Here is a 110,554-nt window from a genome sequence, read left to right as displayed (position 1 = left end):
ACCCGAAGAACGGCCGCCGCATCGTGCGAGCGCTCGAGGTGATCGAGCAGGGTGGCGTCACGCATGGCGCGGTGCTCCCCGAGAAGCCGGAACTCTGGCATCCGTCGACGCGCGTCATCGGTCTGCACACCGCTCGCGACGTTCTCGTCGAGAGACTCGACCGGCGCGTCGAGCGTATGTGGCGCGACGGGATGCTCGATGAGGTCGAGCGCCTGCGCGTCAGCGGCATCGAGCGCGGCGTCACCGCGTCGCGAGCGATCGGCTATGCGCAGGCCCTCGCGCAGCTGCGCGGTGACATGACGCAGGACGAGGCCATCGCCGAGACGCAGGCGCTGACGCGTCGGTACGCGCGCCGGCAGGTGTCGTGGTTCAAGCGCTATCCCGACATCGAGTGGGTCGAGCACCCGGTCGATGTGGCGGCGCTGACCGGCTGAGATGGCGCCTGACCGCAGCTTCCTGTGCGGTCGCTGCCGTGTCGCCGGTGCGCCGCCTCCCTAGACTGTTCGCATGGTCGCATTCACCAAGGGGCACGGCACCGGCAACGACTTCGTGATCATCGAGGACGTCGACGGCGGACTCGACCTCACACCCGCCCGGGTGCAGGCGCTCTGCGACCGGAACTTCGGCGTCGGCGGCGACGGCGTGCTGCGAGTGGTGCGCTCCCGTGCGCTGCCCGAGGGTGCGGCGGCTCTCGCCGAGGAGCCCGATGCCGAGTGGTTCATGGACTACCGCAACGCCGACGGCTCGATCGCCGAGATGTGCGGCAACGGCATCCGGGTCTTCGCGCACTATCTGCTGCGCGCCGGTCTCGCGACGATCGAGAGCGGGTCGACGCTGCCGATCGGCACGAGAGCGGGTGTGCGGGATGTGATGCGCTCGGAGAACGGCTACCAGGTCGATCTCGGCTTGTGGAAGCTCTCCGGTGGCGAGCCGCTCGCCCGTGCCGCCGGTCTCTCCGTGCCCCGACCGGGGCTCGGCATCGACGTCGGCAACCCTCATGTGGTCGTCGCTCTGGCATCCGACGAGGAACTGGCCGGGCTCGACCTCGATCCCACTCCCGTGCTGGACCCCGCGCCTGTCGACGGCGCGAATGTCGAGTTCGTCGTCCCGGCGGAGCCCCTGGTGCGAGACGGCGTCGGGCACGTGCGCATGCGCGTGCACGAACGCGGCGTGGGCGAGACGCTCAGCTGCGGCACGGGGGTCGCGGCTACCGCCCTGGCGGTGCGCCACTGGGCGGGCGCCCGCGCACCGCACCACTGGCGCGTCGAGGTGCCGGGTGGAGTGCTGGGTGTGCGGATGTTCCCCGCCGAAGACGGGGAGCACGTCGCACTGTCCGGGCCCGCGCAACTGGTCTACCGCGGCGAGATCGACCTCGTCTGAGGCCGGTCGGTCATCCGGGCAGCGTGATCGGGGCTGTCGGCGGCGTGCCGTGCCGACGCACCTTCAGGATCCGATACCCCTTCCCGGTCGCTGCGCGCGTCACGCTGAAGCCGGGGGAGAAGACCGTCGACATCCACCGCTGCAGCGAGTCGGAGCCGAGGTTGCGCTGCACGACCAGCCACGCGTCGCTGCGCTCGTCGAGACGGGGGATCCAGCGCTCCAGCATGTCGTGCAGCTCGCTCTTGCCCACCCGGATCGGCGGGTTGGAGCGGATGGTGGTGAACACGACATCAGCGGGAACATCTTCCGGCTTCACGGCGTTGACGTTGGTGAGGCCGAGAGACTCGGCGTTGCGTCGGGTCAGATCCAGGGCCCGCTCGTTCACGTCGACAGCCCAGATGGTGGCGTTCGGCGATGAGAGGGCCATGGTGAGACTGATCGGACCCCAACCGCACCCGAGGTCGAGGAAGTTGCCACTCGGCGGCAGAGGAGCCATGTTGGCGAACAGCACCGCGGTGCCCGTGTCGAGGCGGTCAGGGCTGAACACGCCGCCTGCGGTGGTCACCGCACGCTCACGGCCCGCGAGCGGGACGGTGATGGTTCGAAGGTTCTCGGCACTGGCCGGGGCCGCACTGAAGTAATGATCGGACGACGGCATGCAGTGAGCGTACCGGACGTCGCGGGCTAAGGTTAAGGCGCTTCTCAGAGAGGACAGAGTTCACCACCGGATGACGAACCCCAACGACGACAACAGCACACAGGATGCCCTGGATCGCGTGCTCGCGAACGCCGAGCCGCGTACTCAGGCACGCGTGTTCGGCACCGCCCAGGCGCTGCAGGATGCAGCATCCGCCGCCCACACCGACGCGGACGGCGAGCAGTGGGACCTTCAGGACAGGCACGCGCTGCGCCGCGTCGCCGGACTATCCACCGAACTCGAGGACGTCACCGAGGTCGAATACCGGCAGCTGCGCCTGGAGAACGTCGTGCTCGTCGGCGTGTACCCGCAGGGCGCGCAGGAGGATGCCGAGAACTCGCTGCGCGAGCTCGCGGCCCTCGCCGAGACGGCCGGTGCGGTGGTGCTCGACGGACTGCTGCAGCGCAGGCCGCACCCCGACCCCGCGACCTACCTCGGTCGGGGCAAGGCGCAGGAGCTCAAGGAGATCGTCGCCGCCGTGGGCGCCGACACGGTGATCGCCGACACCGAGCTCGCCTCCAGCCAGCGACGCGCACTCGAGGACGTCGTGAAGGTGAAGGTCATCGACCGCACCACCGTGATCCTCGACATCTTCAGCCAGCACGCGAAGAGCCGCGAGGGCAAGGCGCAGGTCGAGCTGGCGCAGCTCGAGTACCTGCTCCCGCGCCTGCGAGGCTGGGGTGAGTCGATGAGCCGGCAGGCCGGTGGCCAGGTGGGCGCCGGCGGCGCGGGCATGGGATCGCGCGGACCGGGTGAGACGAAGATCGAGCTCGACCGCCGCCGCATCCGCACGCGTATGGCGCAGCTGCGCAAGCAGATCCGCGACTTCGCGCCGGCACGCGACGCCAAGCGCGCCGAGCGCAAGCGCAACACCATCCCGTCGGTCGCGATTGCCGGGTACACGAACGCCGGCAAGTCGAGCCTGCTGAACGCGCTGACCAGCGCGGGCGTGCTCGTCGAGAACGCCCTGTTCGCGACCCTCGATGCCACGGTGCGGCGTGCGGAATCGGCCGACGGCCGCGTGTACACGCTCGCCGACACTGTCGGCTTCGTGCGCAATCTGCCGCACCAGCTGGTCGAGGCTTTCCGTTCGACGCTGGAGGAGGTCGGCCAGGCCGACCTGCTCGTGCACGTCGTCGACGGTTCGCATCCCGACCCGTCGGCGCAGCTGCAGACGGTGCGCGACGTGATCGGCGACGTCGGCGGCCGCGACATCCCCGAGATCGTCGTGTTCAACAAGGCAGACCTGATCGACGACGACGAACGACTCGTGCTGCGCGGTCTCGCGCCCGACGCCCACTTCGTCTCCTCCCGCACGGGCGAGGGCATCGCCGAGCTGCGCGCCGAGATCGAGCGCCGACTCCCGATGCCCGCGATCGAGGTGCGCGCGCTCGTGCCGTACGACCGAGGGGATCTCGTCTCGGCGGTGCACGAGAGCGGGGTGCTCATCTCGGCCGAGCACGAGGAGAACGGCACCGCAGTGCACGCGCACGTGTCCGAGCGTCTGGCTGCCGAGCTGGCACCCTTCGCCATCAGCTGACGAGTGTGCTGCGGGCGGTGGATCCGCCCGCAGCGCAGCCGGTGTCAGGATGCCGAGAAGCGGCCTTCGACGGTGGCGGAGACGGTGATCTCCTCGCCCTGGAACTCCATCGCAGGTGACGCATCGAAGCCGCCGGCGGCGCGCATCGCGACCGGCATGAAGGTGGGAGTCTCGGCGGAGATCAGGCCTCGATCGGCGATCTCCACCGGGGTGAGCGTGCGCAGTCCGAGCGCTTCGGCGTAGGCCTGCGCGCGCGACACGGCCACGCCGACAGCCTGAGTGGCGACCTCGCGCTCCACCTCGCGTTCGGTCTCGGGGGTGAGATGCCAGTCGACGCCGCCGAGTGCGATGCCGTCCTCACCGGCGAGCTCCGTGGCCCAGAGCGAGAGCTCCGAGATGTCGGCGAAGGTGGCGGTGAAGTCGATGCTCGCCCGATACACGGGTGCGAGCTTGCGGCCGTCGGCGTTCCACGGGCGCTCGCCGTACACGCTCAGCCGCTGGCTCGTCCACGCGGTCACGCTGCCGGCCTGCTCCCGCGCGACGATGTCCTCGCGCACAGGTTCGGCGAGCGCGAGCACGCGACGGACGACCTCTTCGCGCTCGGGGCCGTCGAGTGCCACGGTGAGCCTGATCGTGGCGCGCTCGGGTGCGACTCTCAGCTCGTGCTCGCCGCGGACGGTGATGATGACTTCGCTCATGCGAGCGACTGTACGGCACACGGGCGACAGGTCGGTCGCGGAATAGCATCCGGCGTCGATCCGTTGTAGTCTGTGATGCTCGGGAGCACCTGCTCCCGCTGATAATTCCACAGTGTGACAGCGGCTCCTTCGCAAGAAGGTTCACGGGGCTGATCGGTTTCGACGGCGCCTGTGTATCGACGAGAAGCGGGCCGAGGATGCAGGGTTATCTCGTGAACGCTCCCTGCAAAACCATAGTTGCCGAAACCAAGCGCAACGACTTCGCCCTCGCTGCCTAAGCGAGCCCGATAGTCCGTCAGACCGTAGCTGATCCCGCTACGGACCCTGGCGTCATCTAGGGATCTTGCTGCGTGACGGCGTCTGGACGTCACGTGGGACTCTTCCCAGACTGGGCTCGTCGACTTAGGTGTCTGTGACAAAGGTCGGAGCCGAGCAGAACGCTTTCACAGACTGCGCCCGGAGAAGACGTGGATGAGCAGCGTCGGACGGGGGTTCGATTCCCCCCAGCTCCACCAAGCCGCTGTCACTGTGGAACATCGGTCCTGGCGTGTCGTCTGCCGCGTCACGCTCGCGGGCGCAGCCCGTCGAGCGCGACCGTCCGGATTTCGGCGCCCAGCAGCTCCGGGTCGACGGGGCCGTCCGGTCGGTACCATTCGACGACCGAGTTGATCATCCCGAAGATCAGGCGGGTGGCCACACCGGCATCCAGATCCGCTCTCACGAGTCCCTCCGCCTGGGCCTCCCGCACGAGACCGGTCACCGTGTGATCGAAGCGTCGGCGGCGCTCCAGGGCGGCCAGCTCGATGTCGCTGTTGCCGCGCAGACGCAGCAGCAGGGTCACCTGCGGCAGCCGTTCGGTCAGCACGCGCACGGCGCCGTCGACGATGGCGGTGAGCCGTGCGTCGGCGGTCGGATGCCCGAGCGCCGCCTGCAGAGCATCCTCCAGGCCGCCGAGGGCCTCGTTGAGGGCGATCTGGAGGATCTGCTCCTTCGAGTCGACGTGGTGGTACAGCGCGGACTTCGTCACCCCGAGCCGAGCGGTCAGATCTGCCACCGAGGTCGCGTCGTAGCCCTGCTCGTTGAACAGCTGAACGCCGACACGGATCACATCGGCGCGGTCGTGTCCTGGGCGCCCGCGGCGGGACGGGCGGCCGGTCGTCGCGGTCACGGTCGGCTCCTCGGCATGCCCCAACTCTAGCCGCGCGCGCTCGACGGATGCGGCCGCGGAGCCGCCCGTCAGACCGGTAAGCTGAGGGGGTAATCCGACGATCGGAAAGGCTTCGACATGGTCGACTTCATCGTGTTCCTCGTGCTGTTCCTGGGCGGCATGTGGCTTCTCGGCGCCTCTTGGGAGATGCCCGCATGGCAGGGCGTGGCCTTCAGCGCCGGCATCATCCTGGTCAGCCTCGCCATGGCCTACGTGATGCGCCAGCGCGGTTCGGCGACGCGTCGCACCGACAGCTGGGGTCAGCGCCAGAAGTGACGTCAGGCGCCGCCCGCGGGCGGCGCCTTCACCCCAGGGCCTGTTCGCTCATCCCTTCCATTCGATGAGCAGCAGGCCCTGTTTCGTGTCGGCGAACTTCACCCATCCGTCGCCGAACTCGTAGGTCATGCCGAAGCCGTCCTCGTCGGTCGCGATGGCGTACGCGGGGTCCTCGGTGAAGTACACCAGATCGCCGTCGGTCGATCGCAGCCAGCCGTCCCGCTTCAGGTTCGACTGCGCGACGTCGGCGGTGCGCGCGTCGAGTGTTCCCCACCCGTACATCTGGCCGTGGTCGGACGCCGTGCTGAAGTCGGCCCACATGCACAGCAGACCGTCCTCGACGAGCGTCTCGCCGATGCGCAGCTCCTCCTGCTTCGAGGTCCATCCCTGGGAGGTCAGGGCCTCGACGGTTCCCGGGGTGATGATCGTCTTGCAGGTGGGTTCGGCGCCGGGCGTCGGCGTCTTGACGTCGACCGGAGCCGTGGTCGCGGCGGTCGTCGGCTCGGCGCTCGTCGACGGGCTAGAGGAGGGCGGGGGCGTGGGGTCAGGGGCGGCGCAGGATGCCAGCATCAGGACGGCTGCGAGCGCGCTGAAGGTGAGGGGGATGCGGGGGCTCATAAGGGGGATCCGGGGAGGGGGAGGGGGAGGGGCAGCGGCGCGCTCAGGGGAGGCGCGCGTCGCGGAACAGGGACAGGAAACGGTCGTGCAGGATGCCGTTCGTGGCGAGCGTGGACAGCGCCGACAGGGTCTCGGTTCCGTCGAAGGCGGTCATGCGGCCGCCCGCTTCTCGAACGATCGCCACGGCCGCGGCGATGTCGTACTCCTTGACGTCGAACTCGGCGACCATGTCGATGCGGCCCTCGGCGAGCAGCATGTAGCTGTACACGTCACCGTATGCGCGGTCGCGCCAGACGCGATCGGCGACGGCGTGGAGCTCGGGGAGCCGTCCGGCGTCGGCCCACTGGGCGATGCTCTGGAAGCTGATGCTCGCGTCGCCGAGCGAGTCGACGTCTGACACCGACAGGCGGCGGGGGGCGTCGGCAGTGTTCGTCCACGCGCCGAGGCCGTCTGCGGCCCACCAGCGGCGTGACAGCGCGGGCATGCTGACCACCCCGACGCGCGGCACACCGTCGAACGCGAGGGCGATCATCGTGCCCCACAGCGGCACGCCGCGCAGGAAGTTCGCGGTGCCGTCGATCGGGTCGATGATCCACTGACGCCGGGAGTCGCCCTGCGCACCGTACTCCTCGCCGAAGATGCCGTCGCCGGGGCGTTCAGCGGCCAGCAGCTCGCGGACCGCGCGCTCTGTGGCGAAGTCGGCGTCGGTCACGTGCGAGCGGTCTGCCTTGCGCGAGATCTGCAGATCGGCCGCGTCGAAGCGGGGGAGCGACTGGGCGTCGGCGGCGTCGGCCAGCCGCAGCGCGAGCGCGAGATCGGCAGTGAGGTCGGCGTCATCGCGGGTGTCGGTCACCTATCCAGGATAAGCCGCGTCCCTCGCTCGAACCGGCCTGCAGGATATCGGTCCAGACACGAAACGATCCGTTCCGTCCGTCCCGCGCGGCTCCCCTGACAGCCGGGATCCGAGCGCCGAGGGCATCCATGCTCTCTCTCCCGGTGCCGCCTCGCAACCCCATCGGTGGATCTCGCGCCGAGGGCTAACGTGTGGGCATGGCCGACTCTGCACTTGATGCTCGAAAGACGATCTCCATAGACGGTGCGACGGTCGTGCTCTCCGCGACAGAGGACATGGATGAGCTGCAGCACGTCGTTCAGGAGGCCGTCGATCACCACCGCTTCGTGCAGATCACCGCTGCGAACGGCACCGACCTGCGTGTGCTCATGTCTGCGGATCGGCGTGTGACGATCGCGGTGGTGCCGCCGTGGGCGGTGCCGGAAGAGCAGCCGTACGCCGACGTGGACGTCGAGGTGGATGTCGACGTCGGGACGATCGGCTTGTTCGACCTCTGACCGGCGCGGTGCCGTCGGGCTCGGGATCGCTCCACGCGACTGCTGTTCCTCATGGCCCTGACATGCAGAGAGCCCCGATAGATGGCGAGATCTACCGGGGCTGTCCGTGCACCCCCAGGGACTTGAACCCTGAACCCACTGATTAAGAGTCAGTTGCTCTGCCGATTGAGCTAGAGGTGCGTGGCCCGGGAAGATTTCCCCGGCCGAGGAATTACATTACCAGCGGCCGGGGGTCGCGCCAAATCCCCGCGGTTCGCCGGGCGGGTCACGGTGTCATGTGCCACGCGAGGCCAGCTCGGCCGCCTCCTGCACGGTGTCGACGAGGTGCACGTGGTGCTGCATCGGCCGTCCGGCGGCGAGCGCGGCCAGCAGGGGCCAGGCCGGGTACTGCTCGGTCCAGTACTCACGCCCGACCAGGATCATCGGCGCGACCGACGACTCGTCGGCGTAGAAGTTCTCGCAGGCATCCTGGAAGATCTCCTGCACGGTTCCGCCCGAGCCGGGCAGGAACACGATCCCGGCCTGGCACACCTCCAGGAGGATCGCCTCGCGCCGCGCGTTGCGGAAGTACTTCGCGATGGCGCTGGCGAACGGGTTGGGCGGCTCGTGCCCGTAGTGCCAGGTGGGGATGCCGAGGGAGTCGCCGCCGTCGGGGAACTCCCGACGCACGGCGAACGCGGCATCGACCCACGCGGCGACTCTGGGGGCGAAGCTCGGCACCGCGGCGAGCATCGACAGCGCGCGCTCCCTGGCATCCGCTCCTCGGCCCGCCAGATACCCACCCAGGTTGACGGCCTCCATCGCACCGGGACCGCCGCCGGTCGCGACGGTCAGCGCCGCGGACAGCCGCTGCCCGAGTTCGACGCCGTCGGCGTACTCACGACTGCCGCGCACCACGCCGTGCCCGCCCATGACGCCGACGAGGCGCCTGCCGGCGACCCACTCGGCGAGCGCGACATCGATGGTGTGATCGTGCAGCGATTTCGCGAGCGCGGCATCCCTGGACGTCGCGCGCTCCGACCAGGCGTAGGTGCGCGCGTCGAGGCTGTCGCCGTAGTCGGCGGCGTCGAAGAGATCGGTGGGCGTGTACAACGTCGTGCGGTAGGTGTCGATCGGGATGCCAGGCACCTCCGGGAACACCACCGCGCCGCGTGCCCGCACCGACGACTCGTCGGCGAGGTTCAGGCTGCAGCCCAGGAACAGGGCTCCGCTGACCTCGACCGACCTCAGGGCGCTGCTTCGCTCTGTGAGGTCGAGTGCACGCATCCGCCAGCCGGAGAGTGAACGGACGCCGGCCGCGACACGGCGGTCGAAGTCCTCGAGCGTGTCGACGTCGACGACCCGTCCGCGCGTTCTTCTCATGCCACGACCTTAGGGCAGTGCCGAATGGCGACCGCGCGGAACGAGCCTCTTCCGTCTCGGGCGCGCCGGTGGGAACATGGCGGACAGGAGGTGGCTCTCATGATCGATCTCGATGACATCGACACCGATGAGGACGGCGCGCTCACCGCGACTGTCGAACTGCCCGGAGGTCGACGCGTCACGGTCGAATACGAATTCGACGAGGAGTTCGACCACGACGAGGACGACGACGAGCAGGGCGACGAGGATGAGGATCCGATCGAGCGTGAGGATCTTCCCGACCTCGACACGATGCAGGAGACAGTGAAGCATGCCCTGGCGCGGCTGACCGAGGAGATCCTCGACGGGCGCGAGGGCGAGGTCGTCGAAGCGCTCACCGAAGCCGCCTACGAGGACGACGATGATGAGGTCGACATGGTCGAGGCGCTGCAGGCGCTCAGGGACGACATCGCGCTCGACGGGGTGGTCGTGTTCGGTGACGGCGGCATCACGCTGCTCTTCATCGCCCCGGAGGAGTACCCGGACCTGATCATCTACTGCCTGCTCGACGAGGACCTCGAGATCGACGACCTGATGGTGGAGTGATCACCCCGCACGCATGACCGCGCGCACCGTCTCGCCGCGCATCACGTCGCGTCCCCGATGAGGACGGCCGCGGCATCCTCGCCCTCGTCGCTGCCGGACTCGTCGATGTGGGCGAGCGCCCGTCGACCGAGGAGCACGGTGAGGGCGGCGAGCAGCACGGCTCCGGCGGCGAAGAGGTAGGGCACCGTGTCGCCGTAGGCGTGCGCGAGGGCTGCGGCCGTGGGTGGCGCCATCGCACCGCCCAGGAAGCGCACGGCGGAGTACGCCGACGAGGCGACTGACCGGGGCAGGTCGGTCGCCTCCATCACGGCCTCGGTCAGAACGGTGTTCATCACGCCCAGCAGCAGACCCCCGGCGACGATGCACACCACCAGAGCGGCGGGGCTGGCGACGACGATGCCTGCGGCGATGAGGTCGACGGCCAGCAGCGCCAGGGCGACGAGCATGATCGATGTACGCGAGGTGCGCCGCATCAGAGCGGGAGCCACCCAGACGCTGGTCACCGCCAGAGCGACGCCCCAGCCGAAGAAGGTCAGGCCGATGCCCATGGCGCCGAACCCGAGAGGGAACGGCGAGAACGCCAGAAGCACGAAGAACCCGATGTTGTAGAACAGGGCGGCGACGGCGAGAACGGCGAGCGCAGGGCGACGCAGTGCGCGGAACGGTGCGGAGAACGGCATCGGTTCCCGGCGCTCGCCGTCTGGGCGCACGAGGGTGAGCACCGCGATGAACCCGATCGCCATCAGCGCCACCACGCCGAAGAACGGGCCTCGCCAGCTGAGTTCGCCGAGCAGCCCGCCCAGCAGCGGGCCGACCGCGATGCCCAGGCCGAGCGCCGCCTCGTAGAGCACGATGGCGGCGCCGCTGCCTCCGGCTGCCGCGCCGACGATCGTCGCGAGCGCGGTGGAGATGAACAGCGCGTTGCCCAGCCCCCACCCGGCACGGAACCCGATCACTCCGACGACGCTGCCGCTGAGTGCGCACAGCAGCGCGAACACCACGATCAGGCCGAGGCCGACGAGCAGGGTCGCCTTCGCGCCGATCCGGCTGGAGATCCAGCTGGTGATGAGCATCGCGAGGCCGGTGACCAGCAGATAGCTGGTGAAGAGCAGCTCAGTCTCGACCGGTGAGGCCTCGAGCGACTCGGCGATCGCGGGCAGGATCGGGTCGACCAGGCCGATGCCCATGAATGCGACGACGCAGGCGAAGGCGACCGCCCACACCTGTGCCGGCTGGCGCCAGATCGATCCCTGGGGTGTTCCGCTCATCCGCGTGCTCCTGTCATGTCGTCGGGCGTGCTCTGCGCGCGCTCGCCGAGGATGGCGGCGGTGCGCTCGATCGCCCGCCAGTCGTCATCGCCCAGGTCGTCGAAGCGCGGCGCGAGAGTCGTGCCCAGTTCGGTGCGCCATTCGTGCAGTGCGCGGATGCCCGCCGCTGTCGCGGTGACGACGGTGGCTCGTGAGTCGCGGGGGTCGGCGCCACGCTCGACGAGCCCGGCGCTCTCGAGCGCACCGATCAGCCGCGTCATCCCCGGCTGGGTGGTTCGCGCGGCGGATGCCAGGGCGCCGAGACGCATTCCGCCTCGCTGGTCGAGGATGCTGAGGGTGCGCCATTGCGCGGAGGGCGCATCGTTCCCGGCGTCGTGCGCCGCGATGCGGGCGAGGGCGTGCGCGGCGAGCACGATGGCGGTGATCGCTTCGGCTTTATGCATACCACCTAGTATATACCTAGTGGTATCTATCTCCTCAGTGCCGGGCGGTCGCGACCCGTGACGAGAGCTGATGAGCATGCGAGAGCAGGGTGCGACCGAGCAGGGGAAGACGATCGGGGGCGAAGCGGAACCCCACGCCGGTGATGCTCAGCGCCCACTCCGGTCGGCCCTGACGGTCGAACACAGCCGCGGCCATGCCCCACGACCCCTCGACGATCAGACCGGGGTTCACCGAATACCCGCGGGCCCTCGTCTCGCGCAGCCGGCGCCGCAGGGGTTCGTCGCCGTGCGCCGTGCCCCACCGGCTCTCCAGCTCCGGGTGTCGTTGCAGGTAGGCATCCACATCGTGGTCGGGAAGGAATGCCAGAACGGCCAGCCCCGCGCTCGCGACGCCGAGGGGAAAGCGCACCCCTTCGCTGAGCACGAACGAGCGGATGGGGAACGACCCCTCCTCGCGCACCAGGCATACGGTCTCGTCGGCCCGTCGCGTCGACAGGAACGCGCTCTCCTCCGTCTTGACGGCGAGGGAGCGCACGATGTCGCGCGACAGCTCGGTGATGTCGTACCGTGCCGCGGCGACGGTTCCCATCAGATAGAGCTCGGGCCCTGGCATCCATCGGGCGGTGTCCTCGTCCTGGTCGACGAGGCCCTCGACGCGCAGTGCCGTGAGCAGACGATGTGCGGTCGAGCGACTGAGCCCGGCGTCGCGCGACAGCGTCTGCAGGCTGGCGCCGTCGGCGGATGCCGAGACGAGACGCAGCAGCGCGGCCGCCCTGGCGACCGCCTGCGCGCCGGGCACGGTGCGACGCGATGGAAGCGGTGATTCCACAATGTGGACGCTATCGCGCAATGCGACCACATCGCAAGCACCGCCTTGCCCACCGGGTCGACCGGACCGATGCTGGAAGCACCGCACACGAAGGAGTGGTCTTGATCGACAAGCAGTTCCCATCCGCGGCGGAGGCCGTCGCCGACATCCCGGACGGTGCCACGCTCGCCGTCGGCGGCTTCGGCCTCTCGGGCAACCCCATGGCCCTCATCGAGGCGCTGCACGCCCACGGCACAGGCGACCTCAGCGTGGTCAGCAACAACTGCGGTGTCGACGACTGGGGCCTGGGCATCCTGCTCGCCGCACGTCGGATCCGCAAGATGACCTCCTCGTACGTCGGCGAGAACAAGGAGTTCGAGCGGCAGTTCCTCGAGGGCGACCTCGAGCTCGAGCTCACCCCGCAGGGCACCCTCGCGGAGAAGCTGCGTGCCGGCGGCTCGGGCATCGCCGCCTTCTTCACCCAGACGGGCGTCGGCACCCAGGTCGCCGAGGGCGGCCTCCCGCGCCGGTACAACCCCGACGGGTCGATCGCCGTGGCCTCGCCCGTCAAGGATGTCCGCAGCTTCGACGTCGACGGGGAGCAGCGCGACTTCGTGCTCGAGGAGGCGATCAGGACCGATTTCGCGCTGGTGCACGCGCTCCGGGGAGACCGGCACGGCAATCTCGTGTTCAACAAGGCGGCGCGCAACTTCAATCCCCTCGCCGCGATGGCGGGGCGCATCTGCATCGCCCAGGTCGAGGAGCTCGTCGAACCGGGAGAGCTCGATCCCGACAGCATCCATCTGCCGGGCGTGTACGTGCACCGTGTGGTCGAGGTGGGCGGCGACATCGAGAAGCGCATCGAGCGCCGCACCACCCGCACCCAGGAAGGAGCCTGATCATGGCGCTCACCCGCAGCGAGATGGCAGCCCGCGCCGCGCAGGAGCTCGCCGACGGCGAGTACGTCAACCTCGGCATCGGCCTGCCGACCCTGGTGCCCAATCACGTGCCCGACGATGTGACCGTCGTGCTGCAGTCCGAGAACGGAATCCTCGGGGTCGGCCCGTATCCGATGGAGGAGGACGTCGACCCCGACCTGATCAATGCAGGCAAGGAGACGGTCACCCTGCTGCCCGGGGCGGCGTTCTTCGACTCCGCGACCAGCTTCGGCATGATCCGCGGGGGCAAGATCGACGCCGCCATCCTCGGCGCCATGCAGGTCTCGGCCACCGGCGATCTGGCCAACTGGATGATCCCCGGCAAGATGGTCAAGGGCCCGGGCGGCGCGATGGACCTCGTGCACGGCGCCCGGCGCGTGATCGTCCTCATGGAGCACGTCGCGAAGGACGGCTCGGCGAAGATCGTGGACGAGTGCTCGCTCCCGCTCACCGGCAGGGGAGTGGTCGACCGGATCATCACCGACCTCGCCGTCATCGACGTCACCGAGCGGGGTCTCGTGCTCGTCGAGACGGCCCCCGGCGTGAGCGTGCAGGAGGTCATCGCTGCCACCGAACCCGAGCTGAGCATCGCAGAGACCCTGAAGGAGAACTCATGAGCGACATCGTCATCGTCGCCGCCGCCCGCACCCCGCAGGGGCGGTTGAAAGGGCAGCTGGCGTCGTTCACCGCACCGCAGCTGGGCGCGCTGGCCATCAGGGGTGCGCTCGAGCAGGCGGGGATCGCTCCGGATGCCGTCGACGCGGTGATCATGGGTCAGGTGCTCTCCGCCGGTTCAGGCCAAAACGCCGCGCGCCAGGCCGCGATCGGCGCCGGCATCGGATGGGACGTGCCGGCGAGCTCGGTCAACAAGGTCTGCCTCTCGGGGCTCACGGCGATCATCGACGCGGCGCGCATGATCCGCACCGCCGACGCGACCACCGTGGTCGCCGGGGGCATGGAGTCGATGACCAGGGCCCCGCACCTGCTGATGGGCTCACGAGACGGATGGACGTACGGCAGCGTCGAGGTGCTCGACCACATGGCCCACGATGGCCTCACCGACGCCTACGACCGCGAGAGCATGGGCGCCTCGACCGAGCGGCACAACCCGCGGTTCGAGATGACCCGGGAGATCCAGGACGCCGTCGCCGCCCGGTCCCACCAGCGCGCAGCCGCGGCTCAGGCGGAGGGCGTCTTCGACGCCGAGATCGTCGAGGTGCCGGTGCCGCAGCGCAAGGGCGCCCCGGTGATCGTCACCAACGACGAGGGCATCCGTCCAGACACCACCGTGGAGTCGCTCGCGGGTCTGCGAGCGGCCTTCGCGGAGGGCGGGACGATCACCGCCGGCAACGCATCGCAGATCTCCGACGGCGCCGCTGCGGTCATCGTGACGACACGCGACAATGCGGATGCCCGTGGGTGGCCGGTGCTCGCCGTCGTCGGAGCGAGCGGTCAGACCGCCGGGCCCGACAACTCGCTGCAGGCGCAGCCGGCGCGCGCGATCGAGCGCGCGCTCGAGAAGCAGGGCATCACGGTCGAGCAGCTCGACCTCGTGGAGATCAACGAGGCGTTCGGGGCCGTCGTCGCGCGATCGCAGCAGGAGCTGGGGCTGTCGAACGACATCGTGAACGTGCACGGCGGCGGCATCGCCATCGGGCATCCGATCGGCGCCAGTGGCACGCGGCTCGTCGTCCACCTCGCGCACGAACTCGTCAGGCGTGGATCGGGGACCGCGGTCGCCGCCCTGTGCGGTGGCGGGGGTCAGGGCGAGGCGCTGATCCTCACCCGCTGATGCCCGACGCGGACCGTCGCACCCACCGCCTGCGCGCCGAGCGCGCGGCACGGACGGGGATCAGCGCTGCTTCGAGAGGCGCTTGACCTCGTCGCGCCGCTTCTCGCGACGCTCTTTCTTGTCGGGCTTGGGCGCGAACGGCGAGTCGGCCGAGACGGGCAGACCCTTGTCGAGGCGGCGCATGTCCTTGACCGCACCGATCGCGAGCGAGAGCGTGATCGCCCAGCTGACCCAGGCGAGGATGGCCCGCCACGTGAACTTCTGGCCGCGCGAACCGCGCAGCAGGGTCCATCCCGTGGAGATGGCGCTGAAGAGTCCGGTGCGAAGGAGGTAACGCATGCCCCCACGCTATCCGAGGGCACCGGATGCTCGGGTAGGGTTGACAGCAGATCCTGCTGTGTATCTACCGGCCGCCGGCATCCCGGCGGACAACGGCGGCACCTGACCCGCGTCCTCTGACGTGTGAGAGCCACATGACACAGATCACCGCCTCTTCGCCGAGCCTGCTGCGGCTGACCGGCATCCCCTATTTCGTGATCGCGTTCATCGCGCGACTGCCGTTCGCCATGATGGTCGTCGGTGTGCTGACCATGGTGGTCGCCGTCCGCGGTTCGCTGAGTCTCGGCGGACTCACCTCCGCCGCCGTCGGCTTCGGCACCGCTCTGGTCGGCCCTTTCCTCGGCGCCGCGGCCGACCGGTGGGGGCAGCGACCGGTGCTGCTGCTGTGCGGGGTGCTGAACGCCGCGATGCTCGCCGTCTTCGCCCTGATCGTGTACGCGCCCGCCGCCGACGTCGTCGTGCTGGCATCGGCCTTCACCATCGGCGCGACCGCACCGCAGGTCTCGCCGATGTCGCGCTCGCGGCTGGTCACGATCATCGCCGAGCGGATGCCCGAGATGCAGCGAGCCCGCACGACCTCGGCGACCATGTCGTACGAGTCGGCCGCAGACGAGACGGTGTTCGTGTTCGGACCCTTCCTCGTCGGCGTCCTTGCGTCGTTCATCGCGCCGTGGGCCCCCATCGCGATCGCGTCCGCGCTGACTCTTCTCTTCGTGGGCGCGTTCGCGCTGCACCCCACCGGACGCCACGTCTCGGTCGAGCGGGACGCCGAGGGCCGCGCCCCGTCGGCCGTGGGCGAACTGTTCCGGCCCGTTCTGCTCGTCGTGGTGACGGGGATCTTCGGTGTCGGTCTGTTCTTCGGCGCCGCACTCACCGCACTGACCTCGTTCATGGCGGACCGCGGTGCCCCCGAGCAGGCGGGGCTGCTGTACGGCGTGATGGGTGTCGGCTCCGCGGTGCTCGCCCTCGGTGTCGCGTGGCTGCCGCCGCGCTTCACGCTGCACGCTCGGTGGATCGTGTTCGCGACGATCCTTGTGGCGGGCTCGGTGCTCTTCGCGATCGCGGATTCGGTGACCGCGATGACCATCGCTCTCGCGCTGGTGGGCATCGGCGTCGGGCCGACCATCGTGACGCAGTACAGTCTCGGCGCCGCACGCAGCCCGCGGGGGCGCTCGGCGACGGTCATGACCATGCTCGGCTCAGGCGTCGTCGTCGGCCAGGCGGTGGCGTCCGCCGGCACCGGCGCGATCGCCGAGAGCGCCGGCACGCCCGTCGCGCTGGTCCTGCCGCTCATCGCCGCGGCGATCGTGCTGATCGCCGGCATCGCGAATCGACTGATCAGTCCTGTGCAGCGCTGAGGGCGACCCGTCAACCCCCGTAACCCGCGCCGCGGTCGTCGATAGCCTGGAGTCACCGAGCAGAGGAGTCTCATGGTCGCCGCAGAGTTCGTCGTCGTCGCCAACCGCCTTCCGGTCGATCGGATCCTCACACCCGACGGCGAGGAGATCTGGCGCACCTCTCCCGGTGGGCTGGTGGCGGCTCTGGAGCCGATGATGCGCAGCGTCGACGGCGCGTGGGTCGGCTGGGCAGGGCAGGCGGACCTTCAGATCGAGCCGTTCGAGGCCGACGGCATCCGGCTGCTTCCGGTGACCCTCTCCGAGCAGGAGATCCAGGACTACTACGAGGGCTTCTCGAACGACACGATCTGGCCGCTCTACCACGACGTCATCGCGCCCCCGCAGTACCACCGCGAGTGGTGGGAGGCCTACGTCGAGGTGAACCGGCGATTCGCCGAGGCGGCGGCCGACGCCGTCGCCGAGGGCGGGACCGTGTGGGTGCACGACTACCAGCTGCAGCTCGTTCCCGAGATGGTGCGTGGCCTGCGCCCCGACGTGACGATCGGCTACTTCCACCACATCCCGTTCCCCTCGCACGGCCTCTACGCCCAGCTTCCCTGGCGCGACCAGGTGCTGCGCGGACTGCTGGGCGCCGACGTGATCGGATTCCAGCGCGCGCAGGACGCGGCGAACTTCCTCGCGGCGGCCAAGCGCCGCCTGAGTCACGAGACCAAGGCTTCCAGCATCACTCTGCCCGACGGGCGGATGCCGCTGGTGAAGGCGTTCCCGATCTCGATCGACACCACCCCGTACCGCGAGCTGGCCCAGCGCCCGGACATCCGCGCGCGAGCGCTCGAGATCCGCGAGGGCCTCGGCAACCCGAAGCACATCCTGCTCGGCGTCGACCGACTCGACTACACGAAGGGCATCCGCCACCGCATCAAGGCGTACGGGGAGCTGCTCGATCAGGGGCGCATCTCGGTCGAGGACGTCGCCTTCATCCAGGTCGCCAGCCCGAGTCGCGAGCGCGTCGACGCGTACATGCACCTGCGCGACGAGGTGGAGCTGGCGATCGGACGCATCAACGGCGACCACGACACGCTCGGGCACACGGCCATCCGCTACCTGCACCAGGGATTCCCGCGCGAGGAGATGGTCGCGATGTACCTCGCGGCAGACGTCATGCTCGTGACCGCGCTGCGCGACGGCATGAATCTCGTGGCGAAGGAGTACGTGGCCACCCGCGCCGACAACCGCGGCGTGCTCGTGCTCAGCGAGTTCACCGGAGCCGCCGACGAGCTGCGGCAGGCGCTGCGGATCAATCCGCACGACATCGAGGGCGTCAAGGACGCGATCGTCGGCGCGATCGAGATGCCCCGTGCCGAGCAGAGCAAGCGGATGCGGGCGCTGCGCAAGCGCGTGCTCGAGAACGATGTCGACGCCTGGTCGCAGTCGTTCCTCCGCGCTCTCGAACAGGCCGGACGAACCCGCCACCGTCGACACGAGGGAGCGCACGGATGACCCGCGACTGGCACCCCGGCTCCGCCGATCCGGCGGTGTCGGCGATCGCCCGCACCGAGACGCTGCTGGTCGCCCTCGACTTCGACGGCACGGCATCCGAGCTCGTCACGGAGCCCATGTCGGCACGCGCGATCCCCGCCGTGAAGAAGGCGATCGCCGACCTCACGGCTCTCCCGCGCACGACGGTCGCCTTCGTCTCGGGACGCAGCCTCGTGCACCTGCGCGAGATCGCCGAGCACGACGACGAGTCGTCGATCGTGCTGGCCGGCTCCCACGGCGCGCAGTACTGGTACCCGGGGGAGAGCGGGGCGGATGCCGGTGTCGACGACCCCGACCGCGCCCTGCGCGACGCTCTGCTGGAAGAGCTCGCTCCTCTGCTGAGCGGCTACCCGGGCGTCGAGCTGGAGAGCAAGACGTTCGGGATCGGCATCCACGGACGCCCCGCCAGGCAGGAAGTAGAGCGCGAGGCGTTCCGCGTCGTCGACGAGGTGTTCGCGCGTCGGGCGAGGCACTGGCGCCGCCGCACCGGCGACCGCATCCTCGAGTACTCCTCGCGCGACGAGGGCAAGGACACGGCGATCGCCGTGCTGCGCGAGCGCACGGGCGCCACGGGCATCCTGTTCGCGGGCGACGACGTGACCGACGAGGACGCCCTGCGGGTGCTGACCGGCGACGATCTCGGGGTGCGCGTCGGACCGGGGGAGACCGCCGCCGCGCTGCGTGTGGGATCCCCACAGCAGATCGCGGAACTTCTGGAAGTCATCGCGTCGGAACGGGCCGCCCGGCCGGAATAGACTTCCGTCATGTCCACCCGCGATTCTCAGCCCGGCACGTCGGGCGCCCAGCCAGACATCGACATCAAGCCCCGCAGCCGCGTCGTCACTGACGGCATCGAGGCGACCACCTCCCGCGGCATGCTCCGCGCCGTGGGCATGGGCGACGCGGACTGGGACAAGCCGCAGATCGGCATCGCGTCGAGCTGGAACGAGATCACGCCCTGCAACCTGAGCCTCGACCGGCTCGCACAGGGCGCCAAGGAGGGCGTGCACTCGGGCGGCGGGTACCCGCTGCAGTTCGGCACGATCTCCGTCTCGGACGGCATCTCGATGGGCCACGAGGGCATGCACTTCTCGCTCGTGTCTCGCGAGGTCATCGCCGACTCGGTGGAGACGGTCATCATGGCCGAGCGTCTCGACGGCACCGTGCTGCTCGCCGGCTGCGACAAGTCGATCCCCGGCATGCTGATGGCCAGCGCCCGCCTCGGTCTGTCGAGCGTGTTCCTGTACGCCGGATCGATCGCCCCGGGCTGGGTGAAGCTCTCGGACGGCACCGAGAAGGACATCACGATCATCGACTCGTTCGAGGGCGTCGGCGCCTGTCGGGCGGGTCGGATGTCGGAAGAGGACCTCAAGCGCATCGAATGCGCGTTCGCCCCCGGCGAGGGCGCGTGCGGCGGCATGTACACGGCCAACACCATGGCATCCGTCGCCGAGGCGCTCGGTCTGAGCCTGCCCGGCTCCGCGGCTCCGCCCGCAGCCGACCGCCGCCGCGACTACTTCGCTCACCGCTCCGGCGAGGCCGTCGTCAACCTGCTGCGCCAGGGCATCACGACGAAGGACATCCTCACCAAGGAGTCGTTCGAGAACGCGATCGCGCTGGCGATGGCCCTCGGCGGGTCGACGAACGTCGTGCTGCACCTGCTCGCGATCGCCAACGAGGCGGGCATCGAGCTGTCGCTGCACGACTTCAACCGCATCGGCAGCCGCACCCCGCACGTGGCCGACATGAAGCCGTTCGGCAAGTACGTGATGAACGACGTCGACCGCCACGGCGGCATCCCGGTCATCATGAAGGCGATGCTCGACGAGGGACTCATCCACGGAGACGCCCTCACGGTGACCGGCAAGACCGTCGCCGAGAACCTGCGCGACCTGAACCCCGATCCGGTCGACGGCGACGTCATCCACACCTTCGACAACCCGATCCACGCATCCGGCGGCATCACGATCCTGCACGGCTCGCTCGCGCCGGAGGGCGCGGTGGTGAAGTCGGCCGGCTTCGACGCCGACGTGTTCGAGGGCCCCGCACGGGTGTTCGAGCGCGAGCGCGGCGCGATGGACGCGCTGGCCGCGGGAGAGATCAACGCCGGCGATGTGATCGTCATCCGCTACGAGGGACCCAAGGGCGGACCCGGCATGCGCGAGATGCTCGCCATCACCGCGGCCATCAAGGGCGCCGGCCTCGGAAAAGATGTACTACTCTTGACAGACGGACGATTCTCAGGCGGCACAACCGGCCTGTGCATCGGCCACATAGCACCCGAAGCGGTGGACGCTGGTCCCATCGCCTTCGTGCGCGATGGTGATCTGATACGGGTCGATATCGCGGCTCGCTCCCTCGAGCTACTCGTCGAGGAGGCAGAGCTGAGCTCCCGCCGGGAAGGCTGGGAGCCTCTTCCCCCGCGCTATACCCGTGGTGTCCTCGCCAAGTACTCCCGTCTCGTGCGCTCCGCCGCACAGGGCGCGGTGACTGGCTGACCTCTTGACGACACAGATCACCAAGGATGCAAAATGACTCCTGAATCCGCGCCCGCCGTGCCGCGGCCGCCTGCCCGCCCATCAGCCACCCCGGAGATGTCCGGTGCCGAGGCCGTCGTCCGCTCGCTCGAGAAGCTCGGCGTGACCGACGTGTTCGGCATTCCCGGTGGCGCGATCATGCCGGTCTACGACCCGCTCATGGACGCCTCCGGCCTCCGCCATGTGCTCGTGCGCCACGAGCAGGGCGCGGGCCACGCCGCGGAGGGCTACGCCGCGGCCACCGGCAAGGTCGGCGTCTGCATCGCGACCTCCGGCCCCGGCGCGACCAACCTCGTGACCGCGATCGCCGACGCGTACATGGACTCGGTTCCGATGGTCGCGATCACCGGTCAGGTGTTCTCGACCCTGATGGGAACCGACGCGTTCCAGGAAGCCGACATCGTCGGCATCACCATGCCCGTGACCAAGCACTCGTTCCTGGTCAAGAGGGCGGAGGACATCCCCGGCGCCATCGCCGCGGCGTTCGAGGTCGCCTCGACCGGTCGCCCCGGCCCGGTGCTCGTCGACATCACGAAGGACGCGCAGCAGCAGACCGCGCCGTTCGTGTGGCCGCCCCGGATCGACCTGCCCGGCTACCGCCCGGTGACGAAGGCGCACGGCAAGCAGATCCAGGCCGCAGCCACCCTGCTGGCCGAGTCGAAGAAGCCCGTGCTGTACGTCGGCGGCGGTGTGATCCGCGCCCACGCCTCGGCGGAGCTGCTGACCCTCGCCGAGTCGACCGGTGCGCCGGTGGTCACGACGCTGATGGCCCGCGGCGCCTTCCCCGACTCGCACCCGCAGCACCTCGGGATGCCGGGCATGCACGGCACCGTCCCCGCGGTGCTCGCCCTGCAGGAATCCGACCTCATCGTCTCGCTCGGCGCGCGCTTCGACGACCGCGTCACCGGCAAGGCGGCGCTCTTCGCGCCGAACGCGAAGGTCGTGCACGTCGACATCGACCCCGCCGAGATCTCGAAGATCCGCACGGCCGACGTGCCGATCGTCGGCGACGTGCGCGATGTGCTCGTCGACCTCGACACCGCGTTCCGCGGTGCGATCGGCACCGGAACACCGGACACCGAGGAATGGTGGTCGTACCTCGACGGGCTCAAGTCGGAGTTCCCGCTCGGGTACGCCCAGCCGGAGGACGGCCTGATGTCGCCGCAGTACGTCATCCAGCGCATCGGCGAGCTCACCGGTCCCGAGGCGATCTACGCATCCGGAGTCGGACAGCACCAGATGTGGGCCGCGCAGTTCATCAAGTACGAGCGCCCGAATTCGTGGCTGAACTCCGGTGGCGCAGGCACGATGGGCTACTCCGTTCCCGCCGCCATGGGCGCCAAGGTCGCCGAGCCCGATCGCGTGGTCTGGGCGATCGACGGCGACGGATGCTTCCAGATGACCAACCAGGAGCTCGCGACCTGCGTCATCAACAACATCCCGATCAAGGTCGCGATCATCAACAACTCCTCGCTGGGCATGGTGCGCCAGTGGCAGACGCTGTTCTACGAGGGACGCCACTCCAACACCGACCTCAACACGGGCCACGGCACCGTGCGCGTGCCGGACTTCGTCAAGCTCGCCGAGGCGTACGGCTGCCTCGCGCTGCGCGTCGAGAAGGAGGAGGACGTGGATGCCGCCATCCGCACAGCGCTGGAGACCGACGACCGTCCGGTCGTGATCGACTTCGTCGTGAGCGCCGACGCGATGGTGTGGCCGATGGTCCCTCAGGGCGTCAGCAACAGTTACATCCAGTACGCGCGTGAACACGCCCCGGCATTCGACGAGGAGATCTGAGCCATGTCCACACACGTGCTGAGCCTCCTGGTGGAGGACACTCCCGGCATCCTGACCCGCGTCGCGGGCCTGTTCGCCCGCCGCGGCTTCAACATCCACTCCCTCGCCGTCGGCGTGACCGAGGTCGCGGGGATATCCCGCATCACGGTCGTCGTCGATGTCGACGCCCTGCCGCTGGAACAGGTCACCAAGCAGCTGAACAAGCTGATCAACGTGATCAAGATCGTCGAGCTCGAGCCGTCGAGCTCGGTGCAGCGCGAGCACATGCTCATCAAGGTGCGCACCGACAACAACACCCGATCGAACGTGCTCGAGATCGTGAATCTGTTCCGCGCGTCGATCGTGGACTACGCCCCGGATGCCGTGGTCGTCGAGGTCACGGGCGACCAGGGCAAGGTGCAGGCGCTGCTGCGAGCCCTCGAGCCGTTCGGCATCAAGGAGCTCGCCCAGTCGGGCCTGCTCGCCATCGGGCGCGGCGGCAAGAGCATCACCGAGCGCGTCCTGCGCGGCTGACAGACTTTACGAACCACAAGCAAGGAGAAACAACACCGTGAGCACCGAGATCTTCTACGACGCAGACGCTGACCTCTCGATCATCCAGGGCAAGAAGGTCGCGATCGTCGGCTATGGCTCGCAGGGCCACGCCCACGCCATGAACCTTCGCGATTCCGGCGTCGAGGTCACCATCGCCCTCAAGGAGGGCTCGAAGTCGATCGTCAAGGCGGAGGAGGCGGGCTTCCCCGTCAAGAACGTCGCCGACGCAGCCGAGTGGGCCGACGTCATCATGATCCTCGCGCCGGACCAGCACCAGCGCACGATCTACAACGAGTCGATCAAGGACAAGCTGACCGCCGGTAAGGCGCTCGCCTTCGCGCACGGCTTCAACATCCGCTTCGGCTACATCGACGCCCCCGAGGGCGTCGACGTCATCCTCATCGCCCCCAAGGCGCCCGGCCACACCGTTCGTCGCGAGTTCGTCGCCGGCCGTGGCATCCCCGACATCATCGCCGTCGAGCGCGACGCATCGGGCACGGCGTGGAACCTCGCGCTGTCGTACGCCAAGGCCATCGGCGGCACCCGCGCCGGTGTCATCAAGACGACCTTCACCGAAGAGACCGAGACCGACCTGTTCGGCGAGCAGGCCGTGCTCTGCGGTGGCATGAGCCACCTCGTGCAGGCCGGCTTCGAGACGCTCGTCGAGGCGGGCTACCAGCCGCAGATCGCGTACTTCGAGGTGCTGCACGAGCTCAAGCTCATCGTCGACCTGATGTGGGAGGGCGGCATCGCCAAGCAGCGCTGGTCGATCTCCGACACCGCAGAGTTCGGCGACTACGTCTCGGGCCCCCGCGTGATCGACGCCGGTGTCAAGGAGCGCATGCAGGGCGTGCTCGCCGACATCCAGTCGGGCGCGTTCGCGAAGCGCTTCATCGAGGACCAGGACAACGGCGGCGAGGAGTTCCTCGCCCTTCGCGAGAAGGAGCAGGGCCACCCCATCGAGGCGACCGGCAAGGAGCTGCGCTCCCTGTTCGCCTGGAAGTCGCAGGACGAGGACTACGTCGAGGGCAGCGCCGCGCGCTGATCCGATTCTCGGGAGGGAGGCATCCGGTTCGCCGGGTGCCTCCCTTCGTCGTCGGCCTGGCAGATTCCTTCTCCAGACATCCGATGTCTGTGCGAGGATGGACGCATGCGACAGGACTGGTTCACTGAGGCGCGGTTCGGGATGTTCGTGCACTTCGGCATCTACAGCGCCGCCGCCCGGCACGAGTGGGTCCAGAACTACGAACGGCTCACCGACGACGACTATCGGCAGTACTTCGAGCACTTCGAGCCCGACCGGTTCGACGCTCGAGCGCTCGCGCGGCGCGCGAAGGCCACCGGGATGTCGTATGTCGTGCTCACCACGAAGCATCACGACGGATTCTGCCTGTTCGACTCAGCCCTCACCGACTTCACCGCGCAGACCGCGTGCGGTCGAGACCTGGTGCGCGAGTACGTCGATGCGCTGCGCACCGAGGGTCTGCGGGTCGGGCTGTACTACTCGCTGATCGACTGGCATCATCCCGACTTCACCGTCGACTGGAATCACCCGCGCCGTGACGACCCGAACGCCGCAGCGCTGAACGAGGGTCGCGATATGGCCCGCTATCGCGAGTACCTGCACGGCCAGGTGCGAGAGGTGCTGACCGGGTACGGGGCGATCGACTACCTGTTCTTCGACTTCACCTATCCCGACGATCGCGACGGCTGGGCCGGCAAGGGCCCGCAGGACTGGGATGCGGCAGGACTGCTGGAGCTGTGCCGCGATCTCCAGCCCGACATGCTCGTGAACGACAGGCTGGGCATTCCCGCCGATTTCGTGACCCCCGAGCAGTACCAGCCGACATCTCCTCTCGTCGTCGACGGGGTGCCACAGGTGTGGGAGGCCTGCCAGACGCTCAACGGCTCGTGGGGCTATCACCGCGACAACACCGATCAGAAGTCACCGACCCTGCTCGTGCAGATGCTCGCGGACTCCGTGTCGATGGACGGCAACATGCTGCTGAACGTCGGTCCCGACGGGCGCGGCGCACTCGCGCCGCGAGACGAGCGCACGCTCGACGAGATCGGCGAATGGATGCGGCTGCACCGCGACGCGATCGTCGGTGCGGGGCACGCCGGGATCACCCCGCCGCGCGAGGGCGTCTACACCCGCCGCGGGAACCGCCTCTACCTGCACCTGTTCAGCTGGCCGCTCGGCTTCGTGCATCTGCCCGAGCTCGCAGGAAAGGTGACGTACGCTCGCCTGCTCGACGACGGCTCGTGGCTGAGAACGTCGGCGGCCGATCCCGACCAGCAGGCCTCGCACATGACGCCGGCCGGCGAGGCGGAAGGGACACTGACCGTGCACCTGCCCGTGCGGCGCCCCGACGTGCTGATGCCCGTGATCGAGCTCACCATGCGCTGAGCGCAGACTCTTCACGCCGCGGGCAGCTCGAGGGCGTCGAGTGCCAGCCGGGCAGCACCCAGGACGATCGCGTCCGCGCCGGTCCCCGCGGCTTCGATGCGCAGGTTCTGCGTCGCCAGGGGGTGGCATGCCTCGTACACGCGGCTGCGCACCGCGGCGAGGAAGGGCTCGGAGGCGCTCATGCTTCCCGTCAGGAATACCGCGTGCGGGTTGAAGAAGTTGACCATGCCGGACAGTGCCTGACCGAGATGCGTGCCCGCGGTGCGGACCAGGGTCGTGGCGATGGGATCGGCATCGCGAGCGAGCGCCAGCACCTGTTCGGTCGATCGGATGCCGGGGACGTCGCGCTCGGTGATCTGTCGCACCAGGCTGGCGCCGCTGGCGACCGTCTCCAAGCAGCCCGTGTTGCCGCAGGAACAGGGAACGGCGCCGCCCCCGTCGATCTGCGTGTGAGTGATGTCGCCGGCCGCGCCACTCGCGCCGCGGTACACGTGGCCGTCGACGATGATGCCGCTGCCGATGGCGGTGCCTGCCTTGACGGTGATGCTGTGCTGCGATGTGCCGAATTGCGCCCGGTGCTCACCGAGGGCGGCGAGGTTCGCGTCGTTGTCGACGACGACGGGCGCGCTGCCGAAACGTCCGCGCAGGTGCTCGTCGACGCGGAACCCCGCCCAGCCTGGCATGCGCGAGGGCTGGTCGACGCTGCCTGAGCCCGTCCGCACCGGGCCGGGAAGGCCGACGCCGATAGCCCGGACGGTCGCCCCGGTCACCATCTTCTCCATCGCCGCCGCGACGAGGGCAAGCGTGCGTTCCGGTCCTTGGGTGAGATCGATCGGGATGCTGTGGGTACGCTGGAGCGCCCCGGACAGACCGTGGCGCCCGAGGCGTGCGTGCCCACCGCCGAGGTCAGCGGTGAGGACGACACCGCCATCGTCGGCGACGCGCAGCATCCGCGGGCGCCGTCCGCCTCGCGAGCTGCCTTCCCCGGCCTCCTGCAGTATCCCCGACTCGAGCAGCGCCTGCACACGCAACCCGACCGTCGACGCGGCCACTCCGAGCTGATCGGCGAGTTGCGAACGCGAGCGGGCGCGCCCGCTCGCGACGAGGTCGAGGATCCGGCGGGTGTCGTCTGGTGCTGCGGAGGCCATGGGCTCGTCTCTGGTAGGTATCGGTTCGGCAACGCTGGCCAGACATCCGATGTTCGGCTTGCGCTTGGCATCGAATCATGACACGGTACCTTCCTGCAAAACAATCAGATGTTGTTTCGAATGTCGAAATAACTCGTCAAGAACCCTGTGCAAGGAGGCATTCAATGAAGAAGATGCGGGTGAGCGCCGTAGCGGCGATCGCGGTGGGCGCAGTCGCGATGACCGGCTGCGCGAGTGGCAGCGGAGCATCGAACGGTGGAGCTGATGGAGACGCCATCGTCGTCGACATGTGGTCGGGCAGCGAAGAGGACACCGCAGCGCTTGAGGCCCAGATCGAGGTCGCCAAGAAGCAGAACCCCGACATCAAGATCGAGCTGCGCACCGCGCCCTGGGGTGACTTCTTCACCAAGCTGACCACCAACATGGCGTCGGGCAACATGGCCTGCGTGACCGGGATGAACTCCGGTCAGCTCGCCAGCTACACCGACGGCTTCCTCAAGCTCACCGCCGACGACCTGAAGACCGCAGGGCTCGCCGAGAGCGACTTCGCCGACGGCGCGACCGAGATCCTGAAGAACAAGGGCGACATGTACGGCCTGCCGTTCGACGTCGCGACCATGCTGGCGTACTACAACGAGGACATGCTCACCAGCGCCGGCGCCGAGCTGCCGACCGTCGGGTGGACGTTCGACGACTTCGAGGCGATCGCCGCGAAGGCGACGACCGGCGGCAAGTACGGCTTCGGCATCGGCATGGGCGACTTCCAGTGGCAGGCCCTGCCTATCGCCAAGTCGGGAACACAGCCCGTGGCCGAGGACGGCACCCTGCAGCTCGACGACAAGGACTTCGTGTCCGCCTCCGAGTGGTACGCCGGGCTCGTCACCGACCAGAAGGTCGCCGCCCCGGTGGCATCCGCATCCGACACGGGCTGGGGAGAGAACCAGTTCACCGGCCAGAACGCGGCCATGGCCGTTGACGGCACGTGGAACGCCGTGGGCTACCTGACCAACGATGCCGGCTTCAAGGCAGGCCTCGCCCCGCTGCCCACCGGCGAGAGCGGAGACCTCAGCCTGATTCTGGGCTCCGGCTTCGGCATCGCCAAGTCGTGTGAGAACAAGGAGGCAGCGCTGAAGGTGCTCGGCTCGCTTCTCAGCAAGGACGCCCAGGACTACATCGCGTCGTCCGGCCGCAGCTACCCCGCACGCGCGGAGAGCCAGCCGCTGTACTTCGAGTCGCTCGATGAGGCGTACCGGGATGAGGTGCAGTCGGTGTTCGAGGCCGCCTTCGCGAACGTGCAGGGCCAGTACGTCTCGGACAACTGGGCCAAGGTCGGCACCTTCGTTCAGCCCGAGCTGGTGAGCGTGTACAACGGCCAGACGTCCATGTCGGACGTGCTCTCCTCGGCGCAGCAGCAGTTCGGCAACTGACACATCGATCCGGGGCATCAGCCCCGACTAAGGAAACGCAGATGACCACCTCGACCGCCCCGCAGCGTCGTCGCGGGTCGTTCGCCAAGGTCGAGGCGCGCCAGGCGCTGGGCTTCGCAAGCCCAGCCCTGGTGGGCCTCGCCCTGTTCACGATCGTGCCCGTCGTCTTGTCCGTCGTGATGAGCTTCTTCGACTGGCCGACGTTCGGCGAACGCACCTTCAACGGCGGCGCAAACTACCTCCGCCTGTTCGACGACCCGAACTTCCTCCCGTCGCTGCGCAACACGCTGGTGTTCACGGTCCTCTACGTCCCGATCAGCATCGCGCTGTCGCTGGCCCTCGCTCTGGGTCTCGGACCACGGATCCGCGGTCGGGGTGCACTGCGAGTGCTGTTCTTCATCCCCGTGGTGACGCCGATGGTCGCGAACGTGCTGGTGTGGAAGATGCTGCTCCAGCCGCAGGGCCTGTTCAACGGGCTGTCGCAGACCTGGTTCGGGGTCGAGCTGCCCAACTTCCTCGCCGATCGTCAGTGGGCCATGATCATGGTCGTCGTGATGAGCGTCTGGCAGGGACTCGGCTACAACATGCTCATCTTCTCCGCAGCTTTGGAGCAGCTGCCCGAGAGCGTGGTCGAGGCCGCGCGCATCGATGGGGCACGTGGACTGCGCATGATCTGGAACGTGATGATTCCGATGATCTCACCGGCGATCTTCTTCGCCACGATCATGACGATGATCACCTCGCTGCAGGTCTTCGTGCAGCCGCAGCTGCTCACCGGCGGCGGACCGGGCAACTCCACCATGCCGCTGGTCATGTGGATCTACAACCAGGGCTTCAAGTTCCAGGACCTAGGCCTCGCGGCTGCCGGAGCCTGGATCCTCTTCGCCCTCATCATCATCATCACCGCGCTGCAGTTCGGAGCGCAGAAGAAGTGGGTGCACTATGAGCACTGACACCGTCGTGCAACCGGTTCTCACCGCCGCACCCGACGACGAGCAGGTGCACGTGGAAGGCCGTCGCGGTCGCGCGCCGATGACGCGTGCGGCTCGTGTGCGCCTGATCATCGGCCACGTCACCATCTACGTCGCGGCCGCGCTGTTCATGCTGCCGCTGGTGTACGCGTTCTTCTCTGCGCTGAAGCCGAACAACGACATCTTCTCGATGCCACCGCGCCTGATCGGCTCTGAGATCCGCTGGTCCAACTTCGCGGATGTGTTCGCCTTCGGTCCGTTCTGGACCTACATCGGCAACTCGCTGTTCGTCTCCGTGGCAGGCACCCTTGTCGTGCTGCTGGTCTCGACCACCGCCGGATACGCGTTCGGGCGGCTGCGCTGGAAGGGCCGCGACGCGGTGTTCGTGCTCTTCCTCGCCACTCTGATGGTGCCCGCCGAGGTGCTCGTCATCCCGATGTTCCAGGTCATGCAGTGGTTCGGCTGGGTCGACACCTATCAGGCCCTGATCTTCCCGTTCGCGTTCACCGCGTTCGGCACGTTCCTGATGCGTCAGTTCTTCCGCGGCATCCCGTACGAGCTCGAGGAGGCGGCACGCGTCGACGGTGCCGGGCCCATCCGCTCCTTCCTGCAGATCATCCTGCCGCTGTCGACGTCGGCGGTGGCGGTGCTGGCGGTGTTCACCTTCCTCTCGTTCTGGAACAGCTACCTGTGGCCGCTGATCGTCACGGTCGACTACAACGCGCACGGCACGCTGCCGGTGGGTCTGGCCAGTTTCTCCGGTCTGACCGGCACGCGCTGGGACCTGCAGATGGCCGCATCGATCATCTCGATGATCCCGACCACGCTGTTGGTGGTCGCGTTGCAGAAACACCTGGTCAAGGGCATCGCCATGGCCGGGCTCGGTGGGCGCTGATCTCGGTATGACACAGCATCACGAGACCGATACGACGCCCGGTCACGCCGGGATCGACATCGGCGGTACGAAGATCGCCGCGCTCATCGTCGACGAGTCGGGAGCGATCCGCGCGCGCGGAACCGTGCCCGCTCCGGCGCGCGAGGGCGGCTCGGCCATGGCCGATGCCGCAGCCCGGCTCGTCGAGGGCCTCGCCCGCGAAGCCGCCGTCCGGCTTCGCAGCGCCGGCGTCGGCGCCGCGGGTGTCATCGACCACCAGACGGGCTCCATCCGTGCGGCGTCGGCGACCTTCGTCGACTGGGCGGGATTCCCGCTCGGCCACGAGCTCTCCGCGCGATTGGAAGTGCCGGTCGGTGTGGAGAACGATGTGAACGCGTTCCTGCTCGGCGAGGCGGCCGCCGCCGGCATCCGCGACGACGTCCTCGGCGTCATGCTGGGCACCGGGGTCGGGGGAGCGGTGATCATCGACGGGGAGCTGCGTCGTGGACCGCACGGCGCCGCGGGAGAGATCGGCCATACCCCCGGGTACAGCGATCTCGTCTGCACCTGCGGGCAGATCGGGCACCTCGAGACCCTCGCCTCCGGCACATCCATCGGGCTGCGCTACGCCGAACGCAGCGGCCGGCATGTCGGCGGTTCGCGCGAGGTCGCCGTCCTCGCCCGCGAAGGGGACGCCGACGCGTGCGCCGTCTTCCACGCCGCGGGGCGCGCGCTCGGCCGTGCCTGCGCGAGTGCGGCCACGCTGCTCGACCTGCCGCGCGCGATCGTCGGCGGGGGAGTCGCGCACGCCTGGGAGCTGCTGCGTCCGGGAATCGACGACGCGCTGCGCACCGATGCCCCCGTCTCGGGCATCCCCCTGCACATCCTGCCCGCCCGTCTCGGCGGCGACGCAGTGGCGCTGGGCGCCATCGAGACCGCGCGCAGCCTGGCGCTGGCTGCGGCATCCTGACCACCTCTCATCCGAAGGAGCGACAGTGACCGACCGACCCGAAGCCAGCGAGATCTGGATGGGCCCTCTGCCGGCCCTGACCGAGGGCGGCCTTGCGGCGCCGCGCATCGGCATCGCCGGTATCTCCATCGAATCCAGCACCTTCTCACCGCATGTGTCCGGAGATGAGGCGTTCACGATCCGCACCGGCGAAGAGCTGATCGGCTATTACCCCTTCCTCGACGCCGGTCGCGAACTGCGCGAAGCCGCGACCTGGGTGCCGCTGTACCACGGACGTTCGCTGCCCGGCGGAGCGGTCGACCCCGAGACGTACCGCCGCATGAAGCAGGCCATCCTCACCGCGATCCGCGCCGAGGGCCCCTTCGACGGCTTCTTCTTCGACATCCACGGCGCGATGAGCGTGATCGGGATGCAGGACGCCGAGGGCGATCTCGCCGCGGCGGTGCGCGAGGCGCTCGGCCCTGACACCCTGATCTCCACCTCGATGGACCTGCACGGAAATGTGTCCGAAGTGCTGCGCGACGAGGTCGACCTGCTCACCTGCTACCGGATGGCCCCGCACGAGGACTGGCTGAACACCAAGGAGCGCGCCGTCTGGAACCTGCTCGCACGCCTGCGCGGCCCGCACGGAGCGGATCCGGCGCTCCGCCGCCCCTACAAGGCCTGGGTGCCGGTGCCCGTGCTGCTGCCCGGCGAGAAGACCTCGACGCGGCTCGAGCCGGCGAGGAGCATCTACGCCGAGCTGCCCGGCATCGAGGCGATGGAGGGTGTGGTCGACGCATCCGTGTGGATCGGATACGCGTGGGCCGACGAGCCGCGTTGTCAGGCTTACGTGGTCGTGATGGGCGACGACGAGCAGCTCATCGCACGCGAGGCCGAGCGCGTCGCCAGGATGTTCTGGGACGCGCGTGAGGGCTTCGTCTTCGTGGCGCCGACCGCGTCGCTCGATGGTGCCCTCGAGAAGGCGCTCGCACCGGATGCCGCCCGGCCGTACGTCATCTCCGATTCCGGCGACAATCCGACCGCCGGCGGGGCAGGGGACGTCACCTGGACGCTGGGCGAGCTGCTGGCGCGCCCGGAGCTGACCGACGGCTCGCGCACCACGCTGGTCGCGTCGATCTTCGACGCTCCGGCCGTGCAGGCCGCCCGCGAGGCGGGTGTAGGCGCGACCGTGACGCTGACCGCCGGTGCTCGTGTGGATGCGGGCCCGCGAGGCCCGGTGCAGATCACCGGTCGGGTGCACTCGCTGACGGACGGCGATCCGGACGCCGGCATGCAGGCGGTCATCGCCGTCGGCGGGCTGCACGCGATCATCACCGAACGACGCAAGCCCTTCCACCACCTGGACGACTTCCGCATGCTGGGACTCGACCCCGAGTCTGCTGACATCGTGGTGGTGAAGATCGGCTATCTCGAGCCTGAGCTCTACGACCTCGCGGCCGACTGGACGCTCGCCCTCACACCGGGCGGAGTCGACCAGGATCTGCTGCGCCTCGGCCATCACCACCTGCTGCCCGGGGTGTTCCCCTTCGACACCGACGGGAGGCCGACACTCACCGCTCATGTGAGCCGACGAGAGGAGACGCACGCGTGCTGAACTTCGAGACCCGCACCGGACCCGACTTCGGCGCCGACAGCCCCGTGTACCCGAGCAACGGCGTGCCTGACTGGTACCGCGATGCGAAGCTCGGCTTCTTCGTGCACTGGGGGCTCTACTCGGTGCCGGCCTGGGCTGTGCAGCACGGCGAGGGAGTGAACATCCCCGCCGAGGACGCGTACGCGTGGCATCAGTACGCCGAGTGGTACGGGAACACGGTGCGCATCGCGGGCAGCCCGACGTGGGAGCGCCACCAGCGCCTCTACGGGCCGGGCACATCGTACGAGGATCTCGCCGACCTGTGGGACGCGTCGGCCTTCGACGCCGATGCCTTCGTCGCGGAACTGGTCGGCGCGGGCGCCAGGTACATCATCCCCACCACGAAGCACCACGAGGGCTTCTGCCTCTGGAACACCGCGACGACCGGGTTCAACTCGGCCGCCCGTGGGCCGCGCCGCGATCTCATCCGCGAGTTCCACGACGCCAGCCGCAGGGCGGGGACGCGCTTCGGCGTGTATTACTCCGGTGCGCTGGACTGGCATGTCAGCGACTTCCCGCCGATCGAGTCCGACACCGACCTGTTCCGCTTCCGACGCAACGACGAGCACTTCTCGCGCTACTCCGCGAAGCAGCTCGAAGAGCTGATCGAGCGGTTCTCGCCGGACGTGCTCTGGAACGACATCGAATGGCCGGATGGAGGGAAGGGCCACGACGACTTCGCCGTGGCCGCCCTGCTCGGGCGGTACTTCGACGCGGTCCCCGACGGCGTCGTCAATGACCGATGGGGAGTGCCCTACCATGGCTTCCTCACGCGCGAGTACCGCCACATCCCTGGCATCCTGGAGACACCGTGGGAGTCGACGCGCGGACTCGGGTACTCGTTCGGATTCAACCAGGCCGAGGATGAACGCCATTCGCTCTCCGGCGCCGAGCTCATCCGCATGCTCGTCGATGTCGTGTCGAAGAACGGCAATCTGCTCATCAACGTCGGTCCCGCCGCCGACGGATCGATCCCCGACCTGCAGCGTGCGGCGATGCGGGAGATGGGAGCCTGGCTCACACAGAATGGAGCGGCCGTCTACGGCACCCGCCCGTGGATCCGCTTCGGCGAGCCGCTCGTCCCCATCCGATACACCGCATCTGCGCAAGGGGTGCACGTGCACGCACTGGACCCGTCATCCGGCGAGATGCCCCTGCCCGCAGAACTCGCGGGTCGCGAGGCGCGGTGGGCCGACGGCTCGATCGCCGAGTCGGCTCCGCGCGGCGATGGGGCTTCGGTGCTGACCATCCCGGACGCTCTGCGCAGCACGCCGGTCGCGGTGGCGACGATCTCATGAGCTCACCGGTGGCGCTCGAGATCGCGGTACAGGATGCTGTCGGCGCGCGCATCGCATTCGACGCCGGCGCCGATCGGGTGGAGCTGTGCCAGGCGCTCTCGAGCACTGGAGGGCTGACACCGTCGGCGGGCACGATCGAGGCGGTGCTCCAGGCCGCTCAGACCGGCGCGAGGGTGGCCGTGCTGGTTCGACCCCGGCCGGGCGGTTTCGTCTACGACGCCGATGAGATCGCGCTCGTGGCAGCCGACATCCGAGAGGTGGTCCGACGCGGGGCCGGTGGCGTCGTCGTCGGCGCGCTCACCCCCGCGGGCCGGGTGGACGAGAGCGCGATGCGACGCTGGGTCGACGCGGCAGATCACGTCGATGTCGTGTTCCACCGCGCCATCGACGTGATCTCCGAACCCGCCTCTATCATGGACGCTCTCGCTGGTCTCGGCGTGCGTCGAGTGCTCACGAGCGGCGGTGCGGCGCGAAGCATCGACGGCGTCCGGGTGATCGAAGACATCGCCCGTGGCTCGAGGGGACGTATCGAGGTCATGACCGGCGGGGGAGTGCGACCGCGGGACATCCCGCGTCTGGTGCGTGCGGGCGCTGATGCCGTGCACCTGTCGGCACGGGCATCGTCGTCGGACTCGGCAGCTGCGGGGCCGGGCGGGGGCCTGACGGGCTTCGACGTCACCGACGCGGCGATCGTCGCATCGGCTCGCGCCGCGCTCGACCGCGCCATGGTGGACGTGCCGGGGTGACCCCGACTCAGGCAGCGTCCTCCACGACGATCGGCGCGGTGTCGCCGTCGGACCACTCGGGCGCCGGCAGAGTCACCGTCTCGCCGGCCTGAATCTGGCGCAGGGCATCGGCGATCTCGTCTGAGTTCGCGGGCACGGGCAGGCCGCACTTCTCCAGCTCGGACGCGAACTTCAGCGTCAGGCGCTGCTTGCCAGCCTCGACGGCCTGAGCGGTCGTGCCGTACCTGATCTCGCTGCCGGTCTGGATATCGGGAACCTGATCGCACACGTGGAAGACCTTGCCGCCGTCGACCCAGGTGACCACGTCCGCCCCGAGCAGCTGGATCACCGTCGACTGGTCGGCGGTGTACTTCTCCACCGACGGAGGGTTGGCGTCGACCCCGACGATCGTGGCGATGACGGCCAGCACGATCCCGACGGCGCCGGCGATGCCCTTCTGCCGTCCGTCCATGTCCTTGTTCAGGAAGATCATCACGATCAGCGGCAGGAACGCCACCACGGCGATGATGGCTCCGAGCTGATTCTGCACGAAGAAGCGCACGGTGTCGGATCGCTCTGCCGGATCCAGACGATTCGCCTTCTTCCAGAGGATCGAGCCCCCGATCGCGAGCGCGGCGATGACCACGAGCATCACGAGCAGAGTGACGAAGGCCCACTGCGGGAACGTCGTCTCGACGCCGTCCGCCACCAGCAGTCCGCTGTCGGGGTCGCGCCTGAGCTCGCCGTCGCCTGTCGTCTCGCGCTGCCTCAGCAGCCAGAAGATCGCGACGGCCTCCGCCGTGATCGCGACCGCCCAGAGCCCCGCGGCGATCAGACGCAGCATCGTCGCTCTCTGCGTGGCCTCGGCCGTCGGGCGCCAGGGGCGCTCGCCCGCGTCATGCCCGTCGCGGGCGGTGGGGACCGGTCTGCTGTCGTCTGTCACGTTCGTCCTCCCGGATGCTGTGAGCTGAGCATAGTGGGAGGGGGGATCGGCGTGGGTACGCTGGAGGGATGAACCCGGACCCTGAGGATGACGCTCTCAGCTGGGAGGGCGACGACGCGCTCGAGGCGCGCCGCCCCGACCCGCGCCGTGCACCGAGCGCAGATGTCGCTCACGGTGGACCGGCGGATCGTGAACCGGCAGATGCGCGAGCCGCAGAGGTCGATGACGAGCCGCAGGGGATAGGCACCGCGACGCTCGTGCTGCTCGGCATCTTCGGGGGTGTCTACCTGCTGTACACGATCGGCTGGGCGATCGGGGGAGTGGGGATGCAGGCGAAGGCCATGTTCATGCTGCCCGCCCCCCTCTATCTCGCCAGCATGTGGATCGCCGTGCTGGCTCCCGCGCTGTGGTTCACGGCCGCTCTGATGCTGACCCGTGGGGGCAGGGACTGGGTGCGAATCAGCGCGCTGGTGGTCGGTGCGGCTCTTCTCGTGCCGTGGCCCTTCGTCGTCGCCGGGGGAGGGGGAGCGCTGTGAATGAGGACACTCCGACCGCTTCGCGCACCGACTCCCGTCTCGGCAGCGCGGTACGCGGGTTCGCCACCGGCATCCTCGGGCTGGCCCACGCGTTCATCATCTGGAACGCTACCTTCTACCTGATCGAGATGGCTCAGGCGGGCATCAGCGGGTACGGCTGGACCGTGCTCTCGCTGCCGGTGATCGTGCCGATGATCGTGTTCGCGGTCGCGCTGCTGCTCGCTCGCCGACGCACCCTCGGGGTGTTCATCGTCACGCTGCTCGCCGGCCTCGGAGTGAGCGCGGTGTTCTGGCTCGACACGCTGAGCTTCGCACTGCGCAACGGGGCGTCGCTGCTCGGCTGATCGGCCTGTCGACTCGGACCGTCACACGGTGGGGTGCGGTGCCGGCGCTGAGGTAAAGTGTGTCGCGATTGCGTCCCGACGGCGTGCGGCGCATCGGCTGACCATCGCTCGTCCTGCCCCGAAGGATACCTGTGCCGAACAACACCGCCACCAAGCCCGTCGTCCTGCTCGCAGAGGTGCTCTCGCCCGCGACGATCGAGGCGCTGGGACCTGACTTCGACGTGCGCGAGGTCGATGGAACCGATCGTGAGGCGCTGTTCGCGGCTCTCGCCGACGCGGATGCCGTGCTGGTGCGCTCTGCCACCCGCATCGACGCCGAGGCGCTGTCGCACGCGCCCAAGCTGAAGGTCGTCGCCCGAGCCGGCGTCGGGCTCGACAACGTCGACATCAAGGCCGCCACCGCGGCGGGCGTCATGGTCGTCAACGCCCCGACCTCGAACATCGTCTCGGCGGCGGAGCTCACCGTCGGACACATCCTGAGCCTCGCCCGTCGCATCCCCGCCGCGCACGCCTCGCTCTCGAGCGGTGCGTGGAAGCGCAGCTCGTTCACCGGAGCCGAGCTGTTCGAGAAGACGGTCGGCATCATCGGTCTCGGCCGGATCGGCGCGCTCGTCGCCGCGCGCCTGAACGCGTTCGACATGCGCGTCATCGCCTACGACCCGTACGTCACCAGTGCCCGCGCGCAGCAGCTCGGCGTGCAGCTCGTCACGCTCGATGAGCTCGTCGCCGAGTCGGACTTCATCACCATCCACATGCCCAAGACCCCCGAGACGACCGGCATGATCGCGGCCGAGCAGTTCGCCGCGATGAAGCCGACGGCTTTCGTGGTCAACGTGGCGCGCGGCGGGCTGATCGACGAGGCGGACCTGCACGAGGCTCTCGTCGCCGGCGAGATCGCCGGCGCCGGGCTCGACGTGTTCACCTCCGAGCCCCCCGCCGAGGACAGCACCGCCCGCGCGCTGCTCGGCCTGCCCAACGTCGTCGTCACCCCGCACCTCGGCGCGAGCACCGATGAGGCGCAGGAGAAGGCCGGCGTGTCCGTCGCCCGCTCGGTGCGGCTCGCGCTCGGCGGCGACCTCGTGCCAGACGCGGTCAACGTCGCCGGCGGCGTCATCGACCCGTACGTGCGTCCCGGCATCCCGCTCGTCGAGAAGCTCGGTCAGATCTTCTCCGCGCTCGCCCAGGCCCCGCTCACCAGCCTCGACGTCGAGGTGCACGGCGAGCTCAACAACTACGACGTCAGCGTGCTGCGCCTCGCCGCACTCAAGGGCGTCTTCACCAACATCGTCAGCGAGACGGTGTCGTACGTGAATGCACCGCTGCTCGCCGAGCAGCGCGGCGTCACCGTGCGCCTGCTGCAGGACGAGATCAGCGAGGAGTACCGCAACGTCATCACGCTGCGCGGCGCCCTCTCCGACGGGTCGCAGCTGGCCGTGTCGGGTACCCTCACCGGCCCGAAGCAGATCGAGAAGCTCGTGTCGATCAACGAGCACGCGATCGAGCTGCCGATCGAGAAGCACCACGTCGTGATGCTCTACACCGACCGTCCTGGCATCGTCGCGGTCTACGGCCAGAAGTTCGGCGACGCCGGCATCAACATCGCCGGCATGCAGATCGCGCGCGAGGCCGCGGGCGCCCAGGCGCTCAGCGTGCTGACGCTCGACTCGCCGGTCTCGGAGGAGCTGCTCGAGGACGTCAGCGCGGCGATCGACGCCGACCTGTTCCGTCAGATCGAGATCGCCGACGTCTGATCCCGCGGATGTGCCGACGCGGGCTCCGGTTCATTCCGGGGCCCGCGTCGTCGCTTCCACCACCAGGGCGATCAGCCGATCGAGAGTGGCGCCGGTCGGCACGAACTCGCTCACCGCGGTCTGGTCGTCGCTCGGCTCGGCCAGTGAGTTGTTGAAGTAGAGACCGTCACTCAGCAGCATGACCATGTCGAGTGCGGTCTCGTCGCGCACATGCGGGCGGATGCCGTCGGCCCACCGCATCCGCACGTCGCGCAGGGCAGCGGATGCCAGGGCGGAGCCGCCCTGCGCGAGCCGGGTGGTCGCGATCAGGGCGCGATCGAGCGCGTCGTCCTCCATGACCGAGGTGCGCACGTAGTACGCGATGGCGCCGTCCTCGGCATCCGACATCCGCTCGAGATCGTCGTCGGTGAGTGCTGCAAGACGGGCGACGAGGCCGGCGGTGAGATCGTCCTTCGACCCGAAGTGATAGAGCAGCCCGCCCTTCGACACCCCGGCCTCCCGCGCGACGGCCTCCAGAGTGGCGGCACGCTCTCCGTCGGCGATGAGGATGCTCTGGTACGCGTCGAGCACGCGTTCGCGAGCGAGCGGGGGACGGGACATCACGTTCTCCAGACGATCGGGGGCATGTGTTACTGTACCATCCGGACGGTTTAGAAAGCTCGCCGATCCAGACGCAGAAGAGGTGCACGAATGTCCGTCACGGCCCCGGTCCGGCTGACCCACGAGGATGGCGCGCGCGTCGGCGCGAGAGGGTGGGCCGCGCTGGCCGTCCTCATGCTGCCCGTGCTGCTGGTGTCGGTCGACAACACCGTGCTCAGCTTCGCACTGCCCGAGATATCGCTTGCGCTGCGTCCCTCCGGCGCCGAGCAGCTCTGGGTGATCGACGTCTACTCGCTCGTGCTCGCCGGACTGCTCGTGACCATGGGGGTGATGGGAGACCGGTTCGGAAGGCGGCGGATGCTGTTCATCGGCGCCACCGGTTTCGCCGTCGTCTCCGTGCTGGCAGCCTTCGCGCCGACCGCAGGACTGCTCATCGCCGCGCGCGCCGCGCTCGGGTTCTTCGGCGCGATGCTCATGCCGTCAACCCTGTCGCTGCTGCGTTCGATCTTCCCCAACCGCGACCAGCGACGCCTTGCGATCGCGATCTGGGCATCCGGGTTCTCGGCCGGATCGGCGCTGGGACCCGTCGTCGGGGGATTCCTGCTCGAGCACTTCGCGTGGGGCTCGGTGTTCCTCATCGCGGTGCCCATGCTCGTCCCGCTGCTCATCGGCGGGTACTGGCTGCTGCCGGAGAGCCGTGATCCCAACCCGGGGCGGATCGACCCCATCGGCATCCTGCTGTCGATGGCAGCCATGCTCCCCGTCGTCTACGCCATCAAATCCTTCGCCGTCGACGGACCGACGCTCGGCGCCGCGGCTCTCGTGATCGTCGGCCTCGCGATGGGGTGGCTGTTCGTGCGCCGTCAGCTGCGCGCCGATACGCCCATGCTCGACATGAGCCTGTTCCGACGCGGCGGCTTCAGTGGTGCGATCCTCGTGAACCTGCTCAGCGTGATCGCCCTGGTCGGGTTCCTCTACTTCGTGCCGCAGCAGCTGCAGCTCGTGCTCGGGCTCTCGCCGATGACCGCCGGGCTCGCGCTGGTGCCAGGCATGGCAGCCATGATCGTCGCCGGGCTCAGCGTGGTGCCGATCTCTCGCCGTGTGCCCCCGCACATCGTCGTGCCCGCGGGTCTGGTGCTGTCGGTCGGCGGATATCTGATCGTCGCGTTCACCGCGCAGTCGAACAGCGTCGCCTGGCTGATCGCCGCCTTCGTCGTGCTGGGCATCGGGATCGGCGCCGCGGAGACCATCTCCAACGAGCTGATCCTCGCGCATGCTCCGGCGGAGAAGGCGGGGGCCGCCAGTGCGGTCTCCGAGACCGCCTACGAGCTCGGCGCCGTGCTCGGCACGGCCGTGCTGGGTGGGATCATCACGGCGTTCTACCGCGGTGCGCTGACGATCCCGAACGGCGTACCCGACGAAGCGGCCGCGCAGGCCCGGGAGACGCTCGCAGGAGCCTATGCGGCGGCGGAGAACCTGCCGGCGGCGCAGGCGGATGCCCTGTGGCGGGCCGCAGCGCACGCCTTCGACTCCGGCATCGTGACGACCTCCCTCATCGGCGCTCTGCTCGTGGCATCCGCCGTCGCCGTCGCCGCCACCACGCTGCGGCCGCCGCGCTGACATCCGGCGTGAGGGGCGCGTGGGCGCCGCTACGCTGGAGACAGTGTCCGCGGCGACCCGTGCCGCAGACGAGCAGCGTCCCAAGGAGATTCATGTCGCGCGTCGTGAAGCTGGCCGTCATCCCCGGGGACGGCATCGGACGAGAGGTCATCGCCGAGGCTGAGCGGGTGCTCGACGCAGTCACCGCCGGCAGCGAGGTGACCTTCGAGAAGACGCCGTTCTCGCTCGGCGCCGACCGCTACCTCGCCACCGGCGACACGCTCACCGACGAGGATCTCGACGCGATCCGCGCGCACGACGCGATCCTGCTCGGTGCCGTCGGCGGCACGCCCGGCGATGAGCGGCTGAAGGATGCCAACATCGAGCGCGGCCTGCTGCTGAAGCTGCGCTTCGAGCTCGACCACTACGTGAACCTGCGCCCCTCGAAGCTGTTCCCTGGCGCATCCGGTCCACTGGCCGACCCGGGTGAGATCGACTTCGTCGTCGTGCGCGAGGGCACCGAGGGGCCCTACGTCGGCAACGGCGGCGCGATCCGCAAGGGCACGCCGCACGAGGTCGCCAACGAGACGAGCGTCAACACCGCATTCGGGGTGGAGCGCGTCGTCCGCTACGCGTTCGATCTCGCCGAGCGGCGACGCCAGAAGCTCACCCTGGTGCACAAGACCAACGTGCTCGTGCACGCCGGCGCGATCTGGAAGCGGATCGTCGATCAGGTGGCATCCGAGCACCCCGACGTCTCCGTCGACTACCTGCACGTCGACGCCGCCACCATCTTCCTCGTGACCGACCCGGCACGCTTCGATGTGATCGTCACCGACAACCTCTTCGGCGACATCCTCACCGACCTCGCCGGTGCCGTCACCGGCGGCATCGGCCTCGCAGCCTCCGGCAACATCAACCCCGACGGCGCGTTCCCCTCGATGTTCGAGCCCGTGCACGGCTCGGCACCCGACATCGCCGGACAGCAGAAGGCCGATCCGACCGCAGCGATCCTGTCGGTCGCCCTGCTGCTCGACCACCTCGGCCTGCACGACGAGGCCGCGCGTGTCCAGCGGGCGGTCGAAGCAGACATCGCGAGCCGCGACGGCGCTCGCACCACCGTCGAGACGGGCGACGCGATCATCGCTCGTCTGCAGGCGTAATCTGAGAGCACGCGCGCATCGCCGCCGCATCCGACAGAGGACAGACATGACCGACACCGCCACCACGCCCAGCTCCGGCACCGCTGAGCTCACGTTCGCCGTGACGAAGAACCTCGCCGCCAAGAGCCCCGCTCAGCGCGACGAGATCCTGCAGAATCCGGGCTTCGGCACGAACTTCACCGACCACATGGTCGACATCTGCTGGTCTGAGAAGGGTGGCTGGCATCGCCCGCGCGTCCAGCCGTATGGTCCGATCTCGCTCGACCCGGCCGCCGCCGTGCTGCACTACGGGCAGGAGATCTTCGAGGGCATCAAGGCGTACCGGCACGCGGATGGCGCTGTGTACACGTTCCGTCCTGACCGCAACGCCGAACGCCTGCGCCGCAGCGCGCGCCGCCTGGCTCTACCGGAGCTGCCGACGGAGTACTTCATCCAGTCGATCCGCGAGCTCATCGCCGTCGACGGCGCCTGGGTGCCGTCCGGAGCCGACCAGAGCCTGTACCTGCGCCCGTTCATGTTCGCCAAGGAGGCGTTCCTCGGCGTGCGCCCCGCGAAGAAGGTCGCCTATTACCTGATCGCGTCGCCCGCCGGGGCCTACTTCACCGGCGGCGTGAAGCCGGTGCGCATCTGGCTGTCGAAGACCTACGCACGTGCGGGCAAGGGCGGCACGGGTGCGGCCAAGACCGGCGGCAACTACGCCTCCAGCTTGCTGCCGCAGGCCGAGGCCTCGGCTCAGGGCTGCGACCAGGTGGTCTTCCTCGACCAGGACGGCAACGTCGAAGAACTCGGCGGCATGAACGTCGTGTTCGTCTACAAGGACGGCCGGGTCGTCACGCCGCAGTCCGACAGCATCCTCGAGGGCATCACGCGCGACTCGCTGCTGCAGCTCGCCGAGGACCGCGGACTCACGGTCGAACGTCGGGCGGTGTCGCTCGACGAGTGGCGTCAGGGGGTGGCATCCGGCGACATCGTCGAGGTGTTCGCGTGCGGCACGGCCGCCGTGGTCACGCCCATCGGCGCTCTCGTGTCGGACGACTTCGAAGACGAGCAGCCCCTCGGCGAGCTGGCGCTGTCGCTGCGCGAGGAGCTGACCGACATCCAGTACGGCCGCCGTGAGGACAAGCACGGCTGGCTCGTCCGCGTGGACTGACGTCCTCTCTCTTCCTTTTCTTCGCCGAGACCCCCACTTCGCGCCGACACCCCTACGTGGTGACGTGCGCAGGTGGGGGTGTCGGCATGAACAGGGGGTGTCGGCGAAGAGGTTCTTTCTGCACAGGGCGCCTCTGGCGCATTGCGGTGTGGAATAAGTCCATGCGGCACTCGGGGGTGCGCATCATGGAGCGATGCGTCGACGAATCGACATCGCTGAGGCAGATCGGATGCTGCTCACCCGCGAGCGCCTGCTGCAGGCTGGAGTCACCGTGCGGCAGCTGCGCGATGCCGTTGACGCGCGGAGCCTGCGCAGGGTTCACCGCGGATCCTACGTGCGGACGAAGGATTGGACCTCGCTCTGGTGGGAAGGACAGCACCTCCTGAAGGTGCTGGCGGTGAAGGCAGCGAGCACCGGAAGAGGACCGCTGTTCAGCCACGCCTCGGCAGCGGTGCTCTGGGGGCTGCCGATGTACCGGATGCGTGATCAACCAGTGCAGATCGTCATCGACGGGACGCGGCACAGTCGGGTGATCGCCGGAGTCGTGCGCCGCGACATGCGCCTCGATGACGAGGACATCGCCGAGGTAGAAGGCTTCCGCGTCACGTCGCTGATCCGCACGGCATTCGACGTCGCGCGCACAGCGGCGTTCGATACCGCGGTGAGCTGCGCCGACGCGGCCCTGCGCAGGCGCACCGTAAGCGGGCAGGTGGTGGATGCGGAAGCGGATGCCCTGTGGCGCACCCAAGCCCGACGACTCGCCCGCCCTGGCTTGCGGGGCGTGCGTCAAGGCCGAGAGGTCATCGAGTTCGCCGACGGGAGGGCGCAGCTGCCCGGCGAGAGCGTCAGCCGCGTGCGGCTGCACCAGCTGGGCTTCTCGAACTACGATCTGCAGGTTCCCATCACCGGGGCGCAGGGCGATCGGTATTGGGCGGACTTCGCCTTCCTGGGGACACGGCGGTTCGGCGAGTTCGATGGCAAGGACAAGTACCTCGATCCCGACCTTCGCACCGAGATTTCACCAGATGAAGCGGTGCTGGCCGAGAAGCAGCGAGAAGATGACATCCGAGGCGTCACCGGCTGGAGCTTCGCGCGTTGGGGATTCGAGCACATCCGCACACCCGACGCGCTCGGAGCGCGTCTCGCCGCGTTCGGCATCCGGCCGCCCGGCTGACGTGTGCGCTGTTCCTCGCTCGTGATCTCTCTCCGCCCGCTCTCCACGCCATGCCCCGGCACCCCCACTTCGCGCCCACGCCCCCACATGCGGACGTTCGTGCAGGGGGGTGTCAGCGCGAACTAGGGGTGTCGGCGGAGGAAAGGACGGGGGAAGGGACGAGAGGAAGGCAGAGGGGCGGGGATAGGCTGACGGGGTGAAGATCGCGCGTTTCAGTCACAACGACGGCATCCGGTATGGCATCCTCGACGAGAGCGAGATCGTCGTGCTCGACGGCGACCCCATGTTCGCCGGCTACCAGCCGACGGGGGAGCGCGTGCCTGTGGCCGACGTCGCCCTGCTCGCCCCGGTGATCCCGCGCTCGAAGGTCGTCTGCGTCGGCCGCAACTACCACGACCACGCCGCGGAGTTCGGCAACGTCGCCCCCGAGGAGCCGCTGCTCTTCCTCAAGCCCAACACCGCCGTCGTCGGCCCCGGCGACAGCATCGTGCGCCCGGCGATCTCGGAGCGCACCGAGTTCGAGGGTGAGCTCGTCGCGGTGATCGGTCGCATCGCCAAGAACGTCAGCGCCGAGAACGCTCTCGACTACGTCTTCGGCTACACGATCGGCAACGACGTGACCGCGCGCGACCTGCAGCGCAAGGACGGCCAGTGGACGCGCGGCAAGGGCTTCGACACGTTCTGCCCGCTCGGCCCGATCATCGAGACCGAATTCGAGGCCGCCACCGCACGGCTCGAGACTCGGGTGAACGGCGAGGTCCGCCAGCAGGCGCCGCTGACCGACATGATCCACTCGGTCGCCGACATCATCGCGTACGCCTCCGCCGCGTTCACCCTGCTCCCGGGGGACGTGATCATGACCGGCACCCCTGCGGGCGTGGGCGAAATCGTCGCCGGAGACAGCGTCGAGATCGAGATCAGTGGGATCGGCGTGCTGCGCAACCCCGTGCGCGACGCCTCGCCTGCCGCGTGAGCGCGGTGGGCACCGAGCCGATCGAAGACCTCCGCGCCGTCCAGCGCCGCACCGTCGGCGTGCTCGCCGCCGGGCAGGTGCTGGGCGGCATCGCGTTCGGCGCGACCGTCTCGCTCGGGGCCCTGCTCGCTGCCGACCTCTCGGGCGATGATGCGCTCTCGGGCCTCGCGACCGCGTCGGTCACCCTGGGCGCCGCCGCTTTCGCGATCCCGCTGGCCCGCTTCGCCGCGCGCCGCGGCCGCCGGATGTCGCTGACCGCGGGCAACCTGCTCGCCCTCATCGGCATCGGCATCGTCATCACCGCAGCCGCGCTGCGCTTCTTCCCGCTGCTCCTGGTCGGGATCATCATGATCGGCATGGGCAACGCCGGCAACCTGCAGTCGCGTTTCGCCGCCACCGATCTCGCCGCCCCCGAGCATCGGGGCCGCGATCTGTCGATCGTGGTCTGGTCGACCACGGTCGGCGGGGTCACGGGTCCGCTGCTGCTGCCGCTCGGCGAAGAGGTCGGCGCGCTGATCGGGATGCCCCCGCTCACCGGCTCGTACCTCTTCTCGCTCGTTGCGCAGGCGGCCGCGCTGGTGCTGTACGTGATCGCGCTCCGACCGGACCCGCTGCTGACCGCCATGCGCCTGGCGGGATCGGCATCCAGAGGCGCGGTGCTCGGCGCCGACATCGACCGTCCCGTCGTGGCGCGATACGCGATCTTCGCCGTCTCCGGTTCGCACGCCGTGATGGCGTCGGTGATGGCCATGACGCCGATCCACCTCAAGCACATGGCCGACGGCGGCGGCCACGGGTCGACGCAGGAGGTGACACTGCTGGTCGGGGTGACGATCGCGCTGCACGTCGCCGGCATGTATGGTCTCTCGCCGCTGTTCGGGATCCTCGCCGATCGCTGGGGCCGCATCCGGGTCGTGCTGCTCGGGCAGGTCGTTCTCACCGCATCCCTGCTCACGGCGATCTTCGCCGGTGAGCATCCGGCGGGCGTGATGGTCGCGCTGATCCTGCTCGGACTGGGCTGGAGCGCGGCGACCGTCGCCGGCGCGGCACTGCTGACTGAATCGTCGACGGTGCTCATGCGCCCGCGGCGTCAGGGAGTCAGCGACTCGCTGATGAGCCTCACGGCCGCCGTCGGCGCCGCAGGCGCGGGCATCGTGCTCACCGAGTTCGGCTACGGCGGCCTCGCCACGGTCGCGCTGGCGCTCGTGATCGCCATCACCGCGCTCTCGCCGTTCGGCCGCATCCGCGACACGGCCTGAGCCGGGGCCGAGCATCCGCCACAGATAGACTCGAGGGGATATGGCTACCGTGCATCCCCTCACCACCACCGCCACCGGATCCGACGTCCGCGTGCGCTTCTGCCCCTCGCCGACCGGCCTGCCGCACGTCGGCATGGTGCGCACGGCGCTCTACAACTGGGCGTACGCCCGCCACAACGGCGGGAAGCTGATCTTCCGCATCGAAGACACCGATGCGGCACGGGACAGCGAGGAGAGCTTCCGCCAGCTGGTCGACGCGCTCACCTGGATGAAGATCGACTGGGACGAGGGCGTCGAGGTCGGCGGCCCGCACGCTCCGTACCGCCAGTCCGAGCGGCACGACATCTACCGCGGCGTGATCGAGAAGCTGCTGGCGACGGGCGCGCTGTACGAGAGCTATTCGACGGCCGAGGAGATCGACGCCCGCAACGAGGCGAACGGTCGCGCGAAGCAGCTCGGCTACGACAACTTCGACCGCGATCTGACCGACGAGCAGAAGGCCGCCTTCCGCGCCGAGGGGCGTCAGCCCGCGCTGCGCCTGCGTGTGCCCGACGAAGACCTCACCTACGTCGACCTCATCCGCGGCGAGGTCACCTTTCCCGCCGGCTCGTTCCCCGACTTCGTCGTCGTGCGGCCCAACGGAGTGCCGCTGTACACGTTCGTGAACCCCGTCGACGACGCGCTGATGGGCATCACCCACGTGCTGCGCGGCGAAGACCTCATGCCGTCGACCGCCCGCCAGCTCGCGCTGTACGACGCGCTGATCGAGGCCGGCGTCACCACCTTCGTCCCGCGCTTCGCGCACATGCCGCTCGTGCTCGGCGAGACCGGCAACAAGAAGCTTTCCAAGCGCGACCCGCAGGCCGATCTCTTCCTGCACCGCGACCGCGGGTTCATCCACGAGGGGCTGCTGAACTACCTGGCGCTGCTCGGCTGGTCGATCGCCGCCGACCGCGACGTGTTCTCGCTCGACGAGTTCATCGCCGCGTTCGACATCGCCGACGTCAACCCGAACCCGGCGCGTTTCGACCAGAAGAAGGCCGAGTCGATCAACGGCGACCACATCCGCATGCTCGACGAGAAGGACTTCGCCGAGCGGATGCTGCCGTACCTCGCCGCCGCTGACGTCTTCGGCGGCGAGCCGACGCACGAGCAGATCGTGCTGGCCTTCCGTGCCGCGCCGCTCGTGCAGGAGCGCATCCAGCTGCTGGGCGAGTCGGCCGGCATGCTCGGCTTCCTCTTCACCGACAACGTCTCGTACGAGGCCGACGCTCTCAAGGGTCTGCCGGCGAACGCCGCGGAGGTGCTCGCCGCTTGCATCGTCGCTCTCGAGCCGGTCGAGGACTTCACCCCGGATGCCATTCAGGCGGCGCTCTCGGCGAAGCTCGTCGACGAACTCGGCCTCAAGCCCCGCGTCGCCTACGGTCCGCCCCGGGTGGCCCTGACGGGACGACGCGTGTCGCCGCCGCTGTTCGAGTCGATGGAGCTGCTGGGCAAGGACGAGTCGCTGCGGCGGCTGCGTCTTCTCGCCGACTTCCTGGCGTGAGAGCGCAGGCGGCGCCGGATGCCGTGATGCCGGCCGCCGAGACGGACGTGATCCTCGGTGATCTCGGTGTCCTGCTGCTCGAGTGCGGCACGTCGGTGACCGACGTGCGCGGATCGCTCGAGCAGGTGAGCCGTCGCGCGGCGCCCGAGACGACTCTGGAGTTCGCGATCCTGCCGGAGATGGTGATGGTCAGCCGCCCTGGTGCGGCGTCGGCGACCACGACGGTGATCGGCAAGGGCGAGGCGCTCACGTTCCGTCAGTCCGCTCGCGCCAGCAGACTGGTGCGCGACCTCGAGTCGGGGACGGTGCCACTGGCATCCGCACCCGCGCGCATGGCCGCGATCCGCGCCACCCCGCGGCGGATGCCGGGTCTGCAGAGCGTCATCGGATGCGGTCTGCTCTCGATATCGCTGGCCGTGCTGTTCCGCTGTCCGTGGTGGGCGGCCGTGCTCGCCTTCGTCGTGGGCCTGCTGGTGGGTGCGCTGACCATGCTGATGATGCGGGTGCGCGCTGCGGCCGCAGTGGCGCCGTTCGTCTCGTCGTTCCTGTCGACGCTGCTCGTCGGGGTCGTCGCGAACGCTCTCGATCTCGGGCCCGTGCCGCTGTTCGCGGTGTGCGCACCGGTCGCCATCCTCGTTCCCGGTGCTCTGATCACCAACGCCCTGCTCGAGTTGACCTCGACCGACATCGTGACCGGCGCATCCCGACTGATGTACGGACTCATCATGCTGGCGTTCATGGCCGCCGGCCTGTATGCCGGCGCTGCGCTGACGGGGCTTCGCATCGACTCGGCATCGGCTGCGCTGGTCGGCGATGCCGTGCAGCTGTCGAACGAGAGTGCGGGGTGGGGTGCGCTGCCCCCGCTGTGGACCGCGTGGGGCGCCGTCGTCGTCCTGGCCGTCGGCATCGGCCTGGCGTTCGGGTCGGGCTTCCGCCTGACTCTCGTCTGCGTCATGGCGATGACCGGCACGTACGCCGTGCTGGCTGTGTTCAGTCCGCTGGTCGGCAGCGTGGTCGGGATCGGGATCGCAGCAGCCGTGCTGTTCATCGCCGCCCGCGTGCTCGAGCGCGTGATGCTCGCGGTTCCGGCCACCGTGTCATTCCAGCCGGCGTTCCTGCTGCTCGTGCCCGGCACCGTGGGGCTGGTGTCACTGGCGAGCTTCGACGCGCAGGCGCTGGCCTCAGCTCCGATGATGTTCCTCAGCCTGTGCATCGGCACGAAGGTGGGCGCCCTGCTGGCGGATCTCGCGCGCATCACCCGCTCGACGGTGTTCCTGCGGTGGACGAAGCCGGCCCGCATGGGGGAGCTGTGATCGAGGCGGACGCGCCACGCCCGGGCATCCGGCGCCGATTCGCCATCTGCGGGCGGCTCGGGTAAGCTTGACTCTCGGTGCGAGGCTCCGGTTTCGCCCTTGGGGTATGGTGTAATTGGCAACACGGCTGATTCTGGTTCAGTTGTTCTTGGTTCGAGTCCAGGTACCCCAGCAGAGAAAAACCCCCGCTCAGGCGGGGGTTTCCTCATTCTGCGGCGCGCGAAACTCAGCTCACGGCGATCAGGGATCGCTGCCAGCCCGTCGATCCGTCGGGGGCGATGGGGGCGCTCTCCTGGATCTGCATCTCGCCGTTCTTGTTGATCGCGCGCACGGTGACGTAGTGGGTGCCGGGGGTGGCATCCCACTCCAGCATCCACTGCACCCAGGTGTCGGTGCTGATCGGAGCGGACAGCGTTGCTCGCTGCCATTCGCCGTCGTCGATGCGCACCTCGACGGCTTCGATGCCCACCGTCTGCGCCCAGGCGACACCGGCGATCGGGATGCGTCCGGCCGCGACGCTCTTGCCGATCTTCGGGGTGTCGATGCGCGACGAGAACTTGATGGGGGCCTGCGCGCTGTAGCCGCGCGGCGTCCAGTACGCCTCGTCCTTCTCGAACGTGGTGACCTTCAGCTCGGTGACCCACTTCGTCGCCGACACGTACCCGTACAGCCCGGGCACCACCATGCGGACGGGGAATCCGTGCTCGAGTGGGAGCGGCTGTCCGTTCATGCCGACGGCGAGGATCGCATCGCGGCCGGCGTCGGTGAGCGCCGACAGCGGGGTGCTGGCGGTGTAGCCGTCCACGCTACGCGACAGCACCATGTCGGCGTCGGTCTGCGGGCCGGCGAGCCGCAGCACATCTCGGATCGGCACACCCAGCCACATCGCGTTGCCGACCAGATCGCCGCCTACGACGTTCGAGACGCAGGTCAGGGTGATCGCGTACTCGTCCAGTCCCATCTCCACCAGCTCGTCGAACGAGAGCTCGACTCGCTTGTCGACCATGCCGTCGATCACGAGCCGCCAGCTCGCGGGGTCCACCGTGGGCACGGTGAGAGCGGTGTCGACCCGGTAGAAGTCGGCGTTCGGCGTGAACAGCGGCGAGATTCCCGGGATGTCGAGCTCGGCCCCGTCGGGGATGGTCACGGATGTCCGCGCCGGTGGCAGCCGCAGCCCCTTGCGGATCGCCGCCACGGACGAGCTCGTCGCGCTCACCACGCGGGAGGTGATCCCCACGACCAGCGCGGAGGCACCGGCGATGCCGGCGAGCGCGAAGAACCGGCGCCGGTCGACCGACACGCCGGCGGCTGCGCCGTCCGCGCCGGCGTCGCCACCCGCGCCGGGGTCGGGGATGGCGGCGGCGCGCTGCCAGGTGCGCAGCCGTCGGCACAGGACGATGAGCGCCGCGATTCCCGCGACCGCACCGAGCACCGAGGGAAGGAAGGCGAGCGGGGTCACCCCGGCTCGCGTCGTCGTCGCGGCCACGGATGCCGCCCCTGCGATGCCGAGCGCGATCGCGCCGAGCGGCGGCCGCGCCAGCTGCAGGACGCCTGCGGCCGCTGATGCGATGACAACCGCGAGACCGAGGCCGATCAGCAGCGCGACCTTGTCGAATTCGCCGAACGTCGAGATGGCGAACTCCTTGAGAGGCTGCGGAACGACGTCGATGACGAACGAGCCGACGGCCAGCAGCGGGCTCGCATCGCGGGCCACCAGCAGCGCCGACAACTCCGCGGCGGCGAGGAACACCAGGCCGCTGACCACCCCGGCGACTGCGGCGAACGCGATGAACGCGCCGCGACGATTCTGTTTCGACATTGTTCCCCGATCCTCGGATCGGCCCGAGGGCCGCTTGTCGAGTGGTTCGGAGGCAGATCCGGATCGGATCGGAAGTGCCGCGGCCGCCTGCGGGCGGCGACGCGCTTTCGACTACATTCCGATCAGGCTGCACGATCATCGCGGTCGCGCCGTACGAGATGGTTGTCGACGCCATCGTCGGGCCGATGCCCCCCACCCGCGATGGCCTCGTACGCAATGCCTGCCATCGCCCTTCTCGAAGGAGCGACCAGATGTCCGACATCGGGCTCTTCTACGCCGGTGCCGTGCTGATCATCAACGGCATCATGCTGCTCGGCGCGATGACCCCCGAGCCGCAGCTCCGCTCAATCTGTTCGTCGGCGCCATGCAGGTCATCACCCCCACCGTCATGGTCATGACAGCGAACGACGACCCGGCGGTGATCTTCGCCGCGAGCGGCCTGTACCTCTTCGGCTTCACCTACCTCTGGGTGGGCATCAACGCCCTGGCGGATCTGCCCGCCACAGGTCTCGGCTGGTTCTCGCTCTTCGTCGCGGTCGCGGCGATCGGCTTCGCGGAGAGGACCTGGGCTGCGGGCGGCCGCGTCTTCGCGGTGATCTGGGTGCTCTGGGCGCTGCTCTGGCTGCTGTTCTTCCTGCTGCTCGGCCTCGGCAGGACCCACCTGGCACGGTTCACCGGTGCCATCGCGGTCGGTGAGGGCATCGCCACGGCCGCCGTCCCGGCGTGGCTGTCGCTCACCGGGGCGTTCGTCGACTCCGGCAGCGCGGCGCTGGCTCTCGCCGTGGCGGCGGCCGTCGGCCTGATCGTGCTCTACCTTCGGCTCGGGAGGACACCGCAGCGCGTCGACCGGACGAGCGCGCGCCGTCAGCCGGTGAGCCGGAGCGTCAGCTGGAGCGCGGCTCGTCGGTCCGGTCGACCGGCGGCTGCTCCGCCGGCTCGTACCGAGCCTGATCGGCCCTGACTCCATCCGGTGTCGCGTCATCGTGCGCCAGGGGAGCGGCGTCTGCCCGCTGGTCAGCGATGACGTACCGGTGGATGCGGATGCGCTTGCGTGGCGGCCGCTGGTCGTTCACCACATCGGGGCCCGTCCGAGCGTCGTCCTGGCTCGCGCCACGCTCGTCCGCACGTGGACGCGCGTCGTGCTCGTCGACGCGCGAGTCGTCGACGCGCGAGTCGTCTTCGCGTTCGCCGTCGTAGTGATCCTGGATGCGGTCGATGTCGTCGTCGGTCAGAGTGCCGTCGGCATCGATGCGCGGGGCGTGCGTGATCGTGTCCTTGTCGTACGTGACGTGCAGCACCTCGCCGTCGAACTCGGCGTCGCGCAGTGGCACGAACGACTCCCCTCTGCCGAACCAGCCGGTGGTGACGCCGGCATAGAGCGGCTGGCCGCCGTCGGGGTCGACGTACACGTGCTTCACCGTGCCGATTCTCGACCCGTCGGCGTCGACGACCTCAGCATCGAACAGGCTGTTGATCCGGTATGCGTCGATCATGGGTTGCCCTCCTGTCAGGCCGCGGCAGAGGCGGTCGCCGCCCCTGCCAGCCGGCGGTTCATCGTCCGAGTCCCACGCGGTCGACGCGGCGGTGGTAGCGCATGCCTCCGATGCCGCCGAGGATCGCGCCGCCCAGACTGACGAGAGCGACGACGATCGCGGTGATGATGCCGGTGACCGTGAGGCTGCCCTCGTCCACGGGGATACGCGGGAAGCTGTTCAGCTGACCGAGGACGTTGAACTGCGAACCGGCCACAGCGGCGACGATGGCCACCACGATCGCGATGACGATGGCCCAGACCCAGACGGCCAGACCCTGCTTCGCCCCGGAGAACCGCGCCATCCGACCGGCGACGTAGCCGCCGCAGTAGTAGGCGATGAACAGCACGACGGCCAGAGCGATCGCACCGATGATGGTGACGGTCTGGGCATTCGCACCGATCTCGTTAGCGGCATCCTCGACGTCGCCTTCGGCGACACCCAGCCCGAGGCCCGCCCCGACCGCGCTCAGCAGCGCCGTCAGCAGAACCGCCGTTCCGGTCGCGGTGAGCCAGCCGAAGAAGGCGGAGCCCCACTTGAAGCCACCGAAGCGCTCCTGTTCGCGTTCCAGCGCCTCTTCGCGCTGCGTGGGGCCTCGCTGCGCCGAGACGGCTGCGGGTTCACGCTCACGTGGATCCGAACCGGGTGTGCTCATGTCGACTCCTGACATCGGGTGGGCGGAGCGATCCGCGCCACGTGATCTTCTCCAGCGTCGGCTCTGCGGCTCGTGATGGTGAGGGGGTTGACCTCGGCGGCCGGAAGTGCCCTCCAGCGCGGCAGCGCCACCGAGGCATGACCCGAGCCGCGTGGTTCGCGGCTACGCTGACGTCATCCCGCATGACGTCGCAACAGCCCGAGGAGCCGCGATGACCAATCTCGAGAAGAACCCCTCGCTGAGCGTTCTCGACCCGGGGGAGCCCTGCACCTCCGTGGAGGTCCTCACGCCTCGGGAGGTGCCGCTCGGCGGTATCCGGGCGATGACGGTCTACCGGACTCTGCCGCAGAAGCGTCGATCGCTCGTCGGCGCCTGGTGCTTCCTCGATCACTACGGCCCCGACGACGTCGCCGAGACCGGCGGGATGGAGGTGCCGCGCCATCCCCACACAGGACTCGCCACGGTGTCGTGGCTGTTCACCGGGCGGATCGACCATCTCGATTCGAACGGGGTCGCCGCGGCTGTGCTGCCGGGTGAGCTGAACCTGATGGTCGCAGGTCAGGGCATCACCCATCAGGAGATCAGCACGCCCGACACCACGGTGCTGCACGGCGTGCAGCTCTGGTACGCCCTTCCCGACGCGACGCGGTTCACCGAGCACGGGTTCGCGCACTACGCGCCCGAGCCCGTCGACCTGCCCGGGGCGAGCGTGCGAGTGTTCATCGGTTCGCTGCTCGGCTCGACCTCGCCGGTCGACACCCGCACACCCGACATGCTCGGCGCGGAGCTGACGCTGCAGCCCGGCGCCCGCGTACAGCTACCGGTGCGTCGCGATTTCGAGCACGCCACCCTCGCCGAGACCGGATCGATCGTCCTGAACGGCGCCTCGGTGCAGCACCGGGAGCTCGGCTATGTGCCCACCGGCGCCGACACCATGACCATCGAGGCGGGCGCCGAGGGCGCGCGCGTGATCCTGCTCGGGGGTGTGCCACTGGGCGAGCAGATCGTGATGTGGTGGAACTTCATCGGACGCAGTCACGATGAGATCGAGGAGTTCCGCCGCCGCTATCAGGCTGAGCTCGGCTTCGAGCAGGCCGATCCGCGTGACGAGGGCAAACCGGTGCTGTTCGGACCGTATCCGGAGGGCCGGCTCGCCCCGCTGCCCGCGCCGCCGCTCCCGGGTGTGCGGCTGCGCCCGCGCGTGTAGCTCAGCCCTGCCGAGCCCGGATCGCGTCGCCGTGCTCGCTGCGGCGCTCGACGACGTGCTGCTGATACTCCGGATGCCTCGGCAGCCACGCCACCACGTACGGGCAGACCGGCACGATGCTCTTGCCCGCGGCGATCACGTCTTCGACGACCGCGCGCACCAGCGTCGACCCCAGACCCTGCCCGCCGTACTCGTCGGAGACCCCGGTGTGGAACAGCACGCGTTCGTCGCCGACGTCGACATAGGACTCCTCGCCGATCTCCGTCGACTGCGTGCCGTCGTCGCCGCGGTCGATCAGCACGTAACGCGACTCGTCGGGAAGGTGGCGCACGATGAAGCGCTCCTCGGTCATGACAGCACCTTGCCGTCGTCGCCGCGGGGTCGCACGGGGTGCTCGCTGAGGATCGAGATGCGGTTGAACATGTTGATGGTCAGCGCGACCCACTCGGCGGCAGCGAAGGTGTCGTCTCCCAGAACGGCGCGAGCGCCGGACAGGTCGGCTTTCGACTCCTCGGTCAGCGGCATGCGCGTCGCGGCCTCGGCCACGGCCAGCACGGCGGCCTCGCGCTCGGAGTAGAGCGTCGTCTCCCGCCACGCGGGAAGCAGATCGATCTTCTGCTGCGGGATGCCGGCGCTGCGTGCCTCGCGGGTGTGCAGATCGAGGCAGAACGCGCAGGCATTGATCTGCGACGCGCGCACCTTGATGAACTCGCTCTCCTGCAGCGAGAGCCCGCGGCGCTCGGCCTCGCTGGCCACGGCACGGGAGTACTCTCCGGCGGCCTTCCAGACGTCAGGTGCGGACTTGTCGAGATAAGGACGCATTTCTCTCCTCGGATGCGGTGACCGGCGGCAGGCGGCTCTGAGCACCAACCTAGACGGTGCGCGCCGCATTCCGGCAGGTGGACCCCGCCGACCGGCCCCACCGCCCAGGAGCGGATGCAGAATGGAGAGAACGGGGACAGGCGAGTCCCGTCACGACCTACGAGGAGAAGCGCATGACCAGCGGAGCGAGCGACACCGGAGAGATCACCCGCCGAGACGGCACCGAGACGGCCGTGCTGGCCGGCGGATGCTTCTGGGGCATGGAGGATCTCGTGCGCCGTCAGCCCGGCGTGCTGGCGACGCGCGTCGGCTACACGGGCGGGGAGAACGACCACGCGACCTATCGCAACCACCCCGGGCACGCCGAGGCGCTCGAGATCGTCTTCGATCCCGCGCAGACGACGTACCGCGACATCCTCGCCTTCTTCTTCCAGATCCACGACCCCTCGACGCTGAACCGCCAGGGCAACGACATCGGAACGAGCTACCGCTCGGCGATCTTCCCGCTCGACGCGGAGCAGGAGCGCGTGGCGCGCGAGACCATCGCCGATGTCGACGCATCGGGGCTGTGGCCCGCTCCCGCCGTGACCACCATCGAGCCCGCTGGTCCGTTCTGGGAGGCCGAGCCCGAGCACCAGGACTACCTGGTGCGCTACCCGAACGGATACACGTGCCACTTCCCGCGCGCGGGCTGGGTGCTGCCGCGTCGTGAGGCCGATACGACGGTGTAGTCGAGCAGCGGTGACGACGTAGCCGCAGCATCCCTCCGGTGTCAAGGCGTGTGCGGCCCCGGTCGGGCGCCCCTAGCGTCGGGAGCATGGAGACCGCTGAGAACCCCCCACGGCTGCGTCGAGCGATCAGCGGGCCGATGCTGTTCGCGTTCATCCTCGGTGACGTGCTCGGCGCCGGGATATACGCGCTCATGGGCGTGCTGTCCGAGAGCGCTGGCGGCATGCTGTGGGCGCCCCTGATCGTCGCGTTGCTGCTCGCACTGCTGACTGCGGGCTCCTACGCCGAGCTCGTGACGAAGTACCCGCGAGCCGGGGGAGCGGCGGTGTTCGCGGAGCGCGCGTTCCGCAGCCCGCTGCTGTCTTTCCTGGTCGGGTTCAGCATGCTCGCGGCCGGCGTGGTCAGCGCGGCGGGCCTCGCCATCGCGTTCTCCGGCGACTACCTGGCCACCTTCATCGATGTGCCCGTCATCCCCGCGGCGATGGTCTTCCTCGTTCTCGTCGGGCTGCTCAACGCCAGGGGCATCCGCGAATCGATGGGCACGAACCTCGTGATGACCGCCGTCGAGCTCTCCGGGCTCGTCATCGTCATCGTCGTGGTCGCGATGTATGTCGGCGGGGGTGGCGGAGATCTCGGCCGCGCCACCGAGCTGCCCGACGGCGTCGGCGTCGCGGGTGCGGTGCTCGGCGGTGCGATCGTCGCCTACTACTCGTTCGTCGGGTTCGAGACCTCCGCGAACGTGATCGAAGAGGTCAAGCAGCCCAGTCGGGTCTACCCGCGAGCGCTGTTCGGAGCGCTGGTCACGGCGGGCATCGTCTACGTGCTCGTCGGCGTCGCCAGCGCCGCTGCGCTGCCCGCAGACGAGCTGCAGGAGTCATCCGGCCCGCTGCTGGCCGTCGTCGAGGCGACCGGGGTGAGCGTGCCGTCGTGGCTGTTCAGCCTCATCGCGCTCATCGCCGTCGCCAACGGCGCGCTGCTCACCATGATCATGGCCAGTCGGCTCGCGTTCGGCATGGCCGAGCAGGGCCTGCTGCCCTCGCCGCTCGGTCGCGTGCTGCCCAGACGGCGCACGCCGTGGGTGGCGATCGTCTCGACCACGGGCGTCGCGATGCTGCTGACCCTCGTCGGCGACCTCGGAACCCTCGCCGAGACCGTGGTGCTGCTGCTTCTCCTGGTCTTCATTAGCGCGAACGTGTCGGTGCTGGTGCTGCGCCGCGACAGGGTGCAGCACGAGCACTTCCGGGTGTGGACGTTCGTGCCCGTGCTCGGCGTGATCTCCTGCCTCGTGCTGCTCAGTCAGCAGCGACCGATCGTCTGGCTCTTCGCGGGGATCCTGCTGGCCGTCGGCGTGATCCTGTGGCTCAGCACCCGTCGCTTCGCCGCACGGCCGCTCGACGATCGGGCCGGTGAGGTCTCGGACGAGCGGTGAGCGTCATGCGCGAGGGAGCACGCCGGCGCCCTCGCGCAGCTCGAACACCAGCTGTGTCTCCGTGGCCCTGACGATGTCGTGCACCGTGATGCGCTCGAGCACGATGTCTCGCAGCGCTGCGGCATCGGCCACGGCGACATGCACGAGGAAGTCGTCGGCGCCGGCGATGTGGAAGACCTGCAGCACTCCTCGGGTCGCCACCAGCGCGTCGAACAGGGCCTCCACGCCATCCCTGCTGTGATTGCCCAGGCGCACGCGGATCATCGCCTGCACGGGCGCGCCCACCGCGGCGGGGTCGATCTCGAGTCGGGAGCCCGAGATCACGCCGCGGCCGCGGAGCGTGCGCAGCCGGAAGGCGCAGGTGGATGCCGGGATGCCCAGCGCCTGCGCCACGTCCTTGATAGGAGCCTGCGGGTCGTCCGTCAGCGCTCCGAGGATGCGCAGATCGAGCTCGTCGACGGCGCCCTGCTGTGCTGCTGCCAACGTGCGCTCCCGAGATCGATGTCGCATTGCTCAGGAAACAACATACGCGGGCTCTCCGGCTGCCCGCGACAACTCGGCTGGACTGCGGTGAGCGAGGAGAGCAGGATCGATGGCATGTCCGACATGCCGCTGCACCCCGACACCGTTGCCGTCCACGCCGGCCGCGCCGACTTCGGCGCCCTCGGCGTCCACGCCGCCCCGATCGACCTGTCATCGACGAATCCGCTGCCCGACATCCTGCACGGCGGCGACTCGTACGAGTCCATGGCCACGGGCGGTCACCCCCTGACCGACGGCGGCAACGTGTACGCACGGCTGTGGAACCCCACGGTCGCGCGCTTCGAGGAGGCGCTCTCCGAGCTCGAGCACTCCGAGGCGTCCGTCGCGTTCGGCTCCGGGATGGCGGCCATGACCGCGGCGATCCTCGCCCACACCACCGCTGTCGGCAAGCGGCACATCGTGGCTGTGCGCCCGCTCTACGGCGGCACCGACCACCTGCTCGACTCCGGACTGCTCGGCGCCGAGGTGACGTTCTGCCACGAGCACGAGGTGGCGGCGAGCATCCGACCGGACACCGGCATGATCGTGCTCGAGACCCCGGCGAACCCGACGCTCGATCTCGTCGACATCGCGGCTGTCGTGGCGCAGTCCGACGGCATCCCGGTGCTCGTCGACAACACGTTCGCGACGCCGCTGCTGCAGAACCCCCTCGATCTCGGGGCGGCCATGTCGATGCACAGCGCGACGAAGTACATCGGCGGCCACGGCGATGTCATCGCCGGGGTGATCTCGTGCAGCGAGCGCACGGCCGAGGCTCTGCGTCGGGTGCGGGCGATCACCGGCGCTCTGCTGCACCCGCTGGGCGCCTACCTGCTGCACCGCGGCCTCGCCACGCTGCCGATGCGCATCCACGCCCAGCAGAGCTCGGCACGCGCACTGGCTCACTCGCTTCGCGAGAACCCGGCGGTCAGTGAGGTTCTCTACCCCGAGTTCGATGACGAGCGCGGCCTCATCGGTCGGCAGATGCGCGGCGGGGGAGCGATGATCTCCATCCGGCTCGCCGGCGGGTACGCCGCCGCCGAGGCGCTCACCGGCGCGGTCCGGCTGTTCACGCATGCCGTATCGCTCGGCGGGGTCGATTCTCTGATCCAGCATCCGGCAGCCCTCACCCACCGCCCGGTCGCGCCCGCTGCGCGCCCCGGCGCCGATGTCGTGCGGCTGTCCATCGGCCTCGAGAATGTCGACGATCTGCTGATCGACCTCGAGCAGGCCCTCGCGAAAGCGCGGGTGCAGGCCACTGCGTGAGGGCCTGCGACGTGACACCATGGACGAATGAGCTCCGCCAATCTGTCCCGCGACGAGACCGCCCGCCGCGCAGCGTCGATCACGCTGCGCGAGGTGCGCGTCGAACTCGACCTCGCGGGTGCCCCCGAGCGTGCCCGCACCGGCTTCTCCACCACGACGACGCTGACGTTCGACGCGACAGAGGCTGAGACCTGGCTCGACTTCATCGGCGAGTCCGTCGACCGTGTCACGGTCGACGGAGAAGAGCGGGAGGTGCGCTGGGACGGCGCCCGCATCCTGCTCGACGGGCTCGGCGGCTCCCACGTCGTGCGCGTCGAGGGCGTCGCGGCGTACAGCCGCTCGGGCGAGGGCATGCACCGATTCCACGACCCGGTCGACGGCGAGACGTATCTGTACACGCAATACGAGCCGGCCGACTCGCGCCGGGTCATGGCGTGCTTCGAGCAGCCCGACCTGAAGGCCTCGTACACGTTCCGCGTGGTCGCTCCCGCCGGCTGGCACGTGCTCTCGAACCAGTCGCCGGCGCACGTGACGCCGGGGATCGGCGTGCAGACCGTGGAGTTCGCGCCCACCCTGCCCATCTCGAGCTTCATCACCTCGGTCGCGGCCGGGCCCTATGCGCGGATCGACGGCGAATGGTCGCGAGACGATCAGAGCATCTCCCTCGGTGTGCTGTGCCGCGCCTCGCTCGCCGAGCACCTGGAAGCCGATGAGATCCTCGAGGTCACCCGTCAGGGCCTGGACTTCTTCTCCGACGCGTTCGCCTACCCGTATCCGTGGGGCAAGTACGATCAGATCTTCGTGCCGGAGTACAACCTCGGCGCGATGGAGAACCCGGGCCTGGTGACCTTCACCGAGGCGTACATCAACCGGGGAGCCGCGACCGACGCGCAGCGCGGCGCCCGCGCGAACACGATCCTGCATGAGATGGCCCACATGTGGTTCGGCGATCTCGTGACCATGCGCTGGTGGGACGACCTGTGGCTCAAGGAGTCGTTCGCCGACTACATGGGCACGCACGCCGCCGCAGCCGCGACCCGATTCACGGACGCCTGGGCACGGTTCGCCAACAGTCGGAAGACCTGGGCGTACCGGCAGGATCAGCTGCCCACCACGCACCCGATCGTCGCCGACATCCCCGATCTCGAGGCCGCGAAACTGAATTTCGACGGCATCACCTACGCGAAGGGCGCCTCGGTGCTCAAGCAGCTGGTCGCGTTCGTCGGCGAGGACGCCTTCTTCGAGGGCGCCCGACGCTACTTCGCCGCGCACGCGTTCGGCAACACCACGCTGGACGACCTGCTCGACGAGCTCGAGGCGGCCTCCGGCCAGACCCTGCGCGAGTGGTCGCGGTCCTGGCTGGAGACCAGCGGAGTCTCGGCGCTGTGGCTCGAGGAGGATGCCGAGGGACGACGTGTGCTCGTGCAGGACAGCGGTGACATCGCTCCGCGTCCGCACCGGCTGCGGGTGGGGCTGTACGACCTCGTCGACGGCGGCCTCGCCCTGCGGGAGCGCATCGAGCTGACGGTCGAGCAGGAGCGCACCGACGTCGAGATCCCGGATGCCGATCTCGTGCTCCTCAACGACGACGATCTCACCTACGCCAAGGTGCGCCTCGATGAGCGCTCGCTCGACACCGTCGCCGCCTCGCTGTCGACTGTCTCGGATGAGCTCGCGCGCGGGCTCATCTGGTCGTCGCTGTGGAACGCCACCCGCGACGGCGAGCTCTCCGCGACCCGCTACCTCGACATCGTGCGGGCGCACGCGCCCGCCGAGCCGAACGTGGCGCTGCTCAGCGCGACGCTGATTAACGCCGCGTTCGCGATCACGCACTACGTCGTCGACGACGAGCGCGCAGAGCAGCGCCGTTCCTGGGTCGACTCGACCTGGGCCGCGCTGCAGGGCGCCGATCCCGGCAGCGACGCTCAGCTGTCGTGGGCCCGCGCCTTTGCCACCGCCTCTGCGTTCGACGACTCCCGCGCCGACGATGTCCGGGCGATCCTCGGCGGCGACGCCCCGCAGGGACTTCCCATCGACGCCGATCTGCGCTGGCTCCTGCTGACCGCCCTCGCGACCACGGGACACGCGGATGCCGAGCAGATCGCCGCAGAACGCGCGTCAGACGACACGGCCGCGGGCCGCACCGCTGAGATCCGGGCCCTGGCATCCCGGCCCGACGCCTCGACCCGCGCCGCGGCGTGGGAGGCGGCGTGGAACGACCTCAGCCTGAGCAACGACCACCTCGACGCGACCATCGCCGGCTTCCGCGCCGGCGGGCGTCGTGACCTCATCGCGGGTTTCGACGCGCAGTACTTCGAGCGGATCCGGGGCGTCTGGGCCGAGCGGAGCATCGAACTCGCCCAGCGCTTGGTGCTCGGTCTCTTCCCGGCGACGGACAGCACCGACGCCGTCGACGCCTGGCTCGAGCAGAACGCGGATGCTCCGGGTGCGCTGCGCCGTCTCGTGATCGAATCGCGCGACGACCTCGCCCGCGATCTGCGCGTGCGGGCGGCTCAGCCCTCAATCAGCTGACAGCGCGCTCGCGATGTCCTCACCGAGGTATCGAAGCTCGGGACGATCATCGGGGGAGAGGACGTCCATCTGTGCGAGCAGCGGGGCCTGGTCTTCCAGAAGCGCGCGGACTAGACCGGATCCGAGTCGACGCTCGGCGCGGGGCGAATCGCCCACCTCACCCCTCGAGCACGTCGCCGGGGTCCAGCGCCGAGAACGTCCCGCCGCCCTGTTCGGTGGCCCACTGCAGGCGCTGACGATGCATGGCGAGGCCGATGCTCGACAGTGTCATGTCATGCGTGCCGAAGCAGCGGCGAGGCGCGACCGCGAGGACGAAGTCCATCGCCTCGCCGATCTTCAGCCACGGCGCGCCGATCGGAGCGGCGAGCGTGTTCACCTCGACGTCTTCAGGGATCGCGTAGGAGTCGCCGGGGTAGTAGAGCTCGTCGTTGACGAGAACGCCGAGATTCTCGACCCGAGGCATGCTCTCGTGGATGACCGCGTGCTCGCCGCCGAAGAAGCGCAACTCGAAGCCGTCGACGCTCACCGCGTCGCCCGGCTGGACGACCGTGACGTCGTGGTCCGCAGCGGCAACCGCCACGTGCGCCGTGCTGAGGATCGGGATGCCCGGTGCAGCGCGCAGGATGCGATCGAGATGCTCCGTCGTCCAATGGTCCGGGTGCTCGTGGGTGATCACGACGGCGACCACGTCGCCGAGGTCGGTGAGAGCAGCGGTGAACGTCCCCGGATCGATGATGAGGGTGCGGCCCGCGTGCTCGACTCGCAGGGCCGCATGTTCGTGTCTCGTGATGCGCATGGCGAGAGTCAACCTCGTGGCGCGGATTCGGGCAACCCTCTTGCCGCGACACGCCCGTGATGCGTGCTCGCGCGGCCGCGATTTGGAGCAGCGGCCTGCCCCGTGCCAGACTTGCACGGTTGCCAGATCGGCCCTTCGGGCCGAACGGCCCCATCGTATAGCGGCCTAGTACGCCGCCCTCTCACGGCGGTAACGCGGGTTCGAATCCCGCTGGGGTCACAGCGACACAGAAGGCCCTCCGAATCTCGGAGGGCCTTCTGCTTGCCCGGGCGCTGTATTCCCGAGTGTTGTATTCAGGGGAATGAATCCCGCCGAGAGTCCGTTGCGCTCTACATGACTGGCATTCAATTCGGCCTCGACACGTTCGGCGGAGTCACCACCGACGCCGACGGCGAGAGCGTTCCCCATCCTCAGGTGATCCGCGACATCGTCGACGAAGCCGTGCTCGCCGACAGTGTGGGACTCGACTTCTTCGGTCTGGGTGAGCACCACCGCCCGGACTTCGCGGTCTCCAGCCCCGAGGTCGTGCTCTCCGCCATCGCCGCACGGACCGACCGCATCCGGCTGGGCTCCGCCGTCACCGTCCTCAGCTCGGACGACCCGGTGCGGGTGTTCGAGCGCTTCTCGACCCTGGACGCCGTCTCGAACGGCCGCGCGGAGATCGTCGCCGGGCGCGGCTCGTTCATCGAGTCGTTCCCCCTGTTCGGCTACGACCTGCGCCAGTACGAGGAGCTGTTCGAGGAGCGCCTCGACCTGCTCTCGCAGCTGCTGAAGGAAGAGCCGGTGACCTGGCAGGGCAGCACACGCGCGGCTCTGGAGAACCAGAGGGTCTTCCCGACGACGGCCAACGGAATCCCCACCTGGGTCGGAGTCGGCGGCAGCCCCGACTCCGTGGTGCGCACGGCGCGCTACAACTTCGGGCTGTTCCTCGCGATCATCGGCGGTCCCGCGGCACGCTTCGCGCCGTACATCGATCTGTTCACCAGGGCCCAGGACCAGTTCGGCGTGCCGCACCAGCCGGTCGCCGTGCACTCGCCTGGGCTCGTGGCCGAGACCGACGAGCAGGCCCGCGCTCTGACGCATGACGGGTGGCTCGCGATGCGCACCCGGCTGGGTCAGGAGCGCGGGTGGCCGGCGCCCGCGGTCGGCGACTTCGAGCGCGAGATCGAGGGCGGCGCGCTGTACGTCGGCTCGCCCGAGACCGTCGCGCGCAAGATCGTCGGCACCCTGCGAACCCTCGACGTCGACCGCTTCGACCTGAAGTACGACCAGAACGCCGTCACTCACCAGACGATGATGGACTCGATCGCGCTGTACGGCGAGAAGGTCGTCCCGCTCGTGAAGGACATGCTCGGCTGAGAGCATCGGGCTGATTTTGTGCGGTGAGATCCGTCATGGCATACTTGAACGGTTGCAGTGACGGCCCCATCGTATAGCGGCCTAGTACGCCGCCCTCTCACGGCGGTAACGCGGGTTCGAATCCCGCTGGGGTCACCGACACGATGAAGGCCCTCCGGAATCCGGAGGGCCTTCATCGCGTTCCGGCGCGGGTTCAGCCCTCCCGCCAGCTGTCATCGGCGAGGTGCGATCCGGCCTGCGGGCCCATCTGCAGCATCCCGCCGTCGACGCTCCAGTCCGCGCCCGTCACATAACTCGCATCCGCTGAGGCGAGGAAGGCGATCACGGCCGCGACCTCCTCGGCCTTGCCCGGTCGCCCGAGCGGCACACCGGGCCGGTGGGTGCGGTCGGCATCGGCGGACGTGCGCCCGCTCGCAGCCGTCGCGATCTCACCGGGCGCCACGGCGTTGGCCGTGATGCCGTGCGCACCGAGCTCCTGCGCCATGGTCTTGATCAGTCCGGACAGCCCGTGCTTCGCCGCGATGTAGGCGGCCAGGCCCACCCGCGGCTGGTGCGCGTGCACACTCGTCACGGCGATGATCCGGCCACCCGTGCCCGCGGCGACCATGCGCCGCGCGGCGGCCTGCATCCCTGCGAAGGCCCCGTCGAGGTTCAACGCCACCGTCCCTCGCCATTCGCTCAGCGGCACGTCGAGGAACGGACGGGGCACGCTCGCGCCCGCGTTGTTCACGAACACGTCGAGCCCGCCCAGGCGTTCCGCGAGAGAGTCGACCACCCCGGCCACGCGGTCGAGGTCGGTCGCATCGAACCGTGCGACCGCGGCGCTGCGCCCTCGCTCGCGCACCGCAGCCGCCGTCCGCTCGGCACCCTCCTCGTCGCTGTGCCAGGTGATGCCGACATCCATCCCGGCGTCGGCGAGGGCGAGGGCGGTGGCGGCGCCGATCCCCGAGTCGGATGCGGTGACGATCGCGTACCGGGGAAGGAAGGTCGTGGCTGTCATGGCCGCACGCTACCCGACGGATGCACGGGCGTGGAAGGGTCTTCTCGGCCGCGCGGCCGCCGGACTCAGTCGGCCGTGCGCCCGCGCCGACGGCGTCGGATGAGCCAGATGACGAGCAGCGCGATCGCGGCGACGCCGAGCCAGGGCAGGAGGAACCCGAGAACGACGACGAATCCGTTCATGCTCGCCACCAGCCCGTTCCACCCGGCCAGCAGCCCGTCGCCGAAACCGGCCGGATCCGGGTCGGCCGCGCTCGTCCGCTCGGTCAGCTGAATCGAGATCGTCGACAGGGCGACCTGCTCATCGAGCGTCTCGAGCTGCTGCTCGTAGCTTTCGAGCTGCGCCTGGCGCTCGCTCAGCGCGGATTCTGCTGCGATCAGGTCCGCCACCGAGCCGGACCTGCTCATGAGTTCGGTGAGACGCTCGACCGAGGTGCGGGCTGAGGCGATCCGCGCGCGCAGATCGACGGCGGTCGACGTGACGTCATCTCGCGAGATCGTCGAGCGCAGCACCTCGGCATCCGCGCCCAGGGCGTCCATCACCTCGTTCACATCGGCGGCGGGAATCCGGATGCTGATCCACCCGGTGCCCGCCTCGCGCGGCTGCTCGGGTGCGATGCCGTCCGCGCTCGGATCCAGCCCGAGCGAGGCGGATTCGACGAAGCCGTCGTGCTCGGCGGCCAGAGCGGCGATGTCGCTCGCCGTTCTCGTGACATCGCTCACCCGCAGCGACATCTCGGCCGTGACGATGATCTCCCTCGTGTCGTCCAGAGTCGCGAACGGCAGATCCGCCCCCGTGCCCCCGCTGTCGTCACGCGGCGCCACCGCCCCGCCCGACGCCTCCGATGCGTCGACAGCATCGCCCCCGTACTCCGCCTGCCCGCTGCGGGGGGCGGCGTCGACACCGTCGGCTGCCGGCGCCACCGCTGCCGAATCTCCCGCGCCGCCCGGCGTCAGGGATCCGAGTCCGTTCAGCAGCGGTGGCGCGATGAGCGCGCCGGCGGCGAACGCGGCAGCCACACCGAGAGCCGTGGCCCACCGCCGTCGACGACGATGTCCCTCTGCCGGGGCGGCGAGGGGCGCACGCGGCTCGCGGGCGATCCGATCGAAGATGGTCTGCTCCATATCCGCGATGCTCTCGTCGCTCAGCCGCGGCAGCCCGTTCTGCTCGTTCATGCGTCTCTCACTTCCTTCACCGCGCCGCGAAGTCGCGAACGCACCCGGGAGAGACGGTTGCGAACGGCAGCGTGGCTCACCCCCAGCTGCGCGGCGGCGGCCTCGTAGGCGTAGCCCTCCACCGCGCACAGCTGGAAGATCTCCCGATCGGTGTCGCCGAGTCGCTGAACCTCCGCCGCGATCCGCTCCGCGAGCGACGCCGCGATGACCTGGTCCTCGACGCACACCGTGCCGGGAAGCGTGTCGTCGACGGCATCCGCGGTGTTCATGCTGTCGCGGCGCAGCCGTCGCAGGCGATTCGCCGCCTGAAAGCGGCAGATGGTCGCGAGCCACGGCAGCAGCGACTCGCCGGCCAGCTCGAGGCCGGGCAGCTTGCGCCAGGCGACCACGAACGTCTCCTGCACGACGTCCTCGGCGTCGGAGGGCGAGCCGAGGAGCCCGTGCGCGATCCAGTAGACGGGGCGCACGTGGGCGCGGTAGATGGCTCGGAACGCATCCTGATCACCCGATGCGGCTCGAGCGGCCCACTCGCGGTCCTGCGTGCTGTTCGGCATGCCTCTTCCGTTCGCCGTCGCCTCTCTGAGTGTCTCTCATATGAAGGTGTCGCGGAACAGGCGACCGTCTCAGAATCCGCTACGATCGATTCAGCGAGGGGGAGTATCCCGACATCGCGCGGATCGTCATCACGAGCACCATCAAAGCTGCTCCGGCCGCGTGACGCATGTCACACATGCGGGGAGAGACTTTCGGCATTCACCGCACCCTCCGAAAGGCACCCGTCCTTTGATTCCCGTCTGGTTCGAAGTCACGTCCCTCATCGTGCTCACCGTGATCCTCATCGCGGATCTCCTGCTCATCCTCAAGCGGCCGCACATCCCCTCGACCAAGGAATCCAGCCTCTGGGTGGCGTTCTACGTCGCGCTCGCCCTGATCTTCGCCGGAACGCTGTTCTTCTTCGGTGACACGAAGTCGTCGCTCGACTTCCTCACCGGCTGGGCGATGGAGTACAGCCTCTCGATCGACAACCTGTTCGTCTTCGTGCTGATCATGACGCAGTTCTCGGTGCCGCGTCGCTATCAGCAGGAGGCGCTGATGGTCGGCATCATCATCGCGCTGATCCTGCGCGCGATCTTCATCCTCATCGTCGGCGCCGCCGTCGAGCATCTCAGCCCGATCTTCTACATCTTCGGCGCGTTCCTCGTCTTCACCGCGATCCGTCAGGCCATGCCCGACAAGGAGCAGGAGGACGCGAAGACCGAGAACTTCATCGTCCGTCAGATCCGCCGCGTCATCCCGATCAGCGACGAGTACGACGGACCGAAGCTGCGCACCGTGGTGGGCGGACGCAAGATCTTCACCCCGATGCTCATCGTCTTCGTCTCGCTCGGCGTCACCGATCTGATGTTCGCGGTGGATTCCATCCCGGCCATCTTCGGCGTCACGACCAACCCGTTCATCGTGTTCACCGCGAACCTGTTCGCGCTGATGGGTCTGCGCCAGCTCTACTTCCTGCTCGGCGACCTGCTCGACCGCCTGCGCTACCTGCATTACGGAGTGGCCTTCATCCTCGCGTTCATCGGCGTCAAGCTGATCCTGCACGCCATGCACGAGAACGAGCTGCCGTTCATCAACAACGGGCAGCCGATCGAGTGGGCTCCCGACATCAACAACTGGGTCTCGCTCGGCGTGATCTTCTCCTCGATGGCCGTGGCCACCATCGCCAGCCTGGTCGCATCGCGACGTGAGAGGAGAGCAGCCGTCGAGAGCTGAGCTCGACCGGTTCCGCAGTGTGAAACACACCGGAGGGCCACCCGTCGCTGCCGTGTAAACTGACCGGCATGCGGCGGGTGGTTCTTCTTCTTAGCAGCCGCGACGGGACCTCGATCTAAGGCCTTCCTCGTCGCGGAGTCCATCATGGGCCGACTCTTCGAGCCATCTAAGGAACACACCGCATGACCAGCAGCACAGCAGCGCCGCGCACCCTGGCCGAGAAGGTCTGGAACGATCACCTCGTCGTCAAGGGCGAGAACGGCGAGCCCGACCTCATCTACATCGACCTCCACCTGGTGCACGAGGTCACCAGCCCGCAGGCGTTCGACGGGCTGCGCGCCGAGGGCCGCCCGCTTCGCCGGCTCGATCTGACGATCGCGACCGAAGACCACAACACCCCCACCCTCGCGATCGACAAGCCGATCGCCGACCTCACCAGCCGCACGCAGATCGAGACGTTGCGGCGCAACGCGGCGGAGTTCGGCGTGCGACTGCACTCGCTCGGAGACGCCGAGCAGGGCATCGTGCACGTGGTCGGCCCGCAGCTCGGTCTCACGATGCCTGGCATCACGGTGGTCTGCGGTGACTCGCACACCTCCACCCACGGCGCGTTCGGCGCGATGGCGTTCGGCATCGGCACCAGCGAGGTCGAGCACGTCATGGCCACCCAGACACTGCCGCTCAAGCCGTTCAAGACCATGGCCGTCAATGTCGAGGGCACCCTGCGACCCGGCGTCACCGCGAAGGACATCATCCTCGCCGTGATCGCGAAGATCGGCACCGGTGGCGGGCAGGGGTACGTGCTCGAGTACCGCGGCAGCGCCATCCGGGCTCTGTCGATGGAGGGCCGCATGACGATCTGCAACATGTCGATCGAGGCGGGGGCCCGAGCGGGCATGGTCGCCCCCGACGAGACCACGTTCGCATACGTCAAGGACAAGCCGCACGCCCCGCAGGGGCAGGACTGGGACGACGCGGTCGCCTACTGGCGCACGCTGCCGACGGACGAGGGCGCGACCTTCGACGCCGAGGTGTTCATCGACGCCGATCAGCTGGAGCCGTTCGTCACCTGGGGCACCAACCCGGGCCAGGGCAGCTCGCTGTCGTCGTCTGTGCCCGACCCGGCCGCGATCGCCGACGCCAACGAGCGCGCCGCCGCCGAGCGTGCGCTCGAGTACATGGACCTCACCCCCGGCACCCCGCTGAAGGAGGTGAAGGTCGACGCCGTCTTCATGGGCTCCTGCACGAACAGCCGCATCGAGGACCTGCGCGCCTTCGCGTCGATCATCGACGGGAAGAAGAAGGCCGACGGCGTTCGCGTCATGGTCGTTCCCGGCTCCGCACGCGTGCGCCTCGAGGCGGAGGCCGAGGGGATCGACAAGATCGTCGAGGCGTTCGGTGCCGAGTGGCGCTTCGCCGGATGCTCGATGTGCCTGGGCATGAACCCCGACCAGCTCGCCCCGGGGGAGCGCTGTGCGTCGACGTCGAACCGCAACTTCGAGGGACGTCAGGGCAAGGGCGGCCGCACCCACCTCGTCTCGCCGCTGGTCGCCGCCGCGACCGCGATCCGAGGCACGCTGTCGAGCCCCGCAGACCTGGAAGCGAGCATCTGATGGAGAAGTTCACCACCCACACCGGCATCGCCGCTCCGCTGAAGCGCTCGAACGTCGACACCGATCAGATCATCCCGGCGGTGTTCCTCAAGCGGGTCACCAAGACGGGCTTCGAGGACGCCCTGTTCCACGGATGGCGTCAGGATCCGGAGTTCGTGCTCAACCAGGCACCGTACCAGGGCGCATCCGTGCTGGTCGCCGGGCCCGACTTCGGCACCGGATCCAGCCGCGAGCACGCCGTCTGGGCGCTGCGCGACTTCGGATTCAAGGTCGTGCTGTCGTCGCGCTTCGCCGACATCTTCCGCGGCAACTCGGGCAAGCAGGGCCTGCTCGCCGCGACCGTCGACGACGCCGACATCGAGCGGATCTGGGAGCTGATCGACGAGCAGCCTGGCCGACCGGTCACGGTCGATCTCGAGGCCCGCACGGTGACCGTGCCCGGCGCGACCCCCGCCTCCGAGGCTGTCTTCCAGGCCTCCATCGGGATCGACGATTACACTAGATGGCGGCTCCTCGAAGGGCTCGATGACATCGGGCTCACCCTGCGCAACGAAGACAAGATCGCGCAGTTCGAGGCCCGTCGCGAGTCGTGGCGGCCACGTACCCTTCCAGTCCGATAGGGCGGAACATCGTGGGCCGGGGGCCACAAGCCCTGCGGCATCCGCCGTGAGAGAGAAAGACATCGCGGCGAACGCCGTGATGTCCTGAGGAAGATGAGGCCCGAATGACGACATCGCCGCGAGTTGCTGTAGACGACCGGGTGGCGGCTCCAGCCGGATCCGTCCTCGCGATCCGCGGCGGCAGACCGCTGCGCGGGCGCGTCGACGTCAAGGGAGCCAAGAACCTGGCGACGAAGGCGATGGTCGCGACGCTGCTCGGCGAGACCGCGAGCACGCTGCGCGACGTTCCCGGGCTCAGCGACGTCGCCGTGGTGCGCTCGCTGCTCGAGGTCCACGGTGTCACCGTCACCGAGGGCGACGAGCCGGGATCGCTGATCCTCGACCCGAGCGATGTCGAATCGGCGCACTACGAGGAGATCGATGCGCACGCCGGCGCGTCGCGCATCCCGATCCTGTTCTGCGGCCCGCTGCTGCACCGTCTCGGCCAGGCGTTCATCCCCGACCTCGGCGGATGTCGAATCGGCGACCGGCCCATCGACTTCCATCTCGACGCGCTGCGCAAGTTCGGGGCGGTCGTGGAGAAGCAGCCGAGCGGCATCCGGCTGTCGGCCCCGAACGGTCTGAAGGGTGCGAACATCCACCTGCCGTACCCGAGCGTCGGCGCGACCGAGCAGGTGCTGCTGACGGCCGTGCGCGCGGAGGGCGTGACCGAGCTGCGCAACGCCGCCATCGAGCCCGAGATCATGGACCTCATCGCCGTGCTGCAGAAGATGGGCGCCATCATCTCGTACGAGCCGAACCGTGTGATCCTCATCGAGGGCGTGGAGACCCTGCGCGGCTACGACCACCGCGCGATCTTCGACCGCAACGAGGCCGCGTCGTGGGCGTGCGCCGCGCTGGCCACCGACGGCGAGATCTTCGTCGCCGGCGCCAAGCAGCAGGAGATGCTCACCTTCCTCAACGTCTTCCGCAAGGCCGGCGGGTGGTTCGACGTGCAGGAGGACGGCATCCTCTTCCGCCGTGGCGGCGAGCTCAAGCCCGTCATCGTCGAGACCGACGTGCACCCCGGGTTCATGACCGACTGGCAGCAGCCGCTGATCGTGGCGCTGACCCAGGCGCCGGGGCGCTCGATCGTGCACGAGACGGTCTACGAGAACCGCTTCGGGTTCACTCAGGCGCTGGTGAAGATGGGTGCCGACATCGAGGTGCACCCGCACGGTCTGCAGGACGGACCCCGTCGCGTGCCGCGGCGGGAGCTCGAGCAGGCGGCGGTCATCACCGGCCCCACGCCCCTGCACGCGGCCGACATCGTGGTTCCCGATCTGCGCGGCGGCTACAGCCACGTGATCGCCGCCCTCACGGCGGAAGGCGAGTCGCAGGTCTCGGGAATCGACATCCTGAGCCGCGGCTACGAGAAGTTCCTCGACAAGCTCCGCGCCCTGGGCGCGGACTTCGACGTCGTCCGGTGAGCTGATGGCCGCAACAGAACGCAGCCGTCCCAGTATCTTCTGGCCGCTCGCGGCGATCGTCATCCCGCCCGTGTCGCTGCTGGCGAAGATCACCGTCAGCGGTGCCGAGAAGCTGCCCCGCACGGGCGCCTTCGTGCTGGCGCCGAACCACTACTCCGAGTTCGACCCGCTGATCGTCGCGGTCGCGGTGTACCGCTCCGGGCGTCTGCCGCGGTTCATGGCGAAGGACAGCCTGTTCCGCGTTCCGGTGCTCGGCTGGATCCTGCGGAAGACGGGGATGATCCCCGTCGCCCGCACCTCGTCGGCATCGAGTGCGAAGCAGACGCTCACGCAGTCCCGCGACCTCGTCGAGAACGGCCGCGGCGTCATCGTGTACCCGGAGGGAACGCTCACCCGGGATCCCGAGATGTGGCCGATGCGCGGGAAGTCGGGGGCGGTGCGCCTCGCGCTGACCGGCGACATCCCGCTCATCCCGATGGCACAGTGGGGCACCCAGCAGATCATGGGGCGCTACCAGAAGGGGCTCAGCGTCTGGCCGCCCCGCAGACCCGTGCGGGTGCTGATCGGCGATCCGGTGGATCTGTCCGACCTGCGTGGCCGCGCCGGCGACCCCGGCGTGCTCAGCATCGCGACCGAGCGTCTGATGGCCGCCATCACCGCCCTGCTCGAGGAGCTGCGCGACGAGAAGGCGCCGGAGAAGCGCTGGAACCCGGGCGATCACGGCCAGAAGGAGACGGGGCGTCTTGAGTCATAAGCGCTCGCTGCAGCCGTCCGGGGTCCGCGCAGCCGTCGTGGGCGCCGGCAGCTGGGGCACCACTTTCGGCAAGATCCTCTCCGACGGCGGCGCGCACGTCACCATGTGGGCGCGTCGGCCCGAGCTCGCGCACGAGATCGCCGAGGCCAAGCGCAACTCGAAGTACCTGCCCGGCATCAACCTGCCCCGCAGCATCGACGCCACGCACGAGCTCGCCCACGCCCTCGACGGCGCCGAGCAGGTGTACCTGTCTGTGCCCAGTCAGACGCTGCGTGAGAACCTGAAGGCGCTGCGTCCGCTGCTCGCCGGCCGGGACATCCCGATCATCAGCCTGATGAAGGGCGTGGAGCGCTCGTCGGGTCTTCGGATGAGCCAGGTGATCGAGCAGGAGCTGCGGTGCGATCCGGATCGGATCGCCGTGGCATCCGGACCCAACCTCGCGCTCGAGATCGCGCGCGAGCAGCCCACCGCCGCCGTGATCGCCTCTCGAAGCCAGGAGACGGCGGATGCCGTGGCGCGCACGGCCCGCAACCGCTACTTCCGGTCGTTCGTGAACACCGACGTGATCGGCACCGAGTTCGGCGGGGTGCTGAAGAACCTCATCGCCGTCGCGATCGGGATCGTCGACGGCGTCGGATACGGCGAGAACACCAAGGCGTCGATCATCACCCGCGGCCTTGTCGAGATGACCGACTTCGCCGTCGCGAACGGGGCCCGCCCAGAGACGCTGCAGGGCCTGGCCGGACTCGGCGACCTCATCGCGACGTGCCAGTCGCCGCTCAGCCGCAACAACACCGCCGGCCGGCTGCTCGGTCAGGGCTACGACTTCCACGACGTCGTGAAGCAGATGAACCAGACAGCCGAAGGCCTGGCATCCGTCGCCCCGATCCTTCAGCTCGCGCACGAGTCAGAAGTGCACATGCCCATCGTCGAGCAGGTGAAGATGGTGCTCGACGGGCGCATGGACCCGCGCGACATCGCACCGCACCTCACCACCGACGACGACACTCCCCAGGAGGAGATGACCAAACATGGACAAGCAGACGGTGGTGGTGCTCTTCGGCGGGCGTTCCAGCGAGCATTCGATCAGTTCCGCCACGGCGGGAGGGGTGCTGGCGGCGATTGACCGCGATCGCTACGACGTGATCCCGGTCGGAATCACGCGCGACGGCGCCTTCGTGCTCGAGCAGGATGATCCCGCGAAGTTCGCCCTCGATGCGCAGAGCATGCCCGAGGTGATCGACAACGGCACCCGGATCCGCTGGCCTGAAGCCGGCGGCGACCGGGTTCTGCGCGTGATCGTTCCCGACGGCTCCGCGGTCGAGCTCGGCGTCGTCGATGTCGTGCTGCCGATCCTGCACGGCACGCACGGCGAGGACGGCACGATCCAGGGCTTCTTCGACATTCTCGAGATCCCCTACGCCGGCGGCGGAGTGCTCGACTCGGCGATGTGCATGGACAAGCACTTCATGAAGGTCGCGCTCGAATCCGACGGCATCGCCGTCTCCCCGTGGGTGACCGTCAGGCAGCGTGCCTGGCGGCAGGACTCGGCGTCGCTGCGCGCGGCGATCGCCGAACTCGGCCTGCCGCTGTTCGTCAAGCCCGCGCGGGCAGGGTCCAGCGTCGGCGTCTCGAAGGTCGAGAGCCTCGGCGAGCTCGATGCGGCTCTCGAGGTGGCCTTCGCGGAGGACGAGAAGGTGCTCGTCGAGACCGGCATCGTCGGCAGGGAGATCGAGGTCGCGATCCTCGAGACCGCGGACGGCGTGCGCGCATCGCTTCCCGGTGAGATCGTGCTCACGTCGCGCGGCTTCTACGACTTCGAGGGCAAGTACCTCGGCGGCGACGGCGTCGACGTCGTCTGCCCGGCGGAGATGTCGGATGCCGAGATCGCGGCCGTGCAGCGGGTCGGCGTGCGCGCGTTCGAGGCCGTCGACGGCAAGGGCCTCGCGCGGGTGGACGTGTTCCTCACCGCCGACGGCGACATCGTCGTGAACGAGCTGAACACCATGCCGGGGTTCACCCCGATCTCGATGTTCCCGAAGTGCTGGATCGCGTCGGGAATGAGCTACGGCGAGCTGATCACCGAGCTGATCGAGGGCGGGCTGCGCCGCTGATCGCGGCGAGGCCTACCCGGGCAGTTCGTCGGGCGCGGTGCAGGCACCGTCGGACTCGATCATCCGCACGCCCGACACGATGCCGGAACTCGTGAGCACGTCGTTGGCGCTGACGATCTCGGTGTCGACGAAGACCTGCACCGCGGGGTTTCGGCCATAGGTGGTCATGCGCATCCTGGGCGCGTCGGACTCGTCGACCAGCCAGTCGATGCCCTCCAGCGTGACGCACTGCAGATCGGCGGTCGGACCGGGCACGGCGACGCCGCAGGTCAGGATGACGCTCGTCCTGCCGTCCTCGCCGTACGCGCCGGTCGCCTGAGCGTCGGTCCAGCGGCGATCATGCCCGGCGACGCTCTGCGGCAGGCGCACCGTGACTTCCGCGCAGGCGGGGTTGTTCGCGTCCTCGGCCGGCGTGAGGGCGACGGTGCTGGAGCAGCCGGTGAGGGCGAGCATCGCGGCCGCACCGGTGATCAGGGCGAGACGGCGGAGCATGATTCCAGGCTACCGTTGTCGGCATGGCATCCGGTTCCGACGACGACCCGCGCATCGGCGACATCTCGGAAGGGACGGTGCTGCGAGCCATCCTCGCTCGGACCGCGCCGGCCGCGCATGCCGTGCTCGGTCCCGGCGATGACGCGGCGGTGATCGCCGCGCCGTCCGGGTCGGTCGTCGTCAGCGCCGACACTCTGGTCGAGGGGCCCGACTTCCGGCTCGCCTGGTCGAGCGGCTACGACCTGGGCTGGAAGTCCGCGGCCGTCAACCTCTCCGACATCGCCGCGATGGGGGCGGTCCCCACGGCCCTGCTCGTGTCGCTCGCGGTGCCGGGCGACACCCGGCTGTCGTTCGTCGAGGCGATGGCCGACGGCTTCCGCGAGTGCTGCGCTCAGCTCGCTCCCGGATGCTCGGTCGTCGGCGGTGACCTGACCGTGTCCGATCTGCTGATGATCGCGGTGACGGCGCTGGGGGATCTCGGCGGGCGCTCAGCGGTGACGCGTGCAGGCGCGCGAGCGGGTGATGTCGTCGCTCTTGCAGGGGAGCTGGGTGTGGCTGCCGCGGGTCTCGGGCTGCTGTTCTCCCGCTTCCGCGAGGGCGCGACCCCCGTGCCGTTCGATCGCTCGTCGCTGGATGACGTGCAGCAACGCGCGATCGATCGCCAGCTGCGTCCGGTGCCGCCGCTCGCGCTCGGTCCTGCTGCGGCGGATGCCGGCGCCACGGCCATGATGGACCTCTCGGACGGCCTGGCCCTGGACGCCTCCCGTCTGGCGGATGCCTCCGGCGTCACGATCGCACTCAGCGGCGCGGCGCTGGATGCGCTCGCGTTCCACGGTGACCGCGGGCGCGCGCTGGGCGGGGGAGAGGACCACGGCCTGCTGGCCACCTTCGCTCCGGGCCCACTGCCCGACGGGTTCGCGCAGATCGGCACGGTGACCGCGCGCACGCACGCGCCGGTGCTCGTCGACGGAGAGCCGGTCGTCGAGACCGGGTGGGATCCGTACCGGGATTGGGACCACGCGCGCTGAGCCGCAGCACGCGATCCGTCAGGTCCCGTCGACCGCCGGCTGCGCCCACCACACGCGGGTGTCCCCGTAGGTCTTCTCCCTCAGCAGGCTGAGCGCGGCAGCATCGAGGTCGGGCGGTGTCGCGCGCTTGCCGCGCTCGATGACGACCACGGCGTGCTCCGCGAGCAGCGGAGCCAGCGCGACCAGGTCTGCCGTCATCGCGGCATCGTCGAGGTCGTAGGGCGGATCGGTGAACACGAGGTCGAACGGGCCGCGCGCGCGGGACAGGAAGGCGCGCACCGCGCTCTGGTGCACGCGGGCGGCCGGCGGGACGCCCATCGCCTTGGCGACCACGGTCACGTTGCGACCGACGACCGTCGCGGCCGACCGGGAGATCTCGACGAGCTCGACATGCTGTGCTCCGCGGCTCCACGCCTCGAGTCCGAGAGCACCGCTGCCGGCGTACAGGTCGAGCACGCGGGCGCCGTGGATGGCATCCATCGACTCGAGCGCCCCGAACAGCGACTCGCGCACCCGGTCGCTGGTGGGGCGGGTGCCGGCGTCCGGCACGTCGAGCCGCGCGCCGCGCGCGTCGCCGGCGATGATCCTCGTCACCCGATCACGATACGACACGGCCGACGATGTCCGCCGTGCTCCCTAGACTCGAACCATGTCCTTCGAGCTCGACACGCCGTTGACGACCGCCGCCGGGGCGTCCACGGCCAAGACCCTCGAGAAGGCGTTCCGGATGGCGAGCGTCGCCGATCTGCTCGGTCACTATCCGCGGCGGTACGCCGACCGCGGCGAGCTGACGCCCATCCTCGAGCTGCCGATCGGCGAGACCGTCACCATCGTCGGCGAGGTCATCTCGGCCACGGCCCGCGAGATGCGCAATCGACGCGGCGCCATGCTCGAGGTCGTCATCGGCGACGGCGTCGGCCAGATGTCGCTGACGTTCTTCGCGAAGAACCTCGGCCAGGCCGAATGGCGCAGAAAGGAGCTGTCGGTCGGACGCCGCGGCATCTTCTCGGGCAAGGTCGGGATGTTCAAAGACCGGGTGCAGTTCGCGCATCCCGACTACCAGCTCTTCGACGACACCGAGAGCGCCTACCGTCAGGCGGACGCTCTGCAGGACGTCCCCATCCCGATCTACCCGGCGACCTCTGCGATGCAGAGCTGGCAGATCGCGAAGCTGATCGGCGTCGTGCTCGACCAGCTCGGCGATGTGCCCGACCCCCTCTCCGACGACATCCGCACCCGAGAGGGGCTGCTCACCGCCCGGCAGGCGCTCGACGCGATCCACCGCCCTCGTCGCCGAGCCGACATCGAGCCCGCCGTGCGCACGCTGCGGATGCACGAGGCGCTCGTGCTGCAGACCGCGCTGCTGCAGCAGCGCATCCAGGTGCGCTCGCTGACCGCGACGCCGCGCGTCGCTCAGCCCGGCGGTCTGCTCGAGCGCTTCGACGCTCACCTGTCTTTCACCCTGACCCCCGACCAGCAGCGCGTCGGTGCGGAGATAGCGGCCGATCTGAGCGCCGACCGGCCGATGAACCGCCTGATCCAGGGCGAGGTGGGCTCGGGCAAGACCCTCGTCGCCCTGCGTGCGATGCTGCAGACGGCCGAATCCGGGGGACAGGCCGCGCTCATCGCCCCCACCGAGGTTCTCGCCGCCCAGCACCTGCGATCGATCACGAAGATGCTCGGCCCCGACATGGCCGCCGAGCTCATCCCCACCCTGCTCACCGGGCAGATGTCGGCGCCGGCACGCCGCAAGGCCGCCCTGCGCGTGGCATCCGGTCAGGCGCTCATCGTGATCGGCACGCACGCGCTGCTCTCCGAGAAGACGACCTTCGCCGACCTGGCTCTCGTCGTCGTCGACGAGCAGCATCGGTTCGGCGTCGAGCAGCGTGAGATGCTGCGCGCGAAGGGCACGGCGCCGCACGCGATCGTGCTGACGGCGACCCCCATCCCGCGCACGGTCGCGATGACCGTGTTCGGCGACCTCGACACCTCGGTCATCCGCTCGATGCCCGCCGGACGCGCCGGCATCACCACGCATGTGGCACCTCTGGCCGAGCATCCGGAGTGGTTCCAGCGGGTGTGGGCGCGTGCTGCGGAGGAGATCGCGGACGGGCGTCAGGTCTTCGCCGTCTGCGCGGCGATCGACACCACCAAGGAGTCTGTCGAGGTCGACGACCAGCCGCCGCCCGACGTCGAGGGCAAGGGCCCTCGGTGGGGGGTGGTGCAGCTCGACGAGCTGCTGGCCACGCATCCGGTGCTGGGGGGCGTGCGGCGTGCGGTGCTGCACGGGAAGATGCCGGCCGAGGAGAAGGATGCCGTGATGCGCGCCGTCGCGCGCGGCGAGATCGACCTGCTCATCGCGACCACGGTGATCGAGGTGGGTGTCGACGTGCCGAACGCCTCCACCATGGTCATCATGGACGCCGATCGATTCGGCGTGTCGCAGCTGCACCAGCTGCGCGGCCGCGTCGGCCGAGGGGAGCACCCCGGGCTCTGCCTGCTCGTCACCGAGGCGGAGGGCGGTTCCCTCGCGCGTGAGCGGGTTGAGGCGGTGGCCGCCACGCTCGACGGCTTCGAGCTGGCGGAGGTCGATCTCGAGCTGCGCGGCGAGGGAGACGTGCTGGGGGCAGCGCAGGCGGGCGTCAAGTCGTCGCTGCGCCTGCTTCGGGTGGTGAAGGATGCCGGGCTCATCGCCTACGCGCGCGACGTCGCCGCCGGCATCCTGGAGGACGACCCCATGCTGGTCGCGCACCCGGGTCTGCGCGTCGCGATCGCCGGCCGCGTGAGCGACGCCGATCGGGCGGCGCTCAGCAAGAACTGAGGGTGCGGTGGCATAGGCTGAGCACGTGCTTGTACCGAGCGAACGGAGTGAGTCGACGTGCCTGTGCTGAGCGAACGGAGTGAGTCGAAGTGAATTCTCGGATCGCCGTCGTTCCCGGATCGTTCGACCCGCCCACGCTCGGGCACCTCGACGTGATCTCGCGGGCTGCGCGTCTCTACGATGAGCTGCACGTGCTGGTCGTGCACAACCCTGGCAAAGAGGCGATGCTGCCGATCGCGCAGCGCCTCAGTCTGCTCGAGCAGTCGATCGGCGAGGCCGGCATCGACGGGCATGTCATCGTGGGGTCGTGGAGCATGGGCCTGCTCGTCGACTACGCGCGCGATGTCGATGCGGGTGTGCTGGTCAAGGGCATCCGATCGCAGGTCGATGTCGCCTACGAGTCGCCGATGGCGATCGTCAACCGTCACCTGGCCGACATCGAGACGGTCTTCCTGCTGCCCGATCCGGCGCACGCGATGGTCTCGAGCTCGCTGGTGCGTCAGGTCGCGGCCCTCGGCGGCGATGTCTCGCCGTTCGTGCCGCCCGTCGTCGCCTCGTTCCTCGACACCGGAGCACGCGGGCTCTGAGCCGTTCGGCCCGCGTCCACGTGGCGGCGGGTAGCATGGCGGGGTGAAATCCCGAGTCAACGGCCCCTTCTTCCTCCCTGTCCGCGACATCGTCCGCAAGCCGGGCGAGATGCGAGAGCACCGCTTCGAAGTGACCCTCCGCGAGAAGTGGGGTGAGGGCATCGTCTCGGTCGAAGCCGGCGAGACGCTCGACCTCGACGTGCGTCTCGAGTCGGTGCACGAGGGGATCCTCGTGTCGGGAACGGCCGACGCGGACTACTCCGGAGAGTGCGGCCGGTGCCTCACCGAGATCTCTGCGCCTGTCGAAGTCGAGTTCCAGGAGCTTTTCGCGTATCCTGGTGAGGAAGAAACTGACTTCGAAGTTCAAGACGACCACGTGGATCTTGAAACTCTGGTCAGGGATGCGATCGTGTTGTCGCTTCCATTCCAGCCGGTGTGTCAGCCGGACTGCCCGGGTCTCGACCCGAACACGGGCGAGAGGCTGACCGAGAGCGCCGGTGCAGAGAGCCCTGCTCCCATCGATCCTCGGTGGAGCGCGCTCCGACAGATCACAGACCAGGACGGCGCGGCAGAGAGCCACGCCGCCGAGAAAGAAGAGAGCTAGTCATGGCTGGTAACCCCCCGAAGCGCAAGGTCTCCCGTTCGAACACCCGCTCGCGCCGCGCGCAGTGGAAGGCCGAGGCTCCCGCGCTGGTCAAGACCGTCGAGAACGGCAAGGTCGTCTACAGCCGCCCGCACCAGGCGAAGGTCGTCACCGACTCGCAGGGCACCGAGCTGTTCCTCGAGTACAAGGGCCGCAAGGTCGCAGACATCTGATCGGATCGGTCATGACCGAGATTCTCACGGGGCGTGCCTCGCTGATAGAGAAGCTCGGCGTCGGTATCGATCCTGAGCTGCTGGAACGTGCGCTCACGCATCGTTCCTACGCGTACGAGCACGGCGGCATCCCGAACAACGAGCGGCTCGAGTTCCTCGGGGACTCGGTGCTCGGGCTCGCGGTGACCGTCATGCTCTTCACCACGCTTCCCGACCTCGACGAGGGCGAGTTGGCCAAGCGGCGCGCGAGCGTCGTCTCGACCGTCGCCCTCGCCGAGGTCGCTCGGGCTATCGGCCTGGGCGAGCACCTCCGCCTCGGCCGGGGCGAGGAGCAGACCGGTGGTCGCGACAAGGACTCGATCCTCGCCGACACGATGGAAGCCGTCTTCGGGGCGACGTTCCTGTCTGCCGGCCCGGATGCCGCGACCGAGCTGGTGCTGCGGCTGACCGAGCCGCTGCTCGCCGACCCCGAGCGCTACGGCGCGGCGATGGATCCGAAGACGAGCCTGCAGGAGCTGGCCGCCCGTCTCGGATCGCCTCCGCCCGTGTACGCCATCGAGTCGGCCGGCCCCGACCACAATCGCGTCTTCACGGCGACCGTGCGGGTCGGCGAGGTGGCATGCGACGGCGTCGGCACGAGCAAGAAGACCGCCGAGATGGCAGCCGCGCTCACGGCGTGGCGACTGCTCAGCGACCGGGTCTGATCCCGCGTGCCCGAGCTCCCCGAGGTCGAGGTCGTCCGTCACGGGCTGGCGCCCGCGGTCACCGGAGCGCGCGTGCTCTCGGTCGACGTCCTCGATGAGCGTGCTCTCACCCGGCATCCACGCGACGCCGCCGACTTCGTGGGCCGTCTGGAAGGACGTGAGGTGCGCGCCGCCGCCCGGCGCGGCAAGTTCCTCTGGCTGCCGCTCGACGAGCGTGCGGGGGAGCCGGAGGCCCTCGTCGCGCATCTCGGGATGAGCGGGCAGATGCTGCTGCGCGATCCGGATACCCCGCTCGAGCGGCACGAGCGCGTGCGACTGCGCGTCGAGCACGCCCGTCATGGCGTGCTCGCCGTCGTCTTCGCCGATCAGCGCACGTTCGGCTCGCTGGCCGTCGACGCGCTGCTGCCCACCCCGGATGCCGCCCCGGGCGGCTACGGCACGGCGGACCCACTCGTGCCATCGCAGGTGGCTCACATCGCCCGCGATCCGCTCGATCCCGCGTTCGACGAGCGGGACGTGATCACCCGCATCCGCCGCCGATCCAGCGCGATCAAGCGCATCCTGCTCGACCAGTCGCTGGTCAGCGGGATCGGCAACATCTACGCCGACGAGTCGCTGTGGGCAGCGCGCATCCACCCCGAGACGCACGGCACCGCCCTGTCGGTGCAGGCGCTGCGCCGGCTGTTCGCCGAGGTCCGTCTCGTGCTCGAGAAGGCGCTGGCCGAGGGCGGAACGAGCTTCGATGCGCAGTACGTGAACGTGAACGGCCAGGCGGGGTATTTTGCGCACTCCTTGAACGCCTACGGTCGCGGCGGTAAGCCGTGCCCGCGCTGCGGCGGCCCCATCCGCCGCGAGGCGTTCATGAACCGCTCCAGTCACTACTGCCCGCGCTGCCAGCGCAGGCGCTGAGCCCGACGGTCACTCGGCCGGACGGTCGATCGCGAACGCCAGGTGGGGCATGTCCACACCCCGGTAGTGCTTGATGAAGCGTCCCCGCACCGTCATTCCCAGCCGGATCGCGACGTTCATCGAGGCGATGTTCGTGTCGCGCACCTGCGCCCACACGCGGTCAGCACCGAGGGCCGTGAACGCATGGTCACGGCACCCGGCCGCCGCCTCGGTGGCGTACCCGCGCCGCCAGTGCGCGCGATCGAAGAGGTAGCCGACCTCGATCACGTCCTCGTCGAGGATGTGCTGCCTGGTCAGTCCGCACTGGCCGATCATCTGTCCGGATTCGCGAAGCACCACCGCCCAGAGCCCGAACCCGTCGTCGCGGTAGCGCTCGCGCATCCGGCTGAGCCAGGACCGCACCATCTGCTCGTCGAACGCGCCTTCGTAGGCGGTCATGGTGTCGCCGTCCTGCAGGATGGCGCGAAGCGCCGGCAGGTCGTCGTCGGTCAGTTCACGCAGGTCGAGACGTCTTGTGCGCAGGATCATCAGGCCAGCTTCTTCTGCCAGGCGCCTGCATACGAGGCGGGCACGAAGCCCATCGCCTCGTTGATGTCGAGCATCGGCCGGTTCTCCTCCGCGTTGAACGTGGTGATCCGCGGCGAGCCCGGGGCGATGCCGCGCCAGCGCAGGATGTTGGCGCACTTCACGATCTGCCCCAGTCGGTGTCCGCGGTGCTCCTTGAGCACCAGCGTGCAGTACTGGTGCGTGACGCCCTCCGGATCGGTGCCGGTCACGAGCTCGTTGAACGCGGCGAGTGTTCCGGTCGGCACGTGCTCGACGGCGGCGACCGAGACGGTCTGGCCGCCCTCGACGAACCGTGCGTCGCGCCGCGCGATCCGATCGACGTCCCAGATCTCCTCGTCCACCTCGAGGTCTCCGCTGGGGGCGTCGGTCGACATGCGCGACAGCGCCCAGGCGTATCCCGCGCGCAGCTCGGGCGGGGTGGGTACGCTCCACTCGACCAGCCGGTACTCGGCGCCGGCGACGGCGAGCGCGTCGGCGAGCATCCTCTCGATCGGCGCCGGATCACCCTGCAGATCGAAGGCGCTGTTGCGCTCCACCTGCTCCAGGGTGAAGCCGTCATCGACGAGCAGCTGTGCGAGCGGGGTGCGCGACACCCGCCCCCATCCGGTCCTCGGAACCAGCGGAGCGTCGCCGGGATCGGGGCGGTGCAGCGTCCAGGTCTGGATGACCTTGCGGCCGAGCGCGCGCACCTCCTTCTCCGCAGCGGAGAGCAGAGCCCGCTCGATGCCGCGCCCCCAGTTCGCGGGCATGACCATCAGGTCGATCTCGGCGCTCGTGGGCTCGGCGGTGGCGTGGGTGACGGTCACCGCGCCGACGATCTCGCCGTTCTCGCGGGCGAGCAGCGTCCGCTGCACGTAGTCGGTCGTCGCACGCCAGTGCGGCAGCATCTCCTCCGCAGTGGTACCCAGGTCGTGCAATCCCGTGTCGCTGAGGCAGATGGCGTTGTTCAGCGCGACGAAGGTGTGGAAGTCCGCCGCGTCGGGAGCGTCCAGCGCCTCCGGAACGGTCAGTGCGGTGATGTACAGTGCGGCAGTGCCGGTCGGCGTCGTCGTGCTCATGCGAGGTCCTTCCTCCAGGCGCCCTCGTAGGCGATCGGGGCGAAGCCGATGGCTTCGTTGATGGAGAGCATCGGCCGGTTCTCCTCGGCGTTCCATGTGGTGACCCGGGGCGAGAGCGGATGCCGGTCGCGCCAGGCGAGCAGGCCAGCCGTCTTCACGAGCATCCCGAGTCGGTGTCCGCGATGCTCGGCGAGCACGAGGTGGTGCGTGCCCGCGGAATCGTCCTGCCCGATGGCGAGCTCGTTGAATGCGCAGAGCTCCCCGGTGGCGACGTGCTGCGCCGCGGTGACGAGAAGCGTCCAGCCGCGCTGCGTCAGTCGCGACTCCTCTCGGCGCAGGCGATCGGCGTCCCAGATCTCCTCCGGCATGCCGAGCTGCGCATCGGGTACGTCGGTCGACATGCGCGACTTCATCCAGGCGTAGCCGTCGACATACTCGTCCGGCGTCGGCATCGCCCACTGCACGACACGGTAGTCAGGGGCGTGCGCCGCGGCATCGTCGCGCAGATCGCCCAGACGCGCTGCGGCGCTCTCGGCCCAGATCAGCGCGCTCCCGCGTTCGACCTGCTCCAGCCGGAAGCCGGTGCGCTGCAGGAAGCGCGCGGTGCGGTCGAGGGGAGCGGACCCGGCACCGGTCGGCGAGTCGATCCTCGGCAGCGGCGTCGCCTCGTCGTGGTGCTCCGACCAGTTGAGCAGCTTGCGCACCCCCGCATCGCGAGCCGCCTGCTCGATCACAGCGTATGCGGCCGGGCAGATACCCCGGCCCCGTGCGCGGCGGAGCAGAGCGACGGTCACGAATCCGGTCTCACCGCCGTCGTCGCGCAGGATGTCGAGCGCGCAGCGCCCGACAGCGTCGCCGTCGAGTTCGATCGTCCAGTGACGTCGGTCGCGGTCGGGAGTGGGGGAGAGCATCGAGAGCAGTTCGGACGCGGTGAGGCAGTCGTCATCGCGACCGGTGGTCTCGATGAGCAGCTCGTTGCGCACGGCTGCGTAGGCACGCACTGCGGGGGACGGCCCCGCGTCCGCTCGGGCGGAGAGCTCGAGCGGACGCAGGGTCGCACCGGCGGGAAGGGAGATGCTCATCATCGGCCTTTCAGAGGATGTTGCGCTGCAGGCCCCAGACCAGCAGGTTGATCGCCTCGGTCTCGCGGATCGGCCGGCGGTCGAGATCCGGGATCGCGGAGGGGGCGGTCGCACGGACCCGAGTGCTGCGCGTCAGCAGCCAGAGTCCGATTCGGAAGGAGAGCCGGTCGGCCGCCGTCAGGCGCTGCAGACCGTCTCGGTCGGGGATGCTGATGGTCTGACGACCCTCGGTATCCGGTGGGTGGATGGATGTGGACAGCTGCCGGTGATCGGTCAGCAGAACGGTGCTCACGATGTGTGCGCTTTCTGTGGTGATGGCTGGGCGAAGCCACCGCCGTTGCCGGCGGAGTCGGCGCCCGGGGATGCAGTATCGCAACAGACCGGCCGACACGCGGTTCGACCGAGACGTCAGGATGCTGACGGGGCGTGGCCCGCGATGCGGGCGGGCGTCGGCTGCCGGGAAGGCGACGACGGCGATCATCGATCAGACGCACAGAGGCGTCAGAGAGATCGGGAGAGGCGAGGTGGTTCTAGCCCTGAGAACGGGTGAAGGTCACCGACACGGCGGCGCGTGGCGCACGCATCGGCGACGTGGTGAAGAACCATGCGTCGTTGTTGTTCGTGATCATCGGTGACCTCCTCTCTTGTGATCGGAGGACACGCTAGTGAAGTTTCACAGCCCGCGTCAAGCATTTCCTTTCGACGCGGCGTGTCGCGATCGGCGCCGGCGGCGTCAGAACCCGGCGAGAACGGCGCGGAATCCGCGTCGTTCCGGTCGATCTCCGGTAGCGTCTCACCCGTGAACCCCCTGACCCCGAAGGCGCCGTCATGCATCTGAAGAGCCTGACGCTCAAGGGCTTCAAATCGTTCGCGCAGCCCACGTCCTTCGTGTTCGAGCCCGGGGTGACGTGCATCGTCGGCCCGAACGGGTCGGGCAAGTCGAACGTCGTCGACGCGCTCGCCTGGGTGATGGGCGAGCAGGGCGCGAAGACGCTGCGCGGCGGGAAGATGGAGGACGTCATCTTCGCCGGCACCTCGACCCGTGGCCCTCTCGGCCGCGCAGAGGTGCAGCTGACAATCGACAACAGCGACGGTGCTCTGCCCATCGACTACGCCGAGGTGACGATCAGCCGCACGCTGTTCCGCACCGGCTCGAGCGAGTACGCCATCAACGGCTCGAGCTGCCGGCTGCTCGATGTGCAGGAGCTGCTCAGCGATTCGGGTCTCGGCCGCGAGATGCACGTCATCGTCGGCCAGGGGCGCCTGGACACCGTGCTGCAGGCATCGCCAGAAGACCGCCGAGGCTTCATCGAGGAGGCTGCCGGCATCCTCAAGCACCGCCGCCGCAAGGAGAAGACGGTGCGCAAGCTCGGCGCGATGGAGACGAATCTCACGCGGCTCAGCGATCTCGCCGGCGAGATCCGTCGACAGCTCAAGCCACTGGGACGGCAGGCCGAGATCGCGCGCGAAGCGCAGACGATCGCGGCGGTGGTGCGCGATGCCAAGGCTCGGCTGTTCGCCGACGACGTGGTCGCGTTGCGCACGGCCCTCGCCGATCACACCCGCACCGAACACGAGCGGCACACCGAGCGACTCGTGCTCTCGGAGCAGGCGGAGGGCGTGCGCGCGGGCATCCAGCGCCTCGAGCAGCAGCAGAACTCCGCCGCCGTCGACCGCGCGCGCAGCATCGCGTTCGCTCTGGAACAGGCCCAGGAGCGGATGCGCAGCCTCTACACGCTCGCCAACCAGCGTCTCGCGCTGCTCGGCAGCGAAGACGATGATGCGGTCACCGCGATCACCGTCACCCAGGACGCCATCGACGAGGCATCCGACGAGATCACGCGCATCTCGGAAGGGCTCGGCGACGCGCAGGACGCCGCAGTGGCCGCGAGCCGGGAGGTCGTGAACGCCCGAGCCGAGCTCGACACCCTCGACGTCGACATCGCCGAGCAGAGCGCGCTGGTGTCGCAGTACGACATGCGACTGAACACGCTGCGCGGCAACGCCGACGCGGCGGCATCCGCCCTCGCCGCCGTGCGCGGCGCCGTGCTGCGCCAGGAGCAGGCCCTGGAGGCTGCGCATCAGCGTCGCCGCGAGGCGGCCGAATCCCTCGAGGCGATCGACGACGCGCACGCTCCCGAGGGCTCCGCGGCGGAGTACGCCGCCGCCTACGAGCTGGCGCAGAAGGAGCTCGCCGCCGCGGAGTCCGAGCGTGACGCGCTGCGGGAGCGGCTGCATGAGGCCGAACGTGAAGCCGACGCCCTGACGGCGAAGGCGGCGGCGCTCACCAGCGCGCTGTCGCTCGCGGGCGGAGCAGCCGAGATCGTCGCATCCGGAGCCCCAGGGGTGCGCGGGCTGGTCGGAGACTCCGTGCAGGTCCGCCCGGGTTTCGAGGGCGCCATCGCCGCCGTGCTCGGCCCTCTCGCAGAAGGCGTACTGGTCGACGCCGCCGACGACGCGTTCGCGCTCATGGCTGAGGGTGCTCGAGGCACCGTGGATCTGGTGATCGCCGAGGGCACGGTCGCCTCGGACGTCGCCATGCCGAGCCATGACGGAGCCGTCCGCGCGGGCGAGGTCGTGGATGCGCCGCACGGGGTGCGGTCGCTGCTCGCGACGGTGCTGATCGCCGACGATCTCGAGACCGCGCGCACGGTTCGCCGCGCTCTCGACGCGATCGGCGATGACCGCACGACGATCGTCACCAGGACCGGCGAGGTGGTCACCGCCCACACCCTCCGTGCCGGGTCCGGCGAGACATCGCGCCTGGAGCTGATGGCGGAGCGTGACGCGGCGAGCGATCGTCTGGCCGAGGTGCGCACCGTCGTCGACGCGCTGCGCGCGGGCCGGGTCGACGCCACCGACCGTGTGGAGACGGCGCGGCGAGCCGCGAAGGATGCCCTGCGCGCTCTGCGTGAGCACGACGCCGCGCTGGCGAACCATGCCGAGCGGGTCAACCGCGTCACCGTGCAGCACGAGGCCGCGGTGGCCGAGTGCGACCGGCTCGAATCGAGTCTTGCCCAGGCGCAGTCCGCTGTCGCTGACGCTGAGCAGAAGGCCGCGGCGGCCAAGAACGAGCTGCAGTCCGCCGAGTCGGAGCCGCGCCCGGTGCTCGATGCCTCCGCCCGAGACGGTCTTCTCGACGCGCTGGAGTCGGCACGCGAGGGCGAGGTTCGTGCTCGTCTCGAGATCGAGACCCTGCGCGAGCGCGTGCGGGCGGCTCAGGCGCGAGTGGTCGCTCTCGAGCGTCAGCGCGAGCAGGAGCGGGATGCCGCGGCTGAGGCCGCGCGTCGGGCCGTGATCCGTCGCGCTCAGCGCGCGGCCGCGTCCGCCGTCGCGGAGGAGCTGCCCCGCGTGCTGGACTCGATCGACCGATCGGTGAGCGAGGCGCGCGTCGCCCTCGCCGCAGCCGAGGCCGAGCGCTCGGCGCACAACGAGGAGCTCGTGGCTCTGCGCACGCAGGAGAGCTCGCTGCGGGATCGCCTCGCCAGCCTCACCGAGAGCGTGCACGGGCTCGAGCTGCAGATCCACGAGAAGAAGCTGCACCTCGGCAGCCTCCTCGACCGGGTGGCGTCGGAGCTCGCGCTCGACGAGGACATCCTCGTCGCGGAGTACGGTCCGGATCAGCTGATTCCCCGCGATCCCGGCGCGGAGCCGGACGAGGACGACGACAGGGGCACGCCGTTCGACCGGCGTGTGCAGGAGAGGCGTCTGAAGGACGCCGAGCGCAAGCTCGCCCAGCTCGGGCGAGTGAACCCGCTGGCCCTCGAGGAGTTCGCCGCGCTCGAGCAGCGGCACGCCTTCCTGACCGAGCAGCTCGCCGACCTGACCAAGACGCGCCAGGATCTGCTCACGATCATCGCCGAGCTCGACGAGCGCATGCAGACGATCTTCGCCTCGGCGTTCGAGGACACCAGGCAGGCATTCGGCGAAGTGTTCCCGCTGCTGTTCCCCGGCGGCTCTGGCAGCATCTCGCTCACGAACCCCGACGACATGCTGAGCACGGGCATCGAGGTCTCCGTGCGTCCGGTCGGCAAGAAGATCGAGCGGCTCTCGCTGCTCTCGGGCGGCGAGCGGTCGCTGGCTGCGGTCGCGCTGCTCGTCGCGATCTTCAAGGCGCGACCCAGCCCGTTCTACATCCTCGACGAGGTCGAGGCCGCACTCGACGACGCCAACCTCGGTCGACTGCTCACGGTCTTCGAGCAGCTGCGCGAGAGCTCCCAGCTGCTGGTGATCACGCATCAGAAGCGCACGATGGAGATCGCCGACGCCCTGTACGGCGTGTCCATGCGCCAGGACGGCGTCTCGGCCGTGGTCGGACAGCGCGTAGGCGACCGCACGGCGGCATCCGCCTGATCCGGCCGGGCGCCGCGAGCACCTAGGCTGGAGACATGGCGGAGAAGTCCTGGTCCCTCGGTCGCGCGCTGCGCGGCATGTTCGTCAAGCCCACGATCGATGAGACCACGTGGGAAGACCTCGAGACCGCGCTGATCACGGCCGACTTCGGACCCGACATCACCGAGCAGCTGCTCGACGAGCTGCACGCCAAGGTCGACCGCTACCGCACCACCGACCCGCGCGACCTGCAGCGCATGCTGCGTGAGACGCTGGAAGAGCGCTTCGCCAAGTTCGACACCACCCTGAAGCTCACCGAACGCCCCGCGGTCGTGCTCGTCGTCGGCGTCAACGGCGTCGGGAAGACCACGACGATCGGCAAGTTCACGAAGTTCCTGCGCGGGTTCGAGCGCAGTGTCGTGGTCGGCGCCGCCGACACGTTCCGCGCGGCCGCCGTCGAGCAGCTCGCGACCTGGGCGCAGCGCGGGGGAGCGGCCATCGTCCGCCCGCAGCAGGAGGGCCAGGATCCGGCATCCGTCGCCTTCCAGACGGTCGAGTACGCCAAGAACCAGGGCATCGAGATCGCGATCATCGACACCGCCGGGCGCCTGCACACCAAGAGCGGTCTGATGGACGAGCTGTCGAAGGTGCGCCGCGTCATCGAGAAGCAGGCGCCGATCAGCGAGGTGCTGCTCGTGCTCGACGCGACGACCGGCCAGAACGGCGTGATGCAGGCCCAGTCGTTCCTGCAGCACGCCGGTGTCACCGGGCTGGTCATCACCAAGCTCGACGGCTCGGCCAAGGGCGGTTTCGTGCTGGCCGTGCAGGAGCGCACGGGCATCCCCGTGAAGCTTCTCGGCCAGGGCGAGGGGATCGACGATCTGACCGGTTTCACGCCGCACGTGTTCGTGTCGTCGCTGGTCGGCGCATGAGACGACCTGGGACTACCGCCGCAGCGGAGAGGCTGGTTTCATAGCGATATGGCGATCGAACACGACTACTTCGGGGTTCTCTCCTCGGGCCCCGACGGCGCCATCTTCTGGACCGAGCGGGTCGACTTCGGCGACCAGTCGGTCACCGTCGACCTCACCGCGCCGGATCAGGACGACGTGTCGATGGCAGCGCTGGACGTCGCGGCGGCGCTGATCGCCGGCATCGAGGATCTGGATGCCACGGTGCGCGGCGCCATGCTCACCGAGGTCGACGATCGCACCAGCGAGGTGACCGAGTACATCCTGCAGCAGCAGGAGGCGTTCGGCGAGGACCTCGAGGACGTGCTGGTCGACGTCAGCGGTGACGCCGCCGTCGACATCATCCGGTCGCTGCGGCTGTCGAGCATGACCATCCTCGCCGACGAGCACGGCGGATCGGAGCCGTTCGCGGTGCTCGAGTACGCGCTCGACGCCGACGAGACCGACGAGGTGCTGCTGGTGAACCTCGCATCCGACGGCTCGGTGCAGTCGGTCACCAGCGCCGACTGATCCTCAGACCGCCTGCGCGAATCCGAGGTCGGCGCCCTCGGCGATGTGCGCGAGATGCGGCGGGATCTCCCGGCCCTTCGAGATCATCGACTGGGCCCACAGGCGTCCGGCGCGGTATGACGAGCGCACCAGGGGACCTGCCAGAACGCCGAGGAACCCGATGCGCTCGGCCTCGGCCTTGAACTCGACGAACTCGTCCGGCTTCACCCAGCGGGCGACCGGCAGGTGGCGGGGTGTCGGGCGGAGGTACTGCGTGATGGTGATGATGTCGCATCCCGCATCGCGGAGGTCCTGCAGCGCCTGCACGACCTCCTCCGGCTCCTCGCCCATGCCGAGGATGAGATTCGACTTCGTGATCAGACCCGCGTCGTGCCCCTGCGTGATCACGCTCAGCGAGCGCTCGTACGTGAAGGCGGGCCGGATGCGCTTGAAGATGCGCGGAACCGTCTCGACGTTGTGCGCGAACACCTCCGGCCGGGCGTCGAAGATCTGCCCGAGGAAGGCGGGGTCGGCGTTGTGCTCGTTCGCGAGCAGCTCGACTCCCGTGTTCGGGTTCATGGCGTGGATCTGCCGCACGGTCTCGGCGTTCAGCCATGCGCCCGTGTCGGGCAGGTCGTCGCGCGCGACGCTGGTGACCGTGGCGTAGCGCAGACCCATCCGCTGCACGCTCTCGGCGACCCGTCGCGGTTCGTCGGTGTCATAGGCATCCGGCTTGCCGGTGTCGATCTGGCAGAAGTCGCACCGGCGCGTGCACTGCGACCCGCCGATGAGGAAGGTCGCCTCGCGGTCCTCCCAGCACTCGAAGATGTTCGGGCAGCCCGCCTCCTGGCAGACCGTGTGCAGGTCCTCGGTCTTGACCAGCGCCTGCAGGGCGGTGTACTCCGGGCCCATCCTCGCCTTGGTCTTGATCCATTCGGGCTTGCGCTCGATCGGGGTCTCGGCGTTTCGCACTTCGAGACGCAGCAGCCTGCGCCCGTCGGGGTGGGCGGCGCTCATGCGGCGACTCCTTCGCTCTCGGTCGCGTACTCGGCGACGAAGGCATCCGCGACGCTCTGCACGATGTCGGACGGCGCTATCCGTCTGCCGGTGACCTCGCTCACGGTCGTCACCCCGGCGTCGGTGATGCCGCACGGGATGATGCCGCGGAAGCCGGCCAGCGTGTTGTCGCAGTTGATGGCGAAGCCGTGCATGGTCACGCCCTGCTGCACCCGCACGCCGATCGCGGCGACCTTGTCCTCACCGAGCGGGCGGCGCACCCAGACGCCGCTGCGTCCGTCGACCTGGTAGCCGTCGACGCCGAGCGGTTTCAGGATGCCGATGACCACCCGCTCGAGCCGGCGCACGTGCTCGACGACATCGATGGGCTCGTGAAGGCGGACGATCGGGTATCCGACGAGCTGACCGGGGCCGTGCCAGGTGATCTTGCCGCCGCGGTCGACATCCACCACCGGAGTGCCGTCGTGGGGGCGCTCGTGATCCTCGGTGCGCTTGCCTGCGGTGTAGACGGCCTCGTGCTCGAGCAGCAGCAGCGTGTCGGGCCTCGTGCCGGCGACGACCTCGGCGTGGACGCTGCGCTGCAGATCCCATCCCTCGAGGTAGGGCACGTAGTCGGGTGCGAGACCGGGTGTCTGGATGTCGAGCATCGACGTTTCTCCCATTGTTGGATGCCGTCCAAGAAACGGTACGGCATTCACCATACGCCCTTCGCGCCGTCGGCGGACACGACCCGCGGCTACGCTGATCGCTATGAGTACGACTTCGCGAGCAGGGCGCCCCCGAGCGTCGTCTCGCGAGACCCTCGCGGAGGCCGCGTGCGAGCTGTTCCTCGAGCAGGGGTACGAGGCGACGTCCATCGTCGACATCACCCGTCGCGCCGGTGTGAGCCGATCGAGCTTCTTCAACTACTTCTCGTCGAAGAGCGATGTGATCTGGTCGGGCTTCGACGCCAGGATCGACGCGGCACTGATCGCATTGGCACGTCTGGGAACGGATGCCGACGGCCCGGTCGTTCGAGACGCGCTGCGTCCGATGCTGCACGAGCTGGCACCGGACCCGCTGGCGCTGGCGCTGCGCCACGCGAGTGCGATGGGCGTCGAAGCCGAGCTGATCCGCGACACCGGGCTTCGACACGCCCGGCTCGCGTCCGCGATCGCCGCCGCAGCGCGCAGCGCCGGAATCGAGGTGATCCGAGCCGACATCCTGGGCTCCGCGTTCGCGACGGCGGTGCTCTCCTCCGTGCGGGTGTGGGCCGAGCAGGGTGCGGGTCAGGCATCGCTCGAGGCGCGGTTCGAGGATGCGATGCGCGTCGTTCACGACCTTCCCTGGCGCTGATCGGACGACACGCGCCGCTCGCGTAGAATCGGAGGCACCATGGCTACGTTTGGCACGCTCTCCGATCGGCTCACCGAGACCTTCCGCAACCTGCGCACGAAGGGAAAGCTGACACCCGCCGATGTCGACGGCACGGTGCGCGAGATCCGGCGCGCCCTGCTCGACGCCGACGTCGCCCTCGTCGTCGTGAAGGACTTCACCGCGAAGGTGCGTGAGCGCGCCCTGGGTGACGAGGTGAACAAGGCGCTGAACCCCGCGCAGCAGGTCGTCCAGATCGTCAACGAGGAGCTCGTGGCGATCCTCGGCGGTGAGCAGCGCCGTCTGGAGTTCGCCAAGAACCCGCCGACGGTGATCATGCTCGCAGGCCTGCAGGGCTCGGGAAAGACCACGTTCGCCGGCAAGCTCGCCAAGCAGCTCGAGGGCGAGGGGCACACGCCGCTGCTCGTCGCCGCCGACCTGCAGCGTCCCAACGCCGTGAACCAGCTGCAGGTCGTCGCCGAGCGTGCAAGAGCGACGATCTTCGCGCCCGAACCGGGTAACGGCGTCGGCGACCCTGTTCGCGTCTCGAAGGACGGCGTCGACTACGCGCGCCGCCACCAGCACGACGTGGTCATCATCGACACCGCCGGACGCCTCGGCGTCGACGCCGAGCTGATGAAGCAGGCATCCGACATCCGCAAGGCGACCAGTCCGGACGAGGTGCTGTTCGTCATCGACGCCATGATCGGACAGGACGCGGTCAACACCGCGAAGGCGTTCCAGGACGGCGTCGACTTCACCGGCGTCGTGCTGTCGAAGCTCGACGGCGACGCGCGCGGTGGCGCCGCGCTGTCGGTGGCGTCGGTCACCGGCCGCCCGATCATCTTCGCCTCGACGGGGGAGAACCTCGAGGATCTCGAGCCCTTCCACCCCGACCGCATGGCGAGCCGCATCCTCGACCTCGGTGACATCCTGACCCTCATCGAGCAGGCCCAGCAGGCCTTCGATGAGGAAGAGGCCATGAAGATGGCCGAGAAGCTCGCCAACGAGGCCTTCACCCTCGAGGACTTCCTCGAGCAGCTTCAGCAGATGAAGAAGATGGGCTCGATGAAGAAGATGCTCGGCATGCTGCCGGGCATGGGGCAGATGAAGCAGCAGCTCGAGGACTTCGACGAGCGCGAGATCGACCGCACCGAGGCCATCATCCGCTCGATGACGCCCGGAGAGCGCCGCAACCCGAAGATCCTCAACGGCTCGCGCCGGCTGCGCATCGCCAAGGGCTCCGGCATGACCGTCACGGACGTGAATCAGCTCGTGCAGCGCTTCGAGCAGGCGGCCAAGATGATGAAGACCGTCGCCCGCGGCGGCACCCCCAACATCCCCGGCATGGGTCCCATGGGCAAGCCCGGCGCGTCGAGCAAGCGGGGCAAGAAGGGCGCGAAGGCCAAGAGCGGTGGCTCGCGCTCCGGCAACCCCGCCAAGCGCGCCGCGGAGAACGCGGGACGGGCGACCTCCAACGCCGCACCGACCGGAACCGGTTTCGGGCTCGGCGGGCAGAAGGCGCCCAGCGAGGCCGACCTCGCAGAGATCCAGAAGCTGTTCGGCAAGGGCTGATCGTCCGCGCAGACGGAAGCGGGCCCGGAGATCGCTCTCCGGGCCCGCTTCGTCATTCGCGGATCACCTCACGTCGGCGTCGACCCAGTCCATCGACTTCGAGACGGCCTTGCGCCAGAGGCGCAGCTGACGGTCGCGCTCCTCGGCATCCATGGTCGGCTCCCAGCGCTTGTCCTCCTGCCAGTTCGCGGACAGGTCATCCAGCCCGTTCCAGAAGCCCACGGCGAGCCCCGCCGCGTAGGCGGCACCGAGTGCGGTGGTCTCGGCGACCACGGGGCGCACGACCGGCACACCGAGCACATCGGCCTGGAACTGCATGAGCGCGTCGTTCGCGACCATGCCGCCGTCGACCTTGAGCTCGGAGAGATCGACTCCGGCATCCGCGTTCACCGCGTCGAGCACGTCGCGCGTCTGGAACGCGACCGCCTCGAGCGCCGCGCGGGCGATGTGGTTCTTGTTGGAGTACCGCGTCAGGCCCACGATCGCGCCGCGCGCGTCCGGACGCCAGTACGGGGCGAACAGTCCCGAGAACGCCGGCACGATGTACACGCCGCCGTTGTCATCCACCTGACGGGCGAGATCCTCCACCTCGGGCGCCGAGCCGATGATCCCGAGCTGGTCGCGCAGCCACTGGATCAGCGATCCGGTGACCGCGATCGACCCCTCCAGCGCATAGTGCGTGGGACCGTCGCCCAGCTTGTATCCGACCGTGGTGAGCAGACCGTTCTTGGAGTGCACGACCTCTTCACCCGTGTTGAAGATCAGGAAGCAGCCCGTGCCGTAGGTGTTCTTGCTCTCGCCCTTGTCGAACGCGGCCTGTCCGAACGTGGCGGCCTGCTGGTCGCCCAGGATGCCGGCGATCGGGGTCTCGCGCAGCAGCGAGGAGTCCTCTGCGGTGCCGTACACCTCCGACGACGAGCGGATCTCCGGCATCATCGAGCGCGGCACACCGAAGGCCTCGAGGATGTCGTCCCGCCACTCCAGGGTCTCCAGGTCCATGAACATGGTGCGCGACGCGTTGGTGACGTCCGTCGCGTGCACGCCTCCGTCGACGCCGCCGGTGAGGTTCCAGAGAACCCAGCAGTCGGTCGTGCCGAACATCAGGTCGCTGGCCTCCGCCTTCTCGCGTGCGCCCTCGACGTTCTCCAGGATCCAGGCGATCTTCGTTCCCGAGAAGTAGGTCGCCAATGGCAGACCGACGACCGGCTTGAACCGCTCCACACCACCGTCGGCCGCGAGTCGGTCGACGATCTCCTGCGTGCGGGTGTCCTGCCAGACGATCGCGTTGTAGATCGGCTTGCCGGTGTTCCTGTCCCACACCACCGCGGTCTCGCGCTGGTTGGTGATGCCGACGGCGGCGATGTCGTGGCGGGTCAGGTCGGCGCGGCTCAGCGCCAGGCCGATGACCTCCTGCACGTTGCGCCAGATCTCCAGCGCGTCGTGCTCGACCCAGCCGGCCCTGGGCAGGATCTGCTCGTGCTCCTTCTGACCGGTGGCGATGATGCTGCCCTTGCGGTCGAAGATGATCGCACGGCTCGACGTGGTGCCCTGATCGATAGCGATGATGTATTCAGCCATGGTGTCTCTCCTTTGAAATCGATACGGGTCAGGCGAGGCTCAGCAGAGCCGGTGCGAGGAGCGCAGCGATCGCCGCGCCGATGAACGGGCCGACGACCGGCACCCACGAGTACGACCAGTCGCTGGAGCCCTTGCCCTTGATCGGCAGGATCGCGTGGGCGATGCGGGGTCCGAGGTCACGGGCCGGGTTGATGGCGTATCCGGTGGGACCACCGAGCGAGGCGCCGATGCCGACCACGAGCAGTGCGACAGGCAGAGCGGTGAGCGGGCCGAGGCCGCCGGGGGTGCCCACCTGGATGTCGCCGTAGTCTGCGAAGGCGAAGATGACGAACATCAGCACGAACGTGCCGATGATCTCGGTGACGAGGTTCCAGCCGTACGAGCGGATCGCGGGCCCGGTCGAGAACACGCCGAGCTTGTTCGCGGGCTCGGGCTCGTCATCGAAGTGCTGCTTGTAGGCGAGCCACACGAGAACGGCGCCGACGATGGCACCCAGCAGCTCCGCCGCCGTCGCGACCAGGAACGCGACGAAGGTGATCTTGCCGGCGATCAGCAGGCCGAGACCGACGGCGGGGTTGATGATCGCGCCGGAGTACGCGGAGGCCAGCACACCGGCGAACACGGCGAGCCCCCATCCCCAGTTGACCATGAGGAATCCGCCTGCGAAGCCCTTGGTCTTGGCGAGCGCGACGTTGGCGACCACGCCGCAGCCGAGCAGGAGCAGCATCGCTGTTCCGACGAACTCGGAGAGGAAGTACAACCCGAGATTGACATCAGTCATGTCTTCATTGACCTTTCGTGCTGCGCGCGCTCTCCCCGGCGCGGGCAATGGGTGAATTCATGTCGCGGGGAGGCGACGGTCGGTGCTTCAGCCGTTCTGATGCGACGGAAGAGCGGGAACGTCGAGGCCGTGTCGGTCGTTGAGCAGCGAGCGCGTGTCTTCGAGCTCGGCGATGCGACGTCCGTCATCCCAACCGAGGAGAGGCGCCATCGCATCGGTCAGTTCGACGAGCACCTCGCCGGTGACCTCACCGGTGAAGGCGAGACTGGTGCGGCGCAGGATGACATCCTGCAGTCGGACCGCGTGCTCGCGTTCGATCATCCACATCAGCTCTCGGGTCGAAAGGTCACCGTCGGCGAGCGGAGCGTCATCGCCCTCCTGGATGAACTGCCATACGTCAGCCGCGTGCGTGCCGTATCGGGTCAGCAGGCGCTCGGCCCGGTCGCCGGCGCCGGAAAGGTTCTGCTCGATCCAGCTGTGCCGGGCGCGCGCGGTGCGCGGGAAGCCCTGTCCGCCGCCGATCGCGCGGCCGACAGTCGACACTCGGCGGCCGCGACCGATCAGACCGAGCACGACGTCGGAGAGCGATTCGCCGAGGGCGCGGAACGTGGTCCACTTGCCGCCGACGAGGCTGACCAGGGGGACGTCTCCGTCGCGGTCGACCTCGACCCGGTAGTCGCGCGAGACGAACCCGGGCGCAGTGTCCTCGTGGCGGGGGAGCGGACGGATGCCCGAGAACGTGAAGACGATCTGATCGCGCGATACCGGGATGGACGGGAACACGTGATGGATGAGGTCGAAGAAGTAGTCGATCTCCTCCTCCGTGCACACCGGCACCTCCCGAGGGTCGGCGTCGATGTCGGTCGTGCCGACGAGCACGCGGCCCTTGAGCGGATAGATGAGCACGATGCGTCCGTCGGAGTGCTCGAAGAAGATCTCCCGCCCGCCGGTCGCGTCGAGCAGCTCCGGGTGATCCAGCACGATGTGCGACCCCTTGGTGCCGCCCATGAAGCGGGTCTCCTCGCCGAGGGCGTCGTTGGTGAGGTCGGTCCACGGACCCGAGGCGTTGACGACCACGTCGGCCGACACCGTGAACTCGGTGCCGGTCTCGAGGTCGCGCAGCAGCACGCCCTCTGCGGTGCGGCCGACGGCCTCGACGTAGTTGAGCGCCACGGCGCCAGGGTGCGCGGCCCGTCCGTCCTGCAGCACGTCCAGCGCGAGACGCTCCGGGTCGTGCATCGAAGCGTCGTAGTACGTGGCGGTGTACTTGATCTTCGGGTCGAGCGCGGGCAGCTCCGACAACGAGCGCTTGCGTCCGAGGAAACGGTGGCGGGGGACGACCCCGCCATCGCGAGAGAACGTGTCGTAGATGGTGAGCCCGACCTTGATCAGGAAGGCGCCGCGCTCCTGCGGCTTTCCGCTGCGGTGCGTGAGGAAGCGCAGCGGTGCGGAGAGGATGCCAGAGAATGTCGAGTAGATCGGGATGGTCGTCTGCAGGGGCTTGACGTAGTGCGGCGCGATCTTGAGCAGGCCGTTGCGCTCCTGGACGGATTCCCGCACGAGGCGGAACTCGCCGTTCTCGAGATAGCGGATGCCGCCGTGGATCATGTGGCTCGAAGCTGCCGAGGCCCCGGAGGCGAAGTCGCCGCGTTCGACGAGAAGCACGTCCACGCCCTGGAGGGCGAGATCGCGGAACGTGGAGATACCGTTGATCCCCGCACCGATGATGAGAACCGTGGTGCGTCCCGACTCGCGGACGGCTTCGACCTGCTGGCGTTCACGTGATGAGTGCGTCGACTCGATCATCTTCGACCTCCCTCTTCTCTGGATGTTCTCAGCATCGACCCGAAGAGCGACACGTGCAACCCGGATGCACATATGTGCAAGAATCGGCGCGGAGGACGACATGACAACGGACGCCGCACGCGACCGGAAGCTGATCGCGGCGCTGACCGCGGCTCAGCTGTATTACATGCAGGACCAGACGATGGAGGTCATCGCTCGCGAGCTCGGCACCTCCCGATCATCGGTGTCCCGTCTGCTCAGCTTCGCCCGGGAGGTGGGCCTGGTCGACATCCGTATCCATTCGCCGCTGGAGCGGCTGGGGATGCTCGAGCAGCGACTCAACGAGCGGCACGGGATCACCGCTCACATCGCCCCGATCCCGGAGCGGGTCAGCGAGGTCGAGCGACTGGAGCGCGTCGCGCTCACCGCCGGGCGCCTGCTGTCGCAGTTCATCGACTCGAACATGGTCGCGGGGGTCGCCTGGGGCTCCACGATCAGCGCCGTCAGTCGGGCGCTGATCCCCAAGGAGACCCACGGGACGACCTTCGTGCAGCTCAACGGCGCAGGCAACACGCAGACGAGCGGTCTGGAGTACTCCAGCGACATCCTGCAGCGCTTCGGTCACGCCTTCGGCGCCCAGGTCGAGCAGTTCCCCGTCCCCGCGTTCTTCGACAGTCCCGACACCCGAGAGGCGATGTGGCGCGAGCGCAGCACCCGGCGGGTGCTCGCCTTCCAGGCCAAGATGGACATCGCCGTGTTCGGTCTGGGCTCGCCTGAGGCCGATGTGCCCAGTCGGGTCTACGTCGGCGGCTATCTCGGCCGCGACGACTACGGCAGCCTGAAGGAGGACGCGGTCATCGGCGATGTCGCGACGGTGTTCTTCCGCGCAGACGGGACCTGGCGCGATGTGCGCCTCAATGCACGTTCTACCGGGCCCGGACTCGACCGGCTGAGGCGTGTGCCGCGCCGCGTGTGCGTCGTCTCGGGCGCGGCGAAGCTCGGCTCGCTCAAGGCCGCGATCGGAGCGGGACTCATCACGGACGTCGTCCTCGATGACGCGCTGGCTCGCAGGCTGCTCGACAGCGACTGATCCATCAGGACCACCGCTCCGATGGGCGGAGCGCGCGGCGCCTCAGGCGAGGACCGAGCGGTCGGGCCCCGCCCGGAACTCCCGGATGAGATGCTGAACGACCTGGCGCAGGTCGCCGCCCGCCGCGTCGGCCGCCGCGAGCTGGCGCGAATAGCTCGCCCCCTGCTCGACGATCGTGCGCACACCCTGCAGCTCCTGCGTGCAGCGCAGATCGGCGGCGATCGGCATCAGATCCTCGACGACGGCGGTGATGTGCTCGCGCACCGGCACCTGCGATCCGGCGCGATCGACGATCACCCTGGCATCCAGGCCGTATCGAGCCGCCCGCCACTTGTTCTCCCGATGGAACCAGGGCTGAAGCGTCGGCAGAGGCCTGCCCTCATCGAGTTCGCGGGAGAAGAACTCCACGAGCGTCTGGGTGAGTGCGGCGACGGAGGCCAGTTCGCTCAACGTCGACATGCCGTCGCACGCGCGGACCTCGATCGTGCCCCACTTCGGTGCGGGCCGGACATCCCACCGGATCTCGGACGGATCCTCCATCACCCCCGTGCGGGTCATGTCGTCGACGAAGGTCTCGAACTCCTGCCAGCTCGATATCGACCAGGGGAGCCCGGCGGTGGGCAGCTGCTGGAACACGAGCGCCCGGTTCGACGCGTAGCCCGTCCGCTCGCCGGCCCAGTACGGGCTCGAGGCGGAGAGCGCCTGAAGGTGGGGGAGGAATCCCGCCAGCGCGCCCATGATCGGCACGACCTTCGCCCGGTCGTCGACACCGACATGCACATGGATGCCCCAGATCATCATGTTCCGACCCCACCACTGGGTGCGCTCGATGAGCTTGCGATAGCGGTTCTTGTCAGTCACGCGCTGATCGAACCACTGGGCGAAGGGATGGCTGCCGGCCGACAGCAGCTCTATCCCGGCAGGATCGGTCGATCGGCGCACCGCCGCGATGGCGGCGGCGACATCGTCGACCGCGTCGGCTACCGTGGCGCCGACGCCGCTGGTCACCTCGATGGTGTTCGTGAGCAGCTCGCCGGTGACGGTGTGGCGTTCCGGGGCGCTCTGCCGTTCGAGAAGGGTGAGCAGCTCGGGTGCGCGGCCGACGAGATCTCCGGTGGTGGGGTCTGCGAGCATGACCTCCCACTCCAGCCCCACTGTCGAACGAGCGGAGGAGGCGAATTCGATCGGCACGCGCACAGTCTGACACGCACGGCCGACTCGCTGCGCGCACCGTGTCGTGTCGTTTCGCGGACGGCGGCCGGATCTGGCAGAATAGAGGGTCGGACGGCTGCTCGACCCTCTATCCAGCATTCGTCACCCCGTACAGAGCTTCCGCCGGATGTGCACCCCACTCTCCAGGCGACCGGTTCATCTTTCTTTCCACACCATTCAGGAGAATCGTGGCTGTCAAGATCCGTCTCAAGCGCATGGGCAAGATCCGTGCACCGCACTACCGCATCGTCGTCGCCGACTCGCGCACCAAGCGCGACGGTCGCGTGATCGAGGAGATCGGCAAGTACCACCCCACCGAGCACCCCTCGTTCATCGAGGTCGACTCGGAGCGCGCGCAGTACTGGCTGTCCGTCGGCGCTCAGCCGACCGAGCAGGTCGCGGCGCTGCTGAAGCTCACCGGCGACTGGGGCAAGTTCAAGGGCGACAAGGACGCGAAGTCCACGGTTCAGGTCGCCGAGCCGAAGGCGCCGTTCGAGATCGACTCCGCCAAGAAGTCGGTCATCAAGCCCAAGGCCGAGAAGAAGGCCGAGGAGGCCCCGGCCGACGCTCCCGCCGACGCGGAGGCCGCTGAGGCTCCCGCCGCCGACGCAGAGTAATCCGCTGTGCTCGCCGCCGCGCTCGAACACGTCGTCAAGGGGATCGTCGATCACCCCGACGATGTCCGCATCACCGCATCCGCGTCGCCCCGTGGCGACCTCCTCGAGGTGCACGTGCACCCGGATGACCGTGGTCGCGTGATCGGGCGCGGCGGCCGCACCGCCAAGGCGCTGCGCACCCTCATCTCCGCCCTCGCCGACGGACGTCGCGTCCGCGTCGACGTCGCGGACGACTGACGTGGCCGCCGAGAAGAATCAGCTCCGCGTCGGCCGGCTGCTCAAGGCGCACGGCCTCAAGGGCGCGTTGAAGCTCGAGCTGTACACCGACAATCCGGAGCGCCGCTTCGTCCCGGGCGCCGAGTTCACGCTGCAGGTGCCTGAGGCATCCAGCTGGCACGGCAAGACCGTCACGATCCGCGAGTACCGGGTGATGAACGGCAACTCCGTCGTGTTCCTCGACGGCGTCGACGACCGCGATGCGGCGGAGTCGCTCGTCCGCGCCATCCTCTGGATGGATGAGGACGACGAGGTCGAGGACGACGCGTGGTACGCGCACCAGCTCGTCGGTCTCGACGTGCTGCGCGACGACGTCGTCGTCGGTCGCGTCGCGAGGGTCGAGCATCTGCCGGCGCAGGATCTCCTGATCGTGAAGACCGAGTCGGGCGAGGTGATGGTGCCGTTCGTCGAAGCCATCGTTCCCACCGTCGACGTCGCCGCCGGCCGTGTCACCGTCACGCCGCCCGCCGGGCTCTTCGAGGAGCTTCCGGCAGCGGATTCGGGTGACGACGCGCCATCTGAGTGAGCGACGGCCTCCGCGGATGAGAATCGACGTCGTATCGATCTTCCCGTCGTATTTCGACGGTCTCGCTCTCTCGCTTCTCGGCAAGGCGCGTGACTCCGGCATCCTGGATCTGCGCATCCACGATCTGCGCGATTCGACGTCCGACAGGCACCGCACCGTCGACGACACCCCGTACGGCGGTGGCGCCGGCATGGTGATGAAGCCTGAGCCCTGGGGGCTCGCACTCGATCAGCTCGCGGCGACGGAGGCGTCCGACCGGCCGACCATCATCTTCCCGTCCCCCGCCGGCGAGGTCTTCACGCAGGCGACTGCGCGCGATCTCGCCACCCGCGAGCATCTGATCTTCGGCTGCGGGCGCTACGAGGGGATCGACGAGCGCGTCTTCGAGTACGCCGCCGAGCTCGGCGAGGTGCGCCTGATCAGCCTCGGCGACTACGTGCTGAACGGGGGAGAGGTCGCCGTGATGGCGATGGTGGAGGCGATCGGGCGACTCATCCCCGGCGTCGTCGGCAACCCGGAGAGCCTGGTCGAGGAGTCGCACGAGGACGGACTGCTGGAGTATCCCTCCTACACGAAGCCGTCGGTGTGGCGAGACCGCGAGGTGCCGCCGATCCTGCTCAGCGGCAACCACGGTGCGATCGCGGCCTGGCGCCGTGAGCAGCAGATCGAGCGCACCCGCGCGCGTCGTCCGGACCTGCTCTCCGACTGAGCTCGCGGCCGGTCAGCGCCCGGAGCGCACCGGCAGCTCGCCGGTGCGCGTGTCGCTCGGCTCCGGCGATGCGCCGTGCCGCTTCTCCGCCCGCAGGGAGCGGATGCGGACGACCGCGAACACGACGGCCGTCACCACGACGACCACGATGACGACGTTCTGCACCACGTCCACGTACTGCTCGACGATGTGCCAGCCCGAGCCGAGGAACCAGCCGCAGAGGATGAACGCGGTGTTCCAGATCAGGCTGCCGAGCGTGGTCAGCGCGCCGAAGCGCCACAGCGGCATGCGTGCGACGCCGGCCGGGATCGAGATGAGGCTGCGGAAGATCGGCACGAACCGACCGAAGAAGACGGCCTTCCCGCCGTGACGGTGGAACCAGGCCACCGTGCGGTCGACGTCGGAGACGTCGATCAGCGGAAGACGATCCGCGATGCGTCGCAGTCGACTCAGGCCCAGCCACGCTCCCAGACCGTACAGGGCGAGCGCTCCCACGAGCGATCCCGCGGTCGTCCACGCCACGGCCTCCCACAGTCCGAAGGCGCCGTCGTGGGCGGCGATCCCCGCCATCGGGAGGATCGCCTCGCTCGGCAGCGGCGGAAACAGATTCTCGAGGGCGATCGCGACGCCGGCCCCGATCGGACCGATGATGTCCATCAGGCTGATCACCGCATCGATGAGTGAGCCCAGCCAGGAGGTGTCGGTCGTGGAGGTCGTCATCGTGCGGCGCATCCCTCGGGGTCGTCGGGTGGGGTCGCACGCGAGTCTAGGCAGGACGCATGCGAGAGTTCTGGGAAGGCTCGCGGCGTGCCCGCGGTCGCGCGGCGAGCCGAGCGGGCCGGCTGCGCCGATGTCGTGCGATCAGTCGACGCCGAGGAAGCTGCGGTCCGTCAGCACGATCGGGCCGTCCTTCGTGACGGCCACGGTGTGCTCGGAGTGCGAGCCGCGTGACCCGTCGGCGCTGCGCAGCGTCCAGCCGTCGTCGTCCGTGACGAGCTCGTCGGTCGTCGCGAGGAACCACGGCTCGAGCGCGAAGACGAGACCCTCTCGCAGCGGGAATCCGCGCCCGGCGCGGCCGTCGTTCGGCACGTGCGGGTCGCCGTGCATGATGCGGCCGACGCCGTGGCCGCCGAAGTCGGTGTTGATCGAGTAGCCCTCGCCGTGCGCGACCGAGGCGATGGATGCCGAGATGTCGCCGATCCGGTTGCCGACGACGGCGGCGGCGATGGCGGCGTCCAGAGCGCGCTCGGTGGTGTCGATGAGCCGCAGATCCTCGTCGCGGGGCGAGCCGACCACGAACGACACGGCCGAGTCGGCCACCCAGCCGTCGAGGGACACCGCGAAGTCGAGGGAGACGAGGTCGCCGTCGCGCAGGGTGTAGTCGTGCGGGAGTCCGTGCAGCACCGCGTCGTTCACCGAGGTGCAGATCACCTTCCCGAACGGACCGCGACCGAAAGAGGGCGCGTAGTCGATGTAGCAGGACTCGGCGCCGGCGCGGCGGATCAGATCGTGTGCTCTGGCATCGATGGCGAGCAGGTTCGTCCCCACCTTCGTCTCATCGCGCAGGGTCGCCAGGGTCTCGGCGACGAAGCGGCCGGCGGCGCGCATCTCGTCGATCTCGGCGGGGGTGCGCAGTTCGATCATGGAGGTTCCTCTCGTCAGCATCCATTCTCCCCGATGCGCACCCCGGCGATGCCCACAGCGAACACTCGCCCGCACAGGCGGGTGCGCACGTAGCATCGGAGTATGGACCTGCGACGGCTGTTCTTCCGCTGGCTGCTACCGGCATCGCTCGCCCTTCCCGCGTGGATGCTGGTCGGCTGGGCCATCTTCGGCCAGAGCGGCTGGGCGCTGCTCTGGGTGCTGCTGATGGCGATCCCCGGCGTTCTCGTCACTCAGCTCGTGCTCACGCTGCTGACACGTTCGCGCCCGTCCGTGCGCGCCGAGCGCGCGGTGTCGTGGCTGGACATCGCCGGCTTCGCGGTGTGGCACGTCCTGACCATCCTGGTCGGCTTCTTCATCGAGGGGGCGTTCCCGTGGCTGCTCGCGGCCGCCATCGTCGCCGCGGTCGCCCTGTTCTGGATGCAGATCTGGCAGCTCTGGAACGAGGCGCGCGACGCCGGCGCGCGGCTGCGCGAGACGCTGACGTGGTCGACAATCGCCCCGCAGCAGCGCAGCGACTCGACGCGCAGCGAGCCGAGCGTCGTCATCATCGAGGAGTCTCGTTCGCGAGAGTTCTGACCGGCGCCCTTCGAGTGGCGCGGGGGGCCGGTTCGTGGCAGAATAGCTGTTTGTGCCGTGATCCGGTTCTGCCTCAGGGGAACCCGCGGTCGCCTCGCGCGCCGCTCGGCACACACCCGTTCTCATCCCTTTGAATCATGCATCCGACCTGTGGCGAGTGCAGAGAGAGACGATCATGCAGATCCTCGACGCCGTCGACGCGGCTTCGCTCCGTTCCGACATTCCTGTCTTCCACCCCGGCGACACCGTCAAGGTGCACGTGAACATCACCGAGGGCACGCGCTCGCGTATCCAGGTGTTCCAGGGCGTCGTCATCGGCCGTCAGGGCGATGGCGTGCGCGAGACCTTCACGGTCCGCAAGATCAGCTTCCAGGTGGGCGTCGAGCGCACCTTCCCGGTGCACTCGCCGGTGATCGACCACATCGAGGTCGTCACCCGCGGTGACGTCCGTCGCGCGAAGCTGTACTACCTGCGCAACCTGCGCGGCAAGAAGGCCAAGATCAAGGAGAAGCGCGACAACTGATCCGTCGCATCCTTGCGAAAGAACCCCGGGACACTCGTCCCGGGGTTCTTTCGTTCACTCGTGGGTGTGCGAACCTTGTACTGCCGCGTGCGCGGTGAGTCGATGAAGAGGAAACACATGACATCCGATGCCCCCGCGGCAGTCCAGCCACCGCAGCGGCGTCGGGGCGCACTGGTCTTCCTGCGCGATGTCCTGGTCATCATCGTCATCGCCGCGCTGGTGTCGTTCGTGGTCAAGACCTTCGTCGTGCGGTCGTTCTACATCCCGTCGGGATCGATGGAGCGCACCCTGCTCGTCAACGACCGCATCCTCGTCGACGAGCTCACTCCCCGCTTCACCGGGTACGACCGCGGTGATGTCGTCGTGTTCAAGGACCCAGGCGGATGGCTGCCCCCGGCTCCGCAGCGGCCGGCACGGCCACCGCTGGTCGAGGCCGTCGACTGGGCGCTCACCTTCGTGGGCATCTCGACCACCGATGCCCAGGATCACCTGGTCAAGCGGGTGATCGGCATGCCCGGTGACCACGTGGTCTGCTGCAACGCGCTCGGGCAGATCACGGTGAACGACACGCCGATCAACGAGCTGGGGTACCTCAACCTCCCCGAGGGCGATACCGCGGCCTCGGACATCGAGTTCGACGTGACCGTGCCCGAGGACCGCATCTGGGTGATGGGCGACAACCGCGACCGCTCACAGGACTCCCGCGCGCATCAGGAGCTGCCCGGCGGCGGTTTCGTGCCGCTGGAGAACGTCGTGGGCCGTGCCTTCCTGACCACCTGGCCCCTCGACAGATTCGGGTCCGTGGACACGCACGACGACGTGTTCCGCGCGGTGCCCGCACCCGAATGACCGTGGTGGCCCCGACGCTCACGCTCGAGCGTCGCCTGCTCAAGGACTTCGACCTCATCATCGCGCTGGACGAGGTCGGCAGGGGAGCGCTCGCGGGTCCCGTCGCCGTCGGGGCGGCGGTGATCGATGCCGCAGGCTCTCGTCGTCGGGTGCTCGAGGGGCTGCGGGACTCGAAGCTGATCGCCGAGAAGCGTCGACCCGAGATGGCCGAGCGGGCCAGCAGGTGGGTGCCGCTGTCGGCCGTGGGCTGGTCCAGCGCCGCGGAGATCGACCAGGTGGGGATCATGCGCGCTCTCGGCCTGGCCGCGTCGCGGGCGGTGCAGGCTGTCGTCGACGCCGGCGCGAGCCTGGAGCGGACGCTCGTGATCCTCGACGGCAACCACGATTACGTCTCCCGCGTGCATCCCGCGCCGCTCACCGTTCGCACCGTCGTCAAGGGCGACCGCGACTGCGCCTCCGTGTCGGCTGCGTCCGTCATCGCGAAGGTGGCGCGCGACACGCACATGGCCGCCCTGCATCCCGAGCATCCGGACTACCAGTGGGAGCGGAACAAGGGCTACGCGAGCCCGGAGCACCGCCAGGCGATCCGGGAGAAGGGCCTGTCGCCGCTGCACCGATCGTCGTGGGCCATCGCGGACGCGCCGACGCTGTTCTGAGGAATCCGCATAACGGGCCCTGTCCTCATAGGATGGAGACATCATGGATGAGGATGCCTTCGACGACTACGACCGCGAGCTCGAGCTCGCGCTGTTCCGCGAGTACCGCGACGTCGTCGGCCAGTTCCAGTACGTCGTCGAGACCGAGCGCAGGTTCTACCTCGCGAACGAGGTGAACGTCGTCCGTCGTGACACCGAGCACGACTTCTACTTCGAGATCTCGATGACCGATGTGTGGGTGTGGGACATCTACCGCGCCGATCGCTTCGTCAAGGCCGTCCGCGTGCTGACCTTCAAGGACGTGAACGTCGAAGAGCTGCAGCGGCGCGAATTCGAGCTGCCCGAAGAGCTGTCGCTCGACGGCAAGTGATGATCATCCCCAATTCGGGGATGTCGGCGGGTTCTCCACAATCACTGTGAAACCCGCCCGCCGAGGTCGGCGTCGCGACGCAGGCTGTCGTCATGGCAGCGAAAGACGACTTCGGGCGAGCGGGCGAACAGCGCGCTGCAGAGCATCTGAGCGCGTCCGGCTACGAGATCCTGGAGCGCAACTGGCGGTGCGCGCAGGGCGAGATAGACATCGTCGCGACGCGCGGCGACCTGCTCTGCATGATCGAGGTGAAGACGCGGCGATCCGAGCGCTTCGGGCACCCGTTCGAGGCGATCGACGAGCGCAAGCATCAGCGGCTCTGGCGCCTGGCGTTCGCGTGGGCTGAAGCCCACCCCGAGCTGTCCAGGGGCAGACGCATCAGGGTCGAGATCATCGGTCTCACCGGGACGGACGTCCGTGACGCACGACTCGAGCATCTCGAGGACCTGCGATGAGCACGGCGCGCACCTGGGCTGTCGCGCTGACCGGGGTGGACGGGCACATGGTCGAGGTCGAGGCGGATCTCAGCAACCAGACCCCGGGGTTCCAGATCATCGGCCTGCCCGACAAGGCGCTCGGTGAGGCCGCACAGCGCGTGCGCAACGCCTGCGTGAACGCGGGGCTCGACTTCCCGCGTCGGCGACTCACCGTGAATCTGTCACCCGCGAACCTGCCGAAAGCGGGCAGCGGCTTCGACCTGAGCGTCGCTGTGGCCACGCTGGCGACCGGGGGAGCGCTGCGTCGCGAATCCGTGCGCTCGACCGTGCACATCGGCGAGCTGGGCCTCGACGGCAGGCTGCGCCCGGTGCCTGGGGTGCTGCCCGCCGTCTACGCCGCGGCGCGCGCGGGATTCACACGCGTGATCGTGCCGCACGCCAACGCCACCGAGGCTCGTCTCGTGCCCGGCGTCGAGGTGCGCGCCGCGGTGTCGCTCGCGGAGGTCGCGGTGGCGCACGGCGCCGATCTCGAGGTGGATGACACGGAGCCCGTCGTGCTCCCGGCCCGCGTGGACGCGGCAGATGACACCGTGGATCTCGCGGATGTGATCGGCCAGGACGAAGCGGTGGACGCGCTGATCACCGCCGCGGCCGGTGGACATCACATGATGCTCAGCGGTCCTCCCGGTGCCGGTAAGACCATGCTGGCTCGGCGCCTACCCGGCATCCTTCCGCCGCTGACCGAGACCGAGGCGCTCGAGGTGGCGGCGATCCGGTCGCTGACGGGGGATGCCGTCACCCGCCTCGACGCCCTGCCCCCGTTCGAGGCCCCGCACCACACGGCGTCGGCCGCCGCGCTGGTCGGTGGCGGCTCTCGCGCCCCGCGGCCGGGAGCGATCGTGCGCGCGCATCGCGGCGTGCTGTTCCTCGATGAGACTCCGGAATTCCAGCGAGCCGCCCTGGACGCCCTGCGCCAGCCGCTCGAGTCGGGGCGCATCGAGATCGTCCGTGCCGGATTCGCCGCCAGCTTTCCCGCGCAGTTTCAGCTGGTGCTCGCCATGAACCCCTGCCCGTGCGGCAACTACGGGGTGCGAGGCGCGGAGTGCGCGTGTCCGCCGGCCGCCATCCGCCGCTACGCAGGGAGACTGTCGGGCCCGCTTCGCGATCGCGTCGACATCGACCTGCAGGTCGCGCGCGTGTCTGCATCACGGGCGACGTCCGGCGAGCGGTCGACCATGTCCACCTCCGAGGCGCGCGAGCGCGTCGCCCGCGCACGCGCTGCCGCAGCGGAGCGATGGCGTGCCAGCCCCTGGCGCGTCAACGGCGAGGTGCCGGGGGAGCGGCTGCGACAGGGTGCGCTGCGCCTCCCGCCGGCGGTGCGCGCACCGCTGGACCGCGCACTCGAGCGAGGTGCGGTCACGCTGCGGGCGTATGACCGGGTGCTGCGGATCCCGAGCATTGTGTTATAGCGTTACTCGCATGAAGAGCGGCATCTACCTACGACAGTCACTCGACGCCCAAGAGGGTATTGAGCGGCAGCGGGCGCGTTGCCTGGCGCTGATCGAGGCTCGGGGCTGGACCCTTGGCGCGGAATACACCGACAATGACACCTCCGCGACCAAGAATCGAGGCGCGCACACCGGGTGGAGCCGGATGCTGCAGGACGCTCGTGCCGGCCGCATCGATGTCGTCGTCGCCGTCAACCTTGATCGCCTTCTGCGCACGCAGACCGACCTGAGCGCCCTCATCGAAACCGGCGCGAAGGTCACCACGCTCGAGGGTGAACTCGACCTCACGTCCGCATCCGGCGAGATGCAGGCATCCGTCCTCACCGCAATGGCGCGGTTCGAGGTGCGCCGGAAGTCCGAACGACAGATTCGTGCGAATGAGGCTCGCGCGCAGCAGGGCAAATGGGTCGGAGGCCGTCGCCCATTCGGCTACGAGGCAGACGGTGTGACGATCCGTGAACCCGAAGCGGAAGCGATCCGTGACGCATACAGGGACATCCTTACTGGCCTCACGCTGGCCGCTGTCGCACGCTCATGGAACGCACGCGGGTTTGTGACTGGGCAGGCGCGACAGGCCCGCAGCGGGCACGCTGGCGCTCCATCCCCGTGGCGCGCGGACTCGGTACGCGCTGTGCTGCTGAACCCCCGATACATGGGCCGGGTGCGCTACAAGGGCGAGGTCATGGCCGCTCAGGCTGAATGGCCCGCCATCGTCGATGAAGCGACGTTTGAAGCGGCGCGCGCGATGCTCGAGAACCCCGCCAGACGCACCCCGGGGAGAACACCGACCAGACTGCTGACCGGCCTTGCCGTCTGCGGCGTATGTGGGGCGACGGTACACGCGGGCGCGAATTCTCGCCCTGGCGTTCGCTCCTATCGATGCTCGGCAAGCATGGGTCACTTCGCCCGCATGGCCGAACCTGTCGAAGAGTATGTCGAGGCTGTTGCGGTCGCCCGCCTGTCCCGTCCCGATGCACGCGACCTCCTGACCGTCAGCAGCAACGTCGACACAGCCGCATTGCGTCTCGAGGGTGTCGGATTGCGTGAACGGCTCGATGCTCTCGCAGTTGACTTCGCAGATGGCGACCTGACCTCCTCGCAGCTGCGCATCGCGACTGACCGGATCAGGAAGCGCATGGCTGAGGTTGAGTCCGAGTTGGCCGACGCTGGCCGCGTGGACGTGTTGGGCGATCTGGTCGCCGCGGACGATGTGCAGGCGGCGTGGGACGCGATCAGCACCGACCGTAGGCGTGCCGTCATCGGAGCGCTGATGCAAGTGACGCTCTACCCGCCCGGACGCGGGACGAGAACCTTCCGGCCGGAATCAGTCGGGATTGAGTGGCTGTCAGAGGCCCAATAGAGACTTACCGGCAACTGTCGGTAAGAAAGATGCCCCCGACGTGTTGGAGCACGACGAGGGCGAGGAACACGACACCTAGGAGATGAAATGTCCACTGACCAGACTACCGAGATGACCGCCGAAGAGTGGATCGCAACCCGGCCGGAAGTGACCGCGTTCGCGCCCTCGTGGGTGAA

Annotated in this window: 112 protein-coding genes, 4 tRNA genes and 1 other RNA gene (1 of these 117 cut by a window edge); 79 read left to right on the top strand and 38 right to left on the bottom strand. The window is 69.0% G+C overall.

Features of this window, described 5'->3' with window-relative positions; all coding sequences use genetic code 11:
* Together miaA and dapF are read left to right on the top strand one after the other, a co-directional pair.
* Nucleotides 1-434 carry the 3' portion of a tRNA (adenosine(37)-N6)-dimethylallyltransferase MiaA gene (miaA, locus tag H9633_RS00580; protein WP_191711737.1) on the top strand. 499 nt of this gene lie to the left of the window's left edge, so only the last 434 of its 933 coding nucleotides appear in the window; the start codon falls outside the window, past its left edge; it ends in the stop codon at nt 432-434.
* A 73-nt stretch (nt 435-507) separates the two neighbouring features.
* On the top strand, nt 508-1,380 hold the full coding sequence (gene dapF, locus H9633_RS00575; RefSeq protein WP_191711736.1) for a diaminopimelate epimerase: 873 nt from the start codon (nt 508-510) through the stop codon (nt 1,378-1,380).
* A gap of 10 nt (nt 1,381-1,390) precedes the next feature.
* Here the strand turns inward: dapF and H9633_RS00570 are convergent, their stop codons facing one another.
* Nucleotides 1,391-2,038: a class I SAM-dependent methyltransferase gene (locus tag H9633_RS00570; RefSeq protein ID WP_071642396.1), complete on the bottom strand. Its 648-nt coding sequence runs from the start codon at nt 2,036-2,038 to the stop codon at nt 1,391-1,393.
* 70 nt (nt 2,039-2,108) lie between these two features.
* Here H9633_RS00570 and hflX point away from each other — a divergent pair, with 70 nt between their 5' ends.
* Nucleotides 2,109-3,617, top strand: a complete 1,509-nt coding sequence (gene hflX, locus H9633_RS00565) for a GTPase HflX (RefSeq protein WP_071642398.1) — start codon at nt 2,109-2,111, stop codon at nt 3,615-3,617.
* Nucleotides 3,618-3,661: 44 nt separating this feature from the next.
* On the opposite strand, the gene H9633_RS00560 is transcribed toward hflX, so the two are convergent.
* Nucleotides 3,662-4,315 (bottom strand): SIMPL domain-containing protein, encoded by a 654-nt coding sequence (locus H9633_RS00560; RefSeq protein ID WP_191711735.1) that lies wholly within the window; start codon nt 4,313-4,315, stop codon nt 3,662-3,664.
* Between the two features lie 145 nt (nt 4,316-4,460).
* Here H9633_RS00560 and ssrA point away from each other — a divergent pair.
* Nucleotides 4,461-4,830: a transfer-messenger RNA gene (gene ssrA / locus H9633_RS00555) on the top strand.
* A 47-nt stretch (nt 4,831-4,877) separates the two neighbouring features.
* Here ssrA and H9633_RS00550 read toward each other — a convergent pair.
* Nucleotides 4,878-5,483 (bottom strand): TetR/AcrR family transcriptional regulator, encoded by a 606-nt coding sequence (locus tag H9633_RS00550; RefSeq protein ID WP_191711734.1) that lies wholly within the window; start codon nt 5,481-5,483, stop codon nt 4,878-4,880.
* Nucleotides 5,484-5,600: 117 nt separating this feature from the next.
* Between H9633_RS00550 and H9633_RS00545 the strand changes: the two genes are divergently transcribed.
* Nucleotides 5,601-5,798: a hypothetical protein gene (locus H9633_RS00545; RefSeq protein WP_071642404.1), complete on the top strand. Its 198-nt coding sequence runs from the start codon at nt 5,601-5,603 to the stop codon at nt 5,796-5,798.
* Between the two features lie 48 nt (nt 5,799-5,846).
* Here H9633_RS00545 and H9633_RS00540 read toward each other — a convergent pair whose 3' ends face one another.
* Entirely contained in the window at nt 5,847-6,416 is a 570-nt protein-coding gene (locus H9633_RS00540) for a hypothetical protein (protein WP_191711733.1), read from the bottom strand.
* 43 nt (nt 6,417-6,459) lie between these two features.
* A complete protein-coding gene (locus tag H9633_RS00535) occupies nt 6,460-7,269 on the bottom strand; it encodes an inositol monophosphatase family protein (protein ID WP_191711732.1) in 810 nt (269 codons plus the stop codon).
* A gap of 197 nt (nt 7,270-7,466) precedes the next feature.
* On the opposite strand from H9633_RS00535, the gene H9633_RS00530 reads away from it, so the two are divergent.
* Nucleotides 7,467-7,766: a hypothetical protein gene (locus H9633_RS00530; RefSeq protein WP_071641044.1), complete on the top strand. Its 300-nt coding sequence runs from the start codon at nt 7,467-7,469 to the stop codon at nt 7,764-7,766.
* A gap of 107 nt (nt 7,767-7,873) precedes the next feature.
* Here H9633_RS00530 and H9633_RS00525 read toward each other — a convergent pair.
* Both H9633_RS00525 and H9633_RS00520 read right to left on the bottom strand, forming a co-directional pair.
* Nucleotides 7,874-7,946, bottom strand: a tRNA-Lys gene (locus H9633_RS00525).
* A gap of 93 nt (nt 7,947-8,039) precedes the next feature.
* Nucleotides 8,040-9,128 carry an LOG family protein gene (locus H9633_RS00520; protein WP_191711731.1) on the bottom strand — a complete coding sequence of 363 codons (1,089 nt, stop codon included), beginning with the start codon at nt 9,126-9,128 and terminating at the stop codon, nt 8,040-8,042.
* 99 nt (nt 9,129-9,227) lie between these two features.
* Here H9633_RS00520 and H9633_RS00515 point away from each other — a divergent pair, with 99 nt between their 5' ends.
* Nucleotides 9,228-9,713 carry a hypothetical protein gene (locus H9633_RS00515; protein ID WP_191711730.1) on the top strand — a complete coding sequence of 162 codons (486 nt, stop codon included), beginning with the start codon at nt 9,228-9,230 and terminating at the stop codon, nt 9,711-9,713.
* Between the two features lie 41 nt (nt 9,714-9,754).
* Here the strand turns inward: H9633_RS00515 and H9633_RS00510 are convergent, their stop codons facing one another.
* From H9633_RS00510 to H9633_RS00500, 3 genes are read right to left on the bottom strand one after another with little or no spacing between them, the layout of a single operon-like run.
* The gene (locus H9633_RS00510) at nt 9,755-10,981 is read right to left on the bottom strand and encodes an MFS transporter (RefSeq protein WP_191711729.1); all 1,227 of its coding nucleotides are present in this window, start codon (nt 10,979-10,981) and stop codon (nt 9,755-9,757) included.
* Complete coding sequence (locus H9633_RS00505) at nt 10,978-11,424, bottom strand: MarR family winged helix-turn-helix transcriptional regulator (RefSeq protein WP_071640919.1); 447 nt, start codon at nt 11,422-11,424, stop codon at nt 10,978-10,980. Before H9633_RS00505 ends, H9633_RS00510 begins: the two co-directional genes overlap by 4 nt.
* A gap of 34 nt (nt 11,425-11,458) precedes the next feature.
* Nucleotides 11,459-12,253, bottom strand: coding sequence for an IclR family transcriptional regulator (locus H9633_RS00500; protein ID WP_071640918.1), 795 nt, complete (start codon nt 12,251-12,253; stop codon nt 11,459-11,461).
* Between the two features lie 101 nt (nt 12,254-12,354).
* Here H9633_RS00500 and H9633_RS00495 point away from each other — a divergent pair, with 101 nt between their 5' ends.
* The 3 genes from H9633_RS00495 to H9633_RS00485 are packed head-to-tail and all read left to right on the top strand — an operon-like array spanning nt 12,355 to nt 14,962.
* Complete coding sequence (locus H9633_RS00495) at nt 12,355-13,131, top strand: CoA transferase subunit A (protein WP_191711728.1); 777 nt, start codon at nt 12,355-12,357, stop codon at nt 13,129-13,131.
* Between the two features lie 2 nt (nt 13,132-13,133).
* The gene (locus tag H9633_RS00490; protein ID WP_177243778.1) at nt 13,134-13,787 is read left to right on the top strand and encodes a CoA transferase subunit B; all 654 of its coding nucleotides are present in this window, start codon (nt 13,134-13,136) and stop codon (nt 13,785-13,787) included.
* On the top strand, nt 13,784-14,962 hold the full coding sequence (locus H9633_RS00485) for an acetyl-CoA C-acetyltransferase (RefSeq protein WP_191711727.1): 1,179 nt from the start codon (nt 13,784-13,786) through the stop codon (nt 14,960-14,962). The genes H9633_RS00490 and H9633_RS00485 overlap by 4 nt, the downstream gene beginning before the upstream one ends.
* A 60-nt stretch (nt 14,963-15,022) precedes the next feature.
* Here the strand turns inward: H9633_RS00485 and H9633_RS00480 are convergent, their stop codons facing one another.
* Complete coding sequence (locus tag H9633_RS00480) at nt 15,023-15,301, bottom strand: hypothetical protein (RefSeq protein ID WP_071640912.1); 279 nt, start codon at nt 15,299-15,301, stop codon at nt 15,023-15,025.
* Nucleotides 15,302-15,435: 134 nt separating this feature from the next.
* Here H9633_RS00480 and H9633_RS00475 point away from each other — a divergent pair, with 134 nt between their 5' ends.
* The 8 genes from H9633_RS00475 (at nt 15,436) to H9633_RS00440 (ending at nt 25,476) form a co-directional block, all read left to right on the top strand.
* Nucleotides 15,436-16,659 (top strand): MFS transporter, encoded by a 1,224-nt coding sequence (locus H9633_RS00475; protein WP_071640910.1) that lies wholly within the window; start codon nt 15,436-15,438, stop codon nt 16,657-16,659.
* A gap of 72 nt (nt 16,660-16,731) precedes the next feature.
* Nucleotides 16,732-18,159 carry an alpha,alpha-trehalose-phosphate synthase (UDP-forming) gene (locus tag H9633_RS00470; RefSeq protein WP_191711726.1) on the top strand — a complete coding sequence of 476 codons (1,428 nt, stop codon included), beginning with the start codon at nt 16,732-16,734 and terminating at the stop codon, nt 18,157-18,159.
* Nucleotides 18,156-18,953, top strand: a complete 798-nt coding sequence (gene otsB / locus H9633_RS00465) for a trehalose-phosphatase (protein ID WP_071640906.1) — start codon at nt 18,156-18,158, stop codon at nt 18,951-18,953. The genes H9633_RS00470 and otsB overlap by 4 nt, the downstream gene beginning before the upstream one ends.
* A gap of 9 nt (nt 18,954-18,962) precedes the next feature.
* The gene (gene ilvD / locus H9633_RS00460; protein WP_071640904.1) at nt 18,963-20,696 is read left to right on the top strand and encodes a dihydroxy-acid dehydratase; all 1,734 of its coding nucleotides are present in this window, start codon (nt 18,963-18,965) and stop codon (nt 20,694-20,696) included.
* 33 nt (nt 20,697-20,729) lie between these two features.
* A complete protein-coding gene (locus H9633_RS00455) occupies nt 20,730-22,532 on the top strand; it encodes an acetolactate synthase large subunit (protein WP_071640902.1) in 1,803 nt (600 codons plus the stop codon).
* A gap of 3 nt (nt 22,533-22,535) precedes the next feature.
* Nucleotides 22,536-23,045 carry an acetolactate synthase small subunit gene (gene ilvN, locus H9633_RS00450; protein ID WP_071640900.1) on the top strand — a complete coding sequence of 170 codons (510 nt, stop codon included), beginning with the start codon at nt 22,536-22,538 and terminating at the stop codon, nt 23,043-23,045.
* A gap of 37 nt (nt 23,046-23,082) precedes the next feature.
* Entirely contained in the window at nt 23,083-24,111 is a 1,029-nt protein-coding gene (ilvC, locus tag H9633_RS00445; protein ID WP_191711725.1) for a ketol-acid reductoisomerase, read from the top strand.
* 105 nt (nt 24,112-24,216) lie between these two features.
* Nucleotides 24,217-25,476 (top strand): alpha-L-fucosidase, encoded by a 1,260-nt coding sequence (locus tag H9633_RS00440; protein WP_191711724.1) that lies wholly within the window; start codon nt 24,217-24,219, stop codon nt 25,474-25,476.
* Nucleotides 25,477-25,487: 11 nt separating this feature from the next.
* On the opposite strand, the gene H9633_RS00435 is transcribed toward H9633_RS00440, so the two are convergent.
* Entirely contained in the window at nt 25,488-26,624 is a 1,137-nt protein-coding gene (locus H9633_RS00435) for an ROK family transcriptional regulator (protein WP_191711723.1), read from the bottom strand.
* Nucleotides 26,625-26,788: 164 nt separating this feature from the next.
* On the opposite strand from H9633_RS00435, the gene H9633_RS00430 reads away from it, so the two are divergent.
* The 7 genes from H9633_RS00430 to H9633_RS00400 are packed head-to-tail and all read left to right on the top strand — an operon-like array spanning nt 26,789 to nt 34,546.
* On the top strand, nt 26,789-28,051 hold the full coding sequence (locus tag H9633_RS00430) for an ABC transporter substrate-binding protein (protein WP_225211016.1): 1,263 nt from the start codon (nt 26,789-26,791) through the stop codon (nt 28,049-28,051).
* A 41-nt stretch (nt 28,052-28,092) separates the two neighbouring features.
* Nucleotides 28,093-29,004: a carbohydrate ABC transporter permease gene (locus H9633_RS00425; protein WP_071640890.1), complete on the top strand. Its 912-nt coding sequence runs from the start codon at nt 28,093-28,095 to the stop codon at nt 29,002-29,004.
* Nucleotides 28,994-29,917, top strand: a complete 924-nt coding sequence (locus tag H9633_RS00420) for a carbohydrate ABC transporter permease (protein WP_071640888.1) — start codon at nt 28,994-28,996, stop codon at nt 29,915-29,917. The genes H9633_RS00425 and H9633_RS00420 overlap by 11 nt, the downstream gene beginning before the upstream one ends.
* Before the next feature lie 7 nt (nt 29,918-29,924).
* The gene (locus H9633_RS00415) at nt 29,925-30,866 is read left to right on the top strand and encodes an ROK family protein (RefSeq protein WP_191711722.1); all 942 of its coding nucleotides are present in this window, start codon (nt 29,925-29,927) and stop codon (nt 30,864-30,866) included.
* Nucleotides 30,867-30,924: 58 nt separating this feature from the next.
* Nucleotides 30,925-32,463: a M81 family metallopeptidase gene (locus H9633_RS00410; protein ID WP_225211078.1), complete on the top strand. Its 1,539-nt coding sequence runs from the start codon at nt 30,925-30,927 to the stop codon at nt 32,461-32,463.
* Nucleotides 32,457-33,800: an alpha-L-fucosidase gene (locus tag H9633_RS00405; RefSeq protein ID WP_191711720.1), complete on the top strand. Its 1,344-nt coding sequence runs from the start codon at nt 32,457-32,459 to the stop codon at nt 33,798-33,800. The genes H9633_RS00410 and H9633_RS00405 overlap by 7 nt, the downstream gene beginning before the upstream one ends.
* Nucleotides 33,797-34,546 (top strand): copper homeostasis protein CutC, encoded by a 750-nt coding sequence (locus H9633_RS00400; RefSeq protein WP_191711719.1) that lies wholly within the window; start codon nt 33,797-33,799, stop codon nt 34,544-34,546. The genes H9633_RS00405 and H9633_RS00400 overlap by 4 nt, the downstream gene beginning before the upstream one ends.
* Before the next feature lie 7 nt (nt 34,547-34,553).
* Here the strand turns inward: H9633_RS00400 and H9633_RS00395 are convergent, their stop codons facing one another.
* Entirely contained in the window at nt 34,554-35,468 is a 915-nt protein-coding gene (locus H9633_RS00395) for a hypothetical protein (RefSeq protein WP_191711718.1), read from the bottom strand.
* A 68-nt stretch (nt 35,469-35,536) separates the two neighbouring features.
* Here H9633_RS00395 and H9633_RS00390 point away from each other — a divergent pair, with 68 nt between their 5' ends.
* The 3 genes from H9633_RS00390 (at nt 35,537) to serA (ending at nt 38,099) form a co-directional block, all read left to right on the top strand.
* Nucleotides 35,537-36,004, top strand: coding sequence for a hypothetical protein (locus H9633_RS00390; protein WP_191711717.1), 468 nt, complete (start codon nt 35,537-35,539; stop codon nt 36,002-36,004).
* Nucleotides 36,001-36,348 carry a hypothetical protein gene (locus tag H9633_RS00385; RefSeq protein ID WP_071640878.1) on the top strand — a complete coding sequence of 116 codons (348 nt, stop codon included), beginning with the start codon at nt 36,001-36,003 and terminating at the stop codon, nt 36,346-36,348. Before H9633_RS00390 ends, H9633_RS00385 begins: the two co-directional genes overlap by 4 nt.
* Before the next feature lie 131 nt (nt 36,349-36,479).
* Complete coding sequence (gene serA, locus H9633_RS00380; protein WP_071640876.1) at nt 36,480-38,099, top strand: phosphoglycerate dehydrogenase; 1,620 nt, start codon at nt 36,480-36,482, stop codon at nt 38,097-38,099.
* 30 nt (nt 38,100-38,129) lie between these two features.
* Here serA and H9633_RS13190 read toward each other — a convergent pair whose 3' ends face one another.
* Nucleotides 38,130-38,699: a TetR/AcrR family transcriptional regulator gene (locus tag H9633_RS13190; protein WP_191712875.1), complete on the bottom strand. Its 570-nt coding sequence runs from the start codon at nt 38,697-38,699 to the stop codon at nt 38,130-38,132.
* A gap of 90 nt (nt 38,700-38,789) precedes the next feature.
* Between H9633_RS13190 and H9633_RS00370 the strand changes: the two genes are divergently transcribed.
* The 9 genes from H9633_RS00370 (at nt 38,790) to H9633_RS00330 (ending at nt 49,048) form a co-directional block, all read left to right on the top strand.
* On the top strand, nt 38,790-40,319 hold the full coding sequence (locus tag H9633_RS00370; protein ID WP_191711716.1) for an MFS transporter: 1,530 nt from the start codon (nt 38,790-38,792) through the stop codon (nt 40,317-40,319).
* Between the two features lie 92 nt (nt 40,320-40,411).
* Nucleotides 40,412-41,461 carry a 3-isopropylmalate dehydrogenase gene (locus tag H9633_RS00365; RefSeq protein WP_191711715.1) on the top strand — a complete coding sequence of 350 codons (1,050 nt, stop codon included), beginning with the start codon at nt 40,412-40,414 and terminating at the stop codon, nt 41,459-41,461.
* Nucleotides 41,462-41,507: 46 nt separating this feature from the next.
* Entirely contained in the window at nt 41,508-42,611 is a 1,104-nt protein-coding gene (locus tag H9633_RS00360) for a branched-chain amino acid aminotransferase (protein WP_191711714.1), read from the top strand.
* Between the two features lie 193 nt (nt 42,612-42,804).
* Nucleotides 42,805-43,785, top strand: coding sequence for a hypothetical protein (locus H9633_RS00355; protein ID WP_191711713.1), 981 nt, complete (start codon nt 42,805-42,807; stop codon nt 43,783-43,785).
* A gap of 196 nt (nt 43,786-43,981) precedes the next feature.
* Nucleotides 43,982-44,758, top strand: a complete 777-nt coding sequence (locus tag H9633_RS00350; RefSeq protein ID WP_191711712.1) for a fumarylacetoacetate hydrolase family protein — start codon at nt 43,982-43,984, stop codon at nt 44,756-44,758.
* The gene (locus H9633_RS00345; protein WP_318247156.1) at nt 44,755-46,017 is read left to right on the top strand and encodes an MFS transporter; all 1,263 of its coding nucleotides are present in this window, start codon (nt 44,755-44,757) and stop codon (nt 46,015-46,017) included. The genes H9633_RS00350 and H9633_RS00345 overlap by 4 nt, the downstream gene beginning before the upstream one ends.
* 40 nt (nt 46,018-46,057) lie before the next feature.
* Entirely contained in the window at nt 46,058-47,563 is a 1,506-nt protein-coding gene (gltX, locus tag H9633_RS00340; RefSeq protein ID WP_191711711.1) for a glutamate--tRNA ligase, read from the top strand.
* Entirely contained in the window at nt 47,560-48,876 is a 1,317-nt protein-coding gene (locus H9633_RS00335) for a threonine/serine exporter family protein (RefSeq protein WP_318247155.1), read from the top strand. Before gltX ends, H9633_RS00335 begins: the two co-directional genes overlap by 4 nt.
* Nucleotides 48,877-48,976: 100 nt before the next feature.
* Nucleotides 48,977-49,048, top strand: a tRNA-Gln gene (locus tag H9633_RS00330).
* Nucleotides 49,049-49,102: 54 nt separating this feature from the next.
* On the opposite strand, the gene H9633_RS00325 is transcribed toward H9633_RS00330, so the two are convergent.
* On the bottom strand, nt 49,103-50,695 hold the full coding sequence (locus H9633_RS00325; RefSeq protein ID WP_191711710.1) for a molybdopterin-dependent oxidoreductase: 1,593 nt from the start codon (nt 50,693-50,695) through the stop codon (nt 49,103-49,105).
* Nucleotides 50,696-50,946: 251 nt separating this feature from the next.
* On the opposite strand from H9633_RS00325, the gene H9633_RS12890 reads away from it, so the two are divergent.
* Nucleotides 50,947-51,093, top strand: coding sequence for an AmiS/UreI family transporter (locus tag H9633_RS12890; RefSeq protein WP_225211363.1), 147 nt, complete (start codon nt 50,947-50,949; stop codon nt 51,091-51,093).
* A complete protein-coding gene (locus H9633_RS00320; protein WP_256221055.1) occupies nt 51,060-51,656 on the top strand; it encodes an AmiS/UreI family transporter in 597 nt (198 codons plus the stop codon). The genes H9633_RS12890 and H9633_RS00320 overlap by 34 nt, the downstream gene beginning before the upstream one ends.
* On the opposite strand, the gene H9633_RS00315 is transcribed toward H9633_RS00320, so the two are convergent.
* Nucleotides 51,580-52,188, bottom strand: coding sequence for a PRC-barrel domain-containing protein (locus tag H9633_RS00315; RefSeq protein ID WP_071642852.1), 609 nt, complete (start codon nt 52,186-52,188; stop codon nt 51,580-51,582). The two genes, H9633_RS00320 and H9633_RS00315, sit on opposite strands and share 77 nt — an antisense overlap.
* Nucleotides 52,189-52,246: 58 nt before the next feature.
* Nucleotides 52,247-52,882 carry a hypothetical protein gene (locus tag H9633_RS00310; RefSeq protein ID WP_177243820.1) on the bottom strand — a complete coding sequence of 212 codons (636 nt, stop codon included), beginning with the start codon at nt 52,880-52,882 and terminating at the stop codon, nt 52,247-52,249.
* Nucleotides 52,883-53,093: 211 nt separating this feature from the next.
* Between H9633_RS00310 and H9633_RS00305 the strand changes: the two genes are divergently transcribed.
* Entirely contained in the window at nt 53,094-54,089 is a 996-nt protein-coding gene (locus H9633_RS00305; protein WP_191711709.1) for a pirin family protein, read from the top strand.
* Between the two features lies 1 nt (nt 54,090).
* Here the strand turns inward: H9633_RS00305 and H9633_RS00300 are convergent, their stop codons facing one another.
* Both H9633_RS00300 and H9633_RS00295 read right to left on the bottom strand, forming a co-directional pair.
* Nucleotides 54,091-54,441 carry a GNAT family N-acetyltransferase gene (locus H9633_RS00300; RefSeq protein ID WP_071642845.1) on the bottom strand — a complete coding sequence of 117 codons (351 nt, stop codon included), beginning with the start codon at nt 54,439-54,441 and terminating at the stop codon, nt 54,091-54,093.
* On the bottom strand, nt 54,438-54,911 hold the full coding sequence (locus H9633_RS00295) for a carboxymuconolactone decarboxylase family protein (protein WP_191711708.1): 474 nt from the start codon (nt 54,909-54,911) through the stop codon (nt 54,438-54,440). The genes H9633_RS00300 and H9633_RS00295 overlap by 4 nt, the downstream gene beginning before the upstream one ends.
* Nucleotides 54,912-55,084: 173 nt before the next feature.
* On the opposite strand from H9633_RS00295, the gene msrA reads away from it, so the two are divergent.
* Entirely contained in the window at nt 55,085-55,642 is a 558-nt protein-coding gene (gene msrA, locus H9633_RS00290) for a peptide-methionine (S)-S-oxide reductase MsrA (protein ID WP_071642841.1), read from the top strand.
* Between the two features lie 86 nt (nt 55,643-55,728).
* The gene (locus H9633_RS00285; RefSeq protein ID WP_191711707.1) at nt 55,729-57,069 is read left to right on the top strand and encodes an APC family permease; all 1,341 of its coding nucleotides are present in this window, start codon (nt 55,729-55,731) and stop codon (nt 57,067-57,069) included.
* 3 nt (nt 57,070-57,072) lie between these two features.
* Here H9633_RS00285 and H9633_RS00280 read toward each other — a convergent pair whose 3' ends face one another.
* Nucleotides 57,073-57,552, bottom strand: a complete 480-nt coding sequence (locus H9633_RS00280; protein ID WP_225211015.1) for an Lrp/AsnC family transcriptional regulator — start codon at nt 57,550-57,552, stop codon at nt 57,073-57,075.
* 114 nt (nt 57,553-57,666) lie between these two features.
* On the opposite strand from H9633_RS00280, the gene H9633_RS00275 reads away from it, so the two are divergent.
* The gene (locus H9633_RS00275; RefSeq protein WP_225211014.1) at nt 57,667-58,857 is read left to right on the top strand and encodes a trans-sulfuration enzyme family protein; all 1,191 of its coding nucleotides are present in this window, start codon (nt 57,667-57,669) and stop codon (nt 58,855-58,857) included.
* 27 nt (nt 58,858-58,884) lie between these two features.
* On the top strand, nt 58,885-61,389 hold the full coding sequence (gene pepN, locus H9633_RS00270; RefSeq protein ID WP_191711705.1) for an aminopeptidase N: 2,505 nt from the start codon (nt 58,885-58,887) through the stop codon (nt 61,387-61,389).
* 157 nt (nt 61,390-61,546) lie between these two features.
* Here pepN and H9633_RS00265 read toward each other — a convergent pair whose 3' ends face one another.
* Complete coding sequence (locus H9633_RS00265; protein ID WP_191711704.1) at nt 61,547-62,185, bottom strand: MBL fold metallo-hydrolase; 639 nt, start codon at nt 62,183-62,185, stop codon at nt 61,547-61,549.
* Between the two features lie 146 nt (nt 62,186-62,331).
* Between H9633_RS00265 and H9633_RS00260 the strand changes: the two genes are divergently transcribed.
* The 3 genes from H9633_RS00260 to H9633_RS00250 all read left to right on the top strand — a co-directional run bounded on the left by H9633_RS00260 (nt 62,332) and on the right by H9633_RS00250 (nt 63,679).
* A tRNA-Glu gene (locus H9633_RS00260) sits at nt 62,332-62,404 on the top strand.
* Between the two features lie 114 nt (nt 62,405-62,518).
* The gene (locus H9633_RS00255) at nt 62,519-63,544 is read left to right on the top strand and encodes an LLM class flavin-dependent oxidoreductase (protein ID WP_191711703.1); all 1,026 of its coding nucleotides are present in this window, start codon (nt 62,519-62,521) and stop codon (nt 63,542-63,544) included.
* A 62-nt stretch (nt 63,545-63,606) separates the two neighbouring features.
* A tRNA-Glu gene (locus tag H9633_RS00250) sits at nt 63,607-63,679 on the top strand.
* Nucleotides 63,680-63,737: 58 nt separating this feature from the next.
* Here the strand turns inward: H9633_RS00250 and H9633_RS00245 are convergent.
* The 3 genes from H9633_RS00245 to H9633_RS00235 form a co-directional block, all read right to left on the bottom strand.
* Complete coding sequence (locus H9633_RS00245) at nt 63,738-64,544, bottom strand: SDR family oxidoreductase (RefSeq protein ID WP_191711702.1); 807 nt, start codon at nt 64,542-64,544, stop codon at nt 63,738-63,740.
* 65 nt (nt 64,545-64,609) lie between these two features.
* A complete protein-coding gene (locus H9633_RS00240; protein WP_191711701.1) occupies nt 64,610-65,719 on the bottom strand; it encodes a DUF4349 domain-containing protein in 1,110 nt (369 codons plus the stop codon).
* A complete protein-coding gene (locus H9633_RS00235) occupies nt 65,716-66,273 on the bottom strand; it encodes an RNA polymerase sigma factor (RefSeq protein WP_071644350.1) in 558 nt (185 codons plus the stop codon). Before H9633_RS00235 ends, H9633_RS00240 begins: the two co-directional genes overlap by 4 nt.
* A gap of 229 nt (nt 66,274-66,502) precedes the next feature.
* On the opposite strand from H9633_RS00235, the gene H9633_RS00230 reads away from it, so the two are divergent.
* From H9633_RS00230 to H9633_RS00200, 7 genes are all read left to right on the top strand, one after another.
* Complete coding sequence (locus H9633_RS00230) at nt 66,503-67,489, top strand: TerC/Alx family metal homeostasis membrane protein (protein WP_225211013.1); 987 nt, start codon at nt 66,503-66,505, stop codon at nt 67,487-67,489.
* A gap of 182 nt (nt 67,490-67,671) precedes the next feature.
* Nucleotides 67,672-69,102 carry a 3-isopropylmalate dehydratase large subunit gene (leuC, locus tag H9633_RS00225; RefSeq protein ID WP_071644354.1) on the top strand — a complete coding sequence of 477 codons (1,431 nt, stop codon included), beginning with the start codon at nt 67,672-67,674 and terminating at the stop codon, nt 69,100-69,102.
* Complete coding sequence (gene leuD, locus H9633_RS00220; RefSeq protein ID WP_071644356.1) at nt 69,102-69,722, top strand: 3-isopropylmalate dehydratase small subunit; 621 nt, start codon at nt 69,102-69,104, stop codon at nt 69,720-69,722. The genes leuC and leuD overlap by 1 nt, the downstream gene beginning before the upstream one ends.
* 104 nt (nt 69,723-69,826) lie before the next feature.
* Nucleotides 69,827-71,191: a UDP-N-acetylglucosamine 1-carboxyvinyltransferase gene (gene murA / locus H9633_RS00215; protein ID WP_191711699.1), complete on the top strand. Its 1,365-nt coding sequence runs from the start codon at nt 69,827-69,829 to the stop codon at nt 71,189-71,191.
* A gap of 4 nt (nt 71,192-71,195) precedes the next feature.
* A complete protein-coding gene (locus tag H9633_RS00210; RefSeq protein ID WP_071644360.1) occupies nt 71,196-71,945 on the top strand; it encodes a lysophospholipid acyltransferase family protein in 750 nt (249 codons plus the stop codon).
* Nucleotides 71,935-73,071, top strand: coding sequence for an NAD(P)H-dependent glycerol-3-phosphate dehydrogenase (locus tag H9633_RS00205; protein WP_071644362.1), 1,137 nt, complete (start codon nt 71,935-71,937; stop codon nt 73,069-73,071). The genes H9633_RS00210 and H9633_RS00205 overlap by 11 nt, the downstream gene beginning before the upstream one ends.
* Entirely contained in the window at nt 72,977-74,059 is a 1,083-nt protein-coding gene (locus tag H9633_RS00200) for a D-alanine--D-alanine ligase family protein (protein ID WP_191711698.1), read from the top strand. The genes H9633_RS00205 and H9633_RS00200 overlap by 95 nt, the downstream gene beginning before the upstream one ends.
* Nucleotides 74,060-74,071: 12 nt before the next feature.
* Here H9633_RS00200 and H9633_RS00195 read toward each other — a convergent pair whose 3' ends face one another.
* Complete coding sequence (locus H9633_RS00195; protein WP_191711697.1) at nt 74,072-74,551, bottom strand: DUF3515 family protein; 480 nt, start codon at nt 74,549-74,551, stop codon at nt 74,072-74,074.
* A 23-nt stretch (nt 74,552-74,574) separates the two neighbouring features.
* Between H9633_RS00195 and thiL the strand changes: the two genes are divergently transcribed.
* Complete coding sequence (thiL, locus tag H9633_RS00190; protein ID WP_191711696.1) at nt 74,575-75,579, top strand: thiamine-phosphate kinase; 1,005 nt, start codon at nt 74,575-74,577, stop codon at nt 75,577-75,579.
* Nucleotides 75,580-75,597: 18 nt separating this feature from the next.
* Here the strand turns inward: thiL and rsmD are convergent, their stop codons facing one another.
* Nucleotides 75,598-76,173 (bottom strand): 16S rRNA (guanine(966)-N(2))-methyltransferase RsmD, encoded by a 576-nt coding sequence (gene rsmD / locus H9633_RS00185; RefSeq protein WP_191711695.1) that lies wholly within the window; start codon nt 76,171-76,173, stop codon nt 75,598-75,600.
* Between the two features lie 55 nt (nt 76,174-76,228).
* Here rsmD and H9633_RS00180 point away from each other — a divergent pair, with 55 nt between their 5' ends.
* From H9633_RS00180 to mutM, 6 genes are all read left to right on the top strand, one after another.
* Entirely contained in the window at nt 76,229-78,400 is a 2,172-nt protein-coding gene (locus tag H9633_RS00180; protein WP_191711694.1) for an ATP-dependent DNA helicase RecG, read from the top strand.
* Nucleotides 78,401-78,489: 89 nt separating this feature from the next.
* The gene (gene coaD, locus H9633_RS00175; protein ID WP_191711693.1) at nt 78,490-78,987 is read left to right on the top strand and encodes a pantetheine-phosphate adenylyltransferase; all 498 of its coding nucleotides are present in this window, start codon (nt 78,490-78,492) and stop codon (nt 78,985-78,987) included.
* 109 nt (nt 78,988-79,096) lie between these two features.
* Complete coding sequence (locus H9633_RS00170; RefSeq protein WP_191712871.1) at nt 79,097-79,591, top strand: YceD family protein; 495 nt, start codon at nt 79,097-79,099, stop codon at nt 79,589-79,591.
* Nucleotides 79,592-79,593: 2 nt separating this feature from the next.
* Nucleotides 79,594-79,803, top strand: coding sequence for a 50S ribosomal protein L32 (gene rpmF, locus H9633_RS00165; protein WP_040165203.1), 210 nt, complete (start codon nt 79,594-79,596; stop codon nt 79,801-79,803).
* 11 nt (nt 79,804-79,814) lie between these two features.
* Nucleotides 79,815-80,507, top strand: coding sequence for a ribonuclease III (gene rnc / locus H9633_RS00160; protein ID WP_191711692.1), 693 nt, complete (start codon nt 79,815-79,817; stop codon nt 80,505-80,507).
* Nucleotides 80,508-80,513: 6 nt separating this feature from the next.
* Nucleotides 80,514-81,416 carry a bifunctional DNA-formamidopyrimidine glycosylase/DNA-(apurinic or apyrimidinic site) lyase gene (gene mutM, locus H9633_RS00155; protein ID WP_191711691.1) on the top strand — a complete coding sequence of 301 codons (903 nt, stop codon included), beginning with the start codon at nt 80,514-80,516 and terminating at the stop codon, nt 81,414-81,416.
* Between the two features lie 9 nt (nt 81,417-81,425).
* On the opposite strand, the gene H9633_RS00150 is transcribed toward mutM, so the two are convergent.
* The 4 genes from H9633_RS00150 to H9633_RS00135 are packed head-to-tail and all read right to left on the bottom strand — an operon-like array spanning nt 81,426 to nt 84,415.
* Nucleotides 81,426-81,944 (bottom strand): GNAT family N-acetyltransferase, encoded by a 519-nt coding sequence (locus H9633_RS00150; protein WP_191711690.1) that lies wholly within the window; start codon nt 81,942-81,944, stop codon nt 81,426-81,428.
* Nucleotides 81,944-83,041, bottom strand: a complete 1,098-nt coding sequence (locus H9633_RS00145) for a GNAT family N-acetyltransferase (protein ID WP_191711689.1) — start codon at nt 83,039-83,041, stop codon at nt 81,944-81,946. Before H9633_RS00145 ends, H9633_RS00150 begins: the two co-directional genes overlap by 1 nt.
* A complete protein-coding gene (locus H9633_RS00140) occupies nt 83,038-84,123 on the bottom strand; it encodes a GNAT family N-acetyltransferase (RefSeq protein ID WP_191711688.1) in 1,086 nt (361 codons plus the stop codon). The genes H9633_RS00145 and H9633_RS00140 overlap by 4 nt, the downstream gene beginning before the upstream one ends.
* Nucleotides 84,124-84,133: 10 nt before the next feature.
* Nucleotides 84,134-84,415 (bottom strand): hypothetical protein, encoded by a 282-nt coding sequence (locus H9633_RS00135; RefSeq protein ID WP_083428782.1) that lies wholly within the window; start codon nt 84,413-84,415, stop codon nt 84,134-84,136.
* Nucleotides 84,416-84,951: 536 nt separating this feature from the next.
* Between H9633_RS00135 and smc the strand changes: the two genes are divergently transcribed.
* The 3 genes from smc to H9633_RS00120 are packed head-to-tail and all read left to right on the top strand — an operon-like array spanning nt 84,952 to nt 89,936.
* Nucleotides 84,952-88,476: a chromosome segregation protein SMC gene (gene smc / locus H9633_RS00130; RefSeq protein ID WP_191711687.1), complete on the top strand. Its 3,525-nt coding sequence runs from the start codon at nt 84,952-84,954 to the stop codon at nt 88,474-88,476.
* A 35-nt stretch (nt 88,477-88,511) separates the two neighbouring features.
* Complete coding sequence (ftsY, locus tag H9633_RS00125) at nt 88,512-89,387, top strand: signal recognition particle-docking protein FtsY (RefSeq protein WP_191711686.1); 876 nt, start codon at nt 88,512-88,514, stop codon at nt 89,385-89,387.
* Nucleotides 89,388-89,435: 48 nt separating this feature from the next.
* Nucleotides 89,436-89,936, top strand: coding sequence for a DUF2004 domain-containing protein (locus H9633_RS00120; protein ID WP_071644704.1), 501 nt, complete (start codon nt 89,436-89,438; stop codon nt 89,934-89,936).
* 3 nt (nt 89,937-89,939) lie between these two features.
* Here H9633_RS00120 and lipA read toward each other — a convergent pair whose 3' ends face one another.
* The gene (gene lipA, locus H9633_RS00115) at nt 89,940-90,932 is read right to left on the bottom strand and encodes a lipoyl synthase (RefSeq protein WP_191711685.1); all 993 of its coding nucleotides are present in this window, start codon (nt 90,930-90,932) and stop codon (nt 89,940-89,942) included.
* A complete protein-coding gene (gene lipB / locus H9633_RS00110; protein WP_191711684.1) occupies nt 90,929-91,579 on the bottom strand; it encodes a lipoyl(octanoyl) transferase LipB in 651 nt (216 codons plus the stop codon). The genes lipA and lipB overlap by 4 nt, the downstream gene beginning before the upstream one ends.
* 103 nt (nt 91,580-91,682) lie before the next feature.
* Here lipB and H9633_RS00105 point away from each other — a divergent pair, with 103 nt between their 5' ends.
* Complete coding sequence (locus tag H9633_RS00105; RefSeq protein ID WP_071644707.1) at nt 91,683-92,267, top strand: TetR/AcrR family transcriptional regulator; 585 nt, start codon at nt 91,683-91,685, stop codon at nt 92,265-92,267.
* Nucleotides 92,268-92,306: 39 nt separating this feature from the next.
* On the top strand, nt 92,307-93,860 hold the full coding sequence (ffh, locus tag H9633_RS00100) for a signal recognition particle protein (RefSeq protein WP_191711683.1): 1,554 nt from the start codon (nt 92,307-92,309) through the stop codon (nt 93,858-93,860).
* 63 nt (nt 93,861-93,923) lie between these two features.
* On the opposite strand, the gene glpK is transcribed toward ffh, so the two are convergent.
* The 3 genes from glpK to H9633_RS00085 form a co-directional block, all read right to left on the bottom strand.
* A complete protein-coding gene (glpK, locus tag H9633_RS00095; protein ID WP_191711682.1) occupies nt 93,924-95,438 on the bottom strand; it encodes a glycerol kinase GlpK in 1,515 nt (504 codons plus the stop codon).
* Nucleotides 95,439-95,466: 28 nt separating this feature from the next.
* The gene (locus H9633_RS00090) at nt 95,467-96,219 is read right to left on the bottom strand and encodes an MIP/aquaporin family protein (protein WP_191711681.1); all 753 of its coding nucleotides are present in this window, start codon (nt 96,217-96,219) and stop codon (nt 95,467-95,469) included.
* A gap of 87 nt (nt 96,220-96,306) precedes the next feature.
* Nucleotides 96,307-98,025, bottom strand: coding sequence for a glycerol-3-phosphate dehydrogenase/oxidase (locus H9633_RS00085; RefSeq protein WP_191711680.1), 1,719 nt, complete (start codon nt 98,023-98,025; stop codon nt 96,307-96,309).
* Nucleotides 98,026-98,125: 100 nt separating this feature from the next.
* Between H9633_RS00085 and H9633_RS00080 the strand changes: the two genes are divergently transcribed.
* Nucleotides 98,126-99,094 (top strand): sugar-binding transcriptional regulator, encoded by a 969-nt coding sequence (locus H9633_RS00080; protein WP_071644712.1) that lies wholly within the window; start codon nt 98,126-98,128, stop codon nt 99,092-99,094.
* Between the two features lie 42 nt (nt 99,095-99,136).
* Here H9633_RS00080 and H9633_RS00075 read toward each other — a convergent pair whose 3' ends face one another.
* Entirely contained in the window at nt 99,137-100,285 is a 1,149-nt protein-coding gene (locus H9633_RS00075; RefSeq protein ID WP_071644713.1) for a glutamate--cysteine ligase, read from the bottom strand.
* Nucleotides 100,286-100,494: 209 nt separating this feature from the next.
* Here H9633_RS00075 and rpsP point away from each other — a divergent pair, with 209 nt between their 5' ends.
* From rpsP to trmD, 4 genes are read left to right on the top strand one after another with little or no spacing between them, the layout of a single operon-like run.
* Nucleotides 100,495-100,923: a 30S ribosomal protein S16 gene (gene rpsP / locus H9633_RS00070; RefSeq protein ID WP_071644714.1), complete on the top strand. Its 429-nt coding sequence runs from the start codon at nt 100,495-100,497 to the stop codon at nt 100,921-100,923.
* 6 nt (nt 100,924-100,929) lie between these two features.
* Complete coding sequence (locus H9633_RS00065) at nt 100,930-101,160, top strand: RNA-binding protein (protein ID WP_071644715.1); 231 nt, start codon at nt 100,930-100,932, stop codon at nt 101,158-101,160.
* A gap of 1 nt (nt 101,161) precedes the next feature.
* Complete coding sequence (gene rimM / locus H9633_RS00060; RefSeq protein WP_071644716.1) at nt 101,162-101,725, top strand: ribosome maturation factor RimM; 564 nt, start codon at nt 101,162-101,164, stop codon at nt 101,723-101,725.
* Between the two features lie 16 nt (nt 101,726-101,741).
* Nucleotides 101,742-102,434, top strand: coding sequence for a tRNA (guanosine(37)-N1)-methyltransferase TrmD (gene trmD / locus H9633_RS00055; RefSeq protein WP_071644717.1), 693 nt, complete (start codon nt 101,742-101,744; stop codon nt 102,432-102,434).
* Nucleotides 102,435-102,446: 12 nt separating this feature from the next.
* On the opposite strand, the gene H9633_RS00050 is transcribed toward trmD, so the two are convergent.
* Entirely contained in the window at nt 102,447-103,154 is a 708-nt protein-coding gene (locus tag H9633_RS00050; RefSeq protein WP_225211012.1) for a DedA family protein, read from the bottom strand.
* Nucleotides 103,155-103,295: 141 nt separating this feature from the next.
* On the bottom strand, nt 103,296-104,078 hold the full coding sequence (gene map, locus H9633_RS00045) for a type I methionyl aminopeptidase (RefSeq protein ID WP_071644719.1): 783 nt from the start codon (nt 104,076-104,078) through the stop codon (nt 103,296-103,298).
* A 102-nt stretch (nt 104,079-104,180) separates the two neighbouring features.
* On the opposite strand from map, the gene H9633_RS00040 reads away from it, so the two are divergent.
* The 8 genes from H9633_RS00040 to H9633_RS00005 all read left to right on the top strand — a co-directional run bounded on the left by H9633_RS00040 (nt 104,181) and on the right by H9633_RS00005 (nt 110,378).
* Nucleotides 104,181-104,675 carry an MFS transporter permease gene (locus H9633_RS00040; protein ID WP_191711678.1) on the top strand — a complete coding sequence of 165 codons (495 nt, stop codon included), beginning with the start codon at nt 104,181-104,183 and terminating at the stop codon, nt 104,673-104,675.
* A 175-nt stretch (nt 104,676-104,850) separates the two neighbouring features.
* On the top strand, nt 104,851-105,198 hold the full coding sequence (gene rplS, locus H9633_RS00035; protein WP_071644740.1) for a 50S ribosomal protein L19: 348 nt from the start codon (nt 104,851-104,853) through the stop codon (nt 105,196-105,198).
* A gap of 117 nt (nt 105,199-105,315) precedes the next feature.
* Nucleotides 105,316-106,047 carry a signal peptidase I gene (gene lepB, locus H9633_RS00030; protein ID WP_191711677.1) on the top strand — a complete coding sequence of 244 codons (732 nt, stop codon included), beginning with the start codon at nt 105,316-105,318 and terminating at the stop codon, nt 106,045-106,047.
* Nucleotides 106,044-106,703, top strand: coding sequence for a ribonuclease HII (locus H9633_RS00025; protein ID WP_071644722.1), 660 nt, complete (start codon nt 106,044-106,046; stop codon nt 106,701-106,703). Before lepB ends, H9633_RS00025 begins: the two co-directional genes overlap by 4 nt.
* A 43-nt stretch (nt 106,704-106,746) precedes the next feature.
* Nucleotides 106,747-107,073: a DUF2469 family protein gene (locus H9633_RS00020; protein ID WP_071644723.1), complete on the top strand. Its 327-nt coding sequence runs from the start codon at nt 106,747-106,749 to the stop codon at nt 107,071-107,073.
* Between the two features lie 92 nt (nt 107,074-107,165).
* Entirely contained in the window at nt 107,166-107,528 is a 363-nt protein-coding gene (locus tag H9633_RS00015; RefSeq protein WP_191711676.1) for a YraN family protein, read from the top strand.
* A complete protein-coding gene (locus H9633_RS00010) occupies nt 107,525-108,979 on the top strand; it encodes a YifB family Mg chelatase-like AAA ATPase (RefSeq protein WP_191711675.1) in 1,455 nt (484 codons plus the stop codon). Before H9633_RS00015 ends, H9633_RS00010 begins: the two co-directional genes overlap by 4 nt.
* A 10-nt stretch (nt 108,980-108,989) precedes the next feature.
* Entirely contained in the window at nt 108,990-110,378 is a 1,389-nt protein-coding gene (locus tag H9633_RS00005) for a recombinase family protein (protein WP_191711674.1), read from the top strand.
* The last annotated feature ends 176 nt before the right edge of the window (nt 110,379-110,554 follow it).

This window comes from Microbacterium commune (genome assembly GCF_014836945.1).
Classification (GTDB): Bacteria; Actinomycetota; Actinomycetes; order Actinomycetales; family Microbacteriaceae; genus Microbacterium; species Microbacterium commune.
This window is presented reverse-complemented; position numbering and strand designations above follow the sequence as displayed.

Bases quoted from the DNA above. Each gene is read 5' to 3' on its own strand.
- H9633_RS00470 (WP_191711726.1), top strand. From the start codon at position 16,732: ATGGTCGCCGCAGAGTTCGTCGTCGTCGCCAACCGCCTTCCGGTCGAT.
- H9633_RS12890 (WP_225211363.1), top strand. From the start codon at position 50,947: ATGTCCGACATCGGGCTCTTCTACGCCGGTGCCGTGCTGATCATCAAC.
- rpmF (WP_040165203.1), top strand. From the start codon at position 79,594: ATGGCTGGTAACCCCCCGAAGCGCAAGGTCTCCCGTTCGAACACCCGC.
- H9633_RS00515 (WP_191711730.1), top strand. From the start codon at position 9,228: ATGATCGATCTCGATGACATCGACACCGATGAGGACGGCGCGCTCACC.
- rplS (WP_071644740.1), top strand. From the start codon at position 104,851: ATGCAGATCCTCGACGCCGTCGACGCGGCTTCGCTCCGTTCCGACATT.
- H9633_RS00475 (WP_071640910.1), top strand. From the start codon at position 15,436: ATGACACAGATCACCGCCTCTTCGCCGAGCCTGCTGCGGCTGACCGGC.
- H9633_RS00435 (WP_191711723.1), bottom strand. From the start codon at position 26,624: ATGGCCTCCGCAGCACCAGACGACACCCGCCGGATCCTCGACCTCGTC.
- H9633_RS00210 (WP_071644360.1), top strand. From the start codon at position 71,196: ATGGCCGCAACAGAACGCAGCCGTCCCAGTATCTTCTGGCCGCTCGCG.
- H9633_RS00265 (WP_191711704.1), bottom strand. From the start codon at position 62,185: ATGCGCATCACGAGACACGAACATGCGGCCCTGCGAGTCGAGCACGCG.
- H9633_RS00010 (WP_191711675.1), top strand. From the start codon at position 107,525: ATGAGCACGGCGCGCACCTGGGCTGTCGCGCTGACCGGGGTGGACGGG.
- H9633_RS00390 (WP_191711717.1), top strand. From the start codon at position 35,537: ATGAACCCGGACCCTGAGGATGACGCTCTCAGCTGGGAGGGCGACGAC.
- H9633_RS00140 (WP_191711688.1), bottom strand. From the start codon at position 84,123: ATGAGCATCTCCCTTCCCGCCGGTGCGACCCTGCGTCCGCTCGAGCTC.
- H9633_RS00105 (WP_071644707.1), top strand. From the start codon at position 91,683: ATGAGTACGACTTCGCGAGCAGGGCGCCCCCGAGCGTCGTCTCGCGAG.
- H9633_RS00510 (WP_191711729.1), bottom strand. From the start codon at position 10,981: ATGAGCGGAACACCCCAGGGATCGATCTGGCGCCAGCCGGCACAGGTG.
- pepN (WP_191711705.1), top strand. From the start codon at position 58,885: ATGAGCTCCGCCAATCTGTCCCGCGACGAGACCGCCCGCCGCGCAGCG.
- H9633_RS00370 (WP_191711716.1), top strand. From the start codon at position 38,790: ATGTCCGTCACGGCCCCGGTCCGGCTGACCCACGAGGATGGCGCGCGC.
- H9633_RS00295 (WP_191711708.1), bottom strand. From the start codon at position 54,911: ATGCGTCCTTATCTCGACAAGTCCGCACCTGACGTCTGGAAGGCCGCC.
- H9633_RS00245 (WP_191711702.1), bottom strand. From the start codon at position 64,544: ATGACAGCCACGACCTTCCTTCCCCGGTACGCGATCGTCACCGCATCC.
- H9633_RS00400 (WP_191711719.1), top strand. From the start codon at position 33,797: ATGAGCTCACCGGTGGCGCTCGAGATCGCGGTACAGGATGCTGTCGGC.
- H9633_RS00235 (WP_071644350.1), bottom strand. From the start codon at position 66,273: ATGCCGAACAGCACGCAGGACCGCGAGTGGGCCGCTCGAGCCGCATCG.
- H9633_RS00325 (WP_191711710.1), bottom strand. From the start codon at position 50,695: ATGTCGAAACAGAATCGTCGCGGCGCGTTCATCGCGTTCGCCGCAGTC.
- H9633_RS00050 (WP_225211012.1), bottom strand. From the start codon at position 103,154: ATGACGACCTCCACGACCGACACCTCCTGGCTGGGCTCACTCATCGAT.
- ilvD (WP_071640904.1), top strand. From the start codon at position 18,963: ATGTCCACCCGCGATTCTCAGCCCGGCACGTCGGGCGCCCAGCCAGAC.
- H9633_RS00240 (WP_191711701.1), bottom strand. From the start codon at position 65,719: ATGAACGAGCAGAACGGGCTGCCGCGGCTGAGCGACGAGAGCATCGCG.
- lepB (WP_191711677.1), top strand. From the start codon at position 105,316: ATGACATCCGATGCCCCCGCGGCAGTCCAGCCACCGCAGCGGCGTCGG.
- dapF (WP_191711736.1), top strand. From the start codon at position 508: ATGGTCGCATTCACCAAGGGGCACGGCACCGGCAACGACTTCGTGATC.
- H9633_RS00300 (WP_071642845.1), bottom strand. From the start codon at position 54,441: ATGACCGAGGAGCGCTTCATCGTGCGCCACCTTCCCGACGAGTCGCGT.
- trmD (WP_071644717.1), top strand. From the start codon at position 101,742: ATGAGAATCGACGTCGTATCGATCTTCCCGTCGTATTTCGACGGTCTC.
- H9633_RS00415 (WP_191711722.1), top strand. From the start codon at position 29,925: ATGACACAGCATCACGAGACCGATACGACGCCCGGTCACGCCGGGATC.
- H9633_RS00025 (WP_071644722.1), top strand. From the start codon at position 106,044: ATGACCGTGGTGGCCCCGACGCTCACGCTCGAGCGTCGCCTGCTCAAG.
- H9633_RS00085 (WP_191711680.1), bottom strand. From the start codon at position 98,025: ATGATCGAGTCGACGCACTCATCACGTGAACGCCAGCAGGTCGAAGCC.
- ffh (WP_191711683.1), top strand. From the start codon at position 92,307: ATGGCTACGTTTGGCACGCTCTCCGATCGGCTCACCGAGACCTTCCGC.
- ilvN (WP_071640900.1), top strand. From the start codon at position 22,536: ATGTCCACACACGTGCTGAGCCTCCTGGTGGAGGACACTCCCGGCATC.
- H9633_RS00080 (WP_071644712.1), top strand. From the start codon at position 98,126: ATGACAACGGACGCCGCACGCGACCGGAAGCTGATCGCGGCGCTGACC.
- H9633_RS00425 (WP_071640890.1), top strand. From the start codon at position 28,093: ATGACCACCTCGACCGCCCCGCAGCGTCGTCGCGGGTCGTTCGCCAAG.
- H9633_RS00485 (WP_191711727.1), top strand. From the start codon at position 13,784: ATGAGCGACATCGTCATCGTCGCCGCCGCCCGCACCCCGCAGGGGCGG.
- H9633_RS00015 (WP_191711676.1), top strand. From the start codon at position 107,166: ATGGCAGCGAAAGACGACTTCGGGCGAGCGGGCGAACAGCGCGCTGCA.
- H9633_RS00410 (WP_225211078.1), top strand. From the start codon at position 30,925: ATGGGCCCTCTGCCGGCCCTGACCGAGGGCGGCCTTGCGGCGCCGCGC.
- H9633_RS00020 (WP_071644723.1), top strand. From the start codon at position 106,747: ATGGATGAGGATGCCTTCGACGACTACGACCGCGAGCTCGAGCTCGCG.
- H9633_RS00305 (WP_191711709.1), top strand. From the start codon at position 53,094: ATGACCAATCTCGAGAAGAACCCCTCGCTGAGCGTTCTCGACCCGGGG.
- rnc (WP_191711692.1), top strand. From the start codon at position 79,815: ATGACCGAGATTCTCACGGGGCGTGCCTCGCTGATAGAGAAGCTCGGC.
- H9633_RS00310 (WP_177243820.1), bottom strand. From the start codon at position 52,882: ATGAGCACACCCGGTTCGGATCCACGTGAGCGTGAACCCGCAGCCGTC.
- H9633_RS00520 (WP_191711731.1), bottom strand. From the start codon at position 9,128: ATGAGAAGAACGCGCGGACGGGTCGTCGACGTCGACACGCTCGAGGAC.
- H9633_RS00145 (WP_191711689.1), bottom strand. From the start codon at position 83,041: ATGAGCACGACGACGCCGACCGGCACTGCCGCACTGTACATCACCGCA.
- H9633_RS00545 (WP_071642404.1), top strand. From the start codon at position 5,601: ATGGTCGACTTCATCGTGTTCCTCGTGCTGTTCCTGGGCGGCATGTGG.
- H9633_RS00120 (WP_071644704.1), top strand. From the start codon at position 89,436: ATGGCGATCGAACACGACTACTTCGGGGTTCTCTCCTCGGGCCCCGAC.
- gltX (WP_191711711.1), top strand. From the start codon at position 46,058: ATGGCTACCGTGCATCCCCTCACCACCACCGCCACCGGATCCGACGTC.
- H9633_RS13190 (WP_191712875.1), bottom strand. From the start codon at position 38,699: ATGTCCCGTCCCCCGCTCGCTCGCGAACGCGTGCTCGACGCGTACCAG.
- H9633_RS00540 (WP_191711733.1), bottom strand. From the start codon at position 6,416: ATGAGCCCCCGCATCCCCCTCACCTTCAGCGCGCTCGCAGCCGTCCTG.
- H9633_RS00560 (WP_191711735.1), bottom strand. From the start codon at position 4,315: ATGAGCGAAGTCATCATCACCGTCCGCGGCGAGCACGAGCTGAGAGTC.
- H9633_RS00430 (WP_225211016.1), top strand. From the start codon at position 26,789: ATGAAGAAGATGCGGGTGAGCGCCGTAGCGGCGATCGCGGTGGGCGCA.
- H9633_RS00355 (WP_191711713.1), top strand. From the start codon at position 42,805: ATGCGTCGACGAATCGACATCGCTGAGGCAGATCGGATGCTGCTCACC.
- H9633_RS00195 (WP_191711697.1), bottom strand. From the start codon at position 74,551: ATGCTCCGCCGTCTCGCCCTGATCACCGGTGCGGCCGCGATGCTCGCC.
- H9633_RS00480 (WP_071640912.1), bottom strand. From the start codon at position 15,301: ATGCGTTACCTCCTTCGCACCGGACTCTTCAGCGCCATCTCCACGGGA.
- leuC (WP_071644354.1), top strand. From the start codon at position 67,672: ATGACCAGCAGCACAGCAGCGCCGCGCACCCTGGCCGAGAAGGTCTGG.
- H9633_RS00040 (WP_191711678.1), top strand. From the start codon at position 104,181: ATGGACCTGCGACGGCTGTTCTTCCGCTGGCTGCTACCGGCATCGCTC.
- murA (WP_191711699.1), top strand. From the start codon at position 69,827: ATGACGACATCGCCGCGAGTTGCTGTAGACGACCGGGTGGCGGCTCCA.
- H9633_RS00530 (WP_071641044.1), top strand. From the start codon at position 7,467: ATGGCCGACTCTGCACTTGATGCTCGAAAGACGATCTCCATAGACGGT.
- H9633_RS00170 (WP_191712871.1), top strand. From the start codon at position 79,097: ATGCGAGAGCACCGCTTCGAAGTGACCCTCCGCGAGAAGTGGGGTGAG.
- thiL (WP_191711696.1), top strand. From the start codon at position 74,575: ATGGCATCCGGTTCCGACGACGACCCGCGCATCGGCGACATCTCGGAA.
- H9633_RS00150 (WP_191711690.1), bottom strand. From the start codon at position 81,944: ATGATCCTGCGCACAAGACGTCTCGACCTGCGTGAACTGACCGACGAC.
- H9633_RS00505 (WP_071640919.1), bottom strand. From the start codon at position 11,424: ATGCATAAAGCCGAAGCGATCACCGCCATCGTGCTCGCCGCGCACGCC.
- hflX (WP_071642398.1), top strand. From the start codon at position 2,109: ATGACGAACCCCAACGACGACAACAGCACACAGGATGCCCTGGATCGC.
- H9633_RS00255 (WP_191711703.1), top strand. From the start codon at position 62,519: ATGACTGGCATTCAATTCGGCCTCGACACGTTCGGCGGAGTCACCACC.
- H9633_RS00420 (WP_071640888.1), top strand. From the start codon at position 28,994: ATGAGCACTGACACCGTCGTGCAACCGGTTCTCACCGCCGCACCCGAC.
- otsB (WP_071640906.1), top strand. From the start codon at position 18,156: ATGACCCGCGACTGGCACCCCGGCTCCGCCGATCCGGCGGTGTCGGCG.
- H9633_RS00320 (WP_256221055.1), top strand. From the start codon at position 51,060: ATGCAGGTCATCACCCCCACCGTCATGGTCATGACAGCGAACGACGAC.
- leuD (WP_071644356.1), top strand. From the start codon at position 69,102: ATGGAGAAGTTCACCACCCACACCGGCATCGCCGCTCCGCTGAAGCGC.
- H9633_RS00365 (WP_191711715.1), top strand. From the start codon at position 40,412: ATGTCGCGCGTCGTGAAGCTGGCCGTCATCCCCGGGGACGGCATCGGA.
- H9633_RS00490 (WP_177243778.1), top strand. From the start codon at position 13,134: ATGGCGCTCACCCGCAGCGAGATGGCAGCCCGCGCCGCGCAGGAGCTC.
- glpK (WP_191711682.1), bottom strand. From the start codon at position 95,438: ATGGCTGAATACATCATCGCTATCGATCAGGGCACCACGTCGAGCCGT.
- H9633_RS00285 (WP_191711707.1), top strand. From the start codon at position 55,729: ATGGAGACCGCTGAGAACCCCCCACGGCTGCGTCGAGCGATCAGCGGG.
- smc (WP_191711687.1), top strand. From the start codon at position 84,952: ATGCATCTGAAGAGCCTGACGCTCAAGGGCTTCAAATCGTTCGCGCAG.
- lipA (WP_191711685.1), bottom strand. From the start codon at position 90,932: ATGAGCGCCGCCCACCCCGACGGGCGCAGGCTGCTGCGTCTCGAAGTG.
- H9633_RS00090 (WP_191711681.1), bottom strand. From the start codon at position 96,219: ATGACTGATGTCAATCTCGGGTTGTACTTCCTCTCCGAGTTCGTCGGA.
- H9633_RS00275 (WP_225211014.1), top strand. From the start codon at position 57,667: ATGTCCGACATGCCGCTGCACCCCGACACCGTTGCCGTCCACGCCGGC.
- map (WP_071644719.1), bottom strand. From the start codon at position 104,078: ATGATCGAACTGCGCACCCCCGCCGAGATCGACGAGATGCGCGCCGCC.
- lipB (WP_191711684.1), bottom strand. From the start codon at position 91,579: ATGCTCGACATCCAGACACCCGGTCTCGCACCCGACTACGTGCCCTAC.
- H9633_RS00570 (WP_071642396.1), bottom strand. From the start codon at position 2,038: ATGCCGTCGTCCGATCATTACTTCAGTGCGGCCCCGGCCAGTGCCGAG.
- ftsY (WP_191711686.1), top strand. From the start codon at position 88,512: ATGGCGGAGAAGTCCTGGTCCCTCGGTCGCGCGCTGCGCGGCATGTTC.
- msrA (WP_071642841.1), top strand. From the start codon at position 55,085: ATGACCAGCGGAGCGAGCGACACCGGAGAGATCACCCGCCGAGACGGC.
- H9633_RS00440 (WP_191711724.1), top strand. From the start codon at position 24,217: ATGCGACAGGACTGGTTCACTGAGGCGCGGTTCGGGATGTTCGTGCAC.
- H9633_RS00455 (WP_071640902.1), top strand. From the start codon at position 20,730: ATGACTCCTGAATCCGCGCCCGCCGTGCCGCGGCCGCCTGCCCGCCCA.
- H9633_RS00200 (WP_191711698.1), top strand. From the start codon at position 72,977: ATGGACAAGCAGACGGTGGTGGTGCTCTTCGGCGGGCGTTCCAGCGAG.
- H9633_RS00360 (WP_191711714.1), top strand. From the start codon at position 41,508: ATGACCGACACCGCCACCACGCCCAGCTCCGGCACCGCTGAGCTCACG.
- H9633_RS00315 (WP_071642852.1), bottom strand. From the start codon at position 52,188: ATGATCGACGCATACCGGATCAACAGCCTGTTCGATGCTGAGGTCGTC.
- H9633_RS00005 (WP_191711674.1), top strand. From the start codon at position 108,990: ATGAAGAGCGGCATCTACCTACGACAGTCACTCGACGCCCAAGAGGGT.
- H9633_RS00180 (WP_191711694.1), top strand. From the start codon at position 76,229: ATGTCCTTCGAGCTCGACACGCCGTTGACGACCGCCGCCGGGGCGTCC.